General features: G+C 32.0%; 103 protein-coding genes and 1 pseudogene (2 of these 104 cut by a window edge). 48 read left to right on the plus strand and 56 right to left on the minus strand.

The annotated features are described in order from the left end of the window. Positions 1 to 538: the 5' portion of an SAM hydrolase/SAM-dependent halogenase family protein gene (locus LG651_RS09205; RefSeq protein ID WP_226695841.1), read on the minus strand. Its footprint begins 356 nt before the window's first position; the window shows 538 of its 894 coding nt (coding positions 1-538); its start codon is at positions 536 to 538; its stop codon lies off the left edge, out of view. 157 nt (positions 539 to 695) lie between these two features. Here LG651_RS09205 and LG651_RS09210 point away from each other — a divergent pair, with 157 nt between their 5' ends. Both LG651_RS09210 and LG651_RS09215 read left to right on the plus strand, forming a co-directional pair. Further along, a complete protein-coding gene (locus tag LG651_RS09210; RefSeq protein WP_226695842.1) occupies positions 696 to 1,649 on the plus strand; it encodes a PhoH family protein in 954 nt (317 codons plus the stop codon). 193 nt (positions 1,650 to 1,842) lie between these two features. Beyond that, positions 1,843 to 2,790 (plus strand): phosphoribosylaminoimidazolesuccinocarboxamide synthase, encoded by a 948-nt coding sequence (locus tag LG651_RS09215; RefSeq protein WP_226695843.1) that lies wholly within the window; start codon positions 1,843 to 1,845, stop codon positions 2,788 to 2,790. 76 nt (positions 2,791 to 2,866) lie between these two features. On the opposite strand, the gene LG651_RS09220 is transcribed toward LG651_RS09215, so the two are convergent. The 9 genes from LG651_RS09220 to LG651_RS09260 form a co-directional block, all read right to left on the minus strand. Beyond that, positions 2,867 to 3,916: a TlpA family protein disulfide reductase gene (locus LG651_RS09220; RefSeq protein ID WP_226695844.1), complete on the minus strand. Its 1,050-nt coding sequence runs from the start codon at positions 3,914 to 3,916 to the stop codon at positions 2,867 to 2,869. Between the two features lie 195 nt (positions 3,917 to 4,111). Next, positions 4,112 to 4,699: an EF-hand domain-containing protein gene (locus LG651_RS09225; protein ID WP_226695845.1), complete on the minus strand. Its 588-nt coding sequence runs from the start codon at positions 4,697 to 4,699 to the stop codon at positions 4,112 to 4,114. A 324-nt stretch (positions 4,700 to 5,023) separates the two neighbouring features. Then, positions 5,024 to 7,165 carry an antiviral reverse transcriptase Drt3b gene (drt3b, locus tag LG651_RS09230; RefSeq protein ID WP_226695846.1) on the minus strand — a complete coding sequence of 714 codons (2,142 nt, stop codon included), beginning with the start codon at positions 7,163 to 7,165 and terminating at the stop codon, positions 5,024 to 5,026. A gap of 1 nt (position 7,166) precedes the next feature. Next, entirely contained in the window at positions 7,167 to 8,648 is a 1,482-nt protein-coding gene (gene drt3a / locus LG651_RS09235) for an antiviral reverse transcriptase Drt3a (RefSeq protein ID WP_226695847.1), read from the minus strand. A gap of 81 nt (positions 8,649 to 8,729) precedes the next feature. Beyond that, positions 8,730 to 9,584, minus strand: a complete 855-nt coding sequence (locus tag LG651_RS09240) for a substrate-binding domain-containing protein (RefSeq protein ID WP_226695848.1) — start codon at positions 9,582 to 9,584, stop codon at positions 8,730 to 8,732. An 11-nt stretch (positions 9,585 to 9,595) separates the two neighbouring features. Continuing rightward, positions 9,596 to 10,471 (minus strand): nucleoside phosphorylase, encoded by an 876-nt coding sequence (locus tag LG651_RS09245; RefSeq protein WP_226695849.1) that lies wholly within the window; start codon positions 10,469 to 10,471, stop codon positions 9,596 to 9,598. Further along, a complete protein-coding gene (locus tag LG651_RS09250) occupies positions 10,461 to 11,402 on the minus strand; it encodes a DUF1835 domain-containing protein (RefSeq protein ID WP_226695850.1) in 942 nt (313 codons plus the stop codon). Before LG651_RS09250 ends, LG651_RS09245 begins: the two co-directional genes overlap by 11 nt. 3 nt (positions 11,403 to 11,405) lie before the next feature. Further along, positions 11,406 to 11,735 carry a translation initiation factor gene (locus LG651_RS09255; protein ID WP_226695851.1) on the minus strand — a complete coding sequence of 110 codons (330 nt, stop codon included), beginning with the start codon at positions 11,733 to 11,735 and terminating at the stop codon, positions 11,406 to 11,408. A 4-nt stretch (positions 11,736 to 11,739) separates the two neighbouring features. Further along, positions 11,740 to 12,690: an isopenicillin N synthase family dioxygenase gene (locus tag LG651_RS09260; RefSeq protein ID WP_226695852.1), complete on the minus strand. Its 951-nt coding sequence runs from the start codon at positions 12,688 to 12,690 to the stop codon at positions 11,740 to 11,742. A gap of 147 nt (positions 12,691 to 12,837) precedes the next feature. Here LG651_RS09260 and LG651_RS09265 point away from each other — a divergent pair, with 147 nt between their 5' ends. Both LG651_RS09265 and LG651_RS09270 read left to right on the plus strand, forming a co-directional pair. After that, entirely contained in the window at positions 12,838 to 14,814 is a 1,977-nt protein-coding gene (locus LG651_RS09265) for an alpha-ketoacid dehydrogenase subunit alpha/beta (protein ID WP_226695853.1), read from the plus strand. Between the two features lie 4 nt (positions 14,815 to 14,818). Next, positions 14,819 to 15,235, plus strand: a complete 417-nt coding sequence (locus LG651_RS09270) for a 3D domain-containing protein (RefSeq protein ID WP_226695854.1) — start codon at positions 14,819 to 14,821, stop codon at positions 15,233 to 15,235. 2 nt (positions 15,236 to 15,237) lie between these two features. On the opposite strand, the gene LG651_RS09275 is transcribed toward LG651_RS09270, so the two are convergent. Continuing rightward, on the minus strand, positions 15,238 to 15,792 hold the full coding sequence (locus LG651_RS09275; protein WP_226695855.1) for an ExbD/TolR family protein: 555 nt from the start codon (positions 15,790 to 15,792) through the stop codon (positions 15,238 to 15,240). A 239-nt stretch (positions 15,793 to 16,031) separates the two neighbouring features. Between LG651_RS09275 and LG651_RS09280 the strand changes: the two genes are divergently transcribed. Next, entirely contained in the window at positions 16,032 to 16,700 is a 669-nt protein-coding gene (locus tag LG651_RS09280; protein WP_226695856.1) for a hypothetical protein, read from the plus strand. Here the strand turns inward: LG651_RS09280 and mgrA are convergent. Beyond that, a complete protein-coding gene (gene mgrA / locus LG651_RS09285; RefSeq protein WP_226695857.1) occupies positions 16,690 to 17,706 on the minus strand; it encodes an L-glyceraldehyde 3-phosphate reductase in 1,017 nt (338 codons plus the stop codon). The genes LG651_RS09280 and mgrA overlap by 11 nt on opposite strands. Positions 17,707 to 17,907: 201 nt before the next feature. On the opposite strand from mgrA, the gene LG651_RS09290 reads away from it, so the two are divergent. The 6 genes from LG651_RS09290 to LG651_RS09315 all read left to right on the plus strand — a co-directional run bounded on the left by LG651_RS09290 (position 17,908) and on the right by LG651_RS09315 (position 23,693). Then, entirely contained in the window at positions 17,908 to 19,461 is a 1,554-nt protein-coding gene (locus LG651_RS09290) for a DEAD/DEAH box helicase (RefSeq protein ID WP_226695858.1), read from the plus strand. A gap of 69 nt (positions 19,462 to 19,530) precedes the next feature. Next, positions 19,531 to 20,445, plus strand: a complete 915-nt coding sequence (locus tag LG651_RS09295; RefSeq protein ID WP_226695859.1) for an EamA family transporter — start codon at positions 19,531 to 19,533, stop codon at positions 20,443 to 20,445. Beyond that, positions 20,435 to 21,286: a DMT family transporter gene (locus LG651_RS09300; protein ID WP_226695860.1), complete on the plus strand. Its 852-nt coding sequence runs from the start codon at positions 20,435 to 20,437 to the stop codon at positions 21,284 to 21,286. Before LG651_RS09295 ends, LG651_RS09300 begins: the two co-directional genes overlap by 11 nt. Next, a complete protein-coding gene (locus LG651_RS09305) occupies positions 21,283 to 22,329 on the plus strand; it encodes a glycosyltransferase family 9 protein (RefSeq protein WP_226695861.1) in 1,047 nt (348 codons plus the stop codon). Before LG651_RS09300 ends, LG651_RS09305 begins: the two co-directional genes overlap by 4 nt. Positions 22,330 to 22,387: 58 nt before the next feature. Continuing rightward, positions 22,388 to 22,933, plus strand: a complete 546-nt coding sequence (locus LG651_RS09310) for a DUF4251 domain-containing protein (protein ID WP_226695862.1) — start codon at positions 22,388 to 22,390, stop codon at positions 22,931 to 22,933. 127 nt (positions 22,934 to 23,060) lie between these two features. After that, positions 23,061 to 23,693 carry a peptidase associated/transthyretin-like domain-containing protein gene (locus LG651_RS09315; RefSeq protein WP_226695863.1) on the plus strand — a complete coding sequence of 211 codons (633 nt, stop codon included), beginning with the start codon at positions 23,061 to 23,063 and terminating at the stop codon, positions 23,691 to 23,693. On the opposite strand, the gene LG651_RS09320 is transcribed toward LG651_RS09315, so the two are convergent. Then, positions 23,690 to 24,460 carry a LuxR C-terminal-related transcriptional regulator gene (locus tag LG651_RS09320; protein WP_226695864.1) on the minus strand — a complete coding sequence of 257 codons (771 nt, stop codon included), beginning with the start codon at positions 24,458 to 24,460 and terminating at the stop codon, positions 23,690 to 23,692. The genes LG651_RS09315 and LG651_RS09320 overlap by 4 nt on opposite strands. Before the next feature lie 187 nt (positions 24,461 to 24,647). Here LG651_RS09320 and LG651_RS09325 point away from each other — a divergent pair, with 187 nt between their 5' ends. Further along, a complete protein-coding gene (locus LG651_RS09325; RefSeq protein ID WP_226695865.1) occupies positions 24,648 to 25,802 on the plus strand; it encodes an adenylyltransferase/cytidyltransferase family protein in 1,155 nt (384 codons plus the stop codon). A 59-nt stretch (positions 25,803 to 25,861) separates the two neighbouring features. On the opposite strand, the gene LG651_RS09330 is transcribed toward LG651_RS09325, so the two are convergent. Next, positions 25,862 to 26,212 carry a winged helix-turn-helix transcriptional regulator gene (locus LG651_RS09330; protein WP_226695866.1) on the minus strand — a complete coding sequence of 117 codons (351 nt, stop codon included), beginning with the start codon at positions 26,210 to 26,212 and terminating at the stop codon, positions 25,862 to 25,864. A 234-nt stretch (positions 26,213 to 26,446) separates the two neighbouring features. Here LG651_RS09330 and nfsB point away from each other — a divergent pair, with 234 nt between their 5' ends. The 5 genes from nfsB (at position 26,447) to LG651_RS09355 (ending at position 31,039) form a co-directional block, all read left to right on the plus strand. Further along, positions 26,447 to 26,962: an oxygen-insensitive NAD(P)H nitroreductase gene (gene nfsB, locus LG651_RS09335; RefSeq protein WP_226695867.1), complete on the plus strand. Its 516-nt coding sequence runs from the start codon at positions 26,447 to 26,449 to the stop codon at positions 26,960 to 26,962. Between the two features lie 285 nt (positions 26,963 to 27,247). Next, the gene (locus LG651_RS09340; protein ID WP_226695868.1) at positions 27,248 to 27,388 is read left to right on the plus strand and encodes a hypothetical protein; all 141 of its coding nucleotides are present in this window, start codon (positions 27,248 to 27,250) and stop codon (positions 27,386 to 27,388) included. 26 nt (positions 27,389 to 27,414) lie between these two features. After that, positions 27,415 to 28,008 (plus strand): NAD(P)H-dependent oxidoreductase, encoded by a 594-nt coding sequence (locus LG651_RS09345; protein WP_226695869.1) that lies wholly within the window; start codon positions 27,415 to 27,417, stop codon positions 28,006 to 28,008. A gap of 3 nt (positions 28,009 to 28,011) precedes the next feature. After that, the gene (locus tag LG651_RS09350; protein ID WP_226695870.1) at positions 28,012 to 29,901 is read left to right on the plus strand and encodes a monovalent cation:proton antiporter-2 (CPA2) family protein; all 1,890 of its coding nucleotides are present in this window, start codon (positions 28,012 to 28,014) and stop codon (positions 29,899 to 29,901) included. A 22-nt stretch (positions 29,902 to 29,923) separates the two neighbouring features. Further along, on the plus strand, positions 29,924 to 31,039 hold the full coding sequence (locus LG651_RS09355; protein ID WP_226695871.1) for an MBL fold metallo-hydrolase: 1,116 nt from the start codon (positions 29,924 to 29,926) through the stop codon (positions 31,037 to 31,039). A gap of 2 nt (positions 31,040 to 31,041) precedes the next feature. On the opposite strand, the gene LG651_RS09360 is transcribed toward LG651_RS09355, so the two are convergent. The 5 genes from LG651_RS09360 to LG651_RS09380 all read right to left on the minus strand — a co-directional run bounded on the left by LG651_RS09360 (position 31,042) and on the right by LG651_RS09380 (position 49,054). Further along, on the minus strand, positions 31,042 to 31,797 hold the full coding sequence (locus LG651_RS09360; protein ID WP_226695872.1) for a hypothetical protein: 756 nt from the start codon (positions 31,795 to 31,797) through the stop codon (positions 31,042 to 31,044). A 73-nt stretch (positions 31,798 to 31,870) separates the two neighbouring features. Then, the gene (locus LG651_RS09365; RefSeq protein WP_226695873.1) at positions 31,871 to 32,770 is read right to left on the minus strand and encodes an EamA family transporter; all 900 of its coding nucleotides are present in this window, start codon (positions 32,768 to 32,770) and stop codon (positions 31,871 to 31,873) included. A 57-nt stretch (positions 32,771 to 32,827) separates the two neighbouring features. After that, positions 32,828 to 46,939: an HYR-like domain-containing protein gene (locus LG651_RS09370; protein WP_226695874.1), complete on the minus strand. Its 14,112-nt coding sequence runs from the start codon at positions 46,937 to 46,939 to the stop codon at positions 32,828 to 32,830. Positions 46,940 to 47,351: 412 nt separating this feature from the next. Continuing rightward, entirely contained in the window at positions 47,352 to 48,023 is a 672-nt protein-coding gene (locus tag LG651_RS09375) for a LytR/AlgR family response regulator transcription factor (protein WP_226695875.1), read from the minus strand. Further along, positions 48,020 to 49,054, minus strand: a complete 1,035-nt coding sequence (locus tag LG651_RS09380; RefSeq protein ID WP_226695876.1) for a sensor histidine kinase — start codon at positions 49,052 to 49,054, stop codon at positions 48,020 to 48,022. The genes LG651_RS09375 and LG651_RS09380 overlap by 4 nt, the downstream gene beginning before the upstream one ends. 196 nt (positions 49,055 to 49,250) lie before the next feature. On the opposite strand from LG651_RS09380, the gene LG651_RS09385 reads away from it, so the two are divergent. The 4 genes and pseudogenes from LG651_RS09385 to LG651_RS15880 all read left to right on the plus strand — a co-directional run bounded on the left by LG651_RS09385 (position 49,251) and on the right by LG651_RS15880 (position 54,208). Further along, positions 49,251 to 49,568 carry an EF-hand domain-containing protein gene (locus LG651_RS09385; RefSeq protein ID WP_226695877.1) on the plus strand — a complete coding sequence of 106 codons (318 nt, stop codon included), beginning with the start codon at positions 49,251 to 49,253 and terminating at the stop codon, positions 49,566 to 49,568. Between the two features lie 43 nt (positions 49,569 to 49,611). Next, positions 49,612 to 50,874, plus strand: coding sequence for an aryl-sulfate sulfotransferase (locus LG651_RS09390; RefSeq protein ID WP_226695878.1), 1,263 nt, complete (start codon positions 49,612 to 49,614; stop codon positions 50,872 to 50,874). 229 nt (positions 50,875 to 51,103) lie between these two features. Further along, positions 51,104 to 51,826 (plus strand): annotated as a pseudogene (locus LG651_RS15875) (metallophosphoesterase family protein); the annotation flags it as partial. A gap of 498 nt (positions 51,827 to 52,324) precedes the next feature. Further along, positions 52,325 to 54,208: an NACHT domain-containing protein gene (locus LG651_RS15880; protein WP_449584601.1), complete on the plus strand. Its 1,884-nt coding sequence runs from the start codon at positions 52,325 to 52,327 to the stop codon at positions 54,206 to 54,208. Positions 54,209 to 54,310: 102 nt separating this feature from the next. On the opposite strand, the gene LG651_RS09400 is transcribed toward LG651_RS15880, so the two are convergent. The 5 genes from LG651_RS09400 to LG651_RS09420 form a co-directional block, all read right to left on the minus strand. Beyond that, complete coding sequence (locus tag LG651_RS09400; protein ID WP_226695879.1) at positions 54,311 to 55,813, minus strand: vanadium-dependent haloperoxidase; 1,503 nt, start codon at positions 55,811 to 55,813, stop codon at positions 54,311 to 54,313. 235 nt (positions 55,814 to 56,048) lie between these two features. Then, positions 56,049 to 58,505 (minus strand): TonB-dependent receptor plug domain-containing protein, encoded by a 2,457-nt coding sequence (locus tag LG651_RS09405; protein ID WP_226695880.1) that lies wholly within the window; start codon positions 58,503 to 58,505, stop codon positions 56,049 to 56,051. Positions 58,506 to 58,510: 5 nt separating this feature from the next. Further along, positions 58,511 to 59,431: a FecR family protein gene (locus tag LG651_RS09410; protein ID WP_226695881.1), complete on the minus strand. Its 921-nt coding sequence runs from the start codon at positions 59,429 to 59,431 to the stop codon at positions 58,511 to 58,513. A 52-nt stretch (positions 59,432 to 59,483) separates the two neighbouring features. Next, complete coding sequence (locus LG651_RS09415) at positions 59,484 to 60,005, minus strand: RNA polymerase sigma factor (protein ID WP_226540546.1); 522 nt, start codon at positions 60,003 to 60,005, stop codon at positions 59,484 to 59,486. A 78-nt stretch (positions 60,006 to 60,083) separates the two neighbouring features. After that, positions 60,084 to 61,256, minus strand: a complete 1,173-nt coding sequence (locus LG651_RS09420) for a cytochrome-c peroxidase (RefSeq protein ID WP_226695882.1) — start codon at positions 61,254 to 61,256, stop codon at positions 60,084 to 60,086. Positions 61,257 to 61,694: 438 nt separating this feature from the next. Here LG651_RS09420 and LG651_RS15810 point away from each other — a divergent pair, with 438 nt between their 5' ends. From LG651_RS15810 to LG651_RS09450, 6 genes are all read left to right on the plus strand, one after another. Then, the gene (locus LG651_RS15810; RefSeq protein ID WP_226695883.1) at positions 61,695 to 63,908 is read left to right on the plus strand and encodes a response regulator; all 2,214 of its coding nucleotides are present in this window, start codon (positions 61,695 to 61,697) and stop codon (positions 63,906 to 63,908) included. A 185-nt stretch (positions 63,909 to 64,093) separates the two neighbouring features. Continuing rightward, complete coding sequence (locus LG651_RS09430) at positions 64,094 to 66,103, plus strand: DUF3883 domain-containing protein (RefSeq protein WP_226695884.1); 2,010 nt, start codon at positions 64,094 to 64,096, stop codon at positions 66,101 to 66,103. 6 nt (positions 66,104 to 66,109) lie between these two features. Then, positions 66,110 to 66,574: a hypothetical protein gene (locus tag LG651_RS09435; protein WP_226695885.1), complete on the plus strand. Its 465-nt coding sequence runs from the start codon at positions 66,110 to 66,112 to the stop codon at positions 66,572 to 66,574. A gap of 2 nt (positions 66,575 to 66,576) precedes the next feature. After that, the gene (locus LG651_RS09440) at positions 66,577 to 67,335 is read left to right on the plus strand and encodes a hypothetical protein (RefSeq protein WP_226695886.1); all 759 of its coding nucleotides are present in this window, start codon (positions 66,577 to 66,579) and stop codon (positions 67,333 to 67,335) included. A 712-nt stretch (positions 67,336 to 68,047) separates the two neighbouring features. After that, entirely contained in the window at positions 68,048 to 68,341 is a 294-nt protein-coding gene (locus LG651_RS09445) for a DUF3817 domain-containing protein (RefSeq protein ID WP_226695887.1), read from the plus strand. Then, a complete protein-coding gene (locus tag LG651_RS09450; protein WP_226695888.1) occupies positions 68,341 to 69,576 on the plus strand; it encodes a mechanosensitive ion channel family protein in 1,236 nt (411 codons plus the stop codon). Before LG651_RS09445 ends, LG651_RS09450 begins: the two co-directional genes overlap by 1 nt. Positions 69,577 to 70,036: 460 nt before the next feature. On the opposite strand, the gene LG651_RS09455 is transcribed toward LG651_RS09450, so the two are convergent. After that, positions 70,037 to 70,885 (minus strand): DUF2911 domain-containing protein, encoded by an 849-nt coding sequence (locus tag LG651_RS09455; RefSeq protein WP_226695889.1) that lies wholly within the window; start codon positions 70,883 to 70,885, stop codon positions 70,037 to 70,039. Between the two features lie 183 nt (positions 70,886 to 71,068). Here LG651_RS09455 and LG651_RS09460 point away from each other — a divergent pair, with 183 nt between their 5' ends. From LG651_RS09460 to LG651_RS09545, 18 genes are all read left to right on the plus strand, one after another. After that, positions 71,069 to 71,728 (plus strand): TetR family transcriptional regulator C-terminal domain-containing protein, encoded by a 660-nt coding sequence (locus LG651_RS09460; RefSeq protein ID WP_226695890.1) that lies wholly within the window; start codon positions 71,069 to 71,071, stop codon positions 71,726 to 71,728. 6 nt (positions 71,729 to 71,734) lie between these two features. Beyond that, positions 71,735 to 73,045, plus strand: coding sequence for an ABC1 kinase family protein (locus LG651_RS09465; protein WP_226695891.1), 1,311 nt, complete (start codon positions 71,735 to 71,737; stop codon positions 73,043 to 73,045). Continuing rightward, positions 73,045 to 73,662: a flavin reductase family protein gene (locus LG651_RS09470; protein WP_226695892.1), complete on the plus strand. Its 618-nt coding sequence runs from the start codon at positions 73,045 to 73,047 to the stop codon at positions 73,660 to 73,662. The genes LG651_RS09465 and LG651_RS09470 overlap by 1 nt, the downstream gene beginning before the upstream one ends. Positions 73,663 to 73,667: 5 nt before the next feature. Further along, positions 73,668 to 75,092 carry an SDR family oxidoreductase gene (locus LG651_RS09475; protein ID WP_226695893.1) on the plus strand — a complete coding sequence of 475 codons (1,425 nt, stop codon included), beginning with the start codon at positions 73,668 to 73,670 and terminating at the stop codon, positions 75,090 to 75,092. Positions 75,093 to 75,096: 4 nt separating this feature from the next. Then, positions 75,097 to 75,234 (plus strand): DUF2256 domain-containing protein, encoded by a 138-nt coding sequence (locus LG651_RS09480; protein WP_205618126.1) that lies wholly within the window; start codon positions 75,097 to 75,099, stop codon positions 75,232 to 75,234. After that, positions 75,207 to 76,517, plus strand: coding sequence for a DASH family cryptochrome (locus LG651_RS09485; protein ID WP_226695894.1), 1,311 nt, complete (start codon positions 75,207 to 75,209; stop codon positions 76,515 to 76,517). Before LG651_RS09480 ends, LG651_RS09485 begins: the two co-directional genes overlap by 28 nt. Positions 76,518 to 76,565: 48 nt before the next feature. After that, positions 76,566 to 78,098, plus strand: coding sequence for a cryptochrome/photolyase family protein (locus LG651_RS09490; protein ID WP_226695895.1), 1,533 nt, complete (start codon positions 76,566 to 76,568; stop codon positions 78,096 to 78,098). Next, entirely contained in the window at positions 78,098 to 79,582 is a 1,485-nt protein-coding gene (locus LG651_RS09495) for a cryptochrome/deoxyribodipyrimidine photo-lyase family protein (protein ID WP_226695896.1), read from the plus strand. Before LG651_RS09490 ends, LG651_RS09495 begins: the two co-directional genes overlap by 1 nt. Positions 79,583 to 79,681: 99 nt before the next feature. Beyond that, positions 79,682 to 80,110, plus strand: coding sequence for a hypothetical protein (locus LG651_RS09500; RefSeq protein ID WP_226695897.1), 429 nt, complete (start codon positions 79,682 to 79,684; stop codon positions 80,108 to 80,110). Next, entirely contained in the window at positions 80,107 to 80,379 is a 273-nt protein-coding gene (locus LG651_RS09505) for a TIGR03643 family protein (RefSeq protein WP_226695898.1), read from the plus strand. The genes LG651_RS09500 and LG651_RS09505 overlap by 4 nt, the downstream gene beginning before the upstream one ends. Positions 80,380 to 80,397: 18 nt before the next feature. Then, entirely contained in the window at positions 80,398 to 80,622 is a 225-nt protein-coding gene (locus LG651_RS09510; RefSeq protein ID WP_226695899.1) for a hypothetical protein, read from the plus strand. A gap of 157 nt (positions 80,623 to 80,779) precedes the next feature. Next, positions 80,780 to 80,995, plus strand: coding sequence for a hypothetical protein (locus LG651_RS09515; RefSeq protein ID WP_226695900.1), 216 nt, complete (start codon positions 80,780 to 80,782; stop codon positions 80,993 to 80,995). Between the two features lie 22 nt (positions 80,996 to 81,017). After that, positions 81,018 to 81,701, plus strand: a complete 684-nt coding sequence (locus LG651_RS09520; RefSeq protein WP_226695901.1) for an SDR family NAD(P)-dependent oxidoreductase — start codon at positions 81,018 to 81,020, stop codon at positions 81,699 to 81,701. Next, complete coding sequence (locus LG651_RS09525) at positions 81,698 to 82,225, plus strand: glutathione peroxidase (protein ID WP_226695902.1); 528 nt, start codon at positions 81,698 to 81,700, stop codon at positions 82,223 to 82,225. Before LG651_RS09520 ends, LG651_RS09525 begins: the two co-directional genes overlap by 4 nt. 2 nt (positions 82,226 to 82,227) lie before the next feature. Further along, a complete protein-coding gene (locus LG651_RS09530; protein ID WP_226695903.1) occupies positions 82,228 to 82,398 on the plus strand; it encodes a Lacal_2735 family protein in 171 nt (56 codons plus the stop codon). A gap of 8 nt (positions 82,399 to 82,406) precedes the next feature. Then, complete coding sequence (locus LG651_RS09535) at positions 82,407 to 82,862, plus strand: TspO/MBR family protein (protein WP_226695904.1); 456 nt, start codon at positions 82,407 to 82,409, stop codon at positions 82,860 to 82,862. A 3-nt stretch (positions 82,863 to 82,865) separates the two neighbouring features. Further along, positions 82,866 to 83,327 (plus strand): SRPBCC family protein, encoded by a 462-nt coding sequence (locus LG651_RS09540; RefSeq protein WP_226695905.1) that lies wholly within the window; start codon positions 82,866 to 82,868, stop codon positions 83,325 to 83,327. Beyond that, positions 83,328 to 84,635, plus strand: a complete 1,308-nt coding sequence (locus LG651_RS09545; RefSeq protein WP_226695906.1) for a cryptochrome/photolyase family protein — start codon at positions 83,328 to 83,330, stop codon at positions 84,633 to 84,635. 2 nt (positions 84,636 to 84,637) lie between these two features. Here LG651_RS09545 and LG651_RS09550 read toward each other — a convergent pair whose 3' ends face one another. Continuing rightward, positions 84,638 to 84,958 (minus strand): Dabb family protein, encoded by a 321-nt coding sequence (locus LG651_RS09550; RefSeq protein ID WP_226695907.1) that lies wholly within the window; start codon positions 84,956 to 84,958, stop codon positions 84,638 to 84,640. A 295-nt stretch (positions 84,959 to 85,253) separates the two neighbouring features. On the opposite strand from LG651_RS09550, the gene LG651_RS09555 reads away from it, so the two are divergent. After that, on the plus strand, positions 85,254 to 85,949 hold the full coding sequence (locus LG651_RS09555) for a hypothetical protein (RefSeq protein ID WP_226695908.1): 696 nt from the start codon (positions 85,254 to 85,256) through the stop codon (positions 85,947 to 85,949). 49 nt (positions 85,950 to 85,998) lie between these two features. Here LG651_RS09555 and leuB read toward each other — a convergent pair whose 3' ends face one another. The 6 genes from leuB to LG651_RS09585 all read right to left on the minus strand — a co-directional run bounded on the left by leuB (position 85,999) and on the right by LG651_RS09585 (position 92,449). After that, positions 85,999 to 87,054: a 3-isopropylmalate dehydrogenase gene (leuB, locus tag LG651_RS09560; RefSeq protein WP_044631939.1), complete on the minus strand. Its 1,056-nt coding sequence runs from the start codon at positions 87,052 to 87,054 to the stop codon at positions 85,999 to 86,001. 177 nt (positions 87,055 to 87,231) lie between these two features. After that, positions 87,232 to 88,752: an alpha-isopropylmalate synthase regulatory domain-containing protein gene (locus LG651_RS09565; RefSeq protein WP_226695909.1), complete on the minus strand. Its 1,521-nt coding sequence runs from the start codon at positions 88,750 to 88,752 to the stop codon at positions 87,232 to 87,234. Positions 88,753 to 88,850: 98 nt separating this feature from the next. Then, positions 88,851 to 89,450 carry a 3-isopropylmalate dehydratase small subunit gene (gene leuD, locus LG651_RS09570; RefSeq protein WP_226696045.1) on the minus strand — a complete coding sequence of 200 codons (600 nt, stop codon included), beginning with the start codon at positions 89,448 to 89,450 and terminating at the stop codon, positions 88,851 to 88,853. A 98-nt stretch (positions 89,451 to 89,548) separates the two neighbouring features. After that, complete coding sequence (gene leuC / locus LG651_RS09575) at positions 89,549 to 90,955, minus strand: 3-isopropylmalate dehydratase large subunit (protein WP_226695910.1); 1,407 nt, start codon at positions 90,953 to 90,955, stop codon at positions 89,549 to 89,551. Between the two features lie 196 nt (positions 90,956 to 91,151). Then, positions 91,152 to 91,544, minus strand: coding sequence for an acyl-CoA thioesterase (locus tag LG651_RS09580; RefSeq protein WP_226695911.1), 393 nt, complete (start codon positions 91,542 to 91,544; stop codon positions 91,152 to 91,154). A gap of 11 nt (positions 91,545 to 91,555) precedes the next feature. Next, positions 91,556 to 92,449 (minus strand): DUF72 domain-containing protein, encoded by an 894-nt coding sequence (locus tag LG651_RS09585; protein ID WP_226695912.1) that lies wholly within the window; start codon positions 92,447 to 92,449, stop codon positions 91,556 to 91,558. 118 nt (positions 92,450 to 92,567) lie between these two features. Here LG651_RS09585 and LG651_RS09590 point away from each other — a divergent pair, with 118 nt between their 5' ends. After that, positions 92,568 to 92,984, plus strand: coding sequence for a glyoxalase (locus LG651_RS09590; protein WP_226540509.1), 417 nt, complete (start codon positions 92,568 to 92,570; stop codon positions 92,982 to 92,984). Here the strand turns inward: LG651_RS09590 and LG651_RS09595 are convergent. From LG651_RS09595 to LG651_RS09620, 6 genes are all read right to left on the minus strand, one after another. Next, on the minus strand, positions 92,981 to 93,664 hold the full coding sequence (locus tag LG651_RS09595) for a DUF2461 domain-containing protein (RefSeq protein WP_226695913.1): 684 nt from the start codon (positions 93,662 to 93,664) through the stop codon (positions 92,981 to 92,983). The genes LG651_RS09590 and LG651_RS09595 overlap by 4 nt on opposite strands. Positions 93,665 to 93,735: 71 nt before the next feature. Continuing rightward, a complete protein-coding gene (locus LG651_RS09600; RefSeq protein WP_226695914.1) occupies positions 93,736 to 94,293 on the minus strand; it encodes a hypothetical protein in 558 nt (185 codons plus the stop codon). 23 nt (positions 94,294 to 94,316) lie between these two features. Further along, positions 94,317 to 94,514: a hypothetical protein gene (locus LG651_RS09605; RefSeq protein WP_044631931.1), complete on the minus strand. Its 198-nt coding sequence runs from the start codon at positions 94,512 to 94,514 to the stop codon at positions 94,317 to 94,319. A gap of 59 nt (positions 94,515 to 94,573) precedes the next feature. Beyond that, positions 94,574 to 94,735: a DUF1328 domain-containing protein gene (locus tag LG651_RS09610; RefSeq protein WP_082050846.1), complete on the minus strand. Its 162-nt coding sequence runs from the start codon at positions 94,733 to 94,735 to the stop codon at positions 94,574 to 94,576. 219 nt (positions 94,736 to 94,954) lie between these two features. Continuing rightward, positions 94,955 to 95,857: a mechanosensitive ion channel family protein gene (locus LG651_RS09615; RefSeq protein ID WP_226695915.1), complete on the minus strand. Its 903-nt coding sequence runs from the start codon at positions 95,855 to 95,857 to the stop codon at positions 94,955 to 94,957. Between the two features lie 48 nt (positions 95,858 to 95,905). After that, positions 95,906 to 96,412, minus strand: a complete 507-nt coding sequence (locus tag LG651_RS09620) for a Dps family protein (protein ID WP_226695916.1) — start codon at positions 96,410 to 96,412, stop codon at positions 95,906 to 95,908. Between the two features lie 279 nt (positions 96,413 to 96,691). On the opposite strand from LG651_RS09620, the gene LG651_RS09625 reads away from it, so the two are divergent. After that, complete coding sequence (locus tag LG651_RS09625) at positions 96,692 to 97,237, plus strand: dual specificity protein phosphatase family protein (protein ID WP_226695917.1); 546 nt, start codon at positions 96,692 to 96,694, stop codon at positions 97,235 to 97,237. Positions 97,238 to 97,918: 681 nt separating this feature from the next. Here LG651_RS09625 and LG651_RS09630 read toward each other — a convergent pair. The 18 genes from LG651_RS09630 to lpxD form a co-directional block, all read right to left on the minus strand. After that, a complete protein-coding gene (locus LG651_RS09630; RefSeq protein ID WP_226695918.1) occupies positions 97,919 to 98,707 on the minus strand; it encodes a tRNA pseudouridine synthase A in 789 nt (262 codons plus the stop codon). Continuing rightward, positions 98,708 to 99,301: a bifunctional phosphoribosyl-AMP cyclohydrolase/phosphoribosyl-ATP diphosphatase HisIE gene (hisIE, locus tag LG651_RS09635; RefSeq protein ID WP_226695919.1), complete on the minus strand. Its 594-nt coding sequence runs from the start codon at positions 99,299 to 99,301 to the stop codon at positions 98,708 to 98,710. A 75-nt stretch (positions 99,302 to 99,376) separates the two neighbouring features. After that, positions 99,377 to 100,132 (minus strand): imidazole glycerol phosphate synthase subunit HisF, encoded by a 756-nt coding sequence (gene hisF / locus LG651_RS09640; protein ID WP_226695920.1) that lies wholly within the window; start codon positions 100,130 to 100,132, stop codon positions 99,377 to 99,379. A 199-nt stretch (positions 100,133 to 100,331) separates the two neighbouring features. After that, positions 100,332 to 101,087, minus strand: a complete 756-nt coding sequence (gene hisA, locus LG651_RS09645; RefSeq protein WP_226695921.1) for a 1-(5-phosphoribosyl)-5-[(5-phosphoribosylamino)methylideneamino]imidazole-4-carboxamide isomerase — start codon at positions 101,085 to 101,087, stop codon at positions 100,332 to 100,334. A 15-nt stretch (positions 101,088 to 101,102) separates the two neighbouring features. After that, positions 101,103 to 101,696, minus strand: a complete 594-nt coding sequence (gene hisH, locus LG651_RS09650; RefSeq protein ID WP_226695922.1) for an imidazole glycerol phosphate synthase subunit HisH — start codon at positions 101,694 to 101,696, stop codon at positions 101,103 to 101,105. 78 nt (positions 101,697 to 101,774) lie between these two features. Beyond that, positions 101,775 to 102,917, minus strand: coding sequence for a bifunctional histidinol-phosphatase/imidazoleglycerol-phosphate dehydratase HisB (gene hisB / locus LG651_RS09655; RefSeq protein WP_226695923.1), 1,143 nt, complete (start codon positions 102,915 to 102,917; stop codon positions 101,775 to 101,777). Position 102,918: 1 nt separating this feature from the next. After that, on the minus strand, positions 102,919 to 103,965 hold the full coding sequence (gene hisC / locus LG651_RS09660; protein ID WP_226695924.1) for a histidinol-phosphate transaminase: 1,047 nt from the start codon (positions 103,963 to 103,965) through the stop codon (positions 102,919 to 102,921). A gap of 134 nt (positions 103,966 to 104,099) precedes the next feature. Next, positions 104,100 to 105,383, minus strand: coding sequence for a histidinol dehydrogenase (gene hisD, locus LG651_RS09665; protein WP_226695925.1), 1,284 nt, complete (start codon positions 105,381 to 105,383; stop codon positions 104,100 to 104,102). A gap of 99 nt (positions 105,384 to 105,482) precedes the next feature. Beyond that, the gene (gene hisG, locus LG651_RS09670) at positions 105,483 to 106,340 is read right to left on the minus strand and encodes an ATP phosphoribosyltransferase (protein ID WP_226695926.1); all 858 of its coding nucleotides are present in this window, start codon (positions 106,338 to 106,340) and stop codon (positions 105,483 to 105,485) included. A 282-nt stretch (positions 106,341 to 106,622) separates the two neighbouring features. Then, entirely contained in the window at positions 106,623 to 107,438 is an 816-nt protein-coding gene (locus LG651_RS09675; protein ID WP_226695927.1) for a prohibitin family protein, read from the minus strand. 20 nt (positions 107,439 to 107,458) lie between these two features. Further along, on the minus strand, positions 107,459 to 109,387 hold the full coding sequence (locus LG651_RS09680; RefSeq protein WP_226695928.1) for a VWA domain-containing protein: 1,929 nt from the start codon (positions 109,385 to 109,387) through the stop codon (positions 107,459 to 107,461). A gap of 117 nt (positions 109,388 to 109,504) precedes the next feature. After that, a complete protein-coding gene (fabG, locus tag LG651_RS09685; RefSeq protein WP_226695929.1) occupies positions 109,505 to 110,251 on the minus strand; it encodes a 3-oxoacyl-[acyl-carrier-protein] reductase in 747 nt (248 codons plus the stop codon). Between the two features lie 119 nt (positions 110,252 to 110,370). Further along, complete coding sequence (gene sucD / locus LG651_RS09690; RefSeq protein ID WP_226695930.1) at positions 110,371 to 111,243, minus strand: succinate--CoA ligase subunit alpha; 873 nt, start codon at positions 111,241 to 111,243, stop codon at positions 110,371 to 110,373. An 85-nt stretch (positions 111,244 to 111,328) separates the two neighbouring features. Beyond that, on the minus strand, positions 111,329 to 112,267 hold the full coding sequence (locus LG651_RS09695) for a UDP-3-O-(3-hydroxymyristoyl)glucosamine N-acyltransferase (protein WP_226695931.1): 939 nt from the start codon (positions 112,265 to 112,267) through the stop codon (positions 111,329 to 111,331). Positions 112,268 to 112,270: 3 nt separating this feature from the next. Further along, positions 112,271 to 112,837, minus strand: coding sequence for an elongation factor P (gene efp / locus LG651_RS09700; RefSeq protein WP_044626170.1), 567 nt, complete (start codon positions 112,835 to 112,837; stop codon positions 112,271 to 112,273). A gap of 23 nt (positions 112,838 to 112,860) precedes the next feature. Next, on the minus strand, positions 112,861 to 113,646 hold the full coding sequence (gene lpxA / locus LG651_RS09705; protein ID WP_226695932.1) for an acyl-ACP--UDP-N-acetylglucosamine O-acyltransferase: 786 nt from the start codon (positions 113,644 to 113,646) through the stop codon (positions 112,861 to 112,863). Between the two features lie 34 nt (positions 113,647 to 113,680). Then, positions 113,681 to 115,087, minus strand: a complete 1,407-nt coding sequence (locus LG651_RS09710) for a bifunctional UDP-3-O-[3-hydroxymyristoyl] N-acetylglucosamine deacetylase/3-hydroxyacyl-ACP dehydratase (RefSeq protein WP_226695933.1) — start codon at positions 115,085 to 115,087, stop codon at positions 113,681 to 113,683. Then, positions 115,074 to 115,343, minus strand: the final stretch of a protein-coding gene (lpxD, locus tag LG651_RS09715; RefSeq protein ID WP_226695934.1) for a UDP-3-O-(3-hydroxymyristoyl)glucosamine N-acyltransferase. 759 nt of this gene lie beyond the right edge of the window; 270 of the gene's 1,029 nt are visible here — the last part of the coding sequence; its start codon lies off the right edge, out of view; it ends in the stop codon at positions 115,074 to 115,076. The genes LG651_RS09710 and lpxD overlap by 14 nt, the downstream gene beginning before the upstream one ends.

Below are 115,343 nucleotides of genomic sequence, written 5' to 3' on the forward strand. Positions count from 1 at the left end.
TCCCGTAATTATCAATGTAAATAACACTACCAATAATTTGTGTTTTATCTTCATTAACGTAAGGCACAATATTCTTTATTGGTTTTATTTCATTAATAGATTTCCCAATAACCTCAAGAGTACCACCTCGTGCAATATGGCAAGCTACTTTTACAAACACATCGAGCACCGGGAAACTAGAAGTTAGCTTATCATGTATATTAATTTCTACAATTTTTTCAGGAGCTATTTCGGCGCAAATCATGCTCATTATACCATTATTAGCGCAAATAAAATAATGGTCGTCTAGTTTTATAGCAATGTGTTTATTTTCTTCATTTAACTCAGAATCTATACCAATAATATGTATAGTTCCTTTAGGAAAACTGCTATAAGCATTCTGTATAATATAAGCCGCTTCTGGAATATTAAATGGCGATACTTGGTGAGAGATATCAACAATTGTAACATCAGGCAACTCACTGTAAATTGCGCCTTTTGTCGCACCAGTAAAGTAATCTTTAGCACCAAAATCGGTGGTTAATGTTATAATTGGCATGTGTAAAATTGTTGATATGTTTTTAGTAAACGGTCTCTCAAATTTATGTATTTTTGAGAAGTATCACTTAGTTTTACAAAACTAATAAATCATTTGGTCTGATTTGGAATTTATTTTTAAATAATCAGAACGAATTTTAAAACCTAAAATTACACTTTTGAACGAAATTATCATTGAACTTGAAGAAATTAGCCCAAAAGAGTTTTTTGGAGCTCAAAATGCTAATATCGAATTATTAAAAAAGTACTTTCCTAAGCTTAAAATTGTTGCACGAGGAAACAAAATTAAAGCCTTTGGCGACGAAGAATTACTCGAAGAATTCGATAGGCGAATTACCATGTTGTTAAAACATTTTGGAAAATATAACAAGATTGATGAAAACACCATTGAGCGCGTTTTAACCAGCCAAAGCAGCGACGATTACACCACCTCTAAGCAAAGTGGCGAAGTAATTGTTCATGGTGTTGGCGGTCGTTTAATTAAAGCACAAACAGCGAACCAGCGTAAATTAGTTGAAACCATGCACAAAAACGATATGGTTTTTGCTATTGGGCCGGCAGGAACAGGTAAAACCTACACAGGTGTAGCACTGGCAGTTCAAGCTTTAAAAAATAAAGAAGTTAAGCGCATTATTTTAACGCGTCCTGCTGTTGAGGCTGGCGAAAATTTAGGGTTTTTACCAGGCGATTTACAAGAAAAACTCGATCCGTATATGCAGCCACTTTACGATGCCTTACGCGATATGATAGCGCCAGAAAAACTAGCACATTACATCGAAAATGGCACCATTCAAATTGCGCCTTTAGCCTTTATGCGTGGTCGCACACTCGATAATGCTTTTGTAATTCTAGACGAAGGCCAAAATACAACACATGCCCAAATGAAAATGTTTTTAACACGTATGGGTAAAAATGCTAAGTTTTTATTAACTGGCGATCCCGGACAAATAGATTTACCGCGTCGTACCATTTCAGGTTTAAAAGAAGCGCTGTTAATTTTAAAAAATGTCGAGGGCGTGGGCATGATATTTTTAGACGACAAGGACGTCATTCGTCATTCCCTAGTTAAAAAAGTAATAGAAGCCTACAAAAGTATTGAAAACAGAGACTAATTTTTTATTAGAAGCTAATCCCGCTTTCCGCTATATCTTTTTTGCTTTTAATGGCAAAAAAGGATGCCGCTTCAATCGGGGCTAGGGGTAAACCAACAAAAAATGTACTTTTGCAATTAATTTTAAGAGCAGAAACAAAAACCAAAAATATTGAGCGCCAATAGCTGAATGCTAAAGGCTAAAAGCCAAAATAATGAGTAATACAATAACAGATACAAATTTTAACTTTCCCAATCAAAAAAGTGTATATAAAGGAAAAGTAAGAGAAGTATATAATATAAACGACGAACAATTAGTAATGATTGCAACCGATAGACTTTCGGCATTCGATGTAGTAATGCCAAAAGGTATCCCGTTTAAAGGGCAAATATTAAACCAAATTGCCACAAAAATGATGAAGGATACCGAAGATTTGGTTCCTAATTGGTTAGTAGCTACACCCGATCCTAACGTTGCGGTTGGTCATTTATGCGAGCCATTTAAAGTAGAAATGGTAATTCGTGGTTATATGAGTGGTCATGCAGCTCGCGAATACAAAGCGGGAAAACGCATGCTTTGTGGCGTGCCAATGCCAGAAGGCATGAAAGAAAACGATGCGTTTCCAGAACCAATAATTACGCCAGCTACAAAAGCCGAAATGGGCGATCACGATGAAGATATTTCGCGTGAAGACATTTTAAAACGCGGTATCGTTTCAGAAGAAGATTATATTGTTTTAGAAGATTATACGCGTAAACTTTTTAAACGTGGTACCGAAATTGCTGCAAAACGAGGCCTGATTTTAGTGGATACGAAGTATGAATTTGGAAAAACTAAGGATGGTAAAATCGTTTTAATTGATGAAATTCACACGCCAGATTCCTCGCGTTATTTTTATGCCGAAGGCTACCAAGAACGTCAAGATAAAGGCGAAGCTCAAAAACAATTAAGTAAAGAGTTTGTGCGCCAATGGTTAATTTCAAACAACTTTCAAGGTTTAGAGGGACAGACCGTACCACACATGAGCGACGAATATATTGAAACTGTTAGCGAACGTTACATCGAGCTTTACGAAAACATTACAGGGGAAACCTTTGTAAAAGGCGATGTTAGCGATATTCAAAGTAGGATAGAAGCTAATGTTTTGGAGTATTTAGGTTAATTCATAAAAAAATTAAATAAAAAAAAGGTTTCAGAATTAAATTCCGAAACCTTTTTTTATATCGTTACTTATCAGTTTAAATATTGAGCTCCGATAATAATGTTTTAATTTTTTTACTCGACGGTCTTGGAGCATCAGCAGATACAATATTACCATCAGGATCGATTAAAATAAATCGTGGAATACCACTAATTTTATAGTTTTGAATAAAATCGGTTTGCCATCCGTTTGGAGATATTACTTGAATACCACCAAGGTTTTCATTAGCTATCATTTTTTTCCAGCCTTCTTTGGCTAATTCGGCCGATTTTTCTCTGGTTTCGGCTCTATAACCTCGTCCATCATCCACCGAAAGACTTACAAAGGCAAGGTTTTTACCATGGTATTCTTTTTCTAAAGCTTTTAATGAAGGAATTTCAACTTTACATGGTCCGCACCAAGTAGCCCAAACATCTATATAAACATATTTTCCTTTTAAATCGCTTAACGATGTTGTGCCACCTTTAACGTTTTCAAAATTATCGAAAGTAGGCGATGGTGCTCCTTTTGGTAATGCCGTTCTTAAAGCAATACCTTGAGATAAATAGCGCTTATAAGAAAGTAGCATAGGTTCTAAACTTTTATTTAGGCCATTTGTTATTAAAGTGTCTATATTTTTATTGGCGGAGTAAAAGTTTGATAGTTTTGTTTTTATTCCGTTTAATTCATTTTCAAGCTCTTCTGCATTTAATTCCGAAAGGGCATCAATGTTTAATAATTCTTCTTGCATTAAGGCATTTTTAGCTAAAAAAGTACTGTGTTCAGCTCCAGATCCTGTAAAAGTAATAGACTCATCAAAGGCTTTAGTATCAAGAGCGATATCAATTTCGAAACCATTTTTTAGGAAAATATTTGTTGATTCGGCACCATCATAAAAATTATAAATCCCTGGTTCAACTTTTAAAGTATCACTAAAGGTTCCGTCTTCGTTAACTTTTATGGTTTTAGAATAGGTACGTGTTCTAATTAAGATTGAATCGCTGTTTTTATCGGTAATTTTTCCAGTAAGGGTTATGTAATCTTTGGGGGCTTGTTTACAAGCAATCACAGCTACTAAGGCAAAAGCACCTAAAAGGATTTTCTTCATGCGTTTTAAAATTTTAGATTTTAAAGGTATTAATTATGAGAGGGAAAACGGTTTATTTTGGTAAATATTAACATTAGCATATTTGCACAATAAATTATATGTTAAAAGCTCTTATTTTAGTAAATAGGCTTTCACCAGTAATTAATTATGTAGAGTACAGCTTTTAGTGCTTTTGTAAGTTTTAGTCACATTTAATTAAAATCGTGCGAGAAGCCCGCTTTCGTGTGCCGCTTCAATTTCTTCTGGAGTAGCTTTGTTATCTCCGTTAACATCAACTAAGTCGAAGAATTTATCTAATCCAATTTTACGATAACTTCGCCCTTTTTCATTTGCATAAGCAACAACCTCTTCTCTAGTAACTATGCAGTCTCCATTGGCATCAGTACCATTAAAACTATGATTGGGGTTAACTTTTGTGAACTCTGTGTCACTTAGTTTTCCATTTTTATCCGTATCAAATAGGTCAAAGAAGTTTATTATAGTTACTCTTCTGTATTCTCCCTGCTGCATAAAAGCTTCTAGCTCTTCACGCAAAACTGTTCCATCTCTATTTAGGTCAGCATTGTCCATTGGTCCATGTTCACTACTACCCGTAGGGCCTTCTTTTAAAGCTTCGCATGGAGTACGGTGGTCTTCATGTCTTGGAGGTCGTGGTGGCCTATTTTCATTGTTTAACATACTGTCTTGTTGGGTAGCATTGTTTTTGGCTTTCTTATTGTTTGCACCACAACAAACGAATAAAGTAACACTTAAAGCAATTAAAATTTTCTTTACTATTTTCATATTATATTTTTTTACTTTTCGTAAGGTTTTATCAATTTAGTGAATAGAGCTTGCGTTAAATTGCACACAACGGTAACATATAAGAATAGTAGCGGATTTTATGAGCTTACCTTTCAGTATGTTACTGTTGTTTAATTTATAAATTTAGTTTTGTTTAAGCGATTAACCGCTATTATTTTTATACAATGTTGTAGCTAGTACATTTTATTAGTTTAATTAAAAGTAGCCCCTGACTCAGACTACTTTTTAGTAAGAACTCAGCTATAGAGTTTGCTTACACCGTTTGTGTGTGTCGCTATTGCTAGCTGTCAGTTACGGTATGCCTTAATACACTTCTTGACTTCTTTTAGCTTGGAGTTCTAATCCAAAATCAAACTCTGTCCATTTTGTAAACCAGAATTTTTCTTGCTCAATTAATGTAATTTGATTGTCCTGAATATCGACTAAAGATAACAATTCTTTTTTGTACTTATATTTTTCATCTTTTAACTCTTTAATATAGATTTTTAAACTTTTTGAACCTCTTGTTTTAGCATCTTTAACTTTCCATTTAAGATGTGACCTGACTTCGTTATTTAGATATGGGCAAGTCATTATATCAAAAAAAAGTAATATTAATTCTGTATCATCTTTCCAGCCATAAATTTTACCTGTTTTAAATTTTTCTAGAATAACATTTTTCAACTCTTCCAAAATAGGAGAGTAAGCTTTAATGTTTTTAATATAAAAGAGCAAAACAGTTATTGAAAAATAGTTTAATTCACTATTAAAATTTACAGAATCATTTTGTTTAATTGTTGCATTAAAGTATGAGCATAAAACATTTATATTTAATCTATATTCCCTTCCTAATTGACTTAATGCAATTAAGAGATAAAGCGTCTCAATTTGAGTTTCTTTTTTGCTTTTATTTTTGTTAAGAATTAAATTTATTTCATCTGATATTTTTTTGAAAATGTTATGTTTATTATTAGAAGTGAAAGGTTCTTTATATTGATTTGTTTTGTTTTTTTTCAAAAAACTATTAATTCTGTCAATTATTAGACAAACTTTGATTGTTGAATTAACTTTGGGTGAAACAGAGTATAAAAAAAATGTTACATCAAGAATTTCTAAAAACCCTTTTTCAAATTCTTTTTGAGTTTTAATGGTGATTTCTTCTTCAAAATTTTTATACTTTTTGATTAATTTTTTAGTTTTATTATCTAGGACAGCCAATGTGTAATTCATTATGTCCTTGTATTCTACTTCAGATTCTTTAATGATTGATTTAAATCGAGTTATTACATTATTAGAACTGAAATATAGTATTGAATTTGATTGCTCATTCTCTTCTTCTATTATTTCTTTTTCTTTTAAAACTAAATGATTATTAAAGAGGTCATTTATTTTTTGTTTAGCAATACTTATTTCAGTAATTATTGGCTTGGAATATAATAATGACTTTTTATCGTTCAAGTACATTTTGTACTCTTTTAATGATAACTTAAATGCTTCAGTTATTTTATCAATCTGTGATTCTTCATTGTAAAAGATAAAGTAGTCATCTACATATCTAAAAATCTCATAATCGACCTTATGTATTAAATTACTTCCTTTAGAATCTATTGATTTTAGTCTTTCGTAGATATTAACATCTATTTGTTGTAAAATCAATTCGGCAAATATTCTTGAAAATTCAGGTCCAATAATAATCCCATTTGTTTCATTTGCATTTAGGTCTTGCATTATACAATCAAACTTACCACCAAAAGTAGCTTCTAGTGAATTAATATTTGATTTAACTATTCTTTTGTTTGTTAATGCCCAAGGAAGAGTATGAGTGTATATGCTATCGAAACATTTTGTGATATCTATTTTTAGTAGTTTATTATACTTTTTTTCGCTTCTATGAAATTGATATGATTCATAAAATTTATGGATGTTACTGTATTTTCTGTAACTAAAAAATGATTTTAAGTTTTCGTACTCACTATCATCTTGTTCAATTTGGGAGTGTTGCAAGTCTTTATCTTCATTTCTTTTATGAAGTACATCATTGTAAAATGTAAAATTTGCTACCTTGGATGGCTTTCTAATTGAAAAAGGACTTAATGAGGAATAATAGACTATTATGTTTTTATATTTTTCATAAAAGTCTACCATCTTACGTTGGCTAACAGGATGAATTACGCATAATTCCCTAAAATCATTTTTTTTATGTGTGATATTAAACCTAAATGGTTTAGTCTTTTCCTTAACACCAAAAAGAATTGATTCTATTTCAGAGTATGCTTTTCCGTATTTTAATTTATAATCGGCTTTCTCTTTACCTTTTAACTTGTTATGTTTGTTATGGAATTTTTGACTGTTTATTAAATATTTATAAAAATATCTATTGGAAAAAGTTACTGGTGTTTCATACGGTAAAACATCCGACAAAACAACTCGTTCTTTGGAATATGATATTGGAATTTTCTTTTTCATTCTACAAGTTTTTCCAGATTTGAGTCATTTTTCCATTTTTGTATGATTTTGTATTAAATCTTACTAGGCTTTTTGTTTTAAAACCATTTTCAAAAGACATCTTTTTTAGTTTATCGATAAGTTGACCATTTGTAGAAGAAGGTAATGCTGTTATTTTACCTTTTAAGTACTTGTCGAGTTTTTTTAAATCAGAATAAGGTATACTTAGAAACTCATTAGAAAAATAAATACCAATAAAAACATTACTTTTCCTTCTTAGTAGTTGATGATTATTAGTTAAGAACTTTATTCGTTTTAATAGCATTCTTTCAGTTGAGCTTTTCTTAGCTGAATATTTTGCAATTGAAGTATAATAATCTGAAAATGAATTGTCTATTTTTTTCTTATACCTTTCTAATTTGTCATCAGACATGAAGATTTGAATATCATCTTTGGTAATTGATTTCTCTTTTTTACTGTAAGATATTATAAATTTATAGCCTAAATATGTTAATTCATATTTGATAGATCTTTTTCTGTCTTGATTGTTCGGTGTCAGGTCAATTACCTTTGTTTTGATTGTGTTTATTTTTAATCTGGTTGAACTTAATAAGATGTTTTTAACTTCATTTTTATAAGTTTTAATTGACTTACTTTCATTTTTATGATTAGGAGTTATTATGATAACAATGTCATCTACATATCTACAGTAATAGGTTACGTTATTTAATGATTTAACTTTTTTATCAAAACGTCTTAAATATAATTCAGCTAAATAAGCACTAAATCCGATACCTCTTGGTATTCCTACACGTTCATCATCATTTGTTTTTATCCCGTCTGTTATTAATATTTTCCAGTATTGGTTTAAAACTTGTCTTATGATTTTCTTAGAAGGATAGCTAAGTAGACTATTTTCTTCAATTTTGGCTAAAAGTTCCTTATGTGGGATGGACTCGTAGAATTTTTTAATGTCTGTCCTGATAATTATTTTAGGAAAGCCATCATCAAGTAATAATTTTAATTGGTCAACAATTACCTTTCTGTTAGCTTGTTTAACTTTAAATGTTTTATAGATGTTTCTCTGTAACTGTTTAGTAACAAAATAATTTTCAGGATTATGTTCAATCTCATATAATTGACTACCCCACTTTATTTGTCCTTTTTTGATTTTTAATTCATAATCTTCAACATCTGTTTTTTCTGCTATTTTTATTAAAATGTTTTCAAGTTCTTTTTCTCTAGTTTTTTTAAGTTCGTCCTTCTCTGAGTTTAACTTATCAAGTTTTGTGTAATCCCTATCTTCGATTTTCGTTATCGACTTTACTTTGTAAGCCTCTTCCCTTATTTCTTTATTTTTTGCAATTATAGAGTCGGAAACCTCTCTTGATTTTTTAAAAATGTCTGTATTGAAAAATACTTTATCTTCAAGGTAACGACCTTTCCTATTTTCAACATCAAGGAGTATTCTAAAATTTTCATATGAGAATGATTGGTCTAGCATTTATAGGTTTCTTTATGTTTTTCTCGTATTGGCTACAACTCGTATTATAAACACCTTCATTAAGTTAGAGTTTAATTAAATTTAAACTCTAAAAATCAACTCTTCATAATCTGCAATTTCTGGGATAATATCGAGTGCTAATAATTCTTTTTGCGTTTTCATTACGGTATCTTTATCAATTAAAGATTGCGACCACTCGGTAATACTAAGCCATTCTTGTACATCTTCTAATTGTTGTTCGTAACGGTTTGCTATTGTTTTATCTATACTTGGTATGTCTTTAAAATCGAGCGTTGTATTATTAATTATCTCCAGGATGGTTTTTAATTCTTCAGGATTGTTTTCAATAAATTCTTCTCGTGCAGCAATTACAAAACAAGGCCAAGGTGTAGGGCAGTTACCAATGCGCCTAAAAGTACCATTATCTACCAACGGTTTTGTGGTAAATTTTTCCCACATAAAATAATCGGCAGCACCTTCTGTTAAGCCTTTTACTGCGCCATCTAAATCCTTTATTACTTCAAAATTTAAATCGGACTTTAAATCCCAATTATGGTTTTCGGCATTTATGTATGCCATTAAATGTGAACCTGAACCATAACGGCTTATTGCTGCTCTTGTACCTTTAATATCTTCGATGGTTTTAAAAGGAGAATTTGCAGCAACGTGAATGCCCCAAACCAAAGGTGTTTGCACAAAAGTTTGTACAATTTTGCTTGGGTTTCCTGCAATAATATCTTTAATAATTCCTTCGGTTAAAATTACCGCTAAATCTATTTCTTTATTTCGTAATGCCTTGCACATGGCTCCTGTACCACCATGATAATCGTGCCAACGTAAATTTATGTTTTCTTCTTTATACTCGCCGTTTTTTAGCGTTAAATACCAAGCTAAATTAAAGTGTTCTGGAACTCCTCCAATGTTAATTTTCTTCATTTAAATCGTGGTTAGATTTGTTCTACAATTGTGTTTAGGGCATAAAGTATTAAATCTTCAATTACTTTTGAAGGGTTTTCGCTAAAAGTTCCACTTGGCCTATTTGCTATTATCGCATTTAATGAAATAGCATGATGCCCTAAAAGTGCAGACAAACCATAAATTCCCGAGGTTTCCATTTCTAAATTTGTGATTTTTAAATTTTCGAAATTGAAACTTTCAAGTTTAGAATTTATATCTGAATCTTGAATGGGCAGGCGTAACACCCTTCCTTGTGGTCCGTAAAATCCATTGGCAGTAACCGTAATACCTTTATAGGTGTTATTATTAAAAAATATTTTAAATAGCTTTTCGCTAGATTTTATAGCTAAAGGATTTGATTTATTTTTACTCCAATTGGTTTGGTTTATAAAAGCTTTCTCGATATTAGAATGACTTATATTATCTGTAACATAAAATTGAAGTGTGCCATTAATATCTAAACCATATTCGCTAACCAAAACAGAATTTACTGGTATTTCCTTTTGAAGCGAACCCGAAGTTCCTACGCGGATAATATTTAAACTTGTTAACTCTTTTTTAGGTTGCCTAGTTTGTAAATCGATATTAAAAAGTGCGTCTAATTCGTTTAAAACAATATCAATATTATCAGAACCTATTCCGGTTGAAATAACTGAAATACGCTTGTTTTTATAATATCCGGTTTGCGTTTTAAACTCGCGTTTATGGGTTGTAAATTCAATGGAATCGAAATGGCAAGTTACTTTTTCAACCCGATCGGGGTCACCAACAAAAATTATGGTTTTGGCAACATGTTCGGGTTTTAAATTTAAGTGGTATACGCTGCCATCTGGATTAAGTATGAGTTCAGATTCTTTAATAGACATTTAGTGCAGATTTGATTAGCTTGTTTTCGGTTTTACTAAATTGATAATTTAATCGTTCTATACCACCATAGCAAATGTTATTGTTAACTTCGTTTGAAACATTGTATTTACCTAATAAAGCTTCATGACCCTTCCGGTTTAATACTATCTTATTGTCTTCAACGGTATAAAATAAATCAAGCTTATTAATTATTCTAGACATTTGTAAATCGCCAAATCCGTAGTAACCTTGGTAGTTTAGCGCGTATCCTAACAAGTGGTTTTTAGAATTAATGTCATGTTCTTTAATTATTTTTAAAATATTTGTTTCTAAAATATTTAAACCCGTTACGCTATCGGGAAATCGTTCTAAATGCGCTTTTAAACAATTGCTTAAATATTTAAACGAAGATGATTTTACTATAAAAGGTTTTAACAAATTATGATCTATACCGCAATAAATTCCCCAAACGGTTGTTGCGAGATCAATATCTTCCTTGGTTAAAAGCGTTTTGTTTTTGTAATGTTTTTGTAATTGTTTTGATGAAATTTCAGCTAATCCTTTTAAATCTTTTTCACCCTCAATTCTTCCGCTACAAACTAAATAAATAGGCAAGTTAATTTTTTTCTGTTGCAACAAACTTATGGCTGCTACCATATTTATATGGCAAAACAAATCATATTCAAACCACAACACAATTTCGGAATAAGCATTGGCATTATCAAGTTTTCCAAGTTCAGAAATTATTCTATTTTCATCAATTTCAATATCGTAAGTTTCATCAAAAAAAGTTTTTCTCTTCTCTAAAAAATCCTGCGAATATATAAATTCTTGTGTAGGCCCTTCGCACAACATTTCGTGCCACACTATAATTTCGCCATCAATATTTAAATCAATTAAAACTTGAGTTAATGCATCTCCGTTTGTAATGTGTAGTTGTTTTTTACCCATAATTTAGCCTCCAACGCGCTTTACTTTAAAGCCTTTATTTTTAAGAATAGACATGATTTTATCGCGATAATCGCCCTGAATAATAATTTTATCATCCTTAAAACTACCGCCAACACTAAGTGCTGTTTTTATTTCTTTTGCTAGTTGTTTAAAGTCTTCGGTGGCTCCAGTATAGCCTTCTAAAATAGTAGTTGGTTTACCTTTACGTTTCTCGTATTTACAAATTATAGGATCGTCTTGCATCCAAATATCAGATGCATCATCTATATTCGATGGGGTTTCTTCGGGTTTATGATCGGGGAATAAATTTTTGAGCTGGTCTTGTAAATCCATTTATTTACTTTTTTATAAGACCAAGTTCAATTAAACGCTCTGTTAAAAATTCACCAGCGGTAATATCTTCGTATTGCTTTGGGTTTTCACTATCTACACAACTATCTAAAACATCTAATTTCATACTACTAACAGGGTGCATAAAAAATGGAATTGAATAACGCGAAGTTCCCCAAAGTTCTTTTGGCGGATTTACAACACGGTGAATGGTAGATTTTAATTTATTGTTAGTGTGGCGCGAAAGCATATCGCCAACATTTATCATAAGCTCATCGGGTTCTGCTATAGCATCGATCCAATCACCTTTATGGTTTTGTACCTGTAAGCCTTTACCTTGAGCACCCATTAAAAGTGTAATTAAATTAATATCGCCATGTGCTGCTGCACGAACGGCTTCTTTAGGTTCTTCGGTAATTGGTGGGTAATGTATAGGGCGTAAAATAGAATTGCCGTTGTGTATAAAAGCATCAAAATAAGTTTCTTCTAAACCTAAATGTAATGCTAGGGCACGAAGTACATATTTTGCCGTTTTTTCAAGCATTTGGTAAGTTTCTTTTCCTACCTTATTAAATTCTGGCAATTCGCTAACATTTACATTATCTGGATATTCGGCCTTTAATTCATCATTATCATCAACATACTGCCCAAAATGCCAAAATTCTTTTAAATCACCTTCTTTTTTACCTTTCGCACTTTCTTTACCAAACGATACATAACCACGTTGACCACCAATACCTGGAATTTCGTATTTCTGTTTGGTTTCAACAGGTAATTCAAAAAAGTTTTTTACCTCATTGTAAAGTCTTTCAACTAAATTATCATCTAAAAAATGCCCTTTTAAAGCTACAAAACCAATTTCTTCGTAGGCCTTTCCAATGGCATTTACAAACTGTTGTTTTTTATCTGGATCGTTAGAGGTAAAATCTTTTAAATTTACGCTAGGAATACTATTCATTTGAAGTTTTTTAAAATACGTGTAAATACAAATGTACGAAAACAATCGAATTTTCTAGTAACCTGAAACTAATTTACATTTTTACAATTTATAGTATATTTGATTGTATTCCTTGTTAATTTTTAAAGGTTTAATTGTTAAATATTTATGGACTTCAAAAAATATAACCTTTCAAAATCTGTTTTAACAGAATTGTATAAAAACATGCTAAAACCTCGGTTAATAGAGGAGAAGATGCTTGTTTTATTACGGCAAGGAAAAATTAGTAAATGGTTTTCGGGTATTGGGCAAGAAGCCATTTCGGTTGGTGTAACAATGGCTTTAAATAATGAAGAATACATATTACCGATGCACCGTAATTTAGGGGTTTTTACAACGCGAAATATACCGTTAAACCGTCTTTTTGCGCAATGGCAAGGTAAAGCTTCAGGTTTTACAAAAGGACGAGATAGGTCGTTCCATTTTGGTACCCAAGATTATAAAATTATAGGTATGATTTCGCATTTAGGGCCTCAATTAGGGGTTGCCGATGGTATTGCGCTAGCATCTAAACTTAAAAAATTAAATACAGTTACTGCTGTTTTTACAGGCGAAGGTGGTACAAGCGAAGGCGATTTTCACGAGGCCTTAAACGTAGCTTCTGTTTGGCAATTGCCTGTTTTATTTTGTATTGAAAATAATGGTTATGGCTTGTCAACACCAACAAACGAACAGTATAACTGCGAACATTTGGCCCATAGAGCTTTAGGTTACGGTATGGAAAGCCATATTATTGATGGTAATAATATTGTTGAAGTGTTTAAAAAAGTAAGCGAATTAGCAAAAAGTGTTCGAGAAAACCCACGACCTATTTTATTGGAATTTAAAACCTTTAGAATGCGTGGACATGAAGAGGCGAGTGGTACCAAATATGTTCCTGATGAACTTTTAGAAGTATGGCGAAGCAAAGATCCTATTGATAACTTTAGAAGTTATTTATTCGAGGACTCAATTTTAAATGAAGACTTTGAACTAGAAATTATTGAAGCCATTACAAATGATATTGAAGCTAATTTACACCTTGTTTTTGAAGAAGAAGAAATAAATTCAACCATAAGTAATGAATTAAATGATGTGTTTAAAAATATTAAATATCAAGAATTTAAGCATGAAGAAAACACAGAAAATATTCGGTTTGTTGATGCTATAAGTGAAGCTTTAAAACAAAGTATGGAACGCCATAATGATTTGATTATTATGGGACAAGATATTGCTGAATATGGCGGTGTTTTTAAAATAACTGAAGGTTTTGTTGAGCAGTTTGGTAAAGATCGTGTTAGAAATACACCTATTTGTGAATCTGCCATTGTGGAGACCGCCATGGGCTTGTCAATAGCTGGAATGAAATCGATTGTAGAAATGCAATTTGCCGATTTTGCTTCGTCCGGATTTAACCCCATTGTAAATTATTTAGCAAAATCGTATTACCGTTGGCAACAAGAAGCCAATGTGGTAATTAGAATGCCTTGTGGCGGCGGTGTTGGTGCTGGTCCATTTCATTCGCAAACTAACGAAGCTTGGTTTACTAAAACGCCAGGACTAAAGGTGGTTTATCCTGCATTTCCTTTTGATGCTAAAGGCTTGTTAAATACAGCTATTAACGACCCGAATCCGGTGATGTTTTTCGAGCATAAAGCTTTATATAGAAGTATTCGGCAAGATGTACCAACAAATTATTACACTTTACCTTTTGGAAAAGCGAGTATGGTGAAATCTGGTAGCGATGTTACTATTATCTCATACGGCGCAGGAATACATTGGGCTTTGGATACATTAGAATCCAATTTAGATATTTCGGCAGATTTAATAGATTTAAGAACACTTCAACCATTAGATACTGAGACTATATATGTATCGGTTAAAAAAACAGGAAAAGCAATTATTTTACAAGAAGATTCGCTTTTTGGTGGTATAGCAAGTGATATTTCTGCTTTAATTATGGAACATTGTTTTGAGTTTTTGGATGGGCCTGTAAAACGTGTAGCTAGTTTAGATACGCCTATTCCTTTTGCTAAAAGCTTGGAAAATCAATATCTAGCAAAATCTCGCTTTGTAACCGAATTAAAGGCTTTATTAGCATATTAAATTTATGAAAAAACTCTGTTTTATATTGCTGATAGTTTTGTTTTCATGTGAAGACCATAAAACTAAAACATCCACTTTTGAGGATGGATTTAGCTGGAATTCTGCGTTGGTAACTGCAACGGCGTATAATTCTTTAAAATATCAAACGAGTTCAAATCCTAATATTACAGCTTTTGGAGATAGTTTAAAACCTGGTTTAAAGTACATTGCAGTGTCGCGCGATCTTTTAAGTCGGGGACTAAAACATAACACTCCAGTTAAAATTGAAGGATTAACTGGAGTATATTTAGTTAAAGATAAAATGCACTCTCGATGGCGAAACCGTATAGATATTTACATGGGTGTAAATGTCGATTCCGCTTTACAATGGGGAAAAAAACGGGTTTGTATAGATTACGGATTACCTAAAAACCAAGAGTAATTTTATTTTGTTTCTGCTTCAGACAGTATAAACGGATATGCTTCTTTAACTTGGTTTAGTTCTGTTTTACCTAAATCTTCAGGTAGTTTATTAAATTTTTGTTTGCTGTAATTACATCTTAAAACATAATATGCTTTCGATAATTCGTTTTGTACTTCTATAAACTTATTGTAGGTTGTTAAATCGCTAACCTGAAGGGAAATAACGGCTTTATTGGGGTTATCTGAAGCTTTTGGGTTTTGTTCTCCGCTACAATAACCGCAGGATTTATCGCCGTTATTATCAACAAAATTAATAACTATTGTCTGCAGTTCATTAATGGTAATTCGGTTATTTTGTACCATTAACTCATCTTTTTCATTAATTAAAATGGTTAAGATGTTTCGATCTGCAATTATAGCATTGCAATCTCCGGTAGGGCAATTTTTAGGTAGCTGCCTGTTTAAACCTGCATCTGAAGAAATTGTAGCAGTTACTAAAAAGAAAATGAGTAGTAAAAATGCGATATCGGCCATAGAACCGGCATTTACTTGTGGCGATTGTTGTGAATGTCTCATAATAAAAAGTTTAAAATGTTAATAAAAACTTAAATCACAAAAACAATACCATAATATTCTAAAAAACAATCATTTAATAAATTGCGTAAAAAATCAAGAAATTAATATAATTTTCAATTAAAATAGTTTTTAGGTACAATTATTGTTAAACAGATACTAAAAATTAATTGTCTGTTCGCTGAATGATTAATTATTAAATATATTTGAAGTTGTTATTAAAATTGTTTTTTATAGAATTTATGTCATCTAAATACATTTTAATTTTTATTTTATTGATTTCGTTATCTAGTTATTCTCAAATAGATAGCGGTAAAAAATCAATTTCTATTCCGGCAGTAGAAACTAAAAAAGATTCTGCTGTAAGTAATGTATTTTCTAATACTAACCCAAAAAGCAATACTCAATTTGGTTTAAACACACCAAAGGTTTCTCCTAATCTAGAGCTTCCTAAAAAAGAATTTTCTATGTTTCCTGAGGAAGAATTTGGAAATCCTGGAGAACTTTACTCAAGTAAATTAGATAAATTAAACAAAGTGGTTTTGCCAGAAGGCCATGGTGAGTTTTCAGGTTTAAAAGAAGATGCTTATTGGGGCGATTATAGAACAAAATCTGATTACGTTAAAGTGTTATACAGAGATTACGGTCGTGTAGACGGCGATGTACTGCGAATTTTAGTAAACGATGATATTGTAAAACCAGCGGCGTATTTAAGTGATGGTTACTCTGGTTTTAAACTAAAATTGGTAGATGGGTTTAACAAAATAGACTTTTTTGCCGTTAATGAAGGTGAGTTTAAACCTAACACCGCGGCTTATAAAATTGTAGACGAATGGGACAATGTTGTTTCAAAAAAAGTTTGGGCATTAGCACAAGGCGTAAAAGTGACTATAATAGTTATTAAGGAATAGTGATTACATCAATTTCTTTTAATTCTTCAGCTGTAAAACTTAAATTATTGAGTGCTTTTATATTTTCTTTGAGTTGATTTGGTGAGCTTGCTCCAATAAGTACAGAGGCTACTTGTTTTTGCCTCAAAATCCACGCAATGGCCATTTCAGAGAGTTTTTGGTTTCGGTTTTGCGCAATTTCATTTAATTTTTGAATCTTTTCAATATTTTTATTTACGGTTTCTTTTTGCAAATACGTTAAATTTTTAGCTGCTCTAGAGTTTTCTGGAATGCCATTCAAATATTTATCGGTAAGCATTCCTTGAGCTAAAGGAGAAAAAGCAATGCAGCCAACACCGTTTGCTTCTAATGTTTCAAGCAACTCGTTTTCAACCCATCTATCGAGCATAGAATAGCGCGCTTGGTGTAAAATAAACGGTACTTTTAACTCTTTTAATATTTTCGCAGCTTCGGCCGTTTCTGTAGGATTATAATTCGAAATTCCAACATATAAAGCTTTTCCTTGGCGAACAATATCGGCTAGGGCAAGCATGGTTTCTTCCAAAGGAGTTTCTGGATCTGGCCTGTGATGATAAAAAATATCAACATAATCGAGCCCCATGCGTTTTAAACTTTGATCTAAACTGGCTATTAAATATTTTCTAGAGCCAAAATTACCATATGGCCCTGGCCACATATCGAATCCGGCTTTTGTTGCAATAAAAAGTTCATCGCGGTAATTTTTAAAATCATTTTTAAAAATAATCCCAAAATTTTCTTCGGCAGAACCAAATGGTGGACCGTAGTTATTGGCTAAATCGAAATGTGTAATTCCAAAATCGAAAGCCGTTCTTAAAATTTCTCTTCCGTTTTGCAAACTATCAATAAAACCGAAATTATGCCATAAACCTAATGAAATAGCAGGTAAAAGAATGCCGCTTTTTCCGCTTCGGTTATAACTAATTTCATTATATCTATTTGGGTTTGCTTGGTAGTTTACCACTCCCGATTTATCGTTTATCTGCATGATTTAGTTCAGTTTAAAAATGAAAGTTATGTATAATTCATTTTATAATTGTAAAAAGATTTGATAAATATATGCTAATATTATTTGATGCAATTATAGCTTACGGTAATTAATTGTTAAAAGAAATTCTACATTTTAGCTTAATATTACTTTTAGAAACCCTTTAAAGATGTTATTTTTGCACGTCAGAAAAATTTAAACATGTCCGTTTCAAAAACAGAATTAGAAGAAAGAAAAACAGGAAAAGACCTTTATAGTTATCAAAAAGGTGCAATAAATAAGATTTTTACAGCTTTCGAAGAATCTCCTTCCGATTACCATTTACTTTATCAGTTACCAACAGGTGGTGGTAAAACAGTTATCTTCTCTGAAATTGTAAGACAATACCTTAAGCATCATAAAAAGAAGGTTATTGTAATGACGCATCGAATTGAGCTTTGTAAACAAACCTCGAAAATGCTTACCGAATTTGGAGTTTTAAATAAAGTGGTTGACAGTAAAGCAGATTTAAGCGATCAAGCCGATTACAGCTGTTTCGTGGCCATGGTTGAAACTTTAAATAACCGCTTAAACGATAACAAATTAGATATTTCTGATATTGGCTTAGTAATTATTGATGAAGCACATTACAATTCATTTACTAAACTGTTTAAATTTTTTAGTCAGTCGTTTATTTTAGGGGTTACGGCAACACCTTTAAGTTCGAGTATTGAATTACCAATGACTGATAATTACGATGAGCTTATTGTTGGTGAAAGTATTGAGTCGTTAATAGAAAACGGGTTTTTGGCGCGTGCCGAAATGTTTACTTATAACGTTGGGCTAACATCGTTAATTGTTGGAGCTAATGGCGATTATACGGTTAAATCTTCGGAAGATTTATATACGGATAACGATATGTTAACCAAATTGTTACAAGCCTACGAAGAACGCTCGAAAGGTAAGAAAACACTAATTTTTAATAACGGTATAAATACGTCTTTACACGTTTATGATACGTTTAGAAGAGCGGGTTACCCAATTGCACACCTCGATAATACAAATACTAAAAAGGAGCGTGCCATGATATTAAAATGGTTTAAGAAAACGCCAGATGCGATATTAACATCGGTGAGTATTTTAACCACAGGATTCGATGAGCCAAGTGTAGAAAGTATTATTTTAAACAGAGCCACCAAATCCTTAACGCTTTACTACCAGATGATTGGTCGTGGTTCGCGTATTTTTAACGATAAAAAAACGTTTTCGGTAATTGATTTAGGTAACAATTTCCATCGATTTGGTCCATGGGGTGACGATTTAGATTGGCAGCGTATTTTTAAATCTCCAAACTTTTATTTAGATAATATTTTAAGTGACGAAGAACTTGAAAGTAATTTTAGGTATGAAATGCCAGATGAGTTGCGCGCAGAATTCGCTAACTCTAAAGATGTGTATTTCGATATTCAAAAAACCTATGTTAGTTCAATTAGAAACGGAGAATCATCAAAAGTGGTATTGGAGCGTTCTATAGAGCATCATGCTAAAATTTGTATCGAAAATAGCGAAGATGTTTACGATGCTTTAGCCTTAGCTAAGAAATTAGGAGATGATATTGATTTTAGAATTGGGCGTTATACAAAATGTATTAGTAAAAGTACTTTTAACTTTGTTGAATGGTTAAAAGGCGATTATCGTAAAAAATTAAATTCCTATTTACGCAATAATTTCGATGAAGTTTTTGAAGCCATTCACGGATATCCACCAGAGGATTAATTTATTTACTTCTTTTATAAACTAAACACAAAATAAGCTTTAAATTAGCATTTTTATTTTAAGCAAACTATGAGTGTTTCCCGTAAAACAATCTCTATTGTATTAGCCTTTTTTGCTATTTATGTAATTTGGGGATCAACTTATTTACTAAATAAAATTGCGGTTACGCAATTGCCACCGTTTAAAATTGCCGCTTTACGTTTTATATCTGCTAGTATTATCATTTTTATAATTGCTAAAATTTTAAAATTAGATATTTCAATAACTAAAAAGCAATTAAAAAATACTATTATCGCCGGTTTTTTATTTTTAACATTTGGTAATGGCGTAGTGGTTTGGGCCTTAAAGTTTGTAGATAGCGGTTTTACAGCCTTAGAAATTTCTGCACAACCGCTAGTAGTTCTAATTTTAATGCGCATTTTTCAGAAAAAGAAGATATCTGCTATGTCATATATTGGTGTGGCTTTAGGTTTTATTGGTATATATTTACTGGTGAGTCAAAAACAAATAATTAGTCAAGAAAATCAAATTACAGGAATGATTATGATTTTTATTTGTATGATAAGTTGGGCTTATGGTAGTTTATTTGTTGGAAAAGCCGAATTACCTAAAAATTCGTTTGTAAATACAGCATATCAAATGCTTTTTGGCGGAATTATGCTGCTTATTTTAAGTTTTTGCTTTGGTGAAACTTGGACAGCACCTAACACTTGGAGCACTAATGTAATATGGTCTTTATCAGGCTTAATTATTTTTGGTAGTACTGTTGCCTTTACGGCATTTAACTATTTGTTAAAAGAAGTATCACCCGAAAAAGTGGCCACGAGTACTTATGTTAACCCTATAATAGCACTTTTATTAGGTTGGTGGATTTTAGACGAAACAATTACTGTGCAATCTGTTATAGCAGCAGTTATATTATTAACAGGCGTTTATTTTATTAATACAAAACGCAAATTTAAACCGAGAAGTATTGGACGTTAAAGCAGCAATAAAATTCATGTTAATAAGCACTATGGCTTTTGCATGTATGAACACCATAGTAAAATCGCTAGTAAATGTAAATGCATTTCAAATTGTGTTTTTTCGTTCGGTAGGATCTTTGGTTTTCACGTTTGGGTTTTTATTTAAAAATAAAATTCCAGTATTAGGAAATAATAAAAAATTAATGATAATTCGTGGTTTAGTAGGTGTTACTTCTATGTCGCTTTACTTTATGTCTACCAAATATTTACCCATTGGTACTGCGGTTACATTACGTTATTTAGCACCTATTTTCGCTTCGGTTTTGGCTATTTTTATTTTAAAGGAACGTATTAGAAAATGGCAATGGCTATTTTTTGCCATAGCCTTTTTTGGCGTTTTAATTATTAAAGGATTCGATACTCAAATAAACACATATGGTTTAGTACTTATTTTGGTTGCGGCACTTTTTAGCGGAATGGTTTACGTTGTTTTAAGCAAAATTGGCAAAAGTGAACATCCGGTAGTAGTTGTAAATTATTTTATGGTAATATCTACTATTGTTGGTGGGGTTATTTCAGTTTTTAATTGGACTACGCCAACAGCAATGGAATTAGTTTTATTGCTAAGTTTGGGGGTTTTTGGTTATTTTGGGCAGGTTTACATGACTAAGGCGTTTCAAGTAGCATCGACAAATCAAGTAGCTCCTTTAAAATATTTAGAAGTTATTTTTACCGTATTGTTTGGTGTTTTTATGTTTTCCGAAATTTATACGGTTTGGAGTTTATTAGGCATCGCTTTAATTATAACTGGATTAATCTTAAACGTAGTTTATAAAGCTAAAATGGACAAGAATAAATGAAAGTACCCGGTAGTATAAATAACATTAGAAGAAAAATTATGCGAACCATTACCAAAAACGTTGGTAAATCGTATAAAATTCCAAATGTTGATGCATCAAAGCCATTGCCTGTAAAAAATGTACTAATAATTAGGCCAAACCACAGGTTAGGAAACCAATTATTACTTACTCCAATAGTGCAAGAGGTTATAAATACGTTTCCAAATTGTAATATCGATTTATTTGTAAAAGGAGGTGTGGCTGAACCCGTTTTTCAAAATTACGAAGCCGTAAATAAAATTATTCAGCTACCAAAAAAGCCATTCAATCATCTTATTAAATATGTTATGGTTTGGGTTTCAGTAAAACAAAAAAAATACGATTTAGTAATAAATGGCGATACAAACTCATCTTCTGGTAAATTATTAACCAATATTAGTCGAGCTAAATTTAAAGTGTTTGGCGAGCATTATGACGATATTGCGAGCAAATTTCCAGATTACAGACATATTTCAAAAAAACCGATTTATAATTTACGCCGATTTTTAGAAAACCTAGGTTTTGCAAAAAACGAAAGTGAATTACCTGTTTTAAATATAAAATTGAACAATGCTGAAATTGCAAATGGTAATCGAATTTTAAATGATATTATAAAAAACGATAAAAAAACTATATGCATTTATACAAATGCTACAGGCTCCAAGTGTTATTCCGAAGCTTGGTGGGGCACTTTTTATGATAGGTTATTAAAAGAATACCCAAATTACAATATAATTGAGATGTTACCCATTGAGAATATTTCGAAAATTAATTTTAAAGCACCTCATTTTTACAGTAAAGATATTCGTGAAATGGCAGCAATTATAAAAAATACTGCTGTTTTTATTGCGGCCGATAATGGCGTAATGCATTTGGCAAGTGCCAGTTTAACGCCAACAGTTGGTTTTTTTGCTCCAACAGATTTAACAGTGTACGGGCCTTATGGCAACAAAAATATTGCCTTAAATACAAACGAATCCTCTATAAACGATTGGATTAAGGCCATTAGCACCATATTAGATTAACTATATATTATTCTTTTTAATTCGGTTATAAAATTGTATTTTAAGGAAAAATAGAGTTATGAAAACGTTTTATGCCTTAATATTAACAGCTGTATTTATTCAGTTTTCTTGTAAATCATCAAAAAATAAAGCAAGCGAAAGTGAAATAAAAACTTTAACGCAATTAGTTGAAAATAAAAAATTTATAATAGAGTCTGATTGGGCAAACCCGCAAGTTACAAATGCCATGCAGCAAGTTTTAAACTCAGGAATATTGCAACCGGGTAGTAATGCGAGTAGTATAAATTTAATTGGTAATTCAAATTATTTAAAAATTTCTGGCGATAGCATATATTCTTATTTGCCGTATTTTGGAGAAAGGCAAATGCATGTTAATTATGGTGGCACCGACAGCGCCATTCAATTTAAAGGATTAATGAGTGACTATAAAGTTTCGAAACGAAAAGATGCTGGTTATAATATTTCATTTAATGCTAAAAGTAATTCTGAAAACTTTAATGTTTACATTACACTTTGGCCAAATTTAAAAAGTTCGATGTCTTTAAATAGTTCTTCTCGATTTTCTATAAGCTATACAGGGTCTGTAAATAAAACTGTAGAATAAATTGGTACGTAAAGCGGAAAAATAAACGGTTTATCTATTAATCGTATAAATTATTAAATCAAACGAGTTTTTTAGAATCATAGTTATTAGTTGATTAATTTTGAGTTGATTAATTAATACTTGTTCCATGAAAAAGTCTACCTTCCTTTTTAGTTTATTAATTACTTTATGTGTATTTAATACTTTAAATTCTCAAGAAACGGCAGCTCTTAGTAATGATATTCCTCAAAATTTTAAGAAGCGAAGTCCTGTTTACGATTATTCCGAAAAACATTTAAATAATGTCGATACTATACCTGATTTTGTTTCAAAAACAAACAAATTAAAAATTACGGGTACTATTTTTGAGAGTGATGGTGTTACACCGGCTAAAAATGTTATTCTTTTTATACATCAGACCGATGAAAATGGAAACTTTGAATTAAAACGTGAAAATAAAAAACGTTATGTTCATCATCGAGGTTGGATAAAAACAAATGCAGATGGAAAATATACCTTCTACACATTTGTTCCAGGTTCTTATTTTAATGGAAAAGAAATTAAACAAATTTTACCTATTATTAAGGCGCCCGGTCAAGACGAAAAGAAAATAGAATCTTATGTTTTTAACGATGACCCTTCTTTAAAAGATTCTTGTCGAGAGGATATCGAGAAAACAAATCCGACAAGAATTTTAGACTTAACTTTTAATAAAGAAGAAGGTTTATTTATTGCAAAACGAAATATTATTTTGGGCAAAGAAGAAACAGATTCGTTTTAAAAAATGTCGTATTTATTGCAGTAAGCAATAATTTCTGCTGTAGAATTTAATTCTATTTTGCTTAGTATATTTTTCCTGTGCGAACTAACGGTTTGATGGCTTATGTTTAAATAGCCTGCTATAGTTTTTGTTGTATTACCTTTAGCAATTAAAGAAATTATTTCTAATTCTCTTTTTGATAGTAGCGCTACCAAGCTATCGTAATAATAATTTTTAACATACAAAGTTTCAAAAATATTATCCTCATTCAAAAATTTACAAGTAGCAATAATTGGACGACATTTACCATTCCCAGTAACCGTATTTTGAGAATATCCAATAATTGGTTTTCCGTCGGCGTCAAAAAAAATAGGTGTTTGTTGAACTTGCATATTTTTATACGCCCCATTACTATTTCTGATACGATAATTCCAAGAATATACTACACGCCTCCGTTGTTCTAATTTAAGCTTTGTCATGGTGAATGCCATTAAATCTTCAAAAGCTTTTAAAAGAATTGGCAAATCATCTGGATGGTAATGAGAAATATAGTAATTAAGACCATTCGAAATCATGCTATTTCTTTGTAATCCTAAGGTTAATTCAAAATCTTTACCTACGTATTCGTAGGATTGTGTAGAGGTATTAGTTACCAAAATAAAGGATTCTAACGATGGGGTATGGTAATCTAATTCTTTAAGTCTGTCAATATAATTTTTTACCAACTCACCATTGTAGTTATTATTCGAATTAAAAATCTTACTATAAGATACAATATTGGCATCCATAAAAAAGTCTTATTTGATTTGTTTTCAATGTAATAAAAAAATATTTAATACAATAAATACCATTCAAAGAAAAAAAAATCCTTTAAAGTGTTTTGTTTTGATATACCATTTTATTCATATATTTTGCTGAAAAATATTTTCTTAAACTTGATTAATAGTTATTTTTAACTTCAATAAAATTTTAAGTATGACAAAAAAAGTTTTTGTTTCAGGTTGCTTCGATATGTTGCATAGTGGCCACGTCGCGTTTTTTAAAGAAGCGTCTGGCTTTGGCGATGTTTATGTAGGTCTTGGCTCAGACAAAACTGTTTTCGAGTTAAAAGCGAGAGAAACAATTAACTCGGAAGACGAACGATTATATATGGTAAAAGCCATTCGCCATGTAAAAGATGCATTTGTAAACAGTGGTTCTGGATTATTAGATTTTGAAAAAGAACTCCGCGAATTAAAACCAGACTATTTTGTAGTAAACGAAGATGGTTATTCCGATTTAAAACGTGAAATCTGCGAAGAATTAAACATAGAATTACATGTTTTAGAGCGTTTTCCTGAAACTGGCTTGCCAGAGCGATCTACGACTAGTATACGCAAATCGAACTTTTGCAACTTGCCTTACAGAATAGATTTAGCAGGTACTTGGATAGACCAACCTTACGTATCTAAATATGCTCCAGGTTGGGCATTAACATTATCATTAGAACCTATTTTTGAATATTTTGAGCGAGCAGGTATGTCTACCTCAACTCGTAATGTTGCAAAAAAAATATGGCCGTATAACTTACCATTAGAAAAGCCTAAAAAAATAGCTAAAATGCTTTTTAGTTTCGAAAACATTCCTGGTAAAGAGTTTGTTTCTGGTGCTCAAGATGCCATTGGTATCTGTATGCCTGGTTTGGTTAGGCATTATTATGATAATGGGTATTGGCCACTTAAATTTGAAGAAAATCATGACGAAGAAACATTTAAATGGTTAGAAAAGCATATTAGTATGGTATTGCTTTGGCCACGTGAAGATGATTTAGATTTGTTAGGTGAAACTTATATTAACGAAGAAAATGTAAAATCGCTTACACAGGCAGCTGAAAATACTTGGCAAGCCATAAATAATAAAGACTTAAAAGGTTTCGCAAAAGGAGTTGTAGACTCATTTAATGCCCAAACAACAATGTTTCCTGCTATGGTAAACAAAAAAGTACTTAAAGCTATGGAGCCTTATAAAGAGAAAGCTCTTGGTTGGAAACTTTCTGGAGCAGGTGGCGGTGGTTATCTAATTTTAATTTCGGAGAAACCAATTGAGGGGACAATGCCAATTAAAATACGCCGTAAAGGATCGGAATTATAATTTTTATAAAAAATAAAACATAAATAAACAGCGGTAGTCCAGTGCTTATTGCTGTTTTTTTATTTCGCTCCTGTAAATTTTCCTTTATCCTCTACAGTCATAACACCCCAATCTGCAATAGACTGCACTACTGGAATTAACGTTTTTCCGAATTCTGTTAACGAATATTCTACCTTTAATGGTGGTTTGGAGGTGTAAACTTTTCGTTTTATTAAACCATCTTCTTCTAAGTTTTTTAGTTGTAAACTTAATGTGCGTTCGGTAACAGTTGGCATTTTTTTTCGCAGCTCATTATAGCGTAATGTCTTATTTATAAGATGGAAAAGAATCACTGTTTTCCATTTTCCGCCAATAAGTCCCATGGTTAAACTAGCACAACATGGGTATTCTTTTCCTTTAAATGTATACATAGCATCAATTATTACTTAACACAAAGGTATAATACTATAATTATTTATACAACTATACTTTTTATAGTAAATTTAACAACCTTTATAAACCCTTGCTGTTACTATGATTTAAACGTTTTTAATTCAACTTTGTTATACTATCATTTACGACCGTTCTTGTATAAAAGTATTACTAACATTATTTTTGTAACTATATTTTTTATAGTTTAAATATTAATACAAAAATCACTTATAATGAATTTAAAAGAAATACTAAACTGGCGATACACCACTAAAGAATTTGATTCAACCAAAAAAATATCTAAAGAAGATATGGATCAAGTAAAAAGCTTGTTAAGAATGAGCGCATCAAGTGTAAACTTACAACCTTGGCATTTTATTATTGCTGAAACTGAAGAAGGAAAAGCACGTATAGCAAAAGGAACACAAGGTTTTTTCCACTTTAACGAACCTAAAGTAACAAATGCTTCAGCTGTTGTGCTTTTTTGTGCAAAAACAGATGCCAATGAAGACTATTACAAACACATTGCAGATGTTGATGATAAAAATGGACGCTTCCCAAATGAAGATATAAAAAACGGATTTATAGGTGCTGTTAAAACATTTGCCAATATCCATAAATACGATTTAAAAGATTTAAATCATTGGATGGAAAAGCAAGTATATCTTAACATAGGTAGCTTTTTGTTAGGTGTTGCAACTTTAGGAATAGATGCCACACCAATGGAAGGTATTGATGTAAAAGCTTAAGATGACGAATTCGGGTTAAGAGAAAAAGGATTTACAGCTTTAGTTGCCGTTTCTATAGGCTATAGAGCAGAATCTGACTTTAACACCACAGATAAAACACCAAAATCTAGATTACCAGAAAGCGAAATCTTCACTGAAATATAAATTGTAACTACACTCTAAAGTCGTTTTCCGACCAAACAATATATTAAAAATTGTTAATTTGGTTAACAGAAGAAAAAGCCACAAAATGTAAAATACATTATATGTGGTTTTTTTTTACTATACTATCAAATTTATGTAAAGATGTCAGAACGTCATAAAAACCAATCAGGCACATATTTTGACAATGATAGAGGAAGTTATAATAATGCGCATCCTGATGCATATTATGAAGACAAAGTGAAATTATTAGTAACTTTAACGGAAAGCATAATTAGCAACTAAAGTTTAAAAGTCAACCAAAATAGCCAATGAAAAAAGTACTCATTCTTTTCGCACATCCCAAATTTGAAAAATCCAGAGTCAATGCAACACTCATCGACCGAATAAAAGATAAGGCGCACGTAACATTTCATGATTTGTATGAGCATTATCCCAACTTTCATATTAATGTGCAACAAGAACAAGAGTTATTACTTCAACACGATATTGTTATTTGGCATCATCCGTTGTATTGGTACAGTAGTCCAGCCATTTTAAAGCAATGGCAGGATTTAGTTTTAGAATTTAATTGGGCATACGGTCCACACGGAAAAGTATTGCAAAATAAAACCGTTTTTAATGTTATTACTACTGGTGGATCTCGCGAAGTGTATTGTACGGAAGGCTATAATACCTATACAATAAATGAATTTTTAAGACCTTTTGAACAAACTGCTACATTGTGTGGTATGAATTATTTACCACCTTTTGCTGTTATGGGAACGCACCATTTATCTAAAGAAGATTTATTAGGTTATGCCAACCAATACGAACAATTAATAGATTTGCTACAAGGTGATTTTTATGCAACCCAGCTATCTAATTGTTTTTTCTTAAACGATTTAGAAATTTTAACCGCGTAACATATGTCTGGAAGTTTATTATTTGAAGCGATTGTTTTTCTTGCTGGTTCCATTATTTGTGTATCGATAGCAAAGCGATTAGGATTAAGTTCGGTAATTGGATATTTATTAGCTGGTGTTCTTATTGGTCCTTATGTGTTCGGGTTTATTGGTGAAGAAGGCGAAGATATTTTACACTTTGCAGAGTTTGGTGTTGTAGTAATGCTGTTTTTAATTGGTCTAGAAATTGAACCAAAAAATTTCTGGAACATGCGAAAATCTATACTTGGTATGGGTGGAATACAAGTGGCATTAACAGTAGGTCTAACTTATGTGTTCTTTGCATTTTTAGGTTACGAATGGCAGGTTGCACTCGCTATTGGTATGGCTGTAGCACTATCATCAACCGCAATTGCATTGCAAACTATAAAGGAAAAAGGATTAATGAATACCACCTTTGGTTCTAGCTCGTTTTCCATTTTATTATTCCAAGATATCATTGTCATATTTATGATTGGTGCTTTACCGTTATTAAGTAACTCTTCGGAACATACAAGTGATGAAGCATCACATTCGGCATCAAGTTTAATTCAAAGTTTACCAATAGGATTACAAACTTTAGCTATTATTTTATCGGTAGTCCTTATTGTTTTGGCTGGTCGTTTTATAGTTGTACCAATGTTACGCAAAGTAGCACAAACAGGTGTTAGAGAGTTGTTGATTGCAGCTGCGTTTTTAATAGTATTTGGGATTTCTTACTTAATGGAATTTGTAGGCTTAAGCCCTGCATTAGGTGCCTTTTTAGGTGGTGTGGTATTATCAACAAGTGAGTTTAAACACGAGTTAGAAAGCACACTGGAACCTTTTAAAAATCTACTACTCGGACTCTTTTTTATGGCAGTTGGTGCCTCTATTAATTTTGTGGTGATTGCTAATAGTCCGTTAACAATTGGTGGTATTTTAATCGCAATTATTGCTATAAAAGCATTGGTGCTATTCATTACTGGGCGTATTTTCAAATTAAAACTCGATCAAAATGTATTGTTAACTTTTAGTTTAGCTCAAGTAGGTGAGTTTGCATTTGTATTGTTGTCGTTCGCCTTTCAGCTTAATATTTTAGAGCAAGAACAAATGGATATGATGTTAGTAATTACAGCAGTATCTATGTCGTTAACACCAATTTTAGCAGTAATCAATGAGCGGCTAATTCTTCCGAAAGTAGGTACTAAAGAATCTATTAAACGACCAATGGATCATATCGCTAAATCGCAAAAAGTAATATTAGTTGGTTTTGGGCATTTTGGTAGTACGGTTGGACGATTTTTGCGTTCTCATGGCGTAGAAGCTACTATTTTAGATTTCGATTCTAATCGTGTCGATTTCCTTCGTAAAATGGGATTTGAAGTATATTATGGTGATGCCACACGAGAAGATTTGTTGGAATCTGCTGGAATTGCCGAAGCTAAATTGCTTATTTGTGCCACAAACAAAGTTTCTGTAGCTAAAGCCATTAGTAAAATTGTAAAAGAAAAATATCCGCATGTTGAGATGTTGGTGCGTACTAAAAACCGTTACGATGCTTACGAGTTATTAAATCTTGATGTAACTAATATTTACCGTGAAACTTTAGATACGTCTTTAGCGTTGGCGAGTGATGCACTTAATAAATTAGGGTTTAGAAAATATACTTTAAACCGTCAAGTGCAGAATTTTATTAAGTATGATGAAGCCAGTTTAAGGCGGTTAGCTTCTGAACCTAAGCGGGAAGAAGACTATGTGTTTATGGCGAGAAAAGAAATAGAACAGCAAGAAAAATTGCTTGAAGATGACTTTAAACGAGGCATTGTAGCCTACGATAATCATTGGGATAGCGAACATATAAGAAAGCAATTAGAAAAATCTAGTGAAGCGTAAACTTTTAAAATTTTTAAACCGAATGGTGTTAAGCATCGTAATAGTTGTCGCTGCAATCGCATTGATTGTGGTGTTATTTGTACAATTTAGTCCTCAATTTGGCGGAAAAGCATCTAAAGAAGCAATTGAAAGTTATAAAAATTCTAAAAATTATAAGGATGGTGTATTCAAAAACACCAAAGATGTTAAACTCGATATGAGTTTAAAAGATATGGGTAAGGCCTTAATGGGTTTTTTTAAAAGTCAGCCAAATACAAAACCAGAACACGATTTACCTTCAACAAAAATTGATTCTTTAAATATTGCTAATTACAAAGGTGATACACGGTTAGTTTGGTTTGGGCATTCAACATTTTTACTGCAAACACAAGGTAAAACTATTTTAATAGACCCTATGTTAAGCAGTGTTCCTGCGCCACATCCAACTTTAGGAAGTAAGCGTTTTTCTCAAGAATTGCCAATTACAATTGAACAATTACCAAAAATTGATGCCGTACTAATTTCTCACGATCATTACGATCATTTAGATTACGAATCGATAAAGGCTTTAAAAGATAAAGTTGGTCATTTTTATATGCCACTTGGCGTTGGTGCGCATTTACTTGAATGGAAAGTTGATAAAAACAAAATCACAGAACTCGATTGGTGGGAAGAAACTACATTTAACGATTTTAAATTTGTATGTACACCAGCTCAACATTTTTCTGGTCGCGGATTATCCGATAGAGCTAAAACACTTTGGTCGTCGTGGGTAATTCAATCCAAAAATGACAATATTTTCTTTAGCGGCGATAGTGGTTATGCCGATCATTTTAAAACAATAGGCGAGAAGTACGGTCCGTTTGACTTCGCAATGATAGAATGTGGCCAGTACAACGAAATGTGGCCAGACATACATATGTTTCCTGAAGAAACTGTTCAAGCAGGTTTGGATGTAAATGCAAAAAAAGTAATGCCTATACATTGGGGCGCGTTTAAACTTGCAATGCATACTTGGACAGATCCTGTAGAGCGCTTTATTAAAGCCTCAAAAAAAGAAAAAATAAACGTTATCGTTCCAAAGATAGGAGACCTCATCTATATAAATAGTTTAGAAGAAAATGAGGGTTATAAATTTTGGTTTGAAGGCTTAGATTAATTTTAGTTATCTATCATATTATTTTCAATAACTCTAGCGTCCAGTAAAAACTTCATTAATAACCATATAGAACCAATATGGCAAATTAGTATAAGGGTGGTTAAAGTTCTCTCAAAAAATACAAATTCATTTATAATACTAAAAATGAGTTGAAAAAAATATGAAATAACTGAAATAAGTAATACAACACCATTATGATAAATACCTTTTAAATAAATAATTCCAGCAGAAATAAAATAAATAATAAAGCTAACAGTGGCAATTATTGTTAAAATTAAATGTAAGTCTGGTAATTCGAAAGATAAAACTTTTAAAAGTGAAACAAGAACATATAAAATTAGACCTAAGCTTAAAAAAGCAGATGTAGATAATATGGATTTTAGCTTCCCTTTATGCAAATAACTTTTAGCCATTAAAATATAGGAAATTATGCATAAAATAGTTGAAATGGAGATATAGGTATAATACTTTTGAAAATTATCAAAAATTAAAATATCAGAAATGAACGTAAAAATTAACCCTAGAATAAAAAAAGGGTTTAATTTATGTGTAGATAAGATTATGTATTTTAAAGCGATGCTAATAATGATGACTGGGACACTATAAATTAGATGATATTTTATTGAAAATAAGCTGAACCATAAAGAAATTAAAAAAGACAAAATTATTATGCCATTTAAAATTTTAATTCTCTTTGGATGGTTAGGTTTAGTTGTATTTTCTTTCGTAATCAATATTTGGAAAAGTTTTTCTTTCATTAAATATATCAAAATTCTATTCTAAATTAAATTTATAATTGTTAAAATAGTAATGTAAATAATGCGATCATATTTAAGAATATAAGATAAGAAAAACACCAAGCATAATCCCAAAAAGTGGCACCAATTTTTTACGTTTGTTTTTTTCTTTAAAAACAAGTCCACCAACCACAACAGCTATTATTATTTGACTTCGTTTTATCGCAGAAAGTAACATGATTAAAGCATCAGGATCTTGCAAAGCTTTAAAGTAAAAATAATCAGCAGTTTGTAGCAAAATACCAACCGCAATAATACTCCACCTAAACTTAAATGCACTACGTTTGTGCTTGTAAGGAAACCAAGTAAAGCATAAAATAATTATTAAAATAAAAATGGTATAAAAGCAGAACCAAAATTGTAATGTTTGCGGGTTTAAGTTTAAATTCTGAATTAAAAACTTATCGTATAAACCGCTACTAGCACCTAAAAAAGTAGCCGCAATTATCGCAAATATCCACTTATTTTTTTTAAATATAATACCCTCTTTTTTACCAATTTTTGAATATAATATAACCGACAAAATAATTAGAAAAAAACCAATCCACTGGAAAAAATTAGGTGATTCTTTATAAATTACTAAAGCACCAATAAATGTAAAAAAGGGGCCAGCAGAACGAATAGGAGTAACTATAGTTATTGGCAAATGCTTTAAAGCTTGATAGGCCAATAACCATGAGCCCGCCATGATAATTGATTTTATAAAAATATAACCATGCTGTTGCCAACTTATAACTTGAAAATTATACCCTTGGCTAACTGCATAGTTTGGGTAAAAAATAGACAACAAATAAAATGTGGCTATAAATATAAAACCACTACTAACCGTGCCTAATAAAACAGGAAAGGCTTCGTTGCCTTGTACCGCATGTTTTTTACACAAGTTGTGTAAACCTAAAAAAAGTGCTGCTAAAAGTCCTAAATACATCCACATAATGACGGCGAATATAAGTTTTTATGGCATTTTAGCAGCGCTTAATATTATAAGTTTTTATCTATTTATATAAATCCAACCAACGCGTGGTTTACTACCATCTTTAAGGTTAAGAATGTAATAATATGTTCCAACAGGTAGAATTTTGTCTTTTTGAATGGTAACACGACCATTAGAAATTCCATCCCAACCATCGGCATTAGTATAACCATTCTTTTTAAATACAATATTACCCCAACGATTATATATTTCTAGCGTATTGTTCGGGTATCGCTCTACACAATCAATATACAATGTGTCGTTAACACCATCGCCGTTTGGAGAAAATTCATTATAAACAAAAGTACATTCTGCTGTTACAGTAGCGCTGTCGGTGTTATTAGATAAATTGGTGTCCATTCCACCATCAAAACTATTAATAGTAGCCGTGTTTTCGTAATCTCCAAAACCTAATACTTCAACAGTAATCTCTAAAATATGCACATCGCCTTCGTTTAAAACAGAAATAATCCATTCGCCATTAAAATCATCATAATTACCTGCTGTAGATAGTGCTGAAACAAATTCATAACCACTAGGAAGTACTTCTTCTACAACAATGTTTTCAGCAGTAACAGAACCTTCATTGGCTACGGTTATGGTAAAAATTACCTCATCACCAACAACAGGCTCTAAATTATTTACCGTTTTTTCGATACTTAGGTCTGATGAACCTGAGAATATACTTAAAGTAGGGTCTTCAAAGTCACCATCATTATCTATATCAATATTTGTATCAATACTTGGGTCGTCAGAATCTTCATTAATTGTGGTATTCGAATTAATAACTGTAGCATTAACATATGCTGTATTTATAACTTGCATAGCATCAATATCTGCAGCTGTAATTATATACTCTGCTGTTGTTACAAATTGTTCTCCTGGAGCAAGCACATTTATGGTATTGTTACCTGTAATTGTTGCTGTAGGATCCGTAATTATAACGTTTAATAAAGTTACCGTTCCTGTATTGGTTACCGTAATGGTATAGGTTAAAATATCTCCAATATTTTGATAGGTATTAAAATCTACGGTTTTAACAACATCTAGATTTGCAGTTTGCTGTAACAATGTAATTGTTGCATCATCTGGATTACCGTCTTGATCTGGATCGTCGTTGGTTGGGTTGTCCGGATCATCTGATACATCTGAAATCGTATCGCCATTACTATCTTGAGCTGTAATTGTTGCACTATTTGTTACAAAGCCATCATCTAAATCATTTTGTGTTATAGTATGAGTGGCCGTTATGGTTACAGAATCCCCAGGTGCCAAAGTAGCAATTACATTTGGCATAATGCTTCCTGCATCTGCATTAGCATCGCTAACGATTAAGTTAGATAACGTTACATTACCAGTATTGGTTACAATAAGCGTATAGGTTATAACTTCTCCAACGGTATCGAAATTACCATCTTGGGGTGCATTGGCAGATTTAGTTAATTCTAAACTTGGACTTTGAGTTATGGTTGTTATTGTAGCATCATCTGGGTTTCCATTGCCATTTATATCATCATTTGCAGTGTTATCTGGGTCGTCAGAAAGATCAGAAATATCATTACCAAAAGGATCTGTAGCAGATACCGCTGCCGTATTAGAAACCATTCCAGCATCTAAGTCTGATTGTGTAATTGTATGAGCAGCATAGACATTAACAGATTCGCCTGGTAACAAAATTGTAATACTTGATGGCGAAATACTACCAGCATCTGCATTTTCATCTGTAATTACAATATTTGTTAATGTAACATTGCCTGTGTTAGTAACTGTTATGCTGTAAGTGATGACTTCATTTAGAGTGTCATAATTACCATCAGGTGAAGCTATACCTGCTTTAGAAATATTAATGCTTCCGTTAGTTGGCAAGCTTGTAGTAGTTATATCATCTGGGTTTCCATCATTATTAGCATCAACGTTTGCTGGGTTATTCGGGTCGTCTGATTTATCAGTAATAACATTCCCATTTGGATCTTGTCCTGAAACTGTAGCAGAATTATTTACGCGACCAGAATCAATATCAAACTGTGTAATAACGTAAGTAGCTGTAAACGTTGTATTGTCTATTTCTTCAGGTGCTAAATCTATAGAACTTCCATTAACATTTACCAAAGGATCTGATATGCTAATGTCTGTAATGGTTAAGTTTCCTGTATTTGTTACTATAAACGTGTAGCTAATAGTTTCTCCTACTTGGGTTAAACCATCACCATTTTCATCGTTAAAAACTCCTATTTTTTCCAGTGATAATTCTGCTTGTCCTGTTAATGTAGTCACGGTTGGATCGTCTGGATCGCCATCGCCATTTAAATCGATGTTGTCTGGGTTGTCTGGGTCATCAGAAAAATCACTTACATCCGTAACAATGCTACCATCAATATCATTACCAGTAACTAGTGCGGTATTGGTTAAATTACCCGAATCAATATCATTTTGTTGAATGGTGTAAATAGCCGAAAATGTGGTGCTATCAACCTGTGCTGGTGCTAAATTTATTGTATTGCCAGTAACAGGCACTATTGGATCTGTAACTTCAACGTTAAACAACGTAACATTCCCTGTGTTTCTAACGATAAACACATATGAAATAGTTTCTCCTGCTTGTGGAATACCATCACCGTTTTCATCGTTAAAAGTTCCTATTTTTAATAAGGTTAATTGTGGTTCTCTTAATAAAGTTGTAATCGTAACATCGTTGTTATTGGAAGTTGTAGGGTCGTCCGATTCGTCTGAAACAGCGTCTCCATTTGGCGCATTACCAGAGGACAAAGCGGTGTTTTCTACAAAACCATTATCTACATCGGTTTGGGTTAATGTGTAAATTGCTGTGAATGTTGTAGAATCTGTTTCTCCAGGATTTAAATCTATAGAACCGCCATTAACAGTAACTAACGGGTCGGTAATTGTAATATTAAAAATAGTAACATTACCCGTATTAGAAATATCAAAAATGTATTGAATTGTTTCACCTACTTGAGCTAAACCATCACCGTTGGAATCTATAAATATTCCTGTTTTCTCAAGGGTTAATTCTGGAGTTGCATTTAAAAGTGTTATAGTAGCATCATCTGGATTTCCATTTCCGTTTACATCTGTATTTGAATTGTTATTTGGATCGTCTGAAATATCTGAAACAGTATTCCCAGAAGGATCTTCGCCAGTAACTGTAGCAGAATTTGATATACTTCCAGAATTTAAATCGGCTAATGTAATGGTATAAATGGCATAAAAAGTGGTGCTATTTTGCTCTGTTGGCATCAAACTAATTGGGCCACCGTTAACATTAACCAAAGGATCTGTAATTGTAATATTACTAACAACAACATTACCCGTATTTTCTACAGAAAAATTATAAGTTATGGTTTCACCAACTTGTGGGATTCCATCATTATTTTCATCGTTAAACGTAGCTGTTTTTTCTAAAGCTAATGCTGGTACTTGCTCTATGAGCGTTGTAGTAACATCATCAGGATCTCCATCGCCATCTAGGTCATTATTGGTCGTGTTTTTAGGATCATCAGATGTATCATTAATGGTATTACCAAAAGGATCTTCACCGGTTACTGTGGCTGTATTATTTACTTCACCTGCATTTAAATCGTTTTGAGTAATGGTATGAGAAGCATTCACAATAGTAGATGCTCCTGGTGCCAATGTATTAATTAGGGCAGGAGATATACTACCTAAATCGGCATTAGCATCAGTAATTGTAATATTAGTTAGAGTAACATTACCAGTGTTCGTTATGGTTAATTCATAATTAATAATTTCACCAATAGTATTATAGCTTCCATCTGTAGCAGGAAGCGCTATTTTAGTTAAGCTAAGGCTTCCTGTTGTTGGTATTACTGTTATTGTTGGATCATCCGGTTCACCATCGCCATTACTATCTTGATTATTTGGGTTATTCGGATCGTCTGATGTATCGGAAATTGAATTTCCATTTGGAGCATTACCACTAACAGTTGCAGTATTTGTAAAAGAACCGTTATCAATATCATTTTGAGTTAATGTATAGGATGCTGTAAAACTGGTATTATCATTCTCAAACGGGTTTAATGCTATTGGGCCGCCAACAACTGTAGCTAAAGCATCTGTAACTGTTATATTAGAAATGGTAACGTTTCCAGTATTAATAACGTTAAATACATAACTAATAGTTTCGCCAACTTGAGCAATACCATCGTTGTTTTCATCTTGAAATACACCCAATTTTTCAATACTAATTTGCGAATTAGAATTTAATGGTGTAATGGTAATATCGTCTGGATCACCATCACTATTAGAATCTGTGTTAGTAGTATTATTTGGATCGTCTGATACATCAGTTATAGTTTCACCGTCTGGGTTTGTGCCAGTAATTACTGCAGAATTCGAAATTTCACCATTGTTAATATCATCTTGTGTTAAAGTATATACTGCACTAAATGACGTATTATCTATAGCATTTGGCTCTAAGTTTATAGGACCACCATTTACGGTTACCAACGGATCGTTAATTATAAGGTTTGTTAAGGTTGTGTTACCTGTATTTTGAACCGTAAAATTATAAGTTAATGTTTCATTTACATCAGGGAAACCATTAGCATTTTCGTCATTAAACGTTGCTGTTTTTAACAACGAAACTCTAGAGCTTTGTGATAAACTTGTTATCGTAGCGTCGTTATCATCAGCAGTTGTAGGATCGTCCGACTCGTCTGAAACATTAGTATTACTTGGTGTTACACCAGATGCTGTTGCTGTATTTAATACATTACCATTATCTATATCACTTTGTGTTAATGTATAAATTGCAGTAAATGTTGTATTGTCACTCGTATTTGGGGCTAGGGTAATTGGGCCACCAGTAACAGTTACATTGGCATCTGAAATTACGATATTAGAAATAGTAACATTGCCTGTATTAATAATATTAAATGTATATTCTATAGTTTCACCAATTTGTGGTAAACCGTCATTATTAGCATCAATAAAAACACCCGTTTTATAAAGCGTAAGTTCTGGGTCTTCTGTAAAAGTAAATATGGTTGCATCATCTGGATCTCCATCTCCATTATTATCGCTATTTGTTGTGTCGTTGGGGTCATCAGAAGTATCACTTACAGCATTGCCATCAGGATCGTTACCAGAAACTGTTGCAGAATTTGTTAAACTTCCTGAATCAATATTAGCCTGTGATATAACGTATATCGCCGAAAATGAAGTACTATCTATCTCATTTGGTGATAAATTTATGGGTCCGCCATTAACAACAACCAAAGGATCTGATATTGCAATATTGGTAATTGTTACATTTCCGGTATTTTCAACTGTAAAATTATACGTTATGGTTTCATTAGCTTGAGGAAACCCGTCTCCATTTTCATCGTTAAATGTTGCCTCTTTCAATAAAGAAAGTGCAGGTGTTTGATTTAGTGGGGTTACAGTAGCATCATCTGGAGTAGTTGTATTTGGGTCGTTTGAAACAAAGCTAACTAATGTCCCACACGGGTCTGTAGCTGTAATTGTTGCGCTATTGATCACTTCACCAGCATCTAAATCTGCTTGAGAAATTACATGAGTTGCCGTAAAGGTAGTTGTTCCGTAAGCGGGAATTGTTGGAATAGAAGTTGGTGTTATACTATCTGCATTCGCATCGGTTAGTGTAATATTGCTTAATTCAACTTCAGATGTGTTTTCAACTGTAATTTCATATTCAATAACTTCTCCTAAAGCATCATAACTTCCATCTGTTGCCGCTAAGGCTATTTTTTCAACTCTTAGTGTTGCTTCAGGACTTATGGTAACAGTATATGTATACGCATTACCCACACAACCTAAATTGCTTGTTGCAACCACCGTATAAGTTACCGTTTGTATAGTACCAGAAACATTGATTAAAGTATCAGAAATTAAATCTGAACTAGTCGGTGTAGTTGTTTCTCCAGAAATATTCGGATTATCTGTAGCATACCATGTAAATGAACTACCAGGAACATTAACATCTGTATTCAAATCATGGTTTAGTGCCACATTACTACAAGTATCGTCACTTGGAGCATTAGTATTATAAGGCTCTGGGTTAACGGTTACTTCAATATCGAAGGTATTACCAGAACAACCATCACTGTTAAATGGCGTTATAGTGTAAATTATAGTTTGAGAAGTACCACTAATATTGTTTATAGCATCATTTAAAATAGTCCCATTTCCCGCATTTGCTCCTGTTAAGTTTGAGTTAGAGGAAACAATCCATTCAAAATTAACATTAGATAATGAGGTTAAAGATGTTAAGTCAAAATTTAAAGGTTCATCACTACAACTTGTAGTGGTAGTATCTTCTATCTCGAGGGTAGAAGTAACATCTATATTATATGTGTAAGTATACACAGATGTATTTCCAGCACAATCTGTATAGGTAAATGTATAAACTTTTTGACCATCACATACCGGATCAGTATTTTCAGTGATTACAGGTGTAATTTCGGCTCCACAATTATCTACAACCACAGGTGCTGTTGGTTGAACAGCTTCATCGGTACTGGATACAGTACTAGAATCATTTGCAGGTACAATTGGGCTTATTGTGTAATCAATTGTATAAGTATAGGTGTATTGTGCTGTATTTCCAGCGCAATCTGTATAAGTAAAAGTATATATTTTTTCACCTTCGCAAACTGGATTAGTATTTTCTGTAATCACTGGAGTTATAGTATTACCGCAAGCATCAATTACAACTGGTGCTGAAGGTTGTACTACCTCGTTTAAGCATTCAACAGTTTCAGCGCCATCGGCATCTGTAATAGTAAATGCAGGTGTATCGATGGTGTACACATAAGACCAAGTATCTGTATAACCCGCGCAATCTGTATAGGTGTAAGTATACGTTCTAGTACCTTCACAAGTTAATGGATCAGGGTTTTCAGTGATTACCGCTGCTGAAGGCGTTAAAGTATTACCACAAACATCAGTGACTGTTGGTAGTGTAAAGGTCTCAGTAGCATCTGCTATACAATCTACAGTTTCAGCGCCATCGGCATCAGTAATGGTAAATGCAGGTGTATCGATGGTGTACACATAAGACCAAGTATCTGTATAACCCGCGCAATCTGTATAGGTGTAAGTATACGTTCTAGTACCTTCACAAGTTAATGGATCAGGGTTTTCAGTGATTACCGCTGCTGAAGGCGTTAAAGTATTACCACAAACATCAGTGACTGTTGGTAGTGTAAATGTCTCAGTAGCATCTGCGATACAATCTACAGTTTCTGCGCCATCGGCATCTGTAATAGTGAATGCAGGTGTATCAATGGTGTACACATAGGCCCAAGTATCTGTATTACCAGCACAATCTGTATAGGTGTAAGTATACGTTCGAGTACCTTCACAAGTTAATGGATCAGGGTTTTCAGTGATTACCGCTGCTGAAGGGGTTAACGTATTACCACAAACGTCGGTTACTGTTGGTAGTGTAAACGTTTCTGTCGCATCTGCTATACAATCTACAGTTTCAGCGCCATCGGCATCAGTAATAGTGAATGCAGGTGTATCAATGGTGTACACATAAGACCAAGTATCGGTGTTTCCAGCGCAATCTGTATAGGTATAAGTATACGTTCGAGTGCCTTCACAAGTTAATGGATCAGGGTTTTCAGTGATTACCGCTGCTGAAGGGGTTAACGTATTACCACAAACGTCGGTTACTGTTGGTAGTGTAAAGGTCTCAGTAGCATCTGCTATACAATCTACAGTTTCAGCGCCATCGGCATCAGTAATGGTAAATGCAGGTGTATCGATGGTGTACACATAAGACCAAGTATCTGTATAACCCGCGCAATCTGTATAGGTGTAAGTATACGTTCGAGTACCTTCACAAGTTAATGGATCAGGGTTTTCAGTGATTACCGCTGCTGAAGGCGTTAAAGTATTACCACAAACATCAGTGACTGTTGGTAGTGTAAATGTCTCAGTAGCATCTGCGATACAATCTACAGTTTCTGCGCCATCGGCATCTGTAATAGTGAATGCAGGTGTATCAATGGTGTACACATAGGCCCAAGTATCTGTATTACCAGCACAATCTGTATAGGTGTAAGTATACGTTCGAGTACCTTCACAAGTTAACGGATCAGGGTTTTCAGTGATTACTGCTGCTGAAGGGGTTAAAGTATTGCCACAAACATCCGTTACTGTTGGTAGAGCAAAAGTTTCCGTTGCATCTGCGATACAATCTACAGTTTCAGCACCATCGGTATCTGTAATAGTGAATGCAGGTGTATCAATGGTATACACATAGGCCCAAGTATCACTGTTTCCAGCGCAATCTGTATAGGTATAAGTATACGTTCTAGTACCTTCACAAGTTAATGGGTCAGGGTTTTCAGTGATTACCGCTGCTGAAGGGGTTAAAGTATTACCACAAACATCAGTGACTGTTGGTAATGTAAATGTCTCAGTAGCATCTGCGATACAATCTACAGTTTCTGCGCCATCGGCATCTGTAATAGTGAATGCAGGTGTATCGATGGTGTACACATAAGCCCAAGTATCTGTATTACCCGCACAATCTGTATAGGTGTAAGTATACGTTCTAGTACCTTCACAAGTTAACGGATCAGGGTTTTCAGTGATTACTGCTGCTGAAGGTGTTAAAGTATTACCACAAACGTCGGTTACTGTTGGTAGTGTAAATGTCTCAGTAGCATTTGCGATACAATCTACAGTTTCAGCACCATCGGCATCTGTAATAGTGAATGCAGGTGTATCAATGGTATACTCATAGGCCCAAGTATCTGTATTACCAGCGCAATCTGTGTAGGTGTAAGTATACGTTCGAGTACCTTCACAAGTTAATGGGTCAGGGTTTTCAGTGATTACTGCTGCTGAAGGTGTTAAAGTATTACCACAAACATCAGTGACTGTTGGTAGTGTAAAGGTCTCAGTAGCATCAGCGATACAATCTACAGTTTCAGCGCCATCGGCATCTGTAATAGTGAATGCAGGTGTATCAATGGTGTACACATAAGCCCAAGTATCACTGTTTCCAGCGCAATCTGTGTAGGTGTAAGTATACGTTCTAGTACCTTCACAAGTTAATGGGTCAGGGTTTTCAGTGATTACTGCTGCTGAAGGTGTTAAAGTATTACCACAAACGTCGGTTACTGTTGGCAATGTAAATGTCTCAGTAGCATCAGCGATACAATCTACAGTTTCTGCACCATCGGCATCTGTAATAGTGAAAGCAGGTGTATCGATGGTATACACATAGGCCCAAGTATCTGTGTTACCCGCACAATCTGTATAGGTGTAAGTATACGTTCTAGTACCTTCACAAGTTAACGGATCAGGGTTTTCAGTGATTACCGCTGCTGAAGGGGTTAAAGTATTACCGCAAACATCGGTTACTGTTGGTAGAGCAAAAGTTTCCGTTGCATCTGCGATACAATCTACAGTTTCAGCGCCATCGGCATCAGTAATAGTGAATGCAGGTGTATCAATGGTGTACACATAGGCCCAAGTATCTGTATTACCAGCGCAATCTGTATAGGTGTAAGTATACGTTCGAGTACCTTCACAAGTTAACGGATCAGGGTTTTCAGTGATTACCGCTGCTGAAGGCGTTAAAGTATTACCACAAGCATCCGTGACTGTTGGTAATGTAAATGTCTCAGTAGCATCTGCGATACAATCTACAGTTTCAGCGCCATCGGCATCAGTAATAGTGAATGCAGGTGTATCAATGGTGTACACATAAGACCAAGTATCTGTATTACCAGCACAATCTGTATAAGTATAATTATATGTGATTGTTCCCTCACACGATACTGGATTTGGGTTTTCAATAACATCGATACTTGATGGTGATAACGTATTACCACAAACATCGGTAACTGTTGGTAGTGTAAACGTTTCTGTCGCATCAGCGATACAATCTACAGTTTCAGCGCCATCGGCATCTGTAATAGTGAAAGCAGGTGTATCAATGGTGTAGACATAAGCCCAAGTATCGGTGTTACCCGCACAATCGGTATAGGTGTAAGTATACGTTCTAGTACCTTCACAAGTTAATGGGTCAGGGTTTTCAGTTATTACCGCTGCTGAAGGCGTTAAGGTATTGCCACAAGCATCCGTTACTGTTGGTAGAGTAAATGTCTCAGTAGCATCTGAGATACAATCTACAGTTTCAGCACCATCGGCATCTGTAATAGTGAATGTATCAATGTTAATGGTTATATTTTGTTGAATACTAGAATTATTACCACAAGCATCAGTAATAGTGTAGGTACGAACAATATTAATAGGGCAGTATCCAGAATCATTATCAATACTTGATACTGTTAAATTAGCGTTCGAAGTAAAATCATCTGAAATTGTAATACCTAAGCCTTCTAAAGCAGCAACTGTTGTCACTGCAGGTGTTGCATCAGAGGCCACACAACCCGTTTCTGAAATATCGGACAATGTTCCAGAAATACTTGGTGCTGTAATGTCAATATTTACCTTATGAACCGGGGAATACGATGTGCTACAAGTACCACTTTGAACTATAGCTCTAAAGTAAGTGTCTTCAGTTAAAGCGCCGATGGTACTACCAGATAGCGTTGTACTTGTTTCAGCAATTGTTGTAATACTACTAAAACTTGCACTGCTAGATTGCTCCCAATTAATAACATCGCCAATAACATTAGATAGAGTAATATCTGCAGGAGTGTTTCCAGAACAAATTACTTGGTCCGGACTAATTGTTCCGCCATTACTTTCAGGATATACCGTAACAATAATGTCAAAAGTTTCTCCGTCGCAAGCAGAACCATCTTCTATTGTCGCGGTATAAGTTATAATAACGGGGTTAGCCGTTGTGTTAACATATGTATCCGTTATGTTGTCTGAAGATGCCGTTGTTCTGTTAGGACCAGGAGGCACGTTAGCAGGGTCTGATGAAGATACAGTATACGTTACATCGAAAGATAATCCTATGTTTAAGGTTTCATTAGAACAGACATCTTGATTCAAATCTGGAAATGGTGGTGATACAATTTGTAATCTAACTTCAAATCTAGTAGGATTTACACAGCCTGTATTAGTATCGGTTATTTCAGCATAAAATGAAAATGGCGGATCTGTACTTGGCGTTACTGTATTAACCGTTGGATTAGTAACTGTATTTCCTCCAGAAGGAGCATCATACCAGGTTAAAGAGGTATTGGCATTTAATGTTATAGCATCGTTTGCAAATAATTCTTGTGTTCCAGTTTGGTCGTCGCAAACAATAATATCGTTATATGTAGCCGGTGTAGGGAATGGGTTTACTATTACTGTTTCTGAATTTGTTAAAGTTGATGAACAGTTGGTTGTAGAATCCTGAACTGAAACTAAATTTATTGTAATATTCGACATTACGTTGTTAAACACTACCGTAGCATCACCTGAATTATCCAATGAAACTGTTTCATCTGGATTTCCATTAATGTTGTAGGTAACCACAGCATTTGGCGTTCCTGAAATATAAAACTCGGCATTATCACCTTCGCAAATATCAGAATTTGTGGTTAATGCATTTATAACTGGTAAGCTGTTTACAGTTACAGTAAAAGCATTTGAAGGGTTAGAGGTACAACCGTTGGCATCGGTAACTGTATAAGTTATGTTAGTTGTTCCTGTACTAACACCAGTTACATCTCCATTGGAGTCAATAGTAGCAACAGCAGGGTTTGACGAATTCCAACTTATAGTTCCAGAAGTTCCAGGAGTTAAGGTAATACTACTATTTATACACACTTCATTATCACCAGTAATATCTGCAGCAATGGGTAGTGCATTTACTGTAATTGTTCCTGTGGCACTAACAGTATTACAACCTCCAGTTAAAGGAATATCGTAATTAAATACACCAGATTCTGAGGGTGTTCCTGAAATTGTTATCACGTTGGAAGACCATGACGCCGTTACTCCCGCTGGCAACCCTGAAGGCGAACCAATTCCTGTAGCCTGCGTTGTAGTATGCGTAATATCTGTAATTGCTGTGTTAATACACACTGTTGGCGTACTAGAAGGTGGAGATGCAGTATTACATGGGTTTATAGTAACATCTTCATTTAAATCATCGGGGAGATTATTAGTTTCGTTAATAATATCGTCAAAATTATATGTAACAGTATTGGTTACCGTGCCCGAAGCATCGTCTTTAGCACGTGCGACAATTTGAAGTTCGAAACGTTCTCCTGGTTGAATGGTAGCAATAGTCCAATCTGGAGAAGACCAGGTTGTTCCTGCATCGGGAGTTGCACTTACTAAATCGAAGGCTGTTGGTAACACATCTGTTATTACTAAATTAGTAACTTCGTTAACCGAGAAGCTTTCTGCTGTAATAGTAAATGTTACATTACTCCCTGCATCAATAGGATCTGCATCATCTGTTTTAATAATTTGTATATCTGGGTCACAACTGTAAAATGATACAATATCTGAATCATAAGTACAACCTCCAAAATCTGTAACTCTAACAAAATATTCGCCAACACCGGTTAATGAAGGATCGAAGGTTGCAGGGTTACCATCGGTATCAACAACTATATTTCCGTCTTTGTACCATTCGTATGCAAAAAAACCTCCTGAAACTTCTGCTAATGATGAACCAGGAAAACACCCACCACCAGTAATTGTTAATTCAACTTCAGGCACTGTATCAAACCCAGAGAAGTATCCCGCTAAACCAGCATTACTTCCTAGAGACATAAAGGTACCTACGGCAATAGGACCAGGTGTTATTACTGAAATTTCACCAGAAAGCCCGTTAACGTAGAATGTTTTCCAATCTGTAGGTACGCCATTTTCTAAAACAGCTATTGAAGCTGGCGTCGTGATTTGAACACCATCTTGATAAATCTCAACATCAGAGTCGTTGGTTAATGCAGAAGCTATAATTGTTAGAGCAGACTGGTTTGAGAATGTTCCGGCTATTCTATCTATTTCTGAAATTTCGCTTAATGAATTTGGTAATAAACAATTTACTGGAGCAATAAAATTCATTCCAATTGTTTGAATACGATTAACTTGTCCCCCTAAACATTGAAATGCATAAGCATTTTTTGATGTAGTTACATACATGTTGGAACCAGCAGTATTGCCTGAATAAAAGGATCCGGGAATTTCTAGGTAATCACCATTATTAATAACACCTACAAGTGTTCCGTTGGCATAAACCTCTGTATCGTTAAATGTACCAACAATAATAGGGAATTCGGTACCATCATTTGCGTCACCATTTCCTCTAATAAACACATATTCTTTACCTAAAAAATTAGTAGGTACAGGCTGGTCTATACCAACATCTCGCGAACCAGAAGTGCTACTTATTCCTGTGTTTAAACCGCCATTGGCTATGGCAATAGGTTGAGTAGAAGTAATTGTTGCTCCGAGCCAACCATCTATATTTGCAGCATTAGCTGTTGCATTTACACCCGCTTGGTTTCTAACAACTTCCAATACATAAGTTTGACCCGCATTTAAAGTTACATTAATAACATCGTTTGTTATACCGTCTGGATCAATGCCGTTTCTAAACACACAGTCGGGGTCGTAACCAGAAACGGTTACAACAGTACCATCAACCGTAGCCATAATACCTAAACTTGTACTTGAGTTTACATTATTATGCTTGTTAGCGATTCCTCCCCATCTAAAATCGGTACCTAGCGCTTTCGTTCCTTTACATGTTAACGAACCCGCTTGAGCACTGGAACGCCCTCTGTAATTTACATAAAAATTTTCACCACCGGGAGCTTCAAACCTTAAACCAGAACTACTTAAAACTTTACCTGTATTGGTATTAGTTACTAGAGTTATGTTGTTGTTGCTATTAGTTAAACCATTTGTACTATCTATAATAAAAGGGTTACCGTTAGACAGGCTTGGTACAGTTAACCAAGGCGTTGTTGATGTACCTCTGTAAACATTTACAACAAAAGGTGTTGTTTCCGGTGTAGATAAATAAATGGCTTGCTGAGCGATAGCCGCGCTACTTTGGTGTGTAGCACCATTATTTGAACCCGAGGTTTGCTTTAATGGCGGTAGGTAATGCTGACTATCTAATTGTGCAAAAGTTTGAAAAAATGAAAGTAATACAAATTTTAAAATTAGTATTTTTCGTATCATAGCTATGTAATTATTCTTATAACATTAAAGTTATAAAATTTAAAATTGATTTTTACCTCAATTCGATGAATCCTTATTTACTGTAGATAAGACTACAGTTTTACTAGTTAAGTGTTAGAACCAAATTTTATGAATAAGTCACATTATTATTAGGCCAGTTAGCCTTATTACAGCTGTTATATAAAGGATTGAGAGACATGAATCGATAAATTACAATACCGAAATTGTAAAGACTCATTCACGTATAAATTTTAAATTATATTGAATTCGTACTACAAAAAATTTAGTTTTTATCTCTTCGTTATTTTAAGTCTATAGAATACATATTGTTATTAGTATACCACGCTTAAAAATTACCAAGGGCAACAAAAAATAATTATTGAAACTGTCTAGATGACGAAACAAAAAAACTTTAGAATAGTTCCGTTTTAACAAGCTCAAAATAACTATCGCTTACAGGAATATTGTGCTTGCTAATTTGTAAAATTCTTCCTGTTAAAACCGATACTTTTTGCTTATTTACAATGTAAGAGCGATGCACACGCATAAAAATTGAATCTGGTAATGTTTGTTGCAGTGTTTTTAGCGATTGATGGCTCATAATCTTTTTATTATTCAAGTAAAAATTAACATATTCACTATCGCTTTCAATAAAAAGAATATCATCAAAGTGTAATTTGTGTAAATCGTAGCCAGATTTAACGGTTATCGTATTTTCAATTAAAACAGATTCTTTTTTATATTTATTAACGGCTTGCAAAAAGCGCTCAAAAGTAATAGGCTTTAATAAATAATCAAGCACATTTAGTTCGTAGCCTTCTAAGGCATATTCAGAATAGGCTGTAGTAAATATTACTTTTAAATTAGTATCAATTATTTTGGCAAAATCGGTGCCTTTTAATTGTGGCATTTGAATATCTAGAAAAACAAGATGTACTTGTCCTGCTTTTAGAGTTTGTATGGCATCAATAGGGTTCTCAAAATCATCAACCAATTCTAAAAAATCAACCTTATCAATGTAAGATTTTATTAAGGTTCTTGCTAATTCCTCATCATCAATTACAACACATTTTATTTTAGTCATATCAACTTTAATTGCAAATTAATCTTAAAATTAGTTTCGTTTTCAACTATTTTTAAGCTGTGTTTATTAGGATACAAGATAGCTAATCTTTTCTTTACATTTTCTAATCCAATTCCACCAACACCGTCTTTTACTACTTTATTTTGTGGTTTACTATTTTCCACGTCAAAATTAATTTCTGTGCTGGTTGCAGTAATATTAATATTTATAAAAGCGTTATTTCTATCATCAATATTGCTGTGTTTTAAAGCGTTTTCAATAAAAGGAATAAACAACATTGGTGCTACGTAAGCTCCATTGTTTTCAATATTTAATTTAATTGAAATGGGATATGATTTACTACTTTTTAATGCGAATAATTTCAAGTAATTCTCAATATATTCAATTTCTTTTTTAATTGAAACAACTTCTTGCTCACAATCGTACAAAACGTAACGAAGCATATCGGATAAATTAATGATACTTTTTTGAGTTTTACCTGTATCTATGCCTGCTAGCGTATATATGTTGTTAAGAGAATTAAATAAAAAATGCGGATTAATTTGCGATTTAAGCAGCTTTAATTCGTTTTCCAAATTTACATTTTGGGCTTTTATAGTTTCGGCTTCTTTTTTCTTTAAATGATTAAAAACTTCCAACGCCAAAGCCAAACTAAAAGAAATTCCCAAAATTAATACATTAAACAAATAATGAGAGGGTGGCTGTCTGGGACCAGAATCGTGCGGTGGCCCAGGGGCAGGCATGTTATTAATAGCATGGGGTTCCATAGGAATTTTAAAGAACCACGTTACTATAAAGGCTAAAACCATAACACAGCAAACAGAAACTATAGTAAATAGGGCATACTTTTTTGTAAATAATAGCTTTGGCGCAAGTACAAAAATAAGTAGATAAATAAGGAGCACTTGAAATAGAAAAATTACCAAATTTTCGTTAATCCAAGTGGTGTTTAATGTTTGGTTAAACCAAATAACTAGGCCTATTACCAACCATAATGCAACCTGTACAATAAGTCTATTAAATTTATTCATAGCACAAAGTAACGTAAAATAAAATCTATGCGTAATCATTTATAGCCCAAAACCAAATGATAAATAAAGTGCTCACAGAACAATATAAGCTGTTTACTTAAAACTTATCAGCATTCATTGAAAACATCATAATGGTATTTATCTTTTATAGACTTTTACGGTCTAAATGTAAATTTAAAATATTAAAATTATGAAAATGAAAAACCTAAAATTAATTACTGCAATAGTAACTGTATCGCTATTTATAGCTTGTAAGTCATCATCGGAAACCGAAAATCAAAGCAGAAATACGCAACGTCAACGCGGCGGACAACCAAATGCAGAGCAATTAATATCTGAAATGGATGCCGATAAAGATGGTAAACTTTCGGAAGCAGAAGTAAAAGGACCATTAAAAAATGATTTCGCTACCATAGATACAAATGAAGACGGTTATTTATCGAAAAGCGAAATTGAAAACGCGCCAAAACCAGAACGACAAGGTGGAGGAGAAGGAAGACCATCAAGAGGTTAGAAATAAATTAAATAAATCACTTTTTAATTAATAACCTACAAACATGAAAAACTTAATATTAAGATATAAAGCAAACTATTTAAGCGCTCTTTTATTAGCATCGGTAACTTTTTTTACGTCATGCTCCAACACCGATAACGACGACAATGTGGAGGAAAGCACCAGCGATGATGGTATTGACACAAATTCATATATTCTTGTTGTTGATACTGGTGTAAATGGTGTGTTTTTAATAAACCATGATGGCGACGAATTAGTAGAATGGGATTTAGATGGCGAAGAATTGGGTGATGAAGCCGAACTTTTAGATGACGGTAGTTTAATTGTAGAATTAAAATCGTCTAATTCCACAATTTCATTTGGTGGTTATGGCGGTAAGTTTAAAAAAATAAATGCTGATAAAACTGTAGATTGGGAAATTTCATATTCCGATACAGATTACAGAGCACATCATGATTTTCAATACTTATCGAACGGCAATTTGCTGTTTTTAGTTTGGGAAAGAGTAACCGCTACCGAAGCCGAAGCTATGGGCTTTGAGGTAAACCAAGCAATATATCCAGAAGCAATTGTAGAGTTAAATCCGCTTACCGAAGAAATTGTGTGGGAATGGCATGCAAAAGATCATTTAGTACAAGAATACGACAGTACTAAAGAAAATTATGGCGTTGTTGTAGATAACCCAAATAAAATAAATGTTAACTATAACAGCAGTCAAACTGATGGTGACATTATGCACGCTAACGGCTTAACATTAGATGAAACAAATGATTTAATTTATGTTACCGTAAATTATTATAGCGAAGTTTGGGTAATAGACCATAGTACAACAACTGCAGAAGCAGCAACAAGCACTGGAGGAAATTATAATTTAGGAGGCGATTTGGTTTACCGTTTTGGAAACCCTTTAACGTATAACAATACAGGTGAAGTAACACTAAACCGTGTTCATTATCCTAATTTATTAGATACCGGTAATATGCTAGTGTACTCGAATAATATTTACAACGGACAATCGGCAGTTATTGAATATGAATTAAATCCGCCTTACGAATTAGTGGCAGGTCAAGATAACGAACCAACGGTTACTTGGGAGTTTACCGATAGCGATTTATATAGTTTAACAACAAGTAGTGCCGGCAGAATGAGTAACGGAAATACCTTAATTGGAGAAGGAACAGCAGGAACTATTTGGGAAGTAAGCGAAAGTGGCGAAGTGTTATGGAAAAACACAAATTTTAGTGCCATTTGGAGAACCTATCCTGTAGATATTGACGCACCAGCAGTAACAGCTTTAGGCCTTTAGCCTAACAGTTAGTTGTAATTCTAAATAAATAATGAATTACGTTTTTTATTAGTCTCAAAAGCTTCGCATTTTATTGCGGAGCTTTTTATGTTATAACTAGAAATTTTTAGTCTCAATATTAATTTGTTTTACCTCCTCAAAAATAAGTTAATAGAATGTTTATAAGTATTAATTTTACTACTTATTTAAAAATCAAACTTTCTTATTTTAGTAAATAAATTTTTTATAGATGAGGATATTACACATTACAGATTTGCATTACACAAATCAAATTGGAGGAAGAACTAAGCAAAAAAAATTGTTAGATAATTTCTTTAATGATTTAGAAAAAAATGTTAAAAAAATTGACTTTGTAATATTCTCAGGTGATTTAGTTCAGAGAGGTGATAAAATTTAAGATTTTGAATTGGCTAAAGTTAATTTTCTAGATAAAATTGTAAAAGTAGCTAAAATAAATAAAAAAAATATTTTCATATGTCCTGGAAATCATGATTTAGACCGAAGTGTGGTTTCTAAATCCTTAATAAAGTATTTGGATGAAGAAATTGACGATAATGATAAATTAAATGATTTATTTAAAAAAAATAATACTGATCTAATTAACAGTCATAGACCGTTAGAAAACTACAGGAACTTCGTAAATGCTTATTTTAAAGAATGTACTACGAGTTCTTTAGACTACGTTGAAGAAATGTATTCAACGCATGTAAGAAAAACTGATTCAGGTAAAATTGGATTCGTTTGTTTAAATACCGCATGGAGATCTGTAGGGATAAAAGATGATAATAACTTATTATACCCAATTAGTAAGGTTGATGAGGCTTTAGACAGAATAATTTCTTGTGATATAAAAATTGTTTTACATCACCATCCATTAAAAGATTTACGTCCATGGAATTTATGGAAAATTGAAGATTTACTTCACAAAAGATTTGATTTTATGTTAAGTGGTCACATTCATAAAAACAATTTGAGCCTAGACTTAACACCTAATGATGGAGTAATCAAATTAGGGTCTTCTGCTAATCTATCGTTTGGAGCAGATTCTCAAATAGGATATACTTTAATTCATTTGGATTATTCTGAAAATAACTTTAGTGTTGATTTCCGCATGTATGATATAAAAAATGAAGTTTTTTATTCATTAGATTCAAGGAAATATACTATTCCAACAAACGATGTATTTGCCAAACAAAATGAATTAAGAAAAAACATTAGAAGACGATTTTTAGAAGAACTTGATGATTCAAAATCTCTTTTTGTAGAAAATAATAGTAAAGAAAAACGCAAAGATTTATTACAATTAAGTACTAACCCCGTTCTTAAAGAAAAATCTATTTCTGAAGTTTTAAATGATGATACCAGTCACCCTGATTACCTCTGGGATAACTTTTTCAAGTTTGACCAAGATTACATTGCTTTTGGTAAAGACAAATGTGGTAAAACTATTATGCTAAAAAAAATTGAATTAGAGCTTTTAAAAGATTTTTCAGTTTATAATAAAATTCCTTTTTATATCGATCTAAAATATTGGAGCAATTCTATAAATGATTTTAATTTTTTTAAAGAATTATCAAAATATTATTTTACAAACACCAATGCTGCAACTAAACTTTTTTATGAAAAAGATTTTGTTCTATTAATAGATAATTTTCATCTTGAAGATAATAAAACGAAAGATACTCTTGAAAAAATAGTAAGTGAAAATGACAATGTGAGAGTAATAATTTGTTCTATTAGTAGCTCTTTAAATTCATTAGATGCCGCGAGATTTGATGGTCGAGATTTAAAAAAATTATACTTTCACCGATTAAGAAAAATACACATAAAGGAGTTAACTAAAAGAAATTACTCTTTTACTGAAGAGAAGGAAAGTCAGGTAGTTGAGAAAATAAATTCAATTTTTAAAAAACTTTCGATTCCTTTTAATTATTGGACGGTTTCAATATTTTTATGGGTATTTAATAAAGATGCAAATAATAAACTTCACAATGATGTTGATTTAATAAATTTATACGTAGAAAAACTTTTAGAGAAAGAACAATTAACTGTTTCTGCGTCTTCATTTACTTTTAATAACTACAAAAAATTATTAGCTCATTTTGCCTATTTTTTATTAAAAGAAAACCATAATAATTCTTACTATGCTAAGTATTCAGATATTATTGAATTCATACAAAGATATTTGGATAAAAATCCAAGATTAAGAATTGACCCAAGAGATATTTTCAATTATTTAGATTCAAAAAGTTTATTAAGAAAAAAAGATCCTGATTATTATTCATTTAGATTAAATGGTGTATTTGAATATTTTGTTGCTTATTACATGACTTTCGATGAGGTATTTCTAAATGAAGCAATTGAAGATGAAAATTTTTATTTGTCTTTTTCAAATGAGTTTGAGCTTTTTGCAGGTTTTAAGAGAGATAATGTAGAATTTTTAAATAAAATTTATGTAAAAACTAAGAAGCATTTTTCTTATTTAAACCAGGAATATAATTTAATGAGTACTTCAATAGATACTATATTAATCAGTAAAATTGTAGAAGCTGATAAATTGGGCAAACTTATTGAAAAGTATTCTAAAAAATTTCAAGATGGTTTAACTGAAATTCAACAAGATGAAATTGAAGAACAAATAAATAAAGAAATGAAGCTTGATGAAAATCATAGTGAGGTTAAAATAAAAAAAATTAATTCTCTCAATGAATCATCAAATTCATTAGAAGAAAGTTTAACAATTTTGGGAAAAGTATTTAGAAATATTGATGACATTAATGATTCTGATTTAGTTTATGAAATTTTTGATTATATAATCGATAATGCTTGTTTGTGGAGTTTTAAACTGTTAGATGAGTTCGGAGAAATGGATATTTCTGAAATAATAAAAACTGATAGCAAAGGAGAAGCTCAAGGCTTGTTAAAGCTTATTTCGAATGTTATACCTACATTAGTACAAGTAAGGTTATATGATATGCTCGGACATATTAATTTGGAAGGAATAATATTGGAAAGACTGGATAAATCAAAGTCTGATTCAAAAAACAATCAATTTAAATTATTTATTTATACTTTTTTACTTTTAGATATTAATTATTTACAACATAAAAATATTGTAGAAGATATGATATCTCTAATTAAGATTCCGATAATTAAGTATTCCTTTTTATTGAAATTAAATTATTATTTAAGTTTTAAAAACAATTTAAGTAATAACGACAAAAAAGAACTAAAAAATAATATCCAAAGCCAATATTTAAAATTTAATAATAAAACTGATGTTGGAGAAATACAAAAGGGTATGGCAAATAAATCAAAAATCAACAAAGAATAAAGATTTCGTTTGGTTCTATAGATTTTTTTGATCTTGGTGAGTACTTATATAAGCCATAATAGTGTATTTATTATGGCTTAAAATTAATAGGCTTTATTTAAATTAATTATTTCTATTACCATTGTTATTTCCATTGCCGCCATTGCCGCCATTTCCGTTTCCATTGTTATTGTTGTTGTTTCCGCCTTGTAAGTTAATAGCGTTAACCGCATCGGAAACCTCATAACCTAAACGTAAACCTTCAATAGCATCTTGCTCAATATGCACTCCTAAAGGCACACGCGAATAGGCGTTTTCCGTAGCCATTTCAGAAAAAGAAGAAAATGTTCTGGCTGTACCATTAAAGCTCAAGTTTGAAAAGCTGCTATAAGTATTATCGGTAAAATTAATGTTATCGGTATTAAAAAAATCTATAAAAATACCTGCTGCGGCTCCTGCAAAGGTTGCATGACCAGACGGATAACTTGGAAAAGCAGGGTTTACACCATCAATAAATCGGGATAAATTGGTTGTAAAATCTTCATCAATATATTCTCTAATAAAATTACTTGGGCGTTCAATATTATAAGTGTATTTATCGTCCCAAGCAGAAACGGCAGCATCATTTAAAGCTAAACCTAAACGCAATAAAAGTTCTAAAGTTTCATCGTAATCTAAATCGTATTGCTCAATTAATTGATTAGCAATAGAAAAATGTCTACCTGGAGGGCTAATCATTAAACCCTCAACATCATCTGCCCAAAACTCTGCAATCCATAATTGCTCACTGTTTGTTGTGGCTGCAGCAACTGTGGCTTGGTAAACATCATTCATTTGCTGGTAATAGTTGCTATTTGGGTTCGCGCTGTGTTGTAAAACACTGTTAAAATTAGTGCTACTCGTTTGGTTTGGCGAAATAGCAAACGTTCTAACTTCTCTCCAATAAGGAAACCACGCATTTTCGCCTTCACCAGCTTCCCAAAGTCCTTCACCAACTGGAGCAACATAGCTGTTTGGTGTTTGGTTTACAATTTGTTCTTCGGCATCATTATCTGTTTCTGCATAGGCAATTACACGTTCGGCGACGTGGGTTCCCCATTGTTGAGAATTTTCGATTTCATCATCGGTTAAACCAATGGTTAATACCGATTCCATATCATCTTGAAAGTTTGAAATACTCTGTCTTGTGCCAGCTTCTAAACTATGCATAAAGTGGTCTATAGCTATGGCATAGGCAGTATTTAAAGCTAAATTTAAGTCAACATTGTCTTCAAAATTATTATTATTAATGTTGAAATTGTTGAATCTGTTGGTGTTAGAGTTGTAATTATCCATAAATGGAACTGCGGTTTCATATCCTGTTAAATGAATATATGCTAACGATCGAGTTACAGTATTTGGTCGCATACCAACAGTATATTGATCTAAATTCACCCAAAGGTCGCTCCATTGTACAATTAAATTTGTTGTGTTGTTTGTTACATCGGCCTCTACAATGCCGGCTTCAATACTATCGTTGTTTATATCTTGAATAATGTCTTCGGATAAATCGTCACTATTACAGGCTTGAAACAAAATTATGCTTATACCTAATATAAAAATCCATTTTAAGTTTGTTCTTTTCATAATGTTGGGTTTAAAATTTAAGTCGCTCTCTTTTAATTATTGGGTTAATAAAACATGTAATTACAGCTTAAAAAATGGCTGAAAGTTGCTTGTTTATATGTATTACGAGAATGCTTAAGTTTTACCCAACCCTACTTTTTAATAAAAATGAAAAGATTTTAAAAACTTATATAAATAGTGAAAATAAAATAGGTTAATGTATTCTAAAACAGGTTGTTATAAAAATTTATTCTGTTTAAAAAAATAGATTTAATTGTAGGTTTGGTGAAAACCGACTTGCTTTTCTGAAGTTATTATCGGAAGTATTTTGAAAAACATTTACAATATTATCCTGATTGTAAACATTTAAAATAGATAAGCCTAAAACAGATTTAATGCCTGACGCTGGTTTGAAGGTATATGAAGCAGAAAAATCGAGTTGATGTAAAGCATCAAATCTATCTCTAAAATCGATGTTAGCGTTATTGCTATCGGTTTCGTCGGGATAAATAATGGGCATTCCAGAAAAATAACCCCAAGTTATTGCAAATTTCCATTGCTTTAAGGTGAGCAATCCTGTTAAATTTACAATGTGAGTTTGGTCGTAAAACGCTGTGGTGCTAACGCCATTAAAATCTGTTTCGGTTCGGCTAAGGGCATAACTTACCCAAGTTTCAAAATTACTCCAACGGCGTTTAACAAATAAATTGCCTCCGTTACTGGTTAATTTGCCTTGTTCGTTATCGGTTTTATTGGTTATATCTGTTGTTTTTTTATGATACAATTCTAAATCGAATAACCATTTAGAGTTTTCAAAAACACCACCAACCATGGCTTGCGTGCCTTTTAAGGGATTAATGTCTTCTTTAGGCAAATACCAAAGCTGATTAGTTATATTAAAATCGTCGAAATCGTTTGTAAACTTTTTTTGAATAAATTGATTTGAAGTACCAAATGAAGATTTTAAATACCAACGATTATCGAGTTTATAACTCGCTAAAATCCTTGGGTTTACATACAATTTTTTTAAAGGTACGTAGTAATTATTATGAATGCCTAAAGTTAAAATTAATTTCTCTTTCCAATTTTTTTGAAGCGAAAAATAATTAGAATGAACAACTGCATTTTGTTTTCTTTCGGTGTTTATTTCGTTTTCTTCTTCTAATTCGTTACTAATAATGGTGTGTTCGGTTAAAGTATACCCTCCTTCAAATTGTAAATTATTATTATGGTTGTAAATAGCTTCAGTAATTAATCGTGTATCTTTTATGGTGTTATCGTATTTTTGATAGCTGGAACGTTGCTCTAAAACAAAGCCTTCGCTTTCGCTATATACATTCATTTTCGATTTGCTTAATCTAACTTCTGTAGTCCATTTTTCAGAAAAATTAGCCTTCCATTTACCAGTAATTCCCCAATTGTCGAGTTCTAAATCTCTGTAATCTATTTGGTTACTATTATCGTTACTATCAACTTGCGCATACAAGCTGTTTTGTATGTTTATAAAGCTTAATGTAGCGCTATGTTTATTGTTAATTTTATAATTTAATTTGGCGTTCATATCTAAAAACCCCATGTCAAAATCATCAGAACTATTTATTTCGTCAGAAACGGTTTCTAATTTACTTCCTTGAAAAATAAGCTCGGAAATGGCAGTTAGTTTAGGCGTGTTAAACCGCGGGTAACTAGACCTAAACGCAGCAAGTAACGATAATTTATCCTTTAAAAGTTTTGTGTTAATTGTTGCTCCAGCAAAAATGGTGTTTAAAGCTACTTCGTAGTTGTTTTTTTCTGGAATTTTAGTGTCTGTAGTCATGTTTATAAGCCCGCCAACACGACCGCCCCATTTAACAGGTAACATATTGCGCTGCACTTCAATATTCGAAATAATTGAAGCGTTGTAAGGCGAAATAGCACCAAAAAAATGTCCAGAATGGTAAATGGGTATATCATCAATTTGCACTAAGTTTTGGTCGTAAGTACTACCTCGAAAATTTAAATTTCCAGATTTTCCACTAGGTGAATGTATTCCAGGAGCATTGTTTAAAACATTAAAAACATCACCATCGGTTTCACCAGCCAATAAGCCTAAAATTTCTGTGTTAATTTGTAGACTATGGTCTCTAATCCTAGAATCAATACCACTTGTTAAATAACTTTTTAGCAAAACTTGACTCAAGCTAATTTGCTGTTTGTAAAGTTTTATTGTTTTGGCTTTTTGTAAATCTTTTACTTGTAAACGGACTGTTTTATAAAAATTGGAGTAAAAATGAATAGAATCTAAAGGAAAAACATTGTTTATTGTAAAAATACCTTGTTCTTCGTGTACTACTTTATGCGCTTCATTATTTATTTGATACTGCAAAGACATTGCGCTTTCGTTGGTTTCAACATCAATAGCTTTAAAAATTAAAGTATCTCTATTCGGGATGATAGTAAAGAATTTACCATCGTTACTCGTAATGGTTACAGGAATTTTTTGCTGAATGACTTCAAGGCAATTTGAAATACTATAGCAGGTAATGTTTTTATTAATTAACAGTGTATCAAAAAAAGTATGATTATATGAGAAATGCACATCAAATTTACGTTCTAATTCCGAAAGTTTATCTGATAACTTTACTGTATTTCCTGTTTGTGAAAAGCTAAAATTTAAAGCCCAAAAACAGAAAAATACGAGGGAATATTTGTTAGAAGCAAAATTCAGTTTCATACAAACTAGTCTACAATTATCGTTTTTCCGCTTATTTTATAGTTAATTTCCATAGATGAAAACAAGGTTTGTAAAGCGGTATTTAAATCGTTATGAGGCACGGTTCCCGTAAACTGTAAGTTATTATAGGTTTCTGGAAGTTCAATATTTATGTCGTAATACTTTTCTAAATCAGTAACAACTTGTAATAATTTAGTCTCGAAATATTTACTGAAACCATCGAGCCACTCTGGGTTTTTAGCATTGTGCGTTGTATGCACTAGTTTATTTGCTTTGGCTATGGCAGCATGACCTTTAGTTAAAATTTCGGCATCGCTATTATAAGTAACTTTTACTTTGCCTTCGTAACATTTGACTTCAAAAATGGTATTATTAGCATTTACATTAAATTGTGTACCTAAAACTTGAATACTCCCAGAATTAGTAATTACGTTAAAAACTTCGCCTTTGGCAACATTGAAAAAAGCTTGACCAGTTAATTGAATATTTCGGTTGTTTTCCCAATCCTTTTCTTTAAATGAAATACTTGATAAAGCATCCATTTTAACAACAGAACCATCGGGTAAATTAATGGTTTTTGTTTCTGCAACATCAGTTTTAAAGGTGGTTCCGGCATTAATAAAGTAATTAAAGGTAATATATCCGGCGGTTAATAACACAACAATAGCCGCAGCCACTTTTAACCAAGGCGTAAATTTATTTTGTTTTGTTGGAGCAGGGGAGATTACCAGTTTTTTACGCTTGTTAAGATCAGCTAAACCACTTTCAACATCAAATTTTTCAACTTGCCAGGTGTCAATATCATCGAGAACAACTTTTAAGTCATTTAATTCACCGTTAGATTCTAGCTCATTTTTTTCGTTATCATCTAAACGATTATCAAGCCATCGCGCCAGTATATTATCTTTACTAAATTTATCGCCCACCGGTATATTTTTTATCTAATTATATCTGTTTTAAAAACTATTTTTCTTGAACTTAAATTTTGCGTTTTTGCAGTTCGGTTATTTCTTTTAGCTTAAGTAAAGCTTTAGAAATTCTATTTTCCACTGCCGTCTGGCTAATCTCTAGCCTATTAGCTATTTCTTTAAAAGTAAGCTTTTCTATTCTGTTTAATAAAAATGCCTCTCGTTGTTTTTCTGGTAACGCAGAAATGGTTGCTTCTATTTTTTGTTTAAATTCTTTGGTTCTTAAATGAAAATAAGGATCTTCAATATCTGAGGTTTCAATGTGATTTTTCTCAAATTTCAAGGCTACTTTTTGTTGTCGCAACGAATCTATAAACATATTTTTAGCTATGGTATAAAGAAAGCCAACCGCTTTCTCGTAAATTACACTGTTGCATTTAGCCCATAACTTAATAAACGATTCTTGAACAATATCTTCAGCCTGTTTTAAATTACCAAATTTAAAATACAAATGATTTCTTAAGCTCTCAGCATGTTTTAGGTACAAATTATTATAAACATCTTCATCGCAAACAGAGAAGGATTGATTCATTATGACTTATTATTTAATTGTAAAGATAAAATAAATTTAGCGGAGCATTTTTATTTTATAAAAACATTAAACAATAGGCTATTCTGTAATAAACGGATCGGAAAATTTTTCGTCGTTAATAAACACATCATCTGTGAGGGTAATTAAAAAGTCTACAAGTGCTTGTTTATCGGCATCCGATAAGTTTAAACGACGTACGTTATTGCCCTGTGTTAATCGGTTATCGAGGTTTGGGTTATTTTGTACTCCGCTATTGTAATGCTCAATTACCTCTTCAAGTGTTTCAAAACGCCCATCATGCATATAAGGTCCGGTTAATTCAATATTTCGTAAAGACGGTACTTTAAATTCTCCTAGGTCGTTATTGTTTCCTGTAATTCCGCCAACACCTTCATCGGTAATCGTGGCATCTAAACCGTTGTTTCTAGCTTGGTCGCCAACAAAAACATTGGTGGCATGACAATCGAAACAACGGGTTTGGTTACTTAAAAACAGCTGTTTTCCGCGGTTTTCGGACGCTGTAAAATTGGCGAAATTATTATTTATGTTGTTGCTTTGTGCCATACCTTCATCGAATTTAGATTGGTACGACACCATAGATCGAATAAATTGCGACACCGCTAAAGCAATACGATTGCTTGTAATATTACTATCACCAAAAGCATTTTCAAATAATACTTCATAGTAATCTATTTGAGCCAATTTGGTTTCAAGTTCAGGCAATGTCATACCCATTTCAACTAAATCTTGAATAGGTATTAAAATTTGTTCTTCCAGAGAATCTGCTCGTTCATCCCAAAAGAAGCGGCCATTTTCATAAAATCTTGCATTGGCTAAACCCATGGAATTTCTAGATGTAAAATTGCCATCGAAACCCGTACTCAAAGGATTAGGATCGGAAAAACCATTTTCTTGAATATGGCAAGAGGCACAAGAAATACTGTTATTTGCCGATAAGTTTTTATCGTAAAACAAAACACGCCCAAGGGTTGCACCATTATTGGTAATTTGGTTGTTGTTTGGTGTGTTGTCTTCATTTTGCACATCATTATCTAAAAAATAGTTGGGCAATGCAATATTTGCATAGTTAAATGGTGTGTTGGGTAAATTAAGTTCCGATAAATCGGGTGTTGTGGTGTCTGTGTCTTCTAACTCATCCATTGTAACATTAGTAATATCACTGTATTCTTCTTCACTACAAGACATTAAAAAAAATAAGATTAAGAACATTTGGGCAATACGTTGTTTCATTTAAATAGTTTTTTTGTTTTGAATAATGTTTTCTCGCGCCTTCTGTGTGCGTTTGTAATTATTACGTGTCGCACATAATTTTACCCAACATGATATATGTTAAAATTTAATTATTAAGATTAATTATTGAATTAGATGGAAATTAATAAGGTTCTCAGTAATTCACTTAACTATTTGTTTACTAGTGTTTTTAGGTGTTTTTGCCATTTTGATTTTTGTATTTGTAGAGCAGTCCAAACAAAGATGACTATTTTGAAGTTTTTATACTTACAAGAAAAACTACGGTAAAATAGTTACCCGTAAAACAATGCATGATGAAATTTAGTCGCGTTCCATTTTTAGCGAATTATTACCAAAAATGTTTAAAAGTTAAATATCAAATTAAATTACTTTTTGTAATATTTTTTCTATAATTTAGAAGAAATTAAGCTACAAATAGTGACTAGAATTATTAACATATTATTTATTAAACAAAGCCGATTTTGCTTTATCGTTGCCTTGTTGTTTTTAATTGTTAACCCTCTATTTGGTCAAGAAAAAATAAAAGATTCTTTAGAAGCGCAATTAATTCATGCTTATAATTTAAGTATGGAAAGCAAAGTTTCTGATGCTTTACAGATTTGCAAAGAAGTGCTTAATTACGAAAAAAAGCATAAAAACGATACCATAAAAGCTGTTACTTATAGCATCATGGGTACATCACATTATTTAATAGATAATGACTCTACGGCACTAAAATATTACCAAAAATCGCTTGAAATTAACAAGGCATTGGGTTTAGATCTAAGAGTAATTAATGGAATAAACAATGTAGGAATTGCCTATGCAAGGCTAGGAGCGTACCAAAAATCTATAGATTATTACCAAGAGGCTGCAGATTTAGCCATAAAAATAGAAGCTTATAAGCACGCTATTCATCCGCTGTACAATGTTGGAGATTATTATATCGAGCAGTTAAAGCAGCCTAAAAAAGGTTTAGAGTATATTAAAAAAGCCGAATATTATTATTACAATAAATCGAATATAGAAGAAGATATTTTAATGAAAGTTGATATTTTATCGGCCTACGGGGAAGGGTACTTTTTATTAAAAGATTATATAACTGCAGAACGCTATTTAGATGAAGCCATTGAAGCTGCTAAGGAAAACAATTATTTATCTGAGTTAAAAAAAATATACAGTATAAAAACTCAAATTTTAAATAAGCAGCATAGATATCAAGAAGCAAATACTATTTTATATAGCATGATGCAAGTAAATGATTCTATATTAAAAAACGAAAAGTTTGATATAGCACAAGAAATGCTGGCTAAATTTGAAGTTGCAGAAAATGAAGAAAAACTGCGACACATAGAACAAGAAAAGCAACTACAAGCTTCAACAATAAAAAAAATTAGTGAATATAATATTGCTTTCACTATTTTAATTGTATTGCTATTACTGGCTTTAATTTTTATTTTTCTGAAATTAAAACAATTAAAAATAGCTAAAGAAAAAGCCCAACAATTATCTCGTGCAAAAAGCGATTTTTACTCAGAAATAAGTCACGAATTGCGAACACCTTTATATGCTGTAATCGAAATTTCAAATATTTTATTGAAAGAAAATTTAAATGACGATAATCGTGTTTATTTAGAGTCGTTAAAATTTTCTGGAGACCATTTATTATCATTAATTAATAATGTTTTAGAATTAAATAAAATTGAAGCTGGAAAAAGCACTATTGAAGAAATAGAGTTTTCGCCAAAACAACTTGTTACTAATATTATTGAATCGCTAGAATTTGCCATAAGCGATACCGAAAACACTATAGAGTTAGAATACGACGATACTATACCAGAAAAGCTTTTAGGCGATTCGTTAAAGCTTTCTCAAATTTTTATAAACTTAATTACAAACGCCATTAAGTTTACAAACAAAGGCGTAATAAAAGTTGTTTTAAATAATGAGTTAATTACCGAAGACGGTAAAATATGTAATTTATACGTAGGCGTAAAAGATAGTGGTGTTGGTATATCTTTAAAAAACCAAAAGAAAATATTTAGCGACTTTTATCAAGAACATGCAAAAACCGATAAATCCTACCGAGGTACTGGTTTAGGGTTATCTATTGTAAAACGTCAGTTACAGTTAATGGGTAGCGAAATAAAAATTAAAAGTGTTATAAATAAAGGCTCAACATTTTATTTTACAATTCCCATAAAAATTCCAACAGCCGAAACCAAAGTTAAATTATTAACCAATAAAGCAGATTTACTTAAAGGCAATACGTTTTTAGTGGTAGACGATAATAATATTAACCAATTAATTACTAAAAAAATATTGTTGCAATTAGAGTTGGAGTGCGATGTTGTAGATTCTGGTCCCAAAGCTATTGAAGCAGCACAAAAAAAGGATTACAACTGTATTTTAATGGATTTAAATATGCCTGAAATGAATGGTTACCAAGCTACAGAAAAAATAAGGCAATTTAACACAAGCTCAACAATAATAGCGCTAACTGCATACGCATCAGATGATGTTAAAAATAGAATTTTAAATTCTAAAATGGATGGTTTTATACAAAAGCCATTTTTTATAGACGATTTTATATCAACCATACAAAAAGGACTCGAATTAAGGCAACAATTAGTTAACAAAGAGATTAGTTAGTTTTTGCAACGTTTTGATTAAAAGCGAAAGTCCGTTCTTCTTGACAGTTTCTTTAAAAAAGATAATTCTCAAAAGTTTCTTTTAATACAATTAATGGAACACTTTTTACACTAAAACGACGATAGGAGAGTAGTGGAATGTGTGTGAAATGGCTTATATTTGGATATACAATAATATATCTAAAAATGATAGATAATTTAAGGCAAGAATTTATACAAGAGGCATTAGCTGCTCCAAAATTATTTAAGGATTTAGCAAAAGTAGAGCAATATATTGCAGAAAGTTATAAAACAAGAGCACTAATTGAATTGATACAAAATGCAGATGATGCAGGTGCTTCAAAATTTGGAATACATAGCTTTAGTAATGGTTTTGTTGTTGGAAATAATGGAAAACCATTTACAATTAGTGATGTAGAAGCATTGTGTAGAAGTGGCTCATCAAACAAATATAGAGGTGGAGAAACTATAGGATATAGAGGTATTGGATTTAAATCTGTAGTTAATATTGCCAATGTAGTAAATATTATAAGTGGAGATTTTAAGTTCAGTTTTGATAGAAAAAAAACAATTAAAGCTTTAGGTAGAGATATTGATGTTCCGTTAATTAGAATACCTCATACCTTTAATGAGGAAGATATTAAATTAGAAAATGAAGTAAAAGAAATTATTAGCAAATTTAATTATAAAACTGCTTTTGTTTTTGGTAATGTTATTGAAGCAATTTCTAAAGATGAGCTAAATGAACTTGATAAAAGTTCTTTATTGTTCTTAAATAATTTGAATGAAGTACATGTTAATTATAGGGATATTCAAAGAAACATATTTGTTAAACATAATTTTGATAAAAACAACAACACAGTACAATTAATTGAAAATGAATCTATTGAAGAATGGCTAATTGAACAACTAGAGAATAATAATATAGATTTAGTCGCCTTTAAAATAGAGAATAATAGCATTATACCTGCATCAAATGAACAATCAGTAATGCATTCATTTACACCTACAAAAGAATTTGTTGGGGCTTTTATTAAGATTAATGGAGACTATACAACAGATCCTTCTCGAAAAACAGTCGATATGGATGATTTATCAAAAAAATCATTTAATAATGCTGTTAATATTATAGTGAATAATATTAAAGAAATATTCAGAGGAGATATGAGTAAACAAGGCTTTTTTACTCCCTTTATAAATATACAAACAACAGAATCAACTAGATTTAAAAATTTACTGTTTAAATCTTTAGAAGTCAAAATAACAACTTTTATTGATAATTTAAGAATTAAGCCCGAATGGATAAATTTTGAAGATTATGAACTAATTTGTAGTAATGAAATTAATTCCATAAGTAGAAATTTAATTTCTGCATATCCAGAAATCTTTACTTTTTTTAAAGCTTTAAATACAAAGACATTGAATATCAACGATATTTTAAAGCATTTAAATAATGTAAACTTATCTGTAATTGGTTATGCTGAAATATTTTCAAAGATAATTGTTCAATGGAGATATGATTTAGATTTAAACAAGATAAACCAATTAAAAACAATAAGAATATTTCCTTCAGATAAAGGTATTCTAAATGCAGAACAACTTAATAATTCAAACGAGTTAGATAATGATTTTATTAATTATTTAAATAACAATATTGATGTTGCTGATTTATTGCTGTTTTTTAAGAAGTTAGGAATTGAGGTCAATCAAAATATTGAGAGAAAAACTAATGAAATATTTGAATTAAATAAAACTGCAAAAGAAAGTCCACTAAAGAATACTCAATCAACATTTAAAGTACCTCCAGCAATAAAAAAATGGAGAAGTTCTGAAAAAAATGCATTAGAATATTTAAAAGCATTAAATGTTGCATTATCTGTAAAAGATGTAACAGAAGCTAATTTAGGTTATGATTTAGAAATTATGTTGCACAATGGCAAAAGGATATATATAGAAGTTAAAAGTGTTAATACATTTACAGAACCTTTTAAAATATCTAACAATGAATATTCAAGTGCACATAATTATGGCTCGGATTATTTTATAGCTCTTGTTGTCAATAATGATGATTTTAAAATAAGATTTCTACAAAATCCAATAAAATCTTTAAACTTTGAAAAAAAATGTGAACGTTGGTCTTGGTTTTGTGGTGAATATATAGACGAATTACAACAAGTTAACCAAATTATACAATAATAAAATATGGTTCCAATAACAGAAGCAATTAATAGTGGTTTATGGCTTTATTGTGAATATGAAGGCTATAACGAAATTATTAAATTTAGAATAAAAATTAATTCATTTAGAAAGTTAAACCTATCTGAAATAGATAATCCCGATAAAATAGAGATGTTAGATAGTGATGCTAATCTTATGCTAATGGAAGTTGATGTTGTAAATCTTGTTAAAGAAACCAAAAACTCAGATAAGTTAGTTGGGAATTTAATATTAACTGATCAAGATGAATTTAATTTTCCTATTTTTTCTGATGTGCATTTATGTTGGGGTTCAAATTTTGCTAAAAAATCAAGGTTAAATAGATTTTTTTCAGAACAATTAATTCCAAAGATAAAAACAAAAGGCTCTTTAATTTTTCAATTACCAGACGATGATGATGCAGTATATACTATTGGAGTCAAAAATAATGGTATAGTTCAAGAAGTTTAAAAATGTCAAGTAAATTTAATATAGACTCTTTTGAAAAACTTACAGAAGCTGCAAACTTTTATATTGAAGAATCCTTTAAGTATATTAATGATATTTTTACTAAAGATTTAGAAAAGTTAATACTTTCTGAACAACTAAAAAATGTAGAATTTAGTGAAGAAGATTTAAAATATATAGAGGAAGCAAATATTCCGAAAGAAACTATACCATATTTAAGAAGTGAAAAAAGATTAGTTCAATTTCTTTCAATAGAAGCATTAAAAAAAATTGCAAAAGCACATAAAGATACTAAAGATATTGCCTCTAATAATAATAAAAAAAGAATTCCAAAAAAACACATAATAAACTGTATTCAAATATTAGGACATATTTCAAATTTAGCTTTGTTTTTAGAAGCACTTACTAATCGTCACTTATTGTTTTTAAATCATAATGGTATCATTGATAATTTTGTGTATAACCAATTATCAGAAGGGAAAATTCTCAATATTATAATTTTTATATGCAGAGATGAATTAAAAAATGGAAATATTAAGATAGATTTTATTAAACACTTGTTTATGCATAGAAATAAAGTTGTTCATCATACTCCAAAAAATGCTAATGAATTAAAAGTAAAAATTGAAGACTTATTTCAAATATGGAATCAAGTCATTAAACTTATTCTATTTTATGAGAAAAATGAAAAGTTTAATGAAAATAAATTTTCACACAAAATTAAATTAGAGAAAGAGATTATCGAAGATACTTGGTTTAATTAATTAACTAAATTTTCATTTTGACCTCATAAAATTTTGGTTCAAACAATAGGTGAGTGGAGCGACCATATTTTAGTGGTTTAGTTATAAATTTACTTGGTATTTCTTTGTTTTATACCATTTTATCTTGTAATCTTGGTTATTTACAATGTTTCCTAAGATATAGTGTAATGAACCGTTAATTGTTTACAAAGTTTTATGCAGTCTTGATTTTTTTGTTTCTTTTTTTTAGTAAGAAAAAAAGATAAATAAAGAACAGTTTCTATTTTACATAATATTAGAAGTGCCAATTGAAAGAATATTGCTAATGCAAGTGAGAATAAAGCAAGTGTACAGAAATTTTTAAGCTTTGATTTTATTAAACAATCGAGCGTTTGGTAGCGGCAATTTTACATAAAGGCAAATTATAGCTACAAATGATTTCTTTTTAAGATATAATTCCAAATCCACGAGAATTGAATATTTCAAATTTTCTTGACCCAAGTACAGAATATCGTAAAGAATATATACAATTTCTAGGATATTCTACATAATATAGAATTATAGGTTACAAATAGATATACCATTTATAAACTAAATAATAACTTTTGTAATATAATTTATATTATGTAAAATAGAAAATTTCAAATACCACTATTCCAGAATAAAAAAGAATTATAATTAATCTATATGTAAAACCATAAACTAAATGTAATTTTGTTTTAAAATTACAAACATGTTTTCATTTAAAAATATATTTCGTTTAGTGGCGTTTTTAGAAGGCGTTTCATACATTTTATTATTATTTATTGCTACACCAATAAAATACATATCTGGAAATCCTGAATATGTAAAACTTTTAGGGATGCCTCATGGTATTTTATTTATGCTTTATGTGGTTTTTGCCATCATGCTTAAAAAAGATTATAACTGGACGAACAAACAATTATTTATTGTTCTTATTGCTTCCGTAATTCCTTTTGGTACGTTCTACATCGATTTTAAATACTTGAAAACAGTAACAAAATAATGACTTCTTTCAGACATTTTTTTTACGATATTTTAGTAGCTAATGGCATTTCCGAGAATGCTGCTTCTTACCTAAATATGTTTATTTTACTATTGGTTTTAATAGTTGTTGTTGCTATTACAGATTATGTTTTAAAACGTATTTTAATAGTATCGTTTAATAAATTTGCAACGCAGTCTAAAACCAATTTCGACGATTTACTTATCACCAATAAAGTACCTAGAAATGTAGCGCATATTATTCCTTTAATAATAACAATACAATACTTTCCGGTGGTATTTTCAGATTTTCCAAATTTTGAAGCGCCTGTAGAAAAAGCTTTAAAAGTTTTTGGTATTGTTTTGGTTTTATGGATTGCGCGAAGCCTGTTAAACTCCATAAAAGATTATTTAAAAACCTTACCACGTTTTAAAGACAAACCAATTGCAAGTTACATACAAGTATTCATGATTTTTGCTTGGTTAGCTGGAATTATGTCTGCTATTGCCATTGTAACTGGTATCCCGTTTTTACAATTTTTAACTGGTTTAGGTGCTATTTCGGCAGTTATTTTATTGGTTTTTAAAGATACTATTTTAGGTTTTGTAGCTAGTATTCAGGTTTCTATAAACGACATGGTTCGTATTGGCGACTGGATTACTTTTGAAAAATATGGTGCCGATGGTGATGTTATAGAAATTACACTGGCAACTGTAAAAGTGCAAAACTTCGATAAAACCATTACCACCATTCCTACCTATGCCCTAATTTCCGATTCGTTTAAAAACTGGCGAGGCATGACGAGCTCTGGTGGACGACGCATAAAACGCGCGCTCATTTTAAAACAAACTAGTATTAACTATTTAAACGATGCTGAAGTTGAAAGCTTAAAAAAAATACAGCTAATCACCGATTATTTGGTGCAGCGTCAAGACGATATTAATCAGTTTAATAGCTCTAAAAATATTGATAAATCGGTTTTAATTAACGGAAGAAATCTTACGAATTTAGGTGTTTTTAGGAAGTATGTTGATGCTTATTTAAATCAGCATTCTGCAATTAATAAAGATATGACCATTATGGTCCGCCAATTAGCACCAACTACTCAAGGTATTCCTTTAGAAATTTACGCCTTTAGTTCAGATAAACGTTGGGCAAATTACGAATATATTATGGCCGATATTTTCGATCATTTAATAGCGGCACTACCCTATTTTAATTTAGAGGTTTTTGAGTTGCCTTCCAGTTTTAAATAATGTTCTCGATACAATTCCTCGTACCTCGTAATCACTCGAACTGACGTTATTTTAAGCTCAAAAGTTATCAAAATCGTCACTTCGAGTGAATTTATGCAGCCAAAGCGAAGTAAATTAGTATCGAGAAGCATCTTTAGTTTTTATTTATTAATTAAATACGTTCTCGATACAATTCCTCGTACCTCGTAATCACTCGAACTGACGATACGTTAAGTTCAAAAGTTATCAAAATCGTCCATTCGAGTGAATTTACGCAGCCAAAGCGAAGTAAATTAGTATCGAGAAGCTTTTTTAGTTTTTTACTAATAGGTAAATACGTTCTCGATACAATTCCTCGTGCCTCAAAAGCACTCGAATTGACGTTACGCTAAATTTAAAAGTGATAAATCTATAAAATAAAAAGACTATCTAAAATTAAGTATAGATAGTCTTTTATATTACAATGCGATGAATATATTATTTACTTAGCTCCCCACTCTTTTAAAGATTCCTCATTCATTTTTACATAATCGGCGTTTCCTGCTTTTTTAGCTCCTTCTAAAGATAGTTTAGCAGCTTCAATAGCTCCTTTTTTATCGCCGGCTTTAGCATAAATTAAAGCTTTACGTCTTAAAAACCAAAACGGTGTTTTGTCACCCGTTTTTTCAACAGCTTTATCTATCCATTCTTTAGCTTTACTAATATCTTTCCCTTCATTTAAATAATATTGCGCTGCTAATTGATAATCGTTAGCACTTGGGCCAGCCATAACGGCTTCAATACTTTTTTCTACAGCTGCATCGGTTGGAACTCCAAGATTCACAGAAACATAAGTTTTCTCCCAAAGAAACTCCAAAGTTGCACTACTATTGCGCAAACTATTTAAATCAATAGTAAACGTTTCTACATTAAATGGTATAGGATAAACTTTACCAGTAACCTTTAAAGCTACCTTATCGGCATCTAACTCTGCTGGCGCACCACCTGCATTATATTCAGTATAAAAAATAATGTCCCAACTGTCTTTATTAGGTACAGACAAAATTGCATAAGTTCCAGCCTTTAATGGTTGTTCTGCAATAGTTACATCTGTACTAAAAGTAATTTTAGTTCTAGCATTTGCACCTGTACGCCAAAGTTTCCCGTAAGGCACTACATTACCAAAAATACTTCTGTCTTTTACTCCTGGTCTAGAATATTCTATGGTTACATCTGTTAAACCTACTTTTTGCTCTAGTTTACTAAACGGACTAGGAGCCGGTGTTTTAATTTGTGCGTTGGTTCCAATACTAAAGGCAATAGCAAGTAACGCTAGTAATAGTTTTTTCATTTTTTAGTTCAATTTTAATGTTAAAGTATCTTCCATAAAATTACACATACACAGGTTTGAAAATGTTAACAAAAGCCTAAAATATTGTTTCAATTACTCAATTTCATTCTTCATTAAACTAATTTTGTTTAACTTTTATGGTAATAAATTAAACAATTTGTATATTTGTATAAAATCAATGTTATGGCAAAAAAGAAAACAATAAATAAAAATGATATCATATCACTTTACATGGATTATGTTTTAGAGCATAACGAAAACCCTAAAACCATTTATGCTTTTTGTAAAGCCAATAGTTTTAATGAAAGTGATTTTTACAACTACTTTGCTTCATTTGAAGCGATTGAAAAAGGTGTTTTTGAAGCTTTTTACACTAATACAATAAATATTTTAGATAAAAGTGATGATTACAAAAATTTTGATGCAAGAAACAAACTATTAAGTTTCTATTTCACGTTTTTCGAAATATTAACTAGCAATCGCAGTTACGTAGTTTATGTTTTAAACGATTATAAGAATAAAATGAAAGGCTTAAAAAAGTTAATGCCTTTAAAAAAACATTTTACGCACTACATACAAAGTTTAAATATTGAAACTTTAGACTTCAAGCAGGAAAAGCTTGAAAAATTAAAAAACAAAACCTTAGAGGAATCTGCTTGGGTACAACTTATTTTAACCATAGAGTTTTGGTTAAACGATACTTCTTCAGCTTTTGAAAAAACAGATATTTTTATTGAAAAATCTGTTAACACTAGCTTTGATGTATTAAACGTTTCGCCCTTAAAAAGCGTAGTAGATTTTGGTAAATTCTTGTATAAAGAAAAATTTCAATTTAACAACTAAAGCCTTATGAATACCATAGATAAAATACCTACTTCAAAAATACAACGTGCCACAAAATTGGTTTCTACAGGAGCGAAAGTTGGCGTTAATTATTTAAAATATTACGGAGATAAAATAGTGTCATCTGAAGCTGATGCTAAAGAGCGACTCAATAAAAATAATGCTTCAGATATTTATGATGGTTTAAAACAGTTAAAAGGTAGTGCTTTAAAAGTGGCACAAATGCTTAGCATGGAAAAAAGCATTTTACCACAGGCCTATGTTGAAAAATTTTCGTTATCACAATTTTCTGTACCACCATTATCGCCTCCTCTAGTTATAAAAACATTTAAAAAATATTTTGGCAAATCGCCAGACGAATTATACGATACTTTTAATGCAACTTCTGTAAACGCTGCTAGTATTGGCCAAGTGCATACTGCAGTTAAAGATGGGAAAAAACTTGCTGTGAAAATTCAATATCCAGGAGTTGCAGAAAGTATTGCTACAGATTTGGCTATGGTTAAACCTATTGCCATGAGCATGTTTAATATTAAAGGTAAAGATTCCGATAAATATTTTAAAGAAGTTGAAAACAAATTAGTTGAAGAAACTAATTACGTTCTTGAAATTAAACAAAGTCAAGAAATGGCTTCTGCTTGTGCCAATATTCCGAACTTAAAATTCCCTGATTATTATCCAGAATTATCTACAGACCGTATAATTACAATGGACTATATGGAGGGCGAACATTTATCTGAATTTACTGCCAAAAACACCAATAAAAATCTATCAAATACTATAGGGCAAGCTTTATGGGATTTTTACATGTTTCAAATTCACAAGCTAAAAAAAGTACATGCCGATCCTCATCCTGGAAATTTTTTAATTTCAAAAAACGGAGAACTAATCGCTTTAGACTTTGGTTGTATTAAACATATTCCACTAGATTTTTATGTACCATATTTTGAACTAGCAAAAAAGGAAAACATTGAAAATAGAGCTCTTTTTCAAGAAAAACTTTACGAATTAGAAATCATAAAACATGAAGATACTCTTGAAGAAAAACAGTTTTTCACAGCCATGTTTCATGAAATGCTAAGTTTATTTACACAACCTTTTCAAGTAGAAAATTTTGATTTTTCTGATGCTAATTTCTTTGGTAAAATAGCTGAATTAGGCGAAAAATACTCTAAAAACACCGAGTTGCGCAAAATGAATGGTAATCGAGGTTCAAAACACTTTATCTACATTAACCGTACATTTTTTGGACTGTATAATTTAATGTTCGATTTAAAAGCTGAAAACATTAAGATTAATAATTATTTGAGTTTGTAATGATTCATTATAAAAAAACAGACATAGAAAAACTACCTCATATTTATAAAATAAACCTTATAAATAGTTGTTCTGGATATAAATCGGCTAATTTAATAGGCACAAAATCTTCAGAAAACATTAATAATGTTGCTGTATTTAGCTCTGTAACTCACTTAGGTTCTGCTCCTGCCCTTTTAGGTTTTTTTTTACGTCCAACAACGGTTCCTAGAGACACCTACGCAAATATTAAAGAAACTGGGGTTTACACCATAAATCACATTTATAAAGATATTATAGAAGATGCACACCATACTTCTGCTAAATATGATGCATCGATTTCAGAATTCAATATAACTGCTTTACAACCTGAAGAAAAAAACAAGTTTCACGCGCCTTTTGTAAAAGGTTCACCTGTACAAATAGGTTTGAAATTTGTTGAAGAATATCACATAAAAGCAAATGATACTTTACTTATAGTTGGTGAAATTATAGATTTATACATTAACAATAATTTACAAGAAATTGATGGCTTTGTAAACCTTAGCAACGGTGAAGTTGCAGCTATTAATGGTCTTGATGGTTACGCTGTTGCAGATAAAAACAAACGCTTTTCTTACCAACGCCCTAAACACTAATACTCATGAAAATACTTGTTACTGGTGCAACGGGCTATATTGGCAAACGATTAATTCCTTTTTTAGTTAATAAAGGACACCATGTAATTTGTGTTGTTAGAGATAAACTACGCGCAGAAAAGTATTTTTTTGAAGAAGATTTAATATCTGTTGTTGAAGCAGATTTTTTAAAACCTGAAACTTTAGCAAACATTCCTGAAGACATTGATGTGGCTTACTATTTAATACACTCTATGTCTAATTCTTCAAAAAATTTTCAATCTTTAGAAGAAAAATGTGCTGTTAATTTTAAAAACCGTTTAGAGCAAACAAATACAAAACAAGTTATTTATTTAAGCGGCATAACAAACGAAGAACAACTCTCTAAACATCTTTTATCAAGAAAGAATGTTGAAGAAATATTACAATCCGAAGTATATGCTTTAACCATTTTTAAAGCGGGAATAATTGTGGGCAGCGGTAGTTCGTCATTCGAAATTATTAGAGATTTAGTAGAAAAACTACCGTTTATGATTGCCCCAAAATGGTTAAATACTAAAACACAGCCTATTGCTGTACGCGATGTTTTAAATTTTCTGTTTAAAGCAGCTGGAAAACGTAGTTTATTTAATAAATCGTACGATATTTTTGGTCCCGAAATATTAACATACAAACAAATGTTACTTCAATTTGCAGAAGTTAGGCAGTTAAAAAGATATATTTTAACGGTCCCAGTTATGACTGCTAAATTATCATCATATTGGCTGTATTTTGTGACTTCAACATCTTACAAATTAGCCTCTTCGTTAGTGGATAGTATGGGTGTGCAAATTATTGGTAAACCCAGCGATATAAATAACTTAATGAATATTTCGCCAATAGCATATAAAGAAGCGGTAACACTAGCTTTCGAAAAAATTGAACAAAACGGTATTATTTCCAGCTGGAAAGATTCTCTTGTAAGTAGCGGAAGGCTACGTAGTAATCTTCACAAATATGTTAATGTGCCTAGTTATGGGTGTTTTAAAGACTTTAAAAAACGATCTATTAAAAACACAGAACAAACACTAAATAAAATTTGGAGTATTGGTGGCGAAAACGGTTGGTATTATGGTAATTTTTTATGGCGTATTCGAGGTTATATCGATAAGCTTTTTGGTGGCATTGGCTTAAGAAGAGGCCGAACAAATCCCAACCAATTGGATGCAGGTGATGCGCTTGATTTTTGGCGTGTAATTTACGCAGATAAATCCAAACAAAAACTTTTACTATATGCCGAAATGCGACTACCAGGAGAGGCTTGGTTAGAGTTTAAAATTGAAAATAACATATTAAAACAAACAGCAACTTTTAGGCCTCGCGGCATTTGGGGCAGATTATACTGGTACAGCGTTTTACCATTTCATGGATTTATTTTTAATGGCATGATTAATAAACTCGCTAATGCCTAGAAACATTAAAAAACAACACTTACCAACCAAAATTTGCCCAGTGTGTAAGTTGCCTTTTTCATGGCGTAAAAAATGGCAATTAAACTGGGAAAATATAAAATATTGCAGTGAAAAATGCAGAAAGAACAAAACACTAGCCTAATTTGGTTTACTAATAATTTAAGAACACACGATAACTCAACTTTAACCAAAGCCATAGCAAATAGCAACCAAGTTATGGGGTTATATTGCTTTAATCCTAATCACTTTAAAACTGATGACTTTGGTTTTAAAAAAACTGAAAAATTTAGAGCTAAATTTCTAATTGAAACAATTACCGATTTAAAACAGAAACTTAGCCAATTAAATATTCCCCTTTTTGTTTACAACAAAAAACCAGAAGATATTATTCCTCAACTGGTTACTAAAAACAATATTAACAATATTTATTTACAGGATGAGTGGACGTATGAAGAAGTTGAAACCTTTAACAAAGTAAAAAGACAACTGCCAAAACATATAAAGTTTACAACAAGCTACAATCAGTTTTTATTCCACCCAGAAGATATACCGTTTACAATTAACCAACTGCCTAAAATATTTACTGAGTTTAGAAAAACTTGCGAAAAATCTGTTCGCGTAAGGCCAGAAATTATTACTCCAACTAATCAAGCGAAAAATTTGCTCATAAAAAACGAAACTATAGTTCCAACGCTGTCAGACTTAGGTTTCGAAGATTTTGAACAACACACAAATACTGCATTTCCCTTTAAAGGAGGAGAAACCGAAGCTTTAAACCGATTGCAAGACTATTTTTTCAATACCAAAAAATTAGGTTTTTATAAAAAAACGCGTAATGGTTTATTAGGAAAAGACTTTAGTTCTAAATTTTCTCCTTGGTTAGCAAATGGCAGTATTTCAGCAAAACATGTTTATTATAAAGTTAAACAATTCGAAAATTTATATTTTAAAAACGATTCTACATATTGGTTAGTATTTGAATTAATTTGGCGAGATTATTTTAAGTACGTTTCCATGAAATTTGGAAATCAAATCTTCAAAATTGATGGCATTCTAAACAATAAATACACTTGGATAAATAATCAAGAAGAAATAAACAACTGGATTAATGGTAAAACACCAGAACCATTTGTTAATGCCAACATGATTGAACTTAAAAAAACCGGTTGGATGAGTAATCGTGGGCGCCAAAACGTAGCAAGTTATTTTGCAAAGTCTATGAACCTCGATTGGCGCATTGGCGCAGCGTATTTTGAAAGCCTTTTATTAGACTACGATGTGCACAGTAACTATGGTAACTGGATGTACGTTGCAGGTGTTGGCAACGACCCAAGAGACAGAAAATTTAACGTAAAACTTCAAGCAGAACGTTACGACAGCAACGGGAAATACCAACGTTTGTGGTTGCAAGACACTTTATTTTAAAACAACTTTATGTCAGTCTCAGCGTAGTCTAAGACAAAAAATGAATTCATGAAAACATTAAGGCTTATACTCGGCGATCAATTAAACAGTAAACATAGTTGGTACAAAACCAACAATAAAAACGTAATATACTGTATGTTCGAGATGCGTCAAGAAACGGATTACGTTACACATCATATTCAAAAAATAATAGGATTTTTTGCCGCAATGCGCGAGTTTTCAAATCATTTAAAAAACAATCACTTTAATGTAGAATATTTCACACTAAACAATAAAAACAATACCCAAAACCTAATTTCAAACCTAAAATTACTAATCAATAAACACAATATTGAAAAGTTTGAATATCAATTACCCGATGAGTACCGATTAGACCAACAATTATCAAGCTTTTGTGAAAATTTAGAAATTGAATCCGAAGCCTTTACAACCGAACATTTTTATACGAGCCGCAATGATTTAAAAGACTTTTTTAAAGGAAAAAAGCAATATTTAATGGAGAACTTTTACCGCAATATGCGTAAAAAACACAACATTTTAATGGTTGGAAATCAACCAGAGGGTGGCAAATGGAACTATGATAAAAGTAACCGAAACAAATGGAATGGCGAACATAATATACCCAATTATAAATATTTTAAAAATGATGTTTCAGAGATTGTTGAACTAATAAAAAACAGCAATATTAAAACTATTGGCAACTTTAACACCAAAACCTTTAATTACCCTTTTACCCGACAGCAAGCACTTGAACAATTAAAATACTTTTGCGAAGAACTATTAATTCATTTTGGCGACTACCAAGATGCCATGCATACCAACGAAATATACTTATTTCACTCCCGACTATCGTTTGCAATTAACCTTAAACTAATTTCCGGAAAAAATGTAGTTAATACGGTAATAAACTATTGGAAAAAACATAACGAAGAAATACATATTAGCCAAGTTGAAGGCTTTATACGCCAAATAATTGGCTGGCGCGAGTATATGCGAGGTATGTATTGGGCATTAATGCCTGATTACAAAAATGAGAACCACCTAAAAAACACCAATAAACTTCCCGAGTTCTATTGGACGGGCAACACAAAAATGAATTGTCTAAAAAATGCGATCACCAACAGTTTAGACAATAGTTATGCACACCACATACAACGCTTAATGGTAACCGGTAATTTTGCGTTGTTAGCACAAATTAATCCAGATGATGTAGATGCGTGGTATTTAGGAATTTATATTGATGCATTAGAATGGGTACAACTCCCAAATACAAGAGGCATGAGTCAGTACGCCGATGGCGGCAAAATAGCTACAAAACCCTACGTATCAAGCGGAAGCTATATAAATAAAATGAGTAACTACTGCAGTAATTGCCACTACAGTAATAAAGAAAAACTAGGCGAAAAAGCATGCCCGTTTAATAGTTTATACTGGAATTTTTTAGATGATAAACGCAGCATTTTAGGTAATAATCGCCGTATGAGAATGATGTATAGTTTGTTGGACAAAATGAACAAAGATCAACTAGAAAAAATAAAAAAACGAGCCCAAAGCATTATAAAACACCCAGATCATTTTTAATGAAACAAAACCTAAGCATAGTTTGGTTTAAGCGAGATCTTCGTTTACAAGATAACGAAGCCATAACTAACGCCATAAACACAAACCAAAACGTGCTTTTACTTTATACTTTTGAAAACTTTTTATTACAGGACAAACACTACAGTAAGCGACATTGGGATTTCATAAAACAATCGCTACAAGATCTTAATAATCAACTTAATTCATATAATTCTAAAATTTTAATAGTTAATAATTCTATTAATAACACAATACAGCAACTTCACGAAAAATTTAATATCACACATATATTTTCGCATATGGAAACTGGTATTCTTTCAACTTATAAAAGAGATATCGCTTTCGCGGAATTTTGCCAAACACAAAATATAAAATGGATAGAAAATAAAAACAATGGCGTAAAACGAGCTATAAGCAACCGCAATAATTGGTTTGAAGATTGGAATACTTTTATGATGCAACCGGAATTTAAATTTCAACCAAAAACCAATCAATTATTAAGTATAGCTTCAGTTGAAACTTTAGAACAAAAATTTAAAACCATACAAACAGAAACAATTCACAATAAAAACCTACAAAAAGGAGGCTCCACAACAGGTTTAAAATATATGGAGTCTTTCTTCAACAAAAGATATAAAAACTACATGTTTCACATATCAAAACCCCTGGAAGCTCGAACTGGCTGTAGCAGATTATCGCCATATATTGCTTGGGGCAACTTATCTGTTAAGCAAGTATTAAAAGCAGCCAACTTAAAAAAAGAACAAGAAAAAAATAAACGCCATTTAAATGCTTTTATATCTCGATTGCGCTGGCAAGCTCATTTTATTCAAAAATTTGAAATGGAGCATAGCATGGAATTTAAAAGTATTAATAAAGGATATCATCAATTAATTAAACCTGTAAATATAGAATTTCAAAATGCTTGGAAAACAGGTAAAACAGGTTTTCCTTTGGTAGATGCTTGTATGCGCTGTTTAAACACAACTGGATACTTAAATTTTAGAATGCGTGCACTAGTAGTTTCGTTCTTTACTCATAATTTATGGCAGCCTTGGCAAGATTTAAGCGAGCACTTAGCTAGTTTATTTCTCGATTTCGAACCAGGCATTCATTATCCACAAATACAAATGCAGGCCGGTGAAACTGGAATTAATATGCTACGCATATACAACCCCTTAAAAAATAGCATAGAACATGATCCTCAAGCAGAATTTATAAAAAAATGGGTGCCAGAATTACAACATCTAGAAACACCCTTTATACACAACCCAAGCCAAATAACATATTTTGATTCGCAAATTAGTGGTTTTAAATTAGGTTACCACTACCCTAACCCAATTGTTAACGAAAACCAATCTAGAAAAAAAGCAAGCCAAATTTTATGGAATTTAAAAGACGATACACTTGTAAAAAAAGAAAGTTTAAGAATACTAAAAAGGCACACCATAAAGAATAGAAATAGATTATTAAGAAATGAATAAATTTAACTTATGAAGCATAAGCAAATAATATGTTAATTTTGTTTAACTTTTAATATTAAAACTTAAACATTTACTATATTTGATTAGAGTTATTACGATATGATTTTAGACACAACATACAATAACAAGGAAAACACAATTTTAATTGAAAATTTAGTAGGCAGATCGTTTACATTGTTTGAAGCTTTTAAAATTAAAGGTATAGGTTCTAAAAGAATGATTATTGAAGATGTTAGTGAAAACTTGAAACTGTATTTAAACAAAGTTTCAGATATTAATTATGCTAATATCGAGTTACGCACAAAAGGGGTTTTAATTTATATAAACAAGGGGTTGCAAAATTTCACATGGGCAATCCCTTATTACCAATTAGTTATTTACAAAACTAAAACCACTAGTATTCATGCTCAGGGTAATTACATACGCTTCAAAATGAATAAAACTTTAAAGGAAAACAAAACGTTTTTCAAAAAACTAATAAGTGAAAAATTAAAATATAATCAAAAATATAGCGCGCCTTCACTATGAATTTTTCAATTAGAGAAATAGACAGAATTATAGAAATGGCATGGGAAGACCGCACTACTTTTGAAGCAATAAAATTTCAATTTGGCATATCTGAACAAGAAGTTATTAACCTAATGCGTAAACAAATGAAACCTAAAAGCTTCAAAATGTGGCGTAAACGAGTAAGTGGAAGAAAAACTAAACATGAAAAGCTAAGAACATTTGTTAGTGGGCGCTTTAAATGTAGTAGACAGAAACAAATAACAAGTAATAAAATTTCGAAACGTTAAACAAAAATTATATTAATTATGGACTTAATAGAAAGAGCTTTAGAGTTTGAAAAAAGAAAAATGAAATCATTATCTACCAGCGATCGTGTAAAAATTTCAAGAGAAGCAAAAGCATTAATACTAGACTTAAACCAGATTTATAAGAAGAAAAAAGACGAAAAAATTATGGATATAATGAAGCGTCTTACGGCAATAAAAAGAAAAGTTGAAAAACGACTAAAAGGAGCTCCACTTACAGCATAAGTTTAAATAAACGTGGGAAAAAGATATTTTTTAGTAGTAATTATTAAAATTCTGCCAATATTTCCATATTAAAATTTGTAATTTCACACAATTTAGTATATTGCGAAATTGTTAAAATGTATTGGTTTTTAAATCAATATGCGAAATTAGAGAAAATATGGAGATTATTGATCGTGCTTTAGAATTCGAACAACGCAAACACACTTTTAAAACAACAAGTGAGCGCATAGAATCGTCTAGAGAAGTTAAAAGCTTAATTTTAGATTTAAACACTATTTATAAAAAGGAAAAAGATCCAAAAATCATGGATTTAATGAAGCGTTTAACTGAAATTAAACAAAAAATTGAAAAAAGGCTAAAGGGCAGGCCTTAAAAAATAAATGCCCTGAAACCTTATGAAAACATTTGTTATTATTGGAGGTAGTAAGGGCATTGGTTTTGCTTTACTAAATAAACTTTTAAATCACTCAAAAGTTATTAATGTAAGTAGAACTGCTCCAAATACTTCCCACGAAAATTTAACTCACATCTCCTGTGATGTTATACAAGATGAATTACCGGAAATAAATAATTTAGATGGTTTAATTTATTGTCCTGGTAGTATAAATTTAAAACCTATTTCTCGTTTAAGTTTAAACGACTTTAAAAACGATTTTGAAATAAATGTTTTAGGCGCTGTTAAAGCAATACAAGCATATTTGCCGCTTTTAAAAACAGGCACAAATCCGTCAATTTTATTATTTAGTACTGTTGCCAACAAATTAGGAATGCCTTTTCATGCTAGTATAGCAACCGCTAAATCTGGTATTGAAGGCTTAGTTAGGTCATTAGGCGCAGAATTAGCTCCTACTATAAGAGTTAACGCCATTGCACCAACAGTTACAAATACAGAACTCGCAAGCAAGCTTTTACGTAATGAGAAAATGATTGAAAACATTACGGAAAGACACCCGTTAAAAAAATATTTGGACCCAACCGAAGTTGCTGAAATGGGAGAATTTCTGTTATCTACAAAAGCAGCATCTATTTCAGGACAAATATTTCAAATGGATTGTGGAATTGTAAGTTTCAAGTTATGATTTGTTTAAAAACCTTGTTCTGTTCAAAAAACATCAGTCCAAATTATAATATAAATTCGCTTTATAACATTAGCATTAAATCCATATCAAACGAAGATATAGACTTATCACAGTTTAAAGGTAAATTTATACTTTTTGTAAATGTAGCTTCTAAATGCGGCTTTACACCACAATATAAAGAGCTTGAACAGTTATACAATACATATAAAAACAAATTAATTATAATAGGTTGCCCGTGTAATCAATTTGGTAGTCAAGAGCCAGGTAAATCGCAAGACATAAAAACCTTTTGCCAAGTAAATTATGGCGTATCATTTATAATTACTGAAAAAATAGATGTAAAAGGGACTAAACAGCATCCTTTGTATAATTGGTTAACAAAAAAATCAAATAACAACAAAATTAACAGTTCGGTTAAATGGAATTTTCAAAAATATTTAGTTGGTCCACAAGGCGAACTTATCGACTATTTTTCTTCCATTACCAGTCCTTTAAGCAAAAAAATAATTAAACACTTAAACTAATTATGTTTAAACTATTTAAAAAGAAAACGGAAATTGAAAGGTTACAGGAACAGTATAAAAAATTAATGCAGGAAAGCCACAAACTTTCTACTATTAACCGATCTAAAAGTGATGATAAATTTGCTGAAGCAGACGCGATAGCAAAACAAATAGAAGCACTACAAGCTAAATAATTAAAAAATTGAAAAAATTAATATTAATTTTCTTAGTTATAAATTTTACCGCACTAGGTTTTGGTAGCTGGTTAATGAAAAACGGACCACAAACAGATTGGTACCTAAACCTTAATAAAGCACCTTGGACGCCTCCAGGTTGGGTATTTGGTGCTGCATGGACATTAATAATGATTTGTTTTTCTATATACATGTCTTACCTATACAAACAAATACCAACAACAACTATATTAGGGTTATTTACTTTTCAATTTCTATTAAATGTAGGTTGGAATTTTATTTTTTTTAATAAACATTTAATTCTCATTGGTTTAATATGTATTATTCTTTTAACTTTTTTAATCGGATTTTTTCTTACAAAATATTATCCAGTTTTAAAGCAAAAAAGCTTACTAATACTCCCCTATTTTGTATGGTTAATTATTGCCACATCATTAAATGCATACATTGTTATAAATAATTAAAACATGAAAATTTACACCCTACATAAAAAGCAAAACTTACCAATTTCTGTAAATACAGCCTGGGATTTTTTATCAGATCCTAAAAATTTAAAAGTAATAACTCCAGACTACATGGGTTTTAATATTTTGTCTGGTGCAGATAGACCAATGTTTGCAGGACAAATAATTCAATATATAGTTACACCTGTGTTCGGTATAAAAACAAAATGGGTTACAGAAATTACGCATGTAATTGATAAACATTATTTTGTGGATGAACAACGCTTTGGCCCTTACCAATTGTGGCATCATAAACATTTTATAAAAGAAATTGAAGGCGGTGTAGAAATGGAAGATATAATTGACTATAAAATTCCTTTTGGGCTTTTAGGACAGCTAGCACATCCTATATTGGTAAAGCCAAAACTTGAAGAAATTTTTAATTATCGCAAAGAAAAATTAGAAAAACTTTTTGGATCTTATTAAATGAATAAAGAAATAAACATATTTTGGTTTCGTCGCGATTTACGTTTAGATGACAACATTGGGTTTTATGAAGCTTTAAGTGCAGATTACCCAGTACTTCCCATTTTTATTTTCGACAAGGAAATTCTAGAAAAATTACCAAAAAATGACGCTAGGGTAAATTTTATATTTAACACCCTACAAAGCATGCGAAAAACACTGCAAAAGGAGCACAACAGCAGTTTAGCGATATACTCGGGTACACCCATTGAGGTTTACAAAGAAATTATAAACGAATTTAATGTAAATACTGTTTACACAAACCACGACTATGAACCTTATGCATTACAAAGAGATGAAGAAATTAAAAAGCTTTTAAACGATAATAACATCTCGTTTAAAACATTTAAAGATCAGGTTATTTTTGAAAAAAATGAGATTGTAAAGTCAGATGGCAATCCGTATGTAGTGTATACACCATACATGAAACTTTGGAAAAAAACCTTTGATAGCAATAATTTAAACATTTTTTACACAAACTCAGTTTTACACAATTTAATAGAACACACACGATTACCCAATGTAACATTACAAGATATTGGCTTTATAACCTCCAACCAAAATATTTCAGATTACGATGTTACACCAACTTTAATAGCTAATTACGAAGACACTAGAAACTTTCCTGCAAAAAATGGCACTTCACATTTAGGTCCGCACTTACGTTTTGGTACAGTAAGTGTGCGCAAAATGATAAAAAAGGCTATTGCAGAAAAAAACGAGATATTTTGGCAAGAGCTTATATGGCGAGAATTTTTCATGCAGATATTATGGCATTTCCCAGAAACTGTAACCAAAGCTTTTAAACCAAAATACGATAACATTAAATGGCGAAATAACGAAACCGAATTTAAAGCTTGGTGTGAAGGTAAAACAGGTTATCCGCTAGTAGATGCAGGCATGCGAGAACTTAACGAAACAGGCTATATGCATAACCGCGTGCGCATGCTTGTAGGTAGTTTTTTATGTAAACACTTGTTAATAGATTGGCGTTGGGGTGAAGCCTATTTTGCGGAGAAATTACATGATTATGAACTAGCAAGTAATATAGGTAATTGGCAATGGGTTTCTGGTTCTGGGGTAGATGCAGCACCCTATTTCAGAATTTTTAATCCAACAACTCAAATTCAAAAGTTCGATAAGAATCATGAGTATATAAAAAAATGGGTTCCAGAATATCAAGAATTAACTTACCCTAAACCAATAGTAGAACACAAAGCCGCTCGTGAACGCTGTTTACAAACCTATAAATCAGCTTTAAATGAATAAATTCATAATATATTTAAGGAATCGTACACCTTTACTTCCGACCACAATCCACTACACTCCCTAAGAAATTTATGATGGTTAGGTTCGTTTTGATAACTATCGTGGTCTTCCTTACTCTTAAAACTTAAGCTTAAGCAATACGTGTAACTATTATCAATTACCTCCCTATCAGTTTCAGCAGGAATACCAATATGTTTGGTTTTAATAAACTCAGAATTATTAATAAAAAAAAATAGCGAACGCTCAAAAGTGTTTCTATCTTTCTCATTATTTGGGCGCTTTAACCAAAAGTATACGTTATGCTTAAATTCCTGTGTTGCCATATTATATTTAACTTAGTTTGAAATTTAAATTTATAAAAAAAGATACATTATAATCAAATTAAAATAAATCTTCTTTTAAAATAACAAGGTTAAGTTAGCAGCTTTTTACGATATTCTGTACCGATTTTATCATGAGATATACAAATCTACGGACAAATAGATTCAGAATTATTGTGCTTTTAATCGAAAAAATATTTTTTACACTATTTTTTTTGAAACCTAACTTCTTATTTATAAACTAATTACATATATTTGTTATTAATAGTACCCCAATTTTAAACTAACCAATTAACCTATGTTGCAAAATTCCAAGTTAAAAACAACTGTTTTATACTTATCAGTTTTGTTTTTTATTAGTTATTTACCTGTTTTTTCTCAAGATTACGATTTTATTTTTAGTGAATCTAAAAATAATTCAGTAGTTGAATCCGAAGGAAAATCTCCTTATGTATATGAATTAATTGCGGAAAAAATTATAATTTCAGATAAGGATAAGTATATTAAACGCATTTCACCATTTTATCAAAAAACACTTCTATATAAAGATCTAGCTCAAGAAGATAGTATAGAAATTGCTAAATTAAAAAAAGCCTTTAAACCTATAACTTTAGATGAAGCAGATGTTAATAAACGATTAGCAGTATATAGAAGAACCTTAAAACGCATTGATAAATACGAATTAGTCACAGCAAAATCGTCCCCATTCTACAAATTAAAAATTAGACGCAATATATTTAAACCAGAACAAGTTATATTTGGACGATTTAAGGCTTTAGGTTTGTTCTATGTAATAAAAAATGTAGAAGGTTTAACCGAGTGCAATTTAATACCAGTTGAAGAAGCTAAAGAAAATAACATTGGGAAAGATCAATTTCTTTTTGATAACCAATTTGTTGTTATGCAAAATGTACACTCCAAGACATATTACATGGTTTTCCCAGATTTTATAAAAAAGTACCCTGTTAAAATTTCCGAAAACATAAAAACCTGATAGCTAAAAATAGCCACCAGGTTTTTACATTATTTATATTATGATTTGATTAAATATTTTTAGCTAACCAATCTCCTACTTCTGTAGTTCCGTAAGCTTTACCACCTTCAGCTAAATCTTCAGTAACAATACCTTCAGCTAAAGCTTTATTTACAGCCTCACGAATAACTTTACCTTCTTCTGCTAAGCCAAAGTTTTCAAACATCATAGCTGCAGATAATACCGTAGCCATTGGGTTTGCAATGTTTTTTCCTGTAGCCTGTGGGTACGAACCGTGAATTGGCTCGAATAAAGAAATGCTAGTACCTAAAGAAGCAGATGGCATTAATCCCATAGATCCAGAAATTACAGAAGCCTCATCAGTTAAAACATCACCAAATAAGTTTTCAGTAATTAACACATCATAATCTTTTGGCCATTGTACCAAGCGCATGGCAACGGCATCAACAAACTCATAGCTTACCTCTACCTCTGGGTAATCTTTTTCCATACCTTGCACAGTCTCTCTCCATAAACGCGATGTTTCCATAACGTTTGCTTTATCTACACAACATAATTTTTTCGAGCGTTGCATAGCTGCTTCAAAACCTTTTTTAGCCAAACGTGTAACCTCTTCTTTCGTGTACATGTTAGTATCATAAGCCGTATTACCATCGTCTTTTCTACCTTTTTCTCCAAAATAAACACCAGAAGTTAACTCACGGAAAAATACTAAATCCGTACCTTCAATGCGTTCCTTTTTTAATGGAGATTTATCTAATAACGACGGGAAAACAAATGTAGGACGCACATTAGCAAATAAACCTAATTTTTTACGCATTTTAAGTAAACCTTGCTCAGGGCGTACCTTTGCAGTTGGGTCGTTATCAAATTTTGGATGACCGATAGCTCCAAATAAAACCGCATCAGACGATGCACAAATTTCGTGAGTTTCATCTGGGTAAGGTTCACCAACAGCATCAATAGCCGCTGCACCTGTTAAAGCAGGTTTCCATGTAATTTCATGACCAAATTTAGCAGCAACAGCATCACTTACTTTAACGGCTTGGTCTATAACCTCTGGTCCTATACCGTCTCCGGCTAAAAGGGCTATGTTTAATTTCATTTTAGTTGTTTTATCTAAATTATTAAATTTTATTCATTTTGGGCGTTACCCCGAAGCTTCGGGGTCGGGCTTTACACTATATCTTTTTTTATGCCTACCCTTTCGCTGCGCTCAAGGAGACATAAAAAAAGGATGCCGTTTCAATCCCTAACGCGCTGTATTACTAACAATAAACATTTAGTTAGTAATAATATTCAGCATTTTTTCGGTAGCAATAATTGCCGATACTGTTTGGTCGGAATCTAAACCACGAGTTTTAAACTCTTTAGTATCCGATTTCCAAGTTATTATAGTTTCACACAAAGCATCAGAATTACTACCAGGCGGAATGCGCACAGCATAATCTATTAATGCCGGTAAAATCATTTTCTTTTTCTTAAAAATTTTCCGCAAGGCGTTCATAAATGCATCAAATTGTCCGTCACCTTGTGCATGCTCTTCAAACATTTCACCTTCAATAGTTATAGAAACTGTAGTTGAAGGTTTCAAGCCTTTAGAGTGTGTTAACACATAATTATTTACAGTTACCTTTTCTTCGTAAGTTCTATCTAAAACATCCGAAATAATATAAGGTAAATCTTCTTTAGTAACCACTTGCTTTTTGTCGCCTAACTCAATAATACGCTGCGTTACTTTTTTTAAGGCATCATCATTTAACTGAAGCCCTAATTCTTGCAAGTTTTTTTGAATATTAGCCTTTCCAGACGATTTTCCCAATGCATATTGGCGTTTTCTACCAAAACGTTCTGGCATTAAATCGCTAAAATACAAGTTGTTTTTATTGTCGCCATCAGCATGAATACCAGCTGTTTGTGTAAATACATTAGCACCAACAATAGGTTTATTAGCTGGAATTAAAACACCAGAAAAATTCTCTACCAGCTTACTAACGGTATAAAGCGCTTTTTCGTTAGCATTAATGGTAACATTGGGTAAGTAATCGTTAATAACAGCAATAGTGCTTGCCATTGGTGCATTACCAGCACGTTCGCCCATGCCATTTATGGTTAAATGCAAACCATCGGCTCCAGCTTTTATGCCTTCAATAGCATTCGAAACACCTAAATCGTAATCGTTATGTGTATGAAAATCGAAATGTGTATTTGGGTATTTATCTTTTATTTCTTTTATAAATTCAAAAGATTCCGAAGGCGTTAATACACCTAAAGTATCTGGCAACATAACACGCTTTACCGGTTGTGATGCTAAAAACTCTAAAAATTCAAAAACATATTCTTTAGAATTTCGCATGCCATTACTCCAATCTTCTAAATAAATATTAGTTTCAATACCTTTACTTTGCGCCAAAGAAATATTTTCTTTTATATCTGCAAAGTGCTGATTAGGAGTTTTTTTAAGCTGATAAGTTAAATGATTAAGCGAACCTTTTGTTAATAGGTTTTGCACTTTTGCACCAGCTTCGATCATCCAATTAATAGAAACCCCATTATCAACAAAAGTAAGTACTTCAACCTTGTTTAAATAATTACTTTCTTTGGCCCAATGGGTAATATTTTTAACCGCTTGAAATTCACCTTCAGAAACACGTGCTGAAGCAATTTCTATGCGATCTACTTTTAATTCTTCTAAAAGTAACTTAGCTATCGTTAACTTCTCTGAAGCAGAAAACGACACACCGGAGGTTTGCTCACCATCGCGAAGTGTCGTATCCATTATTTCTATATGTTTCTTACTCATTGAAGATTTTGATCAATTTAATATTATTCTGAATTTTCAGAATCCTTTTAAATTTTCTTTAGTAAGCTCAAAATAGTTTAGGCTAACTATTATATTATTTAAAAAGGTCTTGTTTCTCCAAAAGAAGCTATTTCTTCTTTCATGTTTTGTAAATAATCAATATCATCAAAACCGTTTAGCATATTACCTTTTTTGTAACCATTAATATCAAAAGATTCCGATTCTCCTGTAGATACAAGTGTTACGGTTTGGTTAGGTAAATCTACTTTAATTTCAGTTTTTGGGTCGGCTTCAATGGCATCAAACAATTTTTGAGCAAAAACAGCAGAAACTTGGACTGGTAAAACACCAATATTCAAGCAGTTATTTCTAAAAATATCTGCAAAAAACGACGATATTACACAACGTAAACCAAAATCGTAAACAGACCAAGCAGCATGCTCTCTAGACGAACCAGAACCAAAGTTTTTACCTCCAACTAATATTTTAGAACCTGCATATTTTGCATCGTTTAATGGAAAATCTGCAATTGGGTTTCCTTCGGAATCGTATCTCCAATCACGGAAAAAGTTATCTCCAAAGCCCTTACGCTCTGTTGCTTTTAAAAAACGTGCAGGAATAATTTGATCTGTATCTACGTTTTCTATTGGTAATGGATATGCTGTGCTTGTTAAAACTTCAAATTTATCGTAAGCCATAATATTTTTACTTTTGGCCATTAGCTTTTAGCTGTTGGCAAATGTTATTTATTTTTTCGCTTTATAGTTAAATAGTAAGTACAAAGCGAAGTCTGATTTTAGACTAATTCTTTCATTAATGTTCTTGGGTCTGTTACCACACCTTCTACCGCTGTTGCTGCTGCAACTAATGGTGACGCTAATAAGGTTCTAGATCCAGGACCTTGTCGACCTTCAAAATTACGGTTAGATGTTGAAACCGCTAATTTCCCAGCAGGAACTTTATCGTCGTTCATTGCTAAACAAGCAGAACAACCAGGCTCTCTTAAAACAAAACCGGCATCGGTTAATATTTTATCTAAACCTTCTTCCTTAATTTGATCGACAACTTTATGCGATCCAGGAACTAACCAAGCTGTAATGTTTGGTGCTTTTTGCTTCCCTTCAACAATAGAACAAAATGCTCTAAAATCTTCTATACGTCCGTTTGTACATGATCCTAAGAAAACGTAATCAACTGTTTTACCAATCATGTCGTCACCTTCGTTAAAATTCATGTAGCCTAAAGACTTTTTGTAAGTTGCTACGCCACCTTCAACATTTTCTGCTAAAGGAATTGAATTTGTTACGCCCATTCCCATTCCTGGGTTGGTTCCGTAAGTAATCATTGGTTCAATATCTGCTGCATCATAAGTAAATTCAGTATCAAATTCAGCATCTTCTTCGGTATATAATGTTTCCCAATATGCCATGGCTTTATCCCAATCGGCACCGGTTGGAGCATGTTTTCTACCTTTAATGTATTCAAATGTTTTTTCGTCTGGAGCAATCATACCACCACGTGCACCCATCTCGATAGATAAGTTACAAACCGTCATACGACCTTCCATAGACATGTTTTCAAAAACATCTCCGGCATATTCTACAAAATAACCTGTAGCTCCAGAAGTAGTTTGTTTTGAAATTATGTAAAGCGCCACATCTTTAGGTGTAACACCGAAACCTAACTTTCCATTTACGTTAATACGCATTTTTTTAGGCTTAGGTTGCATAATACATTGAGTAGACAATACCATCTCTACCTCCGATGTACCAATACCAAATGCAATTGCACCAAAAGCACCGTGTGTTGATGTATGTGAGTCTCCACAAACAATAGTTGCTCCAGGTAAGGTAATACCATTTTCTGGCCCAACAATGTGAACAATACCATTATTTCTATGGCCTAAACCCCAGTGAGAAATACCATATTCAGCAGCATTATTAGCTAATGCTTCTAATTGGTTTGCCGATAATGGATCGGCTACTGGTAAATGTTGATTCCAAGTTGGTGTGTTATGATCTGCAGTTGCAAATGTTTTTTCAGGGTACATAACATCGATACCTCTGTTTTTTAAACCAACAAAAGCAACAGGACTTGTAACTTCATGAATAAAATGACGATCGATAAAAAACACATCTGGACCATCTTCTATTTTTCTAACAACATGGGAATCCCACACTTTGTCAAACAACGTTTTGCTCATTATAATTTGATTTTTCTTATTTGTAAAAATTGAATCTTTTATGAAAAAAACTTTTCAAAAAAGGTGGACAAATTTAGTTTTTATTAAACTTATTTGAAACTTTAGAAGGATTAGTTATTTAATTTTTATAATATTTCCAATAGAAAGTATATAAACTGCTTTTTTTTCAACAGAATACGAGAATTGATTATAATTTTTAATCATTATTTAAACGATCTGCAACGTATTCAATTTCTGTTTTGCCATGAGGCAAGGCTTTTCCGTCTTCACCAAGGTTAACCATAACTATATTTGATATGGTAATAATAGTTTCACGCGTCATTTTATTACGCACTTCGCAACTTAGTGTTATTGATGCTTTACCAAATTTTACAACATCGATACCAATTTCTATAATATCACCTTGACGTGCCGATGCTTTAAAATCTATTTCACTGATATATTTTGTTACTACTTTTCTGTTTTCTAATTGAATAATGGTATATAATGCAGCTTCCTCATCGATCCATTCAAGTAAACGACCACCAAATAAAGTTCCGTTTGCATTTAAATCTTCTGGTTTTATCCATTTTCTGGTATGAAATCTCATAATTTTAATTTTTAAAATAGGTTTTGTTGTATGTGCTGTTCTTCATTAGGTATTTTTAAATTATACCCAAGTTCAGAATTTAATTTTTTTATAAAATACGCTGATAATAAAGGGGATTCTTTTTCTAGATTTTGATGCACAAAAAAATCAATTTCTTTTATGCCTTGTTTGCTCCAAAATTTAATTCGTTCTATCCAATCATCTAAACGGCTATAATCGCTTTCATGGTTTGCACCAACATAGCGTACAAATGCCGTGGCATTAGTAAGCCTCATATGCATTAAATCGCGCCTTCCAGCGGTATCAACAATTATATTACTAATGTTGTTTTCTTCTAAAAGCTTGTAAAGATCTTTTGCTACAACAGCATCATTATACCAATTGGTATGCCTAAACTCCATTGCTAAGGGTATTTGTTTGGGCCAACTTTCGGCGAAAGCCACTACTCTATCAAAATCTTTTGGGGCAAAATTATTATGCATTTGCAAGAAAATAGTGCCTAATTTTTCTTTTAAATTAGATGCGTTGTATAAGTAATGTTCAACAACGGCTTTAGTGTCGTTTAACCGTTTCCAATGGCTAATTTCTTGATTTAATTTTGGAAAAAATTTAAAATCTTTAGGTGTTTTTTTATACCAATTTTCAAACTGTTCTGCGGGAAATATTCTGTAAAATGTTGCATTTAGCTCAATGGCATTAAACTGAGAGGAATAATATTGAAGCTCATCTTTCGTACCACGAGGATAAAATCCTTTTAAATCGGCTCTATTCCATTTTGCACAACCCACATAAATTTTAGGTTTAGTATTAGTTGAGTAAGAATTTAATAATTTTTTAGTTTCTGGATGATCTTTAGGTAATGTAAAATCAATAATTTCAGGGTTTTCAACACTGCCAAACTTCATTTTTAATTTTTATATAAAGGTACAAAATTGCGTATTGTTGATAAGCCCGTTAATAATTAAAATTATTATAATTAATAAACGTTTAAATATTGTATAATTTTAATGAAAACTTCGCAATATGAGCAATCGAGATTTAGATTTAAAGAAAATTAGACCGGCTATTAAAACGTTAACTATAAACGAAAATATGAGCGGTGATGAGTATTTTCAAAATGCTGTTTTACGCCCTGTAATTAAATTGCAAAATGATTTATTTATAGAGGTTTTTAGAAATTATATTGCTAAACATAAATATGTTTTTTATGATTTATCTTTAGATAAGCGTACAACCTACATTGAAAACGCCATACAAAAAGATATGAAATTTAGAAATTCTTTAAAAGGTATGGTAATTGGGCAGTTTACCACAGATGAGTATTTGCTTTATATTAAAAACTCGTCTGCTTTAAACAAACGTATGATGAATATTGTAAAAGAGCGTTTGCTAAGCAATATTCAATTATTTGTTAAGCCTGAGTATTTAACTGCGGTTTAATCTATTAAAGATACACCATTTAAGTCGGTGGTAAGCACATCGCTCATGTAATTAAAAAATGGGCGTATAGCTTTAAACGACGCGTTAACATCCTCTAAAAAATTAGGAGACAATACTTCTTTATCTGTATATTTTTTGGTGAAAATGTACTGTTTTTTCTTAATAAAATTTATAGCTTCATGATCTTTACTAAAACCTTTTGGTGCGGTTTTTAATTCGTCCCCTTCAAAAGAACTTCCCCAAATAGAGTTAAATTTTGGGTTAGATAGAATGTCTTTAATTTCTGTGATATCCATTTCAAATTCTTTTCTTATCCTTAGTAAATCTTCTTTTTCGGGTTGCCAAAACCCTGTAGCTATAAAACTTTCATTATTTGGCTGGATATGCAAATAGTAACCACCTCTTAATCTTGGTTTGGTTCGGTGAAACGAACCACCAAAATGTGTTTTGTAAGGTTGTTTGTTTTTAGAAAAACGTACGTCTCTGTAAATTCTGAAGATTTTTAATTTATCAATATCATCATGAGTGTTTAATTTTTCTAGAACTAAATTATAGAATTGTTTTACTTCATCTTGAATAGTTTTAAACTCAGATTTATTATCGTTAAACCAATCGCGATTGTTATTCTGTTCTAAAGCTTTTAAAAATGTAAAAACGGACTTCGATAGTGTAGTACTCATTAAAAAATATTTTTTTAAAAATACAAAAGCCCTAATTAATTAGGGCTTTTAAAATGTTATTTATTTAGAAATTATAAACTAGGTTGTGCCATTTTATAAGATTTAGTTACAATTTCATCTTTATCTTTATCGAAATATTCTATAGTGAAATCGCCATTTTCATTAAAATAACCAATTCCTGCGTAGTTTTTATGATCTACTAGATAATTACCGTTTTGAGTATTGTAAGCAGATCCGGTTTTTACAAATTTATTTTCTTCTTTATTAAAAGCAATATCAAAACCTCTATCGTGTGGTTTAAATAAATATTCTTTATCTCCTAATTTGTAAAAAGTACTTTTGGTTAACAATTCGTAGTTATTGTCTCCATCATCATCTACCATTACCATTTTTTCAACCTTCGACACGCTATTTACGCGTTCTTGGTTTACTTTATTTTTATCGGTTTCTGCCAACTCTACATTGGCTGTTTCTCTGGTAATTACTTTTACTTTTTTTTCGATAATTTCACTGCCATTATTTACTTTAACAGTTTCAATTTCTACTTCTTCTTTAGCTTCTTCTTTTTCTGTTTGAGAAAAAGCACTTGTGCACAATAAAAAGGCACTTATATATATTAAACTTTTCATTTTTATTAAATTTTAAAGGATTATTATTTCATTTCATCTTCAATGTCGTCTGCAGTATCTTCTACTTCATCAGAAACATCATCTGCTGCATCTTCAATTTCATCTCCAGCATCTTCCATGGTTTCCTCTATTTTTTCTCCTGTAGATTTTTCTTCTCTACAACCAATAAATGCGGTTGATACTGTAAATAATATAGCTAAGGTTAAAATTACTTTTTTCATGATTGTTGTTTTTAAAGTTGTTTTGATATAATTTTTAATTAAAAAGGTTTTAGGATTAATTACCTTTTTACTAAACCTTTTAAAAGAGATAAAACAAACAATACTATAAATATGAAGAATAAAATTTTAGCAATTCCTGCAGATGCTCCTGCGATTCCTCCAAAGCCTAAAACTCCGGCTATTAATGCGATTATTACAAATGTGATTGTCCAACGTAACATAATTTTTTGATTTTAATAAGTGAATAATTTAAAACTGAAACTTTTTCAGTTTTACTCTAAATCTATTTTAGAGATTTGTAAAGTGTAATAGCTATTAATTGTTTCTATATAAGAATCAATTGTTTACTATAAATACGAGGCTAAAATGCTTAGTAGATTTTTTATTAACATAGTTTATGATGGTTTCATAAACTATGTTAATTTTTTAAAATTTATCTATTAATTATTAGAATATTGATTATCTAAAATAGCCTCATCAAAAGATAACTTGTTGTTAAATTCAAGTGTTCTTATAGGGAATGGTATATTAATTCCAGCTTTATCGTAAGCTTTCTTAATTTCTATTATTGCTTTTGTTTTAACTCGTTTTTTCTCCAGCAAATCGCTTGTATTTATCCAGAATCTGCATAAATAGTTTATAGAACTATCTCCAAACTCGGTATAATAAAATTCTACATCTTCTGCCGATTTTACATCAGAAAAAGCATTTGCAATTGTTTTTTGAGTTAAATCTTTAACCTGTTCTAAATCCGATTCGTAACCAACACCACAATTAATAAATACACGCATTTTATTGGCTAACGAATAATTTTTTAAAGGATTTTCAAGAATTGTTTTGTTCGGGATAATTACAATATGATTATCAGCTTCTTTTAAAACAAACTCTTTTAAATTAACATCAATAACTTCCCCGGAATATCCGCTAGTTTCTACCCAATTACCAATTTGTATGCGTTTTCTAAACGATATTACAATACCAGCAAATGTGTTAGATAATGTGCCTTGTAAAGCTAAACCAATAGCTAAACCAGCAACCCCAGCACCAGCCAATAACGAGGTTAACATTTTACTTAGGTTTAATATACCTAATGATAAAAACAAACCTGCCATTACTATTACTACTGCAGATATTTTTGCTATCATGTTGGCAATAGATTGTTGCTTTACTTTGTGGTTTACTAGTTTTAATACTAACTTTTTAATATAAGTTGCAATAAAATATGAAGCCACCATTACAACAATGGCCAATATTAAATTAGGTATATTTTGAATGATTGCATTTAACCAACCTTGTAATTTGGTAATTAAATTATTAAATGCTTCTGTTATGGTACTTTCCATGATTTTTTAATTTTATATGATTAATACTTTCTTTTGTTTCAGTATTAATTATTGTACTTCGGCAACTCTAGTTTTTAAGGCATCGGATGTGTTTTTGCTCCAAGCATCTAGCATCCAACTTGCTTTTTCTAGTTCGCGAATGTAAGCTCCAATTAAATCTATAGTACCTTCATCATTCACACCTTCAGCAACTTCAATAACTTTTCCCATTTGTTTTAAAATTAACTTATGGTCCTTTATGGTTTCTGTAACCATATCCATGTCTGATTTTATTGGTGCAGCTTCAGCTATAGATGATACTCTTAAGTAATCGCTAAATTTACTCATTGGGTGGTATCGTAAAGTTAAAATACGCTCTGCAATTTCATCAATTTTAACTCTGGCATCGGTGTATAATTCTTCGAATTGTACGTGTAAATCAAAGAAGTTTTTACCTAAAATGTTCCAGTGATTACTGCGTAATTTTTGGTAATAAATGTGGTAATCTGCTAGCAGAATATTTAGTTCTACAACAACAGTTAATAATTCTTCATCTTTCATATTCAAATAACTCATAATATTTCTGTTTTTTTGTGTTCAACTGTTATCAAACTAAGGCAAATAGCAATTTTGTCAAGGCATTTAACAGGGTTTAACGGCATTAAGTTTTAATTAACATAAATTATGTTAATTAAAATTTGAGTTGTTAATTAATTTAAGAAGAAGCAGTTAGGTTTTTAAAATGTGTAATTGGCTTAATTCATAAAATCAAACCTCTTTTATCTTTTTGAGTTGTTAATCAAATTACATCGAAATTTTACGCTTTATATTGCGTTAGTATTTAAAATAAATTAAATGAAGACCTCGTTATTATTTTTCGTAATGATTTGCTGTTCTATAAACATAAACGCACAAATTATTGAAGCTAAAAAACAAGAATCGAAAAACTTTAAACGCTTTTATAAGGTATCTGAAGCTATTTATAGATCGGAACAACCTAGCAAAAAAGGATTTAAAGAAATTGAAGCGCTTGGAATAAAAACCATTTTGAATTTTAGGCGTAAATGGAGAGACGATAAAAAAACTAAGCACACTAAGTTACAATTAGAACATGTTAAGTTAAAGTCTAAAGAAATGACTGAAGCTAAAGTTGTAGAAGTGCTTAAAATTATTAAAAAGGCTGAAAAACCTGTATTAATTCATTGCTGGCACGGATCGGATAGAACCGGAATTATAATTGCTGCCTACAGAATTGTTTTTGAAAATTGGACTAAAGCTGATGCTATTGCCGAATTTAGAAGGCCAGAGTTTGGTTACCATGAAAAGTGGTATCCTAATTTAATTGATATCTTAAATGATTTAAATGTCGATGAAATTCGATCGGAATTAGGAATTGAATAAAACGTCAATTCGAGTGAATTTGTTAAGCCAAAGCGGAACAAATTTGTATCGAGAAGTTATAATTAAATTATTTATAGAGTTGAATGGTTCTCGATACAATTCTTCGTACCTAGAATTACTCGAACTGACGACTCGTTAACTTTAATGTTTAGTTTAAACGTCATTCGAGTGAATTTGTGAAGCTAAAGCGGAACAAATTTGTATCGAGAAGTTGGAATTAAATTATTTATAGTACTGAATGGTTCTCGATACAATTCTTCGTACCTCGAATTACTCGAACTGACAAATCGTTAGGTTTAAGGTTTAGTTCAAACGTCTCCTCGAGTGAGTTTGAGAAGCTAAAGCGGAACAAATTTGTATCGAGAAGTTGTAATTTAATTATTTAAAGTACTGAATGGTTCTCGATACAATTCTTCGTACCTCGAATTACTCGAACTGACGAATCGTTAGGTTTAAGGTTTAGTTCAAATGTCACTTCGAGTGAATTTATGAAGCTAAAGCGGAACAAATTTGTATCGAGAAGTTATAATTAAATTATTTATAGTTTTGAAGGTTCTCGATACAATTCTTCGTACCTCGAATTACTCGAACTGACGATTCGTTAACTTTAATGTTTAGTTTAAACGTCTCTTTGAGTAAATTTAAGAAGCCAAAGCAAAGCAAATTTGTATCGAGAAGAAATTATAAAAAATCAACCTTATTTAAAATAAGCCCTGAAGCTGGCGCAATAAAATTCATTTTTACAGTGTTATCAGGCTCTAAGCTTGCTTTAATATCATCTAAAGTGAGTTTTCCTTTTCCTAAATCGAATAAAGTCCCCATCATTAATCGTATTTGATTTCGCATAAAACCTTTACCTCGAACTCGTAAAATGTAGGTTTTATCAGGAAAGTAATTTGCTGTGTAAATTGTATTTTCAACCAATTCGCAGGTTTCAATAATTCTGGTGTAAATGCCTTTATCGGTTGGTTTGTAGCAATAAGCTTTTAGGTAATGCTCGCCTTCAAACAATTTTGCACCTTCTTTCATGATTTCAATGTTTAAATCATCTAAAATAGTCGTCATTATTGGTGCGCAAAACGGATGACACTTTTCGCCGTATGTAAATAAATAGAGGTACTCTTTGTTTTTTGGGTGATTTATAATATTGAATTTAGCATCAACTTCCTTAATAGCTAAAGCGCGAATATCTTGCGGAAGATTATAATTAAACAGGGCTAAAAAAGCATCTAAATCTTCTATTTCATGCTGAAGAAACAACTCGAACGTTGCATTTTCGGCCGAAACCATAGCATCGGTTCTTCCCGATACTAAAGTTTTAAAATACTTGCCTACAAGAATATAGTTTAAGGTTCTATCAACCATTAAATGCAAGGTTTTTACATTTGGTTGCTTTTGCCAACCATGAAACCTATAGCCTAAATATTGGAAGTTTATTAAATAATAATACTTTTTGGGCTGAAACTGCATTTATTTATGTCTGCCTTTTAATTCTGCTTCAATATCCTTTAAAGTAAATCCTTTTGCTTGAAGTAACATTAAGTAGTGAAATAATAAATCGGCCGATTCGTATAAAAACAACTCATCATTATTATCCATAGCTTCAATAACCGTTTCTACAGCTTCTTCCCCTACTTTTTGAGCTACTTTATTAATGCCCTTTGAAAATAAACTCGCCACATACGATTTTGCGGTATCTTTATTAGCAACACGTTCTGCAATAATAGCTTCCAAGGTTGAAAAGAACCCGTAATTAGGTGTATTATCTTCGCCCCAACAATTTCCTGTTCCTTTATGGCAAGTTGGTCCAGCAGGATTTACTTGAATTAATAAAGAATCATTATCGCAATCGTTTTTCAGTCCAACCAAGTTTAAAAAGTTACCACTCTCCTCGCCTTTTGTCCATAAACGTTGTTTACTACGGCTAAAAAATGTCACTTTTTTAGTTTCTATTGTTTTCTTATAAGCTTCTTCATTCATGTAACCCAACATTAATACATTTTTTGTTGTAGCATCTTGAATAATTGCAGGAACTAAGCCGTTATTATCGTATTTTATTTTCATTGATTTTTTTATTAATCCTGAATATGTTTCAGGCACTTATTATTATGAGATACTGAAACGAGTTCAGTATGACACCTAAAGTCGAATCTCAATATTATGTTTTTTTAATTCTTGTTTTAATTCAGGGATAGGTATTTCACCAAAATGAAAAACACTAGCTGCTAGAGCAGCATCAGATTTTCCTTCCTTAAATGTATCTACAAAATGCTGAACATTACCAGCACCACCAGATGCAATAATAGGGATATTTAAGGTATCAGACAATTGCGCTAAAGCTTCGTTTGCAAAACCAGCTTTTGTACCATCGTGATCCATTGATGTGAATAAAATTTCGCCCGCACCGCGAGTTTCAACCTCTTTTGCCCATTCAAATAAATCGATTTCTGTTGGAATAGTTCCACCAGCTAAATGTACTTTCCAATGTCCATCAACTTGTTTCGCATCAATAGCAACTACAACACATTGGCTACCAAATTTATTAGCTAATTCGTTTACCAAATCTGGTCTTTTTACTGCAGATGAGTTGATAGAAACCTTATCGGCACCACATTTTAACAAAGCATCAACGTGTTCTACAGACGAAATGCCACCGCCAACAGTAAACGGTATATTAACTTGTTCGGCAACACGAGTTACCATATCTAGAGTCGTGCCTCGATTTTCTAAAGTGGCTGCGATGTCTAAAAACACCAATTCGTCTGCACCTACTTCGGCATATTGCTTAGCGAGCTCTACAGGGTCTCCGGCATCACGTAAATCGACGAAATTAACACCTTTTACGGTGCGTCCGTTTTTTATATCTAGACAGGGAACAATTCTTTTTGTTAGCATTATTGTATTTGGTTGTTGGTTGTTGGTTGTTGGTTGTTGGTTGTTGGTTAAAAAAAACTAATAACTAGCAACCATCAACTGTTAACTATATAATTTCCAATTTCTCGTCAGTTGGAGTGATGCGATTTTATGAGCATTGTATCGAGAACTAAAGTTTCTCGATGCCATTTTTCATGCCTCAAAATCACTCGAAGTGACGTTATTTATTTATTATAAAATTTTCTAGTTGTTTCAAACTTATTTTATTCTCGTAAATGGCTTTTCCTATTATGGTGCCTTCGCAACCAATTTCGGCTAATTTTGGTAATTCATCAAATTTCGAAATACCTCCAGAGGCGATTAACTTTAAAGTTGATTCGTTTTCACTTTGACTGGGCTTTGTGTTACATTCAGCAATCATTTTCTTATACAAATCGAATGAAGGGCCTTGTAACATGCCATCCTTAGCTATATCGGTACAAATTACATAGCTAACACCTTTAGTCATATAATTCTGCACAAACGGAATGAGCTCTTCATCACTTTCTTCTAACCAACCGCTAATGGCTATTTTCTCATTATTTGCATCGGCACCTAAAATTATTTTATCACTACCGTATTTGGTTAGCCAACTTTCAAAAACTTCTGGTTTTTTAACAGCAATACTTCCACCGGTAATTTGTTTTGCACCAGATTCAAATGCAATGTGTAAATCTTCATCAGTTTTTAAACCACCACCAAAATCTATCTTTAAATTGGTTTTAGTCGCAATAGTTTCTAACACTTTATGGTTTACAATATGGCTTGCCTTGGCACCATCTAAATCTACTAAATGCAAATGCTCTATACCATGAGCTTCGTATTGCTTCGCAATTTCTAATGGGTTTTCGTTATATACTTTTTTTGTGTTGTAATCACCTTTTGATAATCTTACACATTTACCGTCTATTATGTCTATTGCTGGTATTATTCTCAAAATAGTTGTTAGTTTCTAGTTGTTAGTATTTAATTCTAAAAAATTCTTAAGAATTTTTTCGCCTTCTTTTCCGCTTTTTTCAGGGTGAAATTGCACGCCATAAAAATTTTCGTGTTGTAATGCCGATGCGTAATTAATCTCGTAATCGGTAGCAGCAATAGTTTCATTACAATGTTCGGCATAAAAACTATGCACTAAATACATGTATTCGTTTTCTTTGATGCCTTTAAATAAATCGGATTTTAAATCTTTTATAACATTCCAACCCATTTGCGGTACTTTTACGCTATTTGAAAAACGCTTTACTTTTGTTTGAAAAATCCCCAAGCCCTCTGTATTACCTTCTTCGGAGTGTAAACACATGAGTTGCATACCTAAACAAATGCCCAAAACAGGTTGTTTTAAATTAGGAATTAAGGTATCCAAACCACTTTTTTTAAGCATTTTCATAGCGGAACTAGCTTCGCCTACTCCTGGGAAAATGACTTTATCGGCCGCTTTTATTTCTTCAGCATTATTCGATAAAACAGCATCGACACCTAAGCGTTTAAAAGCAAATTGTATACTTTTTATATTTCCTGCACCGTAATCTATTATTACTAATTTCATTATTTTGTTGTTGGTTGTTCGTCGTTGGTTGTTGGTCAATGAAATCAATTAACCAATAACTAGCAACAAACAACTAGTTTACAATAACCCTTTTGTACTTGGTAAAAACATTTTATTGGCATCACGTTTTACGGCCATTTTCATGGCTTTTGCAAATGCTTTAAAAATGCCTTCAATTTTATGATGCTCGTTTACACCTTCTGCTTTTACATTTAAATTACATTTTGCGCCATCGGTAAACGATTTAAATAAATGATAAAACATTTCGGTTGGCATATCGCCTATTTTTTCGCGTTTAAATTCGGCATCCCATTCTAACCAATTTCTACCTCCAAAATCTACCGCTACTTGTGCTAAACAATCATCCATTGGCAAGCAAAAACCGTAGCGCTCTATACCTAATTTATTACCTAAAGCTTTATTGAATAATTCACCAAGCGCAATCATAGTATCTTCAATGGTATGGTGTTCGTCTACTTCTAAATCGCCATTTACTTTTATGGTTAAATCCATAGCACCATGACGCCCAATTTGGTCTAACATATGATCGAAAAACGATAAACCTGTATCAATATCGTTTTTACCCGAACCATCAAGATTTAATTTGATGTAAATTTGAGTTTCATTGGTGTTACGTGTAATTTCTGAAACTCTGTCTTTTAACTTTAAAAACTCATAGATTTCTTTCCAATCGGTACTCGTTAAAGCAATACAATCTAAAATATCTTGTTTAGAAGACTCTATTTCATCGGCTCCTAATTCGGGATCTTCAGACAAATAAATACCCTTTGCGCCAAGGTTTTTAGCAAGTTCCATATCGGTAATTCTATCACCTAAAACAAAAGAGTTTTTTAAATCGTAATCTTCAGAAAAATACTTGGTTAATAAGCCTGTTCTAGGCTTACGCGTATCTGCATTTTCATGCGGAAAGGTTTTATCTATATGAATTTCAGCAAACTCTACACCTTCCTTTTTAAAGGCATCAATAATTTTATTTTGCGGTGGCCAAAAGGTGTCTTCAGGAAACGAATCGGTTCCTAAGCCATCTTGATTAGTAACCATTACCAACTCAAAATCTAATTCGCTAGCAATTTTAGCCATGTATTGAAACACTTTTGGGTAAAATTCTAGTTTTTCAAGACTGTCTAATTGATAATCTACTGGCGGTTCTAGCACCAATGTGCCGTCTCTATCTATAAATAGTACTTTTGTTTTGCTCATGTTAGTCTAATTCTTTTAATGCCTTAATTAAAACTTCATTTTCAGCGTCGATTCCTACGGTAAAACGCAACGTGTTTTCACAAAGTGGTTGTGTGGTGCGATTTCTAATAACAATGCCTTTTTCTAGTAGCTGATTGTAGCGTTTTGTAGCATCATCAACTCGTGCAAGCACAAAATTAGCTTCCGTAGGGAAAATAGTTTCTACAAAACTGATATTTTTTAATGCCTCAATTAAAATTTGACGTTCTTTTAAAACCGCATTTACTTCGTTTGTAACCGCTTCTAAATTTGAAACACGTTCTAGCGCTCGTTTTTGTGTTAATTCGTTAACATTATATGGCGGTTTAATTTTGTTTAAAATTGAAATAATTTCCGCGGAAGCGTAACACAATCCTAAACGAATTCCTGCTAAGCCATAAGCTTTAGATAGTGTTTGCGTAACAATTAAATTAGGATAATTATTTAATTCTGAAATCCAACTTTGTTGATTTGAAAAATCGATATAAGCTTCATCAATCACCACTAAGCCACTAAAATTATCAAGTAATGTTTTTATTTTTCCTGAAGCTATTAAATTACCAGTTGGGTTATTTGGCGAACAAATAAATAGCATTTTTGAATTGGCGTCAATAGCTTCTAAAATGGCTTCAACATTGGGCTGAAAATCTGAGTTTAACTCAACTTTTCGCTCTTCAATCTCGTTTAAATTAGATAAAACAGTGTACATGCCATAAGTTGGTGGCAGTGTAATGATGTTGTCTTTTTTAGGTTCGCAAAAGGCTCTAAATAATAAATCTAGCACTTCGTCGCTACCGTTACCTAACAAAATCTGATTTGGAGAAACGTTTTTCTGTTCTGCTAAAACAGCTTTTAACGAACGCTGTAACGGATCTGGATAACGATTTACACCATTTTCGAACGGATTTTCGTTGGCATCTAAAAAAATCATTTTAGACCCATCGGAAACATATTCGTCGCGAGCAGAACTGTAGGCTTTCATTGCTTTTACGTTCTCTCGAATTATATTTTGTAAATTAAAGTTATTCATTTTATTAATTCTGAATGGTCACGCTTAACACCGTCGAAGTGTTTTCTAAAAGGCTTCGACTGCGCTCAGCCTGACATAACGATACTTCTTTATGTTATGAGATGCTGAAACGAGTTCAGCATGACAAAACAATTTTATTTTAAATCTTTTAAACGGATACTAACCGCATTTTTATGCGCTTGTAAACCTTCTGCTTCGGCCATTAATTCAATAGTTTCTCCAATATTTAAAATACCTTCTTTTGATATTTTTTGAAACGTCATGCTCTTCATAAAACTATCTAAATTCACACCCGAATATGCTTTACTAAATCCGTTTGTTGGCAACGTATGGTTAGTTCCAGATGCATAATCGCCTGCGCTTTCTGGTGTATAATCACCTATAAAAACCGAACCTGCATTTCTTATGTTTTCAACGTAATAATCTTCATTTTTAGAACAAATTATGAAGTGTTCTGGCCCATATTGATTAATTAAATCTAACGCTATTTCATCATTTTCAACAAATATAGATTTAGAATTAGCGATGGCTTTTTCGGCTATTTCTTTACGCGGCAACACTTGTAATTGCGCTTCTACTTCTTCTGAAACCTTAGCTATAAGTTCTTGTGATGTTGCTACTAAAATAACCTGACTATCAGCACCGTGTTCTGCCTGACTTAATAAATCTGATGCAATATAGCTTGCATTTGCACCATTATCGGCAACAACTAACAATTCACTTGGACCAGCAGGCATATCGATAGCCACACCGTATTTAGTGGCTAATTGTTTTGCCACGGTTACAAATTGGTTGCCAGGACCAAAAATTTTATAAACTTGTGGTATGGTTTCTGTACCAAAAGTTAATGCAGCAATGGCTTGAATACCGCCAACTTTAAATATTTTAGTTACGCCACATAGTTTGGCTGCATACAAAATTTCGGGAGCTAATTTACCTTCTTTATTTGGTGGCGAACACAATACAATTTCGTTACAACCTGCAATTTTCGCAGGAGCAGCCAGCATTAAAACCGTTGAAAACAAAGGCGCTGTTCCTCCTGGAATATATAAACCAACGCGTTCTATGGCGCGCTTTTCTTGCCAGCATTGAACACCGTTTGTGGTTTCTAATTCTATTTTTTCTGTTTTTTGAGCCGCATGAAATGCTTCAATATTATTTTTAGCATTTGCAATTGCAGTTTTTAAAGCTTCAGGAATGCTTTTAACGGCTTCTTCAATTTCTTCGGAAGACACTAAATTGCTTTCCAAGGTTACCTTATCGAAACGTTCTGTATATGTTTTTATAGCACTGTCGCCATTAGTCTTAACATCGTTAAACACCTCGCTTACAATACCTTCAATATCATCGACGGTTTGTGTTGGGCGTTTTAAAATATCGGCCCATGTGTTTTTATCTGGATTGTTAATTATTTGCATAAAACTTTCTTTTCTTCATTTCCGCAAAAGCAGAAATCTTAAAGTGTATAAATTTAATTTGAGATTTCCGTTTTCACGGAAATACAAAAAGCTATTATATTAAAGTACCATTTTTTCAATTGGGCAAACTAAAATACCTTCGGCACCGTTGGCTTTTAACTCATCAATAACTTCCCAAAAATCGTTTTTATTAATAACAGAATGTACAGAGCTCCAACCTTCTTGTGCTAAAGGCAACACGGTTGGACTTTTCATTCCTGGCAATAAACTCACAATTTTATCTAACCTGTCGTTTGGTGCGTTTAATAAAACATATTTAGAGTTTTTTCCTTTTAAAACCGATTTCATTCTAAATAATAACTTGTCTAGAATGGCTTGTTTTTCTTCGGTTAATTCTGGAGCCGAAGTTAATACGGCTTCACTTTTAAAAAGTACTTCTACTTCTTTTAAATTGTTTTTAAAAAGCGTGCTTCCGCTTGAAACAATATCAACAATAGCGTGAGATAACCCAATATTTGGAGCAATTTCTACCGAACCATTAATAACATGAATATCGGCTTTTTCGCCTTTCTTTTCAAAATACTGATTTACGGTATTGGGGTATGATGTTGCAATTTTTTTACCTCGTAAATCTTCAATAGAATTATATTCTGCATTTTTAGGTACAGCAATAGATACTTTACATTTTGAAAAGCCCAAACGCTCTACAATTGGTAAATCGTTACCTTTTTCTATTAATGTATTTTCGCCTAAAATGGCAATATCTACAACACCATCGCGTAAATACTGCGGAATATCGCCGTTACGTAAATACAAAACTTCCATAGGGAAATTTCTAGCTTCGGCTTTTAATTGGTCTTTACCATTATCGATAGAGATGCCACAATTTTTTAGTAAGTCTAACGATTCTTCATTTAATCGTCCTGATTTTTGTACTGCAATTTTTAGTTTACTCATTGTTGATTTTTATATGAGTTTGAAACAATCTTGTTGATTTTTTTAAATGAAAAACCCGCTTGATTGTCTCAAACGGGTTTAAATATATTTTCATTTTATTCAATACATTTTTACTTCGCTTGAGAGCAAATGTAAAAATGATGATGTGTTTGAATAAAAGTCATGTCTTTTTGTTTTACTGAAGCAAATATCTGTAATAAAAGTAAATTTTCAAACTTTAATTTACAAATATTAAAACATTTTACAATTTTTAGGTATTTGTAAAATATTTATCGTGAATGTTTATTGATTTCCTAGAATAATTGGCATTCCACTATCTCCCGAACCTATAACAATAACTTTACTATTTGGTGATTCAGATAATTTTATGGTTGCCTCGATACCTTTATCCTGTAAAATTTTATCGGTTAACGATGCACTTAAAATTTTATTAGCTTCAGCTTTACCTTCGGCTTCAATAATTTGTTTTTCAGCTTCTTTTTCTGCAGTTACAAGTCTAAACTCATACTCTAACGACTCTTGTTCTTGCTTTAATTTACGCTCAATTGCCTCTTTTATAGTTGATGGCAACGTTACATCGCGAACTAAAAACTCATTTAACTTAATATATTGTTTTTCTAGAATTTTTTTAGTCTCTACAAAAATTTCATCTTGTATAGCATCACGCTTACTAGAATATAATTGCTCTGGTGTGTAACGACCTACAACACTACGAGCGGCACTTCTAATAGCAGGTTGAATTACACGCTGCAAATAGTTTTCGCCTAAAGTTTGGTGTAGTTTTCCTAAATCTTGAAATACAGGTTGAAACCAAGCAGAACCATCAATTTGAATTTCTAACCCGTTTGAAGATAGTACTTTCATTTTTTCAAATAATTCTTGTTGACGCACTTCGTAAACAATAACTTTATTCCAAGGTGCTACTATGTGAAAACCTTCGCCTAAAGGAGGCTGATCGGTTACCACTCCATTATCAAAAGTTTTGTACAAAACTCCAGCTTCACCGGAACCTATTGTTACTGCCGATTTGGATAATATTATAATTAAAACCACAATTGAAATAATTGCAGGAAATGCTATTTTAGGTAATTTGTCCATTTGTTGTTTATTTAGTTTATCTATGTTAATCCGTTATATTTTCGTAAAAACCATTCTACACTTAAGCTTATAGCTATAATTGCTAATAGAATTTTCCAATCTATTAAAGGTAGGGTTTCTTTTTTACTTTTTTGAATAGGCGTAAAACGCTCATCGTTTACTAAAGTTGATATTAAATTATCTGTATTATTTATAAAAAACGCTTCTCCATTACTGTTTGTCGCTATACTTTTTAGTTTTGTTACATTGGCGCTTAAAAATTGTTCTTCCACATTATAATCTAAAATCTCGAAACGCCCAGATTTAGTTAGTTTATCTGTTGAAGTTTGAATATTGAATTTATATGAACCTGGAGATAAATTACTTAAATCTACTTGATAATTGTTGTTTTTTAGAACAAAAGGATATGTTTTTTGCTCGTTTGAAGCTTCGTTAATCACAGTAATGTTGATAGTTTCGCGAGTATCAAAAACAAAGTTTTTATCGAAATATTCTGCTTTTACAAAAATATTTGTTCCGCTGTTATAAAATGAATTATAATCGATATTTAAGCGGCTTCTTTGTTGATTGGTATTTAAAAATTGAATTAGCTTGCCTATAAAATCATCAAAATCGTTAAATGACTTTGTGTTTAAAAAACTTTGAGCCCGCCATTGCCAAATGTTTTCACCTAAAATTAAAACTTCACGTTGTTTATCGTTTTCAATAGTAGCAACAAGCGGTTCGTTAATAGAAACTCCATTTAAAGTTTTATTTAAAAGGACTTGATAAGGCGTGTTGAAAATAACCGAGCTGTAGTTGGAAAGCAACGGTGGAAAACTTTCAAATTCGATATCGCTTACAATAAAAGGAGAGAAACCTGAATTTAATTGAGCTTGATAATTTTCGGTTTGATTAGTAATTTCAAACTCATATTCTTTCACGGTATTATTTAAAAAAGACAAGTCGGTTTTAGAACCAACAATAACTAATTTATTTATTTTGTTTTTTTTAATAATCTCAAAAACAGACTTAAATGAATTATTTGGTTGATTTAATATAACCAACTTAAAATCATTCACTTGAGAAACAAACTCGTTAGGTTTTAAAATAACGATTTCGCGCTGTTTATTAGTTTCTATACTTTTTTTAAGAAGCCCAATATCTGGATGAATTATATCGCTAACAATTGCAATTTTTGTTTTTTCATTAATAACATCAACTGCAAAATTTTTAGTATTATTTACCTTGTTTTTTTCATTTTCAATTGGAGAAATAGTTGCTTTATAATTACTAAATCCTACCGAATTAGCTGGTAATGTAAAGTTTAAAACTTTTGAATTGCTTTCTTCTGAAAACTTCAAAGTTGAAAAATATACCGTTCTGCCATTATTTGATACCGTAAAACTAGAACTTACTTGTTCTTTCCCGTTGTAAACTAAAATAACCTCTACAGGGAATTTATTATTTAGATAGGCATACTTGTTTACGTTAAGTTGTTCTATTTTTAAATCGATATGAGTTAGTGTATCACCTAAAACAATGGGGTAAATTGGATGTTTATAAGTATTATTTACAAATTGATAATCGTTACCATAGGTTTGATTACCATCTGTAATTAAAATGGTTGGTGCTGTAGTTTGCCTATAAATTTTGTTTAGTTTGTTAAACGCAGAAGAAATATTGGTTTGATTTTCTGAAAAATCTAGACTATCTGATAAGTTTAAAGTTTCACCAAAGTTGTAAAATTGAATGTTAAATTTAGAGTTTAAATCTTGATTTGAAGCTAGTTTTTTTAATAGTTGAACTGTTTTTTGGTCTTGTTTTAAAAATTTTACCGATTTAGAATTATCTGTAGCTATAATTAAATTAGCTTTTTCTGTATAAATGTTGGTTCTATTGAATTGCGGATTAATAATTAAAACTAAAACCGAAAAAATACTAATAAACCGCAAAACTGAAAAAAGCATGTTTAATTTGAACATGCTTTTTTCATTTTTTTTATAGTACTGAAAAAGAGCAAGTAACAATGCTATAATTCCAGCTAAAACAATATATAAAATAGTTTGTATTTGCATTAATTGCTATTAGGTTAGCATACCGCCGTCTACATTTAATGTTTGTCCTGTAACATAAGCACTCATGTCGCTAGCCAAAAATACACAAACATTAGCAACATCTTCTGGAGTTCCTCCACGTTTTAAAGGAATTCCTGCACGCCATCCTTTTACAACTTCCTCATCTAATTTTGCAGTCATTTCTGTTTCAATAAAACCAGGAGCAACTACGTTACTTCTAATATTACGAGAACCTAACTCTAAAGCAACAGATTTAGAAAAACCAATAATTCCAGCTTTACTAGCAGCATAATTGGTTTGTCCAGCATTTCCTTTTACACCAACCACAGAACTCATGTTAATAATAGAACCTTTGCGTTGCTTTAACATGGTACGTTGTACCGCTTTGGTCATGTTAAAAACTGACTTAAGATTTACTTCAATAACTTTATCGAAATCATCTTCGGTTATACGCATTAATAAATTATCTTTTGTAATTCCAGCATTATTAATTAATACATCTATGCTACCAAACTCTTTGGCAACATCGGAAGCTAATTCTTGTGCTTCATCAAAACTTGCAGCATTACTTTGGTAACCTTTAGCTTTTACACCTAAGGCGTTTAATTCTTTTTCAAGTTCGTTAGCTGCTTCAACAGAAGAACTATATGTAAATGCTACATTCGCACCTTGTTTAGCAAATTCCTGAGCAATTCCTTTGCCAATACCACGGCTAGCTCCAGTAATAATAGCTGTTTTTCCTTCTAATAATTTCATTTATAAAATTCTAGTTAGTTCGTTATTCTTTATTAAATCAAAGATAAGAAATACAAATGTTATCAAATAAAAAAACCTTACAACATTTTGCAAGGTTTTATTATATTTTTAATGTGTTTTTATCCTAAAACTTCGGCAACTTTTACACCTATTTTAGCCGGAGAATCTACTACGTGAATACCACATTCTCTCATAATTGCTTTTTTAGCTTGAGCTGTATCATCGCTACCGCCTACAATTGCACCAGCGTGCCCCATTGTACGACCAGCAGGAGCTGTTTCACCAGCAATAAAACCAATTACAGGTTTTTTACTACCGCTTTCTTTGTACCATTTAGCAGCATCGGCTTCTAATTGACCACCAATTTCACCAATCATTACTACTGCTTCTGTTTCTGGATCGTTAATTAATAACTCAACAGCTTCTTTAGTAGTTGTTCCAATAATTGGATCTCCACCAATTCCAATAGCTGTTGTAATTCCTAAACCTTGTTTTACAACTTGGTCTGCAGCTTCGTAAGTTAATGTACCAGATTTAGAAACGATACCAACTTTACCTTTTTTAAATACAAAACCAGGCATAATACCAACTTTTGCTTCTCCTGGAGTAATAACACCTGGACAGTTAGGACCGATTAAACGACAATCTTTATCTTTTATATAGTTTGAAGCAGTTATCATATCTGCAACAGGAATACCTTCGGTAATAGCTATAATTACTTTTATACCAGCGTCAGCAGCTTCCATAATAGCATCTGCAGCAAATGCAGGCGGCACGAAAATAAGCGTTGTATCTGCACCAACTTGTTCTACAGCTTCTGCTACTGTATTAAAAACTGGCTTATCTAGGTGAGTTTGCCCACCTTTTCCTGGTGTAACACCACCAACAACATTAGTTCCGTATTCAATCATTTGACCAGCGTGAAAAGTTCCTTCACTTCCTGTAAAACCTTGAACTATTATTTTCGAATCTTTGTTTACTAAAACGCTCATTTGTTTATATTTTCGTTTATTTAATTATGTTGAAAACAAAAGTAATTTTTTGAATTAAATTTTTAAAGCAAAAACTGAATTACTTTTAGTTATTTTTCTTTAAAGCTTCAATTAATTTTGGCAATTGTTTAATTAAAGCCATTTCCTTTAATTTTAAACGCACTTCCTGTATTGGTGTTCCCCAATATGTTTTATTACCTTCAATTGATTTTGTTACTCCAGACTGCCCTTGAACAACGGCTCCTTTACCTATTGTTATACCACTTGTAGTGCCAACTTGCCCCCAAAGTGTTACTTCATCTTCTACAACTACACAGCCGGCAATACCAACATGGGACGCAATTAAACACTTTTTACCAATTACGGTATCATGTCCAATTTGTACCAAATTATCTATTTTAGTACCTTCTTTAATTGTTGTATCCCCAGTAACACCTCTATCTATAGTGCATGATGCACCAATATCTACAAAATCTTCAATAACAACTCTTCCGCAAGAAATTAATCTATCGAAGCCTTCAGGACGCTTTTTGTAATAAAAGGCATTGGCTCCAATAATGGTTCCTGAATGAATGGTAACATTATTACCAATAACAGCATCGTCGTATATACTTACATTAGAATGAATGGTACAATTATCACCAATAACCACATTATTTCCTATAAATGTATTAGGCTGAATTATGGTGTTTTTGCCAATAGTTGCTGTTTCAGAAATTGAAACATTTGAAGCTTTGAATGGTTTAAAATGAAGACTTAACTTATTGAAGTCTCTAAAAGGATCGTCGCTAACTAATAATGCTTTTCCTTCTGGGCAATCTACTTTTTTATTAATTAAAATGATAGTTGCCGCGGAGTTTAATGCTTTATCGTAATATTTAGGATGATCTACAAAAACAATATCTCCAGGTTCTACAACATGAATTTCGTTCATGCCTAACACCTGAAAGTCATCTGCACCTACAAATTCACAATTAATTAATTCTGAAATTTGTTTTAAAGTATGTGGCTTAGGAAACTTCAATCGTTATTCTTTAACGCGTTCTTTGTAAGTACCTTTTTCGGTTTCCACCTTAATTTTATCACCTTCATTTATAAAAAGCGGCACGTTTACTTCTGCACCAGTTTCTACAGTAGCTGGTTTTGTAGCATTTGTAGCGGTATTTCCTTTTACTCCAGGTTCGGTATGTGTAACTTCTAAAATAACAGTAGCCGGCATATCTACAGAAAGTGGCATGTTATCTTCCGAATTAATTTGAATGGTAACAATTTCGCCTTCTTTCATTAAATCAGACCTGTCTAGAGCAGATTCTGTTAATTGAATTTGAGTGTAATCGGCTTCATTCATAAAATGAAAATATTCACCATCATTGTATAAATATTGAAATTTATGTGTTTCTACGCGAACATCATCTAATTTATGACCTGCAGAAAACGTATTATCTATAACCTTTCCGTTAGTTACACTTTTAAGTTTAGTTCTTACAAACGCAGGTCCTTTTCCTGGTTTTACGTGTAAAAACTCTACTACTTTATAAATATCATTGTTATAGCGAATGCATAATCCGTTTCTAATGTCACTAGTTGTTGCCATTTTTATATATTAAATTACTTATTTTAATTTGATTTGAAATACCCTTTCATAATTCCGCGTTGTGAATCTTTTATAAATTGAAGAATTTCATCGCGTTCTGGAGTAGCTTCCATTTCAGCTTCAATAATTTCTGAAGCTTGAGTATTATTATAATTTTTTTGATACAGGATTCTGTATATATTTTGAATTTCTCTTATTTTTTCGGTTGAAAATCCACGACGACGTAAACCGACTGAATTTATTCCAACATACGAAAGTGGTTCTCGAGCAGCTTTTACAAATGGTGGCACATCTTTTCGTACTAAAGACCCTCCTGTTACAAAAGCATGATTACCAACAGATACAAATTGATGAACGGCCGTCATACCCGCTAAAACCACATAATCGCCGATGGTAATGTGTCCAGCTAAAGTACTGTTATTTGAAAAAATACAATTATTACCAACAATGCAATCGTGAGCAATATGGCAATAGGCCATAATTAAACAATTATCACCAACTACGGTTTTCATTTTATCTGCCGTACCACGGTTAATAGTAACACATTCACGAATAGTAACATTGTTGCCTATTTCAACTGTTGTGTCTTCATCATTGTATTTTAAATCCTGTGGAACTGCCGAAATTACTGCTCCAGGAAATATGTTACAATTTTTACCTATTCTAGCACCTTCCATTATGGTAACGTTGCTCCCAATCCAGGTACCTTCACCTATAATAACATTGTTGTGTATTGTAGCAAAAGGCTCTATAACTACATTTTTTGCAATTTTTGCACCCGGGTGCACATACGCTAAAGGTTGATTCATTTTTGAAAATTAAATTTTAATAAAAAAGCAAATATTATTTTACTTTAGAAATTTGAGCCATTAACTCGGCTTCAGCACAAAGTTTTCCATTAGCATAAGCATAACCTTGCATATGGCAAATACCGCGACGTATTGGTGTAATTAACGAGCATTTAAAAATTAAAGTATCGCCAGGCATTACTTTTTGTTTGAATTTAACGTTATCCATTTTCATGAAAAATGTTAGATAATTTTCTGGATCCGGCACTGTGTTTAACACTAAAATACCGCCAGTTTGCGCCATGGCTTCAACAATTAGCACTCCAGGCATTACAGGAGCTCCTGGGAAATGGCCTTTAAAAAACTCTTCGTTCATGGTTACATTTTTTGTAGCCGTAACGTAGTTTTCTTCAAGCTCAAAAACTTTATCTATTAGTAAAAATGGTTGCCTATGTGGTAACATGGCCATAATTTGAGTAACATCCATTAATGGAGGCTGATTCAAATCAATATTTGGCACGTTATTACGACGCTCATTTTTTATAAGTTTAGCAAGTTTTTTTGCAAATTGTGTATTTATATAATGCCCTGGTTTATTTGCTATAACTTTACCTCGAATTCGAGTACCAATTAAAGCTAAATCTCCTAAAACATCTAGTAATTTATGTCTTGCAGCTTCGTTTGGATGATGTAAGGTTAAATTATCTAGAATGCCGTTTGGTTTTACAGCAATACTATCTTTATTAAAGGCTTCTTTTAATTTAGCCATAGTTTCTTCAGATAAGGGTTTATCCACATAAACTATAGCGTTGTTTAAATCGCCTCCTTTTATTAATCCGTTTTCAAGAAGCATTTCAATTTCATGTAAAAAACTAAATGTTCTAGAATTCGATATTTGATCTTTAAAATCTGAAATTTGATTTAAGGTTGCGTTTTGCGTACCCAAAACTTTAGTACCAAAATCTACCATTGTAGTTATTTGGTATTCTTTTGCAGGCATTACTAAAATTTCGCTACCGCTTTCTTCATCTGTATAAGAAATAACGTCTGTGATTTCAAATTCTTCACGAGTTTCTTCAAGTTCTACAATTTCAGCTTTTTCAATAGCTTCAACAAAAAACTTTGAAGACCCGTCCATAATAGGAGGCTCAGAAGCATCTAACTCAATTAAAACGTTATCTACATCCAAACCAACTAAGGCAGCTAAAACATGTTCTGAAGTTTGTATGGACACACCGTTTTTTTCTAAACATGTGCCACGTTGCGTACTAGTAACATAATTAGCGTCAGCTTCAATAACTGGTTCACCTTCTAAATCCACGCGTTTAAAAGCCAATCCGGAGTTACCTGCAGCAGGTTTAAAAGTTAAGGTAACATTTTTACCTGTATGTAAACCAACACCGGTTAAAGTAACCGCTTTTTTAATAGTTTTTTGCTTTATTTCAGTGTTAATTATTCCCATCTAGTTTTTTTTCGATTTCATTAATATTTTTAACAATTTTGGGTAGGTTTTTAAAATAAACATAAGATTTATTATAATCGCCATAACCTAAAGCTGGCGAACCTTGCAATACTTCGTTGTCTTTTATATTTCTTCCAATACCCGATTGCGCTTGTATTTTTACATTATTACCAATAGCAATATGACCAACAATACCAACTTGACCACCAATAATACAATTCTCTCCAATTTTTGTTGATCCTGCAACACCTGTTTG

Source organism: Neotamlana sargassicola, assembly GCF_020523965.1.
Lineage (GTDB): Bacteria > Bacteroidota > Bacteroidia > Flavobacteriales > Flavobacteriaceae > Neotamlana > Neotamlana sargassicola.

What these genes read in the sequence shown, in the direction of transcription:
- LG651_RS09215 (WP_226695843.1), top strand. Translation starts at nt 1,843, where the DNA reads ATGAGTAATACAATAACAGATACAAATTTTAACTTTCCCAATCAAAAA.
- LG651_RS09220 (WP_226695844.1), bottom strand. Translation starts at nt 3,916, where the DNA reads ATGAAGAAAATCCTTTTAGGTGCTTTTGCCTTAGTAGCTGTGATTGCT.
- LG651_RS09225 (WP_226695845.1), bottom strand. Translation starts at nt 4,699, where the DNA reads ATGAAAATAGTAAAGAAAATTTTAATTGCTTTAAGTGTTACTTTATTC.
- drt3b (WP_226695846.1), bottom strand. Translation starts at nt 7,165, where the DNA reads ATGAAAAAGAAAATTCCAATATCATATTCCAAAGAACGAGTTGTTTTG.
- drt3a (WP_226695847.1), bottom strand. Translation starts at nt 8,648, where the DNA reads ATGCTAGACCAATCATTCTCATATGAAAATTTTAGAATACTCCTTGAT.
- LG651_RS09240 (WP_226695848.1), bottom strand. Translation starts at nt 9,584, where the DNA reads ATGAAGAAAATTAACATTGGAGGAGTTCCAGAACACTTTAATTTAGCT.
- LG651_RS09245 (WP_226695849.1), bottom strand. Translation starts at nt 10,471, where the DNA reads ATGTCTATTAAAGAATCTGAACTCATACTTAATCCAGATGGCAGCGTA.
- LG651_RS09250 (WP_226695850.1), bottom strand. Translation starts at nt 11,402, where the DNA reads ATGGGTAAAAAACAACTACACATTACAAACGGAGATGCATTAACTCAA.
- LG651_RS09255 (WP_226695851.1), bottom strand. Translation starts at nt 11,735, where the DNA reads ATGGATTTACAAGACCAGCTCAAAAATTTATTCCCCGATCATAAACCC.
- LG651_RS09260 (WP_226695852.1), bottom strand. Translation starts at nt 12,690, where the DNA reads ATGAATAGTATTCCTAGCGTAAATTTAAAAGATTTTACCTCTAACGAT.
- LG651_RS09265 (WP_226695853.1), top strand. Translation starts at nt 12,838, where the DNA reads ATGGACTTCAAAAAATATAACCTTTCAAAATCTGTTTTAACAGAATTG.
- LG651_RS09270 (WP_226695854.1), top strand. Translation starts at nt 14,819, where the DNA reads ATGAAAAAACTCTGTTTTATATTGCTGATAGTTTTGTTTTCATGTGAA.
- LG651_RS09275 (WP_226695855.1), bottom strand. Translation starts at nt 15,792, where the DNA reads ATGAGACATTCACAACAATCGCCACAAGTAAATGCCGGTTCTATGGCC.
- LG651_RS09280 (WP_226695856.1), top strand. Translation starts at nt 16,032, where the DNA reads ATGTCATCTAAATACATTTTAATTTTTATTTTATTGATTTCGTTATCT.
- mgrA (WP_226695857.1), bottom strand. Translation starts at nt 17,706, where the DNA reads ATGCAGATAAACGATAAATCGGGAGTGGTAAACTACCAAGCAAACCCA.
- LG651_RS09290 (WP_226695858.1), top strand. Translation starts at nt 17,908, where the DNA reads ATGTCCGTTTCAAAAACAGAATTAGAAGAAAGAAAAACAGGAAAAGAC.
- LG651_RS09295 (WP_226695859.1), top strand. Translation starts at nt 19,531, where the DNA reads ATGAGTGTTTCCCGTAAAACAATCTCTATTGTATTAGCCTTTTTTGCT.
- LG651_RS09305 (WP_226695861.1), top strand. Translation starts at nt 21,283, where the DNA reads ATGAAAGTACCCGGTAGTATAAATAACATTAGAAGAAAAATTATGCGA.
- LG651_RS09310 (WP_226695862.1), top strand. Translation starts at nt 22,388, where the DNA reads ATGAAAACGTTTTATGCCTTAATATTAACAGCTGTATTTATTCAGTTT.
- LG651_RS09315 (WP_226695863.1), top strand. Translation starts at nt 23,061, where the DNA reads ATGAAAAAGTCTACCTTCCTTTTTAGTTTATTAATTACTTTATGTGTA.
- LG651_RS09320 (WP_226695864.1), bottom strand. Translation starts at nt 24,460, where the DNA reads ATGGATGCCAATATTGTATCTTATAGTAAGATTTTTAATTCGAATAAT.
- LG651_RS09325 (WP_226695865.1), top strand. Translation starts at nt 24,648, where the DNA reads ATGACAAAAAAAGTTTTTGTTTCAGGTTGCTTCGATATGTTGCATAGT.
- LG651_RS09330 (WP_226695866.1), bottom strand. Translation starts at nt 26,212, where the DNA reads ATGTATACATTTAAAGGAAAAGAATACCCATGTTGTGCTAGTTTAACC.
- nfsB (WP_226695867.1), top strand. Translation starts at nt 26,447, where the DNA reads ATGAATTTAAAAGAAATACTAAACTGGCGATACACCACTAAAGAATTT.
- LG651_RS09340 (WP_226695868.1), top strand. Translation starts at nt 27,248, where the DNA reads ATGTCAGAACGTCATAAAAACCAATCAGGCACATATTTTGACAATGAT.
- LG651_RS09345 (WP_226695869.1), top strand. Translation starts at nt 27,415, where the DNA reads ATGAAAAAAGTACTCATTCTTTTCGCACATCCCAAATTTGAAAAATCC.
- LG651_RS09350 (WP_226695870.1), top strand. Translation starts at nt 28,012, where the DNA reads ATGTCTGGAAGTTTATTATTTGAAGCGATTGTTTTTCTTGCTGGTTCC.
- LG651_RS09355 (WP_226695871.1), top strand. Translation starts at nt 29,924, where the DNA reads ATGGTGTTAAGCATCGTAATAGTTGTCGCTGCAATCGCATTGATTGTG.
- LG651_RS09360 (WP_226695872.1), bottom strand. Translation starts at nt 31,797, where the DNA reads ATGAAAGAAAAACTTTTCCAAATATTGATTACGAAAGAAAATACAACT.
- LG651_RS09365 (WP_226695873.1), bottom strand. Translation starts at nt 32,770, where the DNA reads ATGTGGATGTATTTAGGACTTTTAGCAGCACTTTTTTTAGGTTTACAC.
- LG651_RS09370 (WP_226695874.1), bottom strand. Translation starts at nt 46,939, where the DNA reads ATGATACGAAAAATACTAATTTTAAAATTTGTATTACTTTCATTTTTT.
- LG651_RS09375 (WP_226695875.1), bottom strand. Translation starts at nt 48,023, where the DNA reads ATGACTAAAATAAAATGTGTTGTAATTGATGATGAGGAATTAGCAAGA.
- LG651_RS09380 (WP_226695876.1), bottom strand. Translation starts at nt 49,054, where the DNA reads ATGAATAAATTTAATAGACTTATTGTACAGGTTGCATTATGGTTGGTA.
- LG651_RS09385 (WP_226695877.1), top strand. Translation starts at nt 49,251, where the DNA reads ATGAAAAACCTAAAATTAATTACTGCAATAGTAACTGTATCGCTATTT.
- LG651_RS09390 (WP_226695878.1), top strand. Translation starts at nt 49,612, where the DNA reads ATGAAAAACTTAATATTAAGATATAAAGCAAACTATTTAAGCGCTCTT.
- LG651_RS15880 (WP_449584601.1), top strand. Translation starts at nt 52,325, where the DNA reads ATGCTAAAAAAAATTGAATTAGAGCTTTTAAAAGATTTTTCAGTTTAT.
- LG651_RS09400 (WP_226695879.1), bottom strand. Translation starts at nt 55,813, where the DNA reads ATGAAAAGAACAAACTTAAAATGGATTTTTATATTAGGTATAAGCATA.
- LG651_RS09405 (WP_226695880.1), bottom strand. Translation starts at nt 58,505, where the DNA reads ATGAAACTGAATTTTGCTTCTAACAAATATTCCCTCGTATTTTTCTGT.
- LG651_RS09415 (WP_226540546.1), bottom strand. Translation starts at nt 60,005, where the DNA reads ATGAATCAATCCTTCTCTGTTTGCGATGAAGATGTTTATAATAATTTG.
- LG651_RS09420 (WP_226695882.1), bottom strand. Translation starts at nt 61,256, where the DNA reads ATGAAACAACGTATTGCCCAAATGTTCTTAATCTTATTTTTTTTAATG.
- LG651_RS09430 (WP_226695884.1), top strand. Translation starts at nt 64,094, where the DNA reads ATGATAGATAATTTAAGGCAAGAATTTATACAAGAGGCATTAGCTGCT.
- LG651_RS09435 (WP_226695885.1), top strand. Translation starts at nt 66,110, where the DNA reads ATGGTTCCAATAACAGAAGCAATTAATAGTGGTTTATGGCTTTATTGT.
- LG651_RS09440 (WP_226695886.1), top strand. Translation starts at nt 66,577, where the DNA reads ATGTCAAGTAAATTTAATATAGACTCTTTTGAAAAACTTACAGAAGCT.
- LG651_RS09445 (WP_226695887.1), top strand. Translation starts at nt 68,048, where the DNA reads ATGTTTTCATTTAAAAATATATTTCGTTTAGTGGCGTTTTTAGAAGGC.
- LG651_RS09450 (WP_226695888.1), top strand. Translation starts at nt 68,341, where the DNA reads ATGACTTCTTTCAGACATTTTTTTTACGATATTTTAGTAGCTAATGGC.
- LG651_RS09455 (WP_226695889.1), bottom strand. Translation starts at nt 70,885, where the DNA reads ATGAAAAAACTATTACTAGCGTTACTTGCTATTGCCTTTAGTATTGGA.
- LG651_RS09460 (WP_226695890.1), top strand. Translation starts at nt 71,069, where the DNA reads ATGGCAAAAAAGAAAACAATAAATAAAAATGATATCATATCACTTTAC.
- LG651_RS09465 (WP_226695891.1), top strand. Translation starts at nt 71,735, where the DNA reads ATGAATACCATAGATAAAATACCTACTTCAAAAATACAACGTGCCACA.
- LG651_RS09470 (WP_226695892.1), top strand. Translation starts at nt 73,045, where the DNA reads ATGATTCATTATAAAAAAACAGACATAGAAAAACTACCTCATATTTAT.
- LG651_RS09475 (WP_226695893.1), top strand. Translation starts at nt 73,668, where the DNA reads ATGAAAATACTTGTTACTGGTGCAACGGGCTATATTGGCAAACGATTA.
- LG651_RS09485 (WP_226695894.1), top strand. Translation starts at nt 75,207, where the DNA reads ATGCAGAAAGAACAAAACACTAGCCTAATTTGGTTTACTAATAATTTA.
- LG651_RS09490 (WP_226695895.1), top strand. Translation starts at nt 76,566, where the DNA reads ATGAAAACATTAAGGCTTATACTCGGCGATCAATTAAACAGTAAACAT.
- LG651_RS09495 (WP_226695896.1), top strand. Translation starts at nt 78,098, where the DNA reads ATGAAACAAAACCTAAGCATAGTTTGGTTTAAGCGAGATCTTCGTTTA.
- LG651_RS09500 (WP_226695897.1), top strand. Translation starts at nt 79,682, where the DNA reads ATGATTTTAGACACAACATACAATAACAAGGAAAACACAATTTTAATT.
- LG651_RS09505 (WP_226695898.1), top strand. Translation starts at nt 80,107, where the DNA reads ATGAATTTTTCAATTAGAGAAATAGACAGAATTATAGAAATGGCATGG.
- LG651_RS09510 (WP_226695899.1), top strand. Translation starts at nt 80,398, where the DNA reads ATGGACTTAATAGAAAGAGCTTTAGAGTTTGAAAAAAGAAAAATGAAA.
- LG651_RS09515 (WP_226695900.1), top strand. Translation starts at nt 80,780, where the DNA reads ATGGAGATTATTGATCGTGCTTTAGAATTCGAACAACGCAAACACACT.
- LG651_RS09520 (WP_226695901.1), top strand. Translation starts at nt 81,018, where the DNA reads ATGAAAACATTTGTTATTATTGGAGGTAGTAAGGGCATTGGTTTTGCT.
- LG651_RS09525 (WP_226695902.1), top strand. Translation starts at nt 81,698, where the DNA reads ATGATTTGTTTAAAAACCTTGTTCTGTTCAAAAAACATCAGTCCAAAT.
- LG651_RS09530 (WP_226695903.1), top strand. Translation starts at nt 82,228, where the DNA reads ATGTTTAAACTATTTAAAAAGAAAACGGAAATTGAAAGGTTACAGGAA.
- LG651_RS09540 (WP_226695905.1), top strand. Translation starts at nt 82,866, where the DNA reads ATGAAAATTTACACCCTACATAAAAAGCAAAACTTACCAATTTCTGTA.
- LG651_RS09545 (WP_226695906.1), top strand. Translation starts at nt 83,328, where the DNA reads ATGAATAAAGAAATAAACATATTTTGGTTTCGTCGCGATTTACGTTTA.
- LG651_RS09550 (WP_226695907.1), bottom strand. Translation starts at nt 84,958, where the DNA reads ATGGCAACACAGGAATTTAAGCATAACGTATACTTTTGGTTAAAGCGC.
- LG651_RS09555 (WP_226695908.1), top strand. Translation starts at nt 85,254, where the DNA reads ATGTTGCAAAATTCCAAGTTAAAAACAACTGTTTTATACTTATCAGTT.
- leuB (WP_044631939.1), bottom strand. Translation starts at nt 87,054, where the DNA reads ATGAAATTAAACATAGCCCTTTTAGCCGGAGACGGTATAGGACCAGAG.
- LG651_RS09565 (WP_226695909.1), bottom strand. Translation starts at nt 88,752, where the DNA reads ATGAGTAAGAAACATATAGAAATAATGGATACGACACTTCGCGATGGT.
- leuD (WP_226696045.1), bottom strand. Translation starts at nt 89,450, where the DNA reads ATGGCTTACGATAAATTTGAAGTTTTAACAAGCACAGCATATCCATTA.
- leuC (WP_226695910.1), bottom strand. Translation starts at nt 90,955, where the DNA reads ATGAGCAAAACGTTGTTTGACAAAGTGTGGGATTCCCATGTTGTTAGA.
- LG651_RS09580 (WP_226695911.1), bottom strand. Translation starts at nt 91,544, where the DNA reads ATGAGATTTCATACCAGAAAATGGATAAAACCAGAAGATTTAAATGCA.
- LG651_RS09585 (WP_226695912.1), bottom strand. Translation starts at nt 92,449, where the DNA reads ATGAAGTTTGGCAGTGTTGAAAACCCTGAAATTATTGATTTTACATTA.
- LG651_RS09590 (WP_226540509.1), top strand. Translation starts at nt 92,568, where the DNA reads ATGAGCAATCGAGATTTAGATTTAAAGAAAATTAGACCGGCTATTAAA.
- LG651_RS09595 (WP_226695913.1), bottom strand. Translation starts at nt 93,664, where the DNA reads ATGAGTACTACACTATCGAAGTCCGTTTTTACATTTTTAAAAGCTTTA.
- LG651_RS09600 (WP_226695914.1), bottom strand. Translation starts at nt 94,293, where the DNA reads ATGAAAAGTTTAATATATATAAGTGCCTTTTTATTGTGCACAAGTGCT.
- LG651_RS09605 (WP_044631931.1), bottom strand. Translation starts at nt 94,514, where the DNA reads ATGAAAAAAGTAATTTTAACCTTAGCTATATTATTTACAGTATCAACC.
- LG651_RS09610 (WP_082050846.1), bottom strand. Translation starts at nt 94,735, where the DNA reads ATGTTACGTTGGACAATCACATTTGTAATAATCGCATTAATAGCCGGA.
- LG651_RS09615 (WP_226695915.1), bottom strand. Translation starts at nt 95,857, where the DNA reads ATGGAAAGTACCATAACAGAAGCATTTAATAATTTAATTACCAAATTA.
- LG651_RS09620 (WP_226695916.1), bottom strand. Translation starts at nt 96,412, where the DNA reads ATGAGTTATTTGAATATGAAAGATGAAGAATTATTAACTGTTGTTGTA.
- LG651_RS09625 (WP_226695917.1), top strand. Translation starts at nt 96,692, where the DNA reads ATGAAGACCTCGTTATTATTTTTCGTAATGATTTGCTGTTCTATAAAC.
- LG651_RS09630 (WP_226695918.1), bottom strand. Translation starts at nt 98,707, where the DNA reads ATGCAGTTTCAGCCCAAAAAGTATTATTATTTAATAAACTTCCAATAT.
- hisIE (WP_226695919.1), bottom strand. Translation starts at nt 99,301, where the DNA reads ATGAAAATAAAATACGATAATAACGGCTTAGTTCCTGCAATTATTCAA.
- hisF (WP_226695920.1), bottom strand. Translation starts at nt 100,132, where the DNA reads ATGCTAACAAAAAGAATTGTTCCCTGTCTAGATATAAAAAACGGACGC.
- hisH (WP_226695922.1), bottom strand. Translation starts at nt 101,696, where the DNA reads ATGAAATTAGTAATAATAGATTACGGTGCAGGAAATATAAAAAGTATA.
- hisB (WP_226695923.1), bottom strand. Translation starts at nt 102,917, where the DNA reads ATGAGCAAAACAAAAGTACTATTTATAGATAGAGACGGCACATTGGTG.
- hisC (WP_226695924.1), bottom strand. Translation starts at nt 103,965, where the DNA reads ATGAATAACTTTAATTTACAAAATATAATTCGAGAGAACGTAAAAGCA.
- hisD (WP_226695925.1), bottom strand. Translation starts at nt 105,383, where the DNA reads ATGCAAATAATTAACAATCCAGATAAAAACACATGGGCCGATATTTTA.
- hisG (WP_226695926.1), bottom strand. Translation starts at nt 106,340, where the DNA reads ATGAGTAAACTAAAAATTGCAGTACAAAAATCAGGACGATTAAATGAA.
- LG651_RS09675 (WP_226695927.1), bottom strand. Translation starts at nt 107,438, where the DNA reads ATGGACAAATTACCTAAAATAGCATTTCCTGCAATTATTTCAATTGTG.
- LG651_RS09680 (WP_226695928.1), bottom strand. Translation starts at nt 109,387, where the DNA reads ATGCTTTTTTCAGTTTTGCGGTTTATTAGTATTTTTTCGGTTTTAGTT.
- fabG (WP_226695929.1), bottom strand. Translation starts at nt 110,251, where the DNA reads ATGAAATTATTAGAAGGAAAAACAGCTATTATTACTGGAGCTAGCCGT.
- sucD (WP_226695930.1), bottom strand. Translation starts at nt 111,243, where the DNA reads ATGAGCGTTTTAGTAAACAAAGATTCGAAAATAATAGTTCAAGGTTTT.
- efp (WP_044626170.1), bottom strand. Translation starts at nt 112,837, where the DNA reads ATGGCAACAACTAGTGACATTAGAAACGGATTATGCATTCGCTATAAC.
- lpxA (WP_226695932.1), bottom strand. Translation starts at nt 113,646, where the DNA reads ATGAATCAACCTTTAGCGTATGTGCACCCGGGTGCAAAAATTGCAAAA.
- LG651_RS09710 (WP_226695933.1), bottom strand. Translation starts at nt 115,087, where the DNA reads ATGGGAATAATTAACACTGAAATAAAGCAAAAAACTATTAAAAAAGCG.